The sequence below is a fragment of the Streptomyces sp. NPDC052721 genome, assembly GCF_040678315.1.
Classification (GTDB): Bacteria; Actinomycetota; Actinomycetes; order Streptomycetales; family Streptomycetaceae; genus Streptomyces.
The window spans coordinates 1-102,147 of the sequence record NZ_JBFATL010000018.1; the positions used below are offsets into that span (position 1 = coordinate 1).

Below are 102,147 nucleotides of genomic sequence, written 5' to 3' on the forward strand. Positions count from 1 at the left end.
GCCCTCGTACTGGATGTACTTGGGTCGGGGCCCGGTGCGGCGAGAGTGCGTGCATGGCGTCGCGCGGCAGACGGGAGTTTGACGACAGGACCTAGGGCGGCCGGGAGGGCCGCATGGGCGAGGGGCGGCCGGTAAGGTCCGGCCGCCCCTCGTCACCGTGCCGGTGCGGTCAGGGCTTGGGCGTGGCGTGCGGGGCGCAGGTCACGTCGTTGCCGTCCAGCGTGCCGTCGAGCAGGTAGGCGTCGACGCGCTGGTTGATGCAGGGGTTGACCAGGCTGGTCACGCCGTGGGAGCCCGCGTTGTTCTCCGTGATCAGGCGGGAGCCCTTGAAGCGCTTGTGCAGTTCGACGGCGCCCGCGTACGGAGTGGCGGCGTCACGGGTGGACTGGACGATCAGGACCTTCGGCAGTCCCTTGTGCGTCCTGACGTCGACCGGGGTGTGCTGCTTGCTCGGCCACGTGGCACAGGGCAGGTTCATCCAGGCGTTGGCCCAGGTCATGAACGGGTGGTCCGTGTTGAGCCGGGTGTTGTCCCGGTTCCACTTCTGCCAGCTGGTGGGCCACTTGGCGTCGGCGCACTCGACGGCGGTGTAGACGGCGTTGCCGTTCTCCGCGCTGATGTTGCCGGCGGTGTCCGACAGGTCGGGGGCGGCGGCGTCGACCAGCGCCTGGGTGTCACCGGCGACGTACTTGCTGAAGACCGTCGCCACCGGCACCCACGAGGAGTCGTAGTACGGCGCGCTCTGGAAGAAGGAGATCAGTTCGGCCGGGCCGACGACCCCGCCGATCGGGTTCTTCTTGGCGGTGGCGCGCAGCTGGAGCCACTTGTCCTGGACGGCGGCGCGGGTGGTGCCGAGGTGGAAGGCGGCGTCGTTGGCGGCGACCCAGTCCTGCCAGTCCTTCCAGCGGCCCTCGAAGGCGACGTCCTGGTCGAGGTTGGCCTCGTACCAGATCTTCTCGCGGGAGGGGTTGACCACGCTGTCCACGACCATGCGGCGCAGGTGGCCCGGGAAGAGCGTGCCGTAGACGGCGCCGAGGTAGGTGCCGTAGGAGACGCCGAGGTAGTTGAGCTTCTTCTCGCCCAGCGCGGCGCGGATGACATCGAGGTCGCGGGCGGTGTTCGGCGTGGTCATGTGCGGCAGCATCGCGCCGCTGCGTTCGGCGCAGCCCTCCGCGTACTCACGGGCCAGCTTGCGCTGCGCGGTCTTGTCGGCCTCGCTGTCGGGCACCGGGTCCAGCTTGGGTGCCTTGACGAACTCCTGCGGGTCGACGCAGGAGATGGGCGCGGAGTGGCCGACGCCGCGCGGGTCGAAGCCGACGAAGTCGTAGGCCTTGGCGACGTTCGCCCACACCGGGGCCTTCGTGGTGACCCGGCGCGGGAAGCGCAGACCGGAGCCGCCGGGGCCGCCCGGGTTGTAGACGAGCGCGCCCTGGCGCTCCTTGTCGGTGCCGGTGTTGCCGATGCGGTCCACGGCGAGCTTGATCTGCTTGCCGTAGGGGTGGGCGTAGTCGAGCGGCACGCTGACCCAGCCGCACTGGATGGGCTTCTCCAGCCCCCAGTCGGCCGGGCAGTCCTGCCACTTGATGCCTGCCTTGGCGGCCCGGGCGGCGGCGATCTCGGCGCCCTTGGCCTCCCGGTCCTGCGCGGGCCGGCTGACGGCACCGGCCGTGGGTGCCGCGACCGCGCCGGCGATCAGGGTGGCGGTGACGAGTGCTCCAGCGGAACCGAGTGCCATCAGGCGGCTCTTCGGTCTGTTGTCCCTCAAGTGGGCCCCTCCCCGTACCTCGCTGCGAGTTGTCAGGCGGGGATCCTCTCGGCTGTGAGCCGGCTGGGGACAGGGGTCGCCACGTATCTTTACCAATCCGATAACCGGATGATCATGTTCGGTTCCTCGGCTGCCCGGATGCCTCAGCCGAGTTCGGTCAGTGCCTCGTCCAGGAGCCCGCGCAGTCGCAGCGCGTCCGGCGCGACGACGGTGACAAGGGCGGCGGGGCCCGCCAGGGGTACCAGCGAGGCATACTCTCCCAGCATCCGCGCGGTCGCCGGTGCTTCCGTGAACTCGGGGCGCACGACGACCAGTTGTCCCACCGCACGGCACCCCGACAGCACGGCCGGCCCGTCCCAGCCGCCGGGCGCGCCGCGGCCGCAGGCCAGTTCCTGGTCCAGTACGGTCCGGCCCGCGACCCGTACGGTGAGCCGGCTGGTGAGGCGCCCGGACTGCTCCCCGGCCCGCCCCAGCACCTGCTCCTCGCGCAGCACGAGCCGGGCGCCGGCGGCGAGGTCGGCCCGGGTGGTGACGCACAGGTCGCTGCCGCCGGCGGAGATCAACTGCTCGGGCAGCCAGCGCAGTTCGGCACCGTCGGCCACGTCCAGCCGGACGTCGTACCGGGCCTCGCCCTTGGCCTGGCCCGGCAGGGCGAGGGTGGCCGCGGCCGACCCGACGTGCAGCCGGGCACCCTCCTCCACCCGCGCCGTCAGCGTGAAGCGGTCACCGCCGAGCGGCCCGCTCATCGCGCCGACGACCATGACCCTCGCCTCGGCTCCGGCCGACCGGGTGCGGCGCGGCGCCAGCGGGCCCTCGCCGTCCAGGACGGGCAGGGCCGTACCGCCGCGGCCGTCGGCGCGGGCGACGATCCGGGCGCTTCCCCGGACCCCGGTGACGGTCACGCCGTCCACGCGGCGAGCCGCTCCCGGACCCAGGCGGCCACGTCGGCGACGCCGCTCTCGCCGCGCAAGGACTGGAAGACGACGGGGAGTTCGGCCCGCTGCGCCTTGGCGTCGGCGGCCATCCGGGCGAGGTCGGAGCCGACGTGGGGAGCGAGGTCGGTCTTGTTGACGACGAGGAGGTCGGCGGTGGTGACGCCGGGTCCGCCCTTGCGCGGGATGTCGTCGCCGCCGGCCACGTCGATCACGAAGATCTGGGCGTCCACGAGTCCCTTGGAGAAGGTGGCGGTGAGGTTGTCGCCGCCGGACTCGACGAGGATCAGGTCCAGGGGGCCGACCGCGTCCTCCAGGTCCTCGACGGCCTCCAGGTTGGCGGAGATGTCGTCGCGGATGGCGGTGTGCGGGCAGGCGCCCGTCTCGACGGCGGTGATCCGCTCGGGCGGCAGCACGGCCTCACGGAGCAGGAACTCGGCGTCCTCGCGGGTGTAGATGTCGTTGGTGACGACGGCGAGGGACAGCTCGTCGCGCAGCGCCCGGCAGAGGGCGGCGACGGTGGCGGTCTTGCCCGAGCCGACCGGGCCGCCGAGCCCGATCCGCAGGGCACGGCGGGTCCCGTCGGGGCGGCGCGCGTCCGCGCTGAGGGCGGCGGGGGCGGGGTGGGTGTGGTCGAGGTGCATGTACGGCTCCTGTGGTCGGTCGGTTTTCAGCCGGGCGAGTCGGGTGTGCGGGGCGGGCGGACTCATGACGCGAACAGCCGCACGGGCCAGCCGGCGTGCCACTGCGCACCCACCTCCAGCAGGGGCGCGGAAGCCGCGGGCAGCGCGTCGACCCCCTCGTCGGCCACCCTCCGCGCCGCTTCCACGGCGGAGTCCGCCACGCGGTCCAGCTCGGGAGCCAGCCGGGCCAGAACTCCGGTCGCGTCGAACGGGTCGAGGCTCAGCAACCGCACGGTGGCCGTCGCCGGCCCGCTGACGCTCTCGTACACCGCGCAGTGGGCCGCGTCCTCGGGCGTGAGTCCGGCCGCCCGGGCGGCGAGACCGAGCACGACCGGCTGATGGGCGCCCTTGGGGAACTGGCGGGCCACGGCGTCCAGTTCGGCGGACGGCCAGGTCACCCTGGCGGCCCGCAGCAGCTGCCGGCCGAGGCGCCGCGCGGCGGCCCGCAGGGCCGGGGACGGCGTACGCGCGTCGGCCGCCGCGTCCAGCTCGCCCGGGTCGGCGCCGAGGACGGCCGCCGCGGCGAGCGCTGCCGCGACCAGCCCGGAGGTGTGCAGCCGGCCCCGGCAGAACTCCTCCAGGCTCGGGGCGTCGGTGATGCGGCCCGCCCTGACGGCGGCCTCCGCCCCACCGGAATGCGCGTGCCCTCCGGCGGGGAAGCGGCCGTCGGCCAGGACGAGCAGTGCTGCCCTGGCCACTAGAAGAGGAAGTAGCGCTGGGCCATGGGCAGTTCGGCGGCCGGGGTGGCCTCGACGAGTTCGCCGTCGATGTGCACGGCGAAGCTGTCGGGGTCGATCCGGACGTCCGGCCGGGCGTCGTTCTCGCGCATGTCGGCCTTGGTGACCGCGCGCGTGGACTCGATCGCCACGAACCGTTTGCCGAGCCCCAGCCGTTCCGGCAGCCCGTCCTCGATCGCCGGACCCGACACGAAGTTGACGGAGTTGGCGGCGGGGGCCCGGCCGATGGCGCCGTACATCGGGCGGGGCAGGATCGGCTGCGGGGTGGGGATGGAGGCGTTGGCGTCGCCCATCTGCGCGTACGCGATCTGCCCGCCCTTGATGACGAGGAGCGGCTTGACGCCGAAGAACGCGGGTTCCCACAGCACCAGGTCGGCGAGCTTGCCGGTCTCCACGGAGCCGGTCTCGGCGGCGAGGCCCTGGGCGAGCGCCGGGTTGATCGTGTACTTGGCGACATAGCGCCGCACCCGGTGGTTGTCGGCACGGCCGTCACCCGGCAGGGCGCCACGCCGGCGCTTCATGACGTGGGCCGTCTGCCAGGTGCGCAGGATCACCTCGCCCACCCGTCCCATCGCCTGGGAGTCGGAGGAGATGATCGAGATCGCGCCGAGGTCGTGGAGGATGTCCTCCGCGCCGATGGTGGAGGGGCGGATCCGGGACTCGGCGAACGCGAGGTCCTCGGGGACGGCCGGGTTGAGGTGGTGGCACACCATCAGCATGTCGAGGTGTTCCTCGGTCGTGTTGACGGTGAAGGGCCGGGTCGGATTGGTGGAACTGGGCAGGACGTTCGGCTGCGAGACCACCGTCATGATGTCCGGGGCGTGGCCGCCGCCGGCGCCCTCGGTGTGGTACGAGTGGATGCCCCGGCCCGCGATGGCGGCGAGGGTGTCGCCGACGAACCCGGCCTCGTTCAGGGTGTCGGTGTGGATGGCGACCTGGATGCCGGTGCGGTCGGCGACCGTGAGCGCCGCGTCGATGACGGCGGGCGTGGAGCCCCAGTCCTCGTGCAGCTTGAGGCCGACGGCGCCGCCGCGGATCTGGGAGAGCATCGCCTCGTGGCTGACGGTGTTGCCCTTGCCGAGGAAGCCGACGTTGACCGGGTAGGCCTCCATCGCCTCCAGCATCCGGGCCAGGTGCCAGGGACCGGGGGTGACCGTGGTGGCCTTGGAGCCCTCGGCGGGTCCGGTGCCGCCGCCGACCAGGGTGGTGACGCCGGAGGCCAGCGCCTCGTCGGCGACCTGCGGGCAGATGAAGTGGACGTGTGCGTCGATGGCGCCGGCGGTCAGGATGCGCCCGTTGCCCGCGATGATCTCGGTCTCGGGGCCGATGACCAGGTCGGGGTGGACGCCGTCCATGGTGTCCGGGTTGCCGGCCTTGCCGAGGGCGGTGATCCGGCCGTCGCGGATGCCGACGTCGGCCTTGACGACGCCCCAGTGGTCGACGACGACGGCGCCGGTGATCACGGTGTCGGGGGTGCCCTCGGCGCGGGTGGCGCGGGACTGGCCCATGGACTCGCGGATGACCTTGCCGCCACCGAAGACCGCCTCGTCGCCGGAGGCCCCGGGGCCGCCGGAGCGGTCCTCCTCGATCTCGATCAGCAGGTCGGTGTCGGCGAGCCGGATCCGGTCGCCGGTGGTGGGCCCGAACAGGTCGGCGTAGGCGGCACGGGAGATCTCAGGCATCGAGGGCGCCTCCGGTCTCCCCGCGCAGCCCCGGCACGATCCGGGCGCCGGTGAACGGCACGAGTTCGATCTCCACGGGGATGCCGGGCTCGAAGCGGACGGCGGTGCCGGCGGCGACGTTCAGCCGCTTGCCGCGGGCGGCGGCGCGGTCGAACTCCAGGCCCGGGTTGGCCTCGGCGAAGTGGTAGTGGGAGCCGACCTGGACCGGCCGGTCGGCGGCGTTGAGGACGGTCAGCCGGGTGACCTCGCGGCCCGCGTTGCAGACGACGGGGTCGTCCGCGAACAGGATCTCTCCGGGAATCATCGCGGCCCCCCTCAGATGATCGGCTCGTGGACGGTGACGAGCTTGGTGCCGTCCGGGAAGGTGGCCTCGACCTGGACGTCGTGGATCATCTCGGCGACGCCGTCCATGACGTCCTCCCTGGTCAGGATCTTGCGGCCGGAGGACATCAGCTCGGCGACGGTGCGGCCGTCGCGCGCGCCCTCCAGGATGTGCGACGTGATCAGGGCGACCGCTTCCGGGTGGTTGAGCTTGAGCCCGCGGGCCCTGCGCTTCTCGGCCACGTCGGCCGCCACGTGGATCAGCAGCCTCTCTTGCTCATGCGGGGTCAGTTGCACGTCCCACCTCACAGTCCTTGCTCCGGACCGTGCGGGGTCCGGTTGCCGCGGCCACCACGACGGGGACAGGTGTAACACACAGACAAATCCCCGGAGCTTCCTCAATCCGGGCAGAAAAACCCCTGGTGGCGTGGATCGGCAGGCTAGAACGCCGGAGTTTCAACGACGTTAACCAGACCTTGATCGACCCATGACCGGCCGATGGTCTTCCGCTGAGACGGGCGACTCAGGACGCGCCCGGCCTCCGGTGCTCCGCCGCGATCCCGAAGCGCTGCTGGTCGCGGGGCACGGAACCGGCCTCGTGGACGCGGGACACCGAGCTGACGATCTGCTCCTCGGCCGGCTCGTCCAGCGCGTCGAGCCGCTCCAGGTCGGCGGCCGAGACCAGCGCGACCAGCGGCTTGCCGTGCCGGGTCACGACGACGCGCTCACCGCCGTACACGACACGGTTGATCAGGTCGGCGAGTTCAGCCCTGGCTTGCGTCACCGGAATCTCGTAGGCCATACCCCCATCATAACGTCAGGTACGTCCTGTACATTCTTTACAGAAGTCGAGCCCATCGGGGCCTCGTCATGAGGAGGGGTATGTCCATGTCCCGACCGTCCGCCCGCCATGTCCTGCCCGAGTTCACCGAGCGCACCGGGAGCGCCGTACGCACCCTCGATCCGTACGCGAAGCTCTTCGAGGACCGGATCGTCTTCCTCGGCACGCCGGTCGACAACGCGGCCGCGAACGACGTCACGGCGCAGCTGATGTACCTGGAGCACACGGCGCCGGACCGGGACATCACGCTGTACGTCAACTCGCCGGGCGGCTCGTTCGACGCCATGGCGGCGATCTACGACACGATGCAGTACGTCAGTTGTGACGTGGTGACGTACTGCCTGGGCCAGGCCGGCGCCTCGGCCGCGGTGCTGCTCGCGGCCGGCGCTCCGGGCAAGAGGTTCACGCTGCCCGGCGCCCGCATGGTGATCGAGCAGCCCGCACTGCCCGAGCCGGTGCGCGGACAGCCCAGTGACCTGCTCATCCAGGCGGACGAGTTGACCCGGATCCGCTCGACGCTCGCGGAGATGCTCGCGCGGCACACAGGGCGCACGGCCGGGCAGGTCCACGAGGATCTGGAGCGCGACCTGATCCTCGACGCCGCCGGGGCGGTCGCCTACGGTCTGGTGGACGGCATCGTGCCGAGCCGCCGGGACACGCCCGGCGCACCGGACGCGAGGTGAGCCGCTCATGCTGCCGGACCTCCCGCCCCTGCCCGCGCTGACCCGCGCGGAGGGCGAGTTGATCGACCGTTACCTGGAGGCGGTCGACCTGCTGGGCCGCATCAACCCGGCCCGGCCCGGGGACACCTACCGCGGGCTGCGCGCGGCCCAGGCCCTGGTGCGCAAGGCGGCAGAGCTGCGCGACGCGCTCGCGCTGATGCACCAGCGGGGCGAGACGGAGCTGCACGGGGACACGCTGGCACGGGCGTTGCGGGTGCTGGACGGTGAGCGCCGGGCCGCTCGCGTCACGCTCCCGCCGGACGGCGTCGGCTGAGGCGGACGCTCCTTGCGGTCCGGGGGCCCGCGCGTCGACACGCGCCGTCCGGAAGGGACTTGAAACGGTCCGAACGACGTACCGCCGACCGGTGTACATCCAGATCGTTTCGCGGGCCTGCCGAGTTGCGCGGCACGCGACCACACGAGCCGCCTGAAGACGCTTCGCCCCAGGTCGGGGGCTACGTCCGGGATCTGACGGACGCTCGAACAGAGCAGTGTCCACCCGAACGGGTGAGTGGTGAGTAACGCCACAAATCCCCGATTCCGTTGGGATTTTCGGACAGTCGTGAGCCAAGATCCCTGTCTGACGACAAGCCCCCGCCACCGCGGCGGGGCGATCCGGGCGGACGCCGAGTCCTGCCGCCGCCCGGATGACCGGTCGACGGAGTGGATCGGCAGGAGTGGAGGACCCAAGCAAGGCGGGTCGCCGGAACTGATGTTCGTCTGTACGACACGGACGGGCGTCGGCTCCGGGCAACCCTTGGGGTGAAGCCGCGGCAACGCGGCCGGGCTACTTCGCCAGCCCGAATCCGACAGGTCATCCTTCACAGGCGGCTGACGAAGGGTTGCGCATGACTGCGCTCAATCGTGTCCCGTCGCTGATGGCCCGGGCCGGCACGGCCTCGGCTCTGACCCTTGCCGCCGTGGGCGGCTCGATCGCGGTGCCCGGCCTCGCCACCGACGCCTCCGCCGCGACCATGGCGACGAAAGCACTCAAGGTCGCGGCCTCGAAGAAGGGCGCCCCCTACGCGTGGGGAGCCACCGGGCCGCGCAGGTTCGACTGCTCGGGGCTGACGCTCTACTCCTACAAGAAGGCCGGCAAGAAGCTGCCGCGCACCGCCGCCCAGCAGTACAACAAGACGCACCACATCTCCGCCAGGAGCCGCAAGGCGGGCGACCTGGTGTTCTTCCACTCGGGTTCTTACGTCTACCACGTCGGCATCTACGCCGGTCACGGCAAGATCTGGCACGCCCCGAAGACCGGGGACGTGGTGAAGCTCGAGAAGATCTGGACGAGGAGCGTCTGGTACGGCCGGGTCAGCTGACCCGCCGTCAGGCAAGGAGCGACTCCAGCAGCAGGGCCGCTCCCAGCGCCGTCAGCGCCACCCCCGGTGCCGCCTGCAGCCCACGGGCGGCCCGGGGCCGGCGCAGCCACCTGCCGGAGCGGACGGGTGGTCCCGGCCGCGGCATTCTCCGGCGCCTGGACGGTCCCGGCGTGGCCACCGGCCGAACTGGAGCGGGCCCGGCACGAACTGGCCTGGCTGACCGGGCTCACCGGGGGCGCACAGCGGCTCGGCGCCTTCCCGGCCGCCGGGGTGCGTCTGCTGCCGCCGCCGGGGTTACGCGGTGGCGGCGCCGGGGTTACCGCGGTGGCGGCGCCTGCGAGGGTGATTTGACACTCACTCATGCCTGTCACTCGGCCACAGCCATCCTGGTGCCGACGCCGGTACCGTCTGGAGCCGGTCGCGGTGGAGGAGCTGGTCCCGGTGATCGCCTCGGGACACGCGCGTCCCAGCCCCTCGTCGCGGCTGCCGCCGCCGCGCGCTGGTCAGTGCCGGTTGGGGGTGGCCGTCGTACCGGAGATGGTGGCGCGGACCGCGACCACGCCCGTCGCGGTGCGGCCTCTGGAGGGCAGGCGGCTGCGCCGTACGATCCCGGTGGCGTACCGCGCGGAGGAGAGGGCCGCTGCGGTGGACGCCTTCCGGGCGCTGCTGCGGGAAGCGTTCGGGCGGGCGCATCTGACTGGGGGCGCCGGCGGGCCGGGCGTGGCCGAGCCGTGGGCCACGCGTGTCCGCCGTGCGCCGCTTGCCCGGTCCAGGAACGCCTCGGCCCCGTCCGGGAGGGCTACGGCTCCTGCTGGCCCGCCGGTACCGGGGCCGCCGGGATCGTCCAGGGGAGTTCGATCGAGACCGTCTTGCCGCCCTCTCGCGTGGGGCGGATGCGGAGTCTGCCGCCGCACTCCGCGGTGAGCCAGCGGATGATGACCATGCCGCGGCCGTTGTCCTGCTGGACGGCGGCGGGCAGTCTCTTCGGGAAGCGGGGGTGGCTGTCCGTGACACCGATGCGCAGATGTTCGTCATGGTGCAGCGCGATGTCGACCGTGAAGGTGGGTGACTGGCCGAAGGTGTGCTGTACGGCGTTCGTGGCGAGTTCGGAGACGATGAGGCGCACGGTGTCGGCGACGTCGGTGTCGGACGGCAGGCCCCACTCCGCCAGCGTGCCCACGACGTAGGAGCGGGCCGCGGAGACCGAGGCTGGATCGCTCGGCAGAGTGACGGATGCTTCCAGGTGGTCTGCCATGGCGACGTCGTCCCTTTCCCACGGGGCCGTGGTCCGACAAGTGGCGGAGGGTTCGAGTACGGTCCCGGACTGGTGCTTGTTCGCCAGACTGCCACCAACGGGCCGGTCACGGGGAGCGATCCACCAAGATATGCATATATCTGTCGCTCGAAGCGGTGAACTCTGCGACGCGAGACCGTATGTGGGCGGCCCGGAAGGAGTAAGGAGGAGCCCATGCAGAACGGTCCGGCGGTGCGCCGCCGCAAACTGGGCGCCGAACTGCGCATGCTGCGTACCGGTGCGGGGCTCACGAGCGGTGAGGCCGCCCGGCTGGTCGGCTGGCACCAGTCGAAGGTGAGCCGCATCGAGACCGGCGCCAGCGGTGTGAAACCGGCCGATCTGCGGTTACTGCTCGACGCCTATCAGGTGCGGGACACGCAGCTGCGCGAGTTGCTGCTGATGCTGGCGGGGTCGGAGGACGCGGGCGGCCGGCACCGCTGGTGGCACGCCTACCGCGGGGTGCTGCCGCCCACCTACCGGGACTTCATCAGCCTGGAGTCACAGGCGAGCGCGATGCGCACCCTGGAGACGACCGTGGTGCCGGGTCTGCTCCAGACGCCGGAGTACGCCCGCGCGGTCACCCGGGCGGCCGTGAAGGACCTGGACGAGGACCGCCTGGACACGCTGGTGGAGGTGCGCCTGGCCCGGCAGGACGTGCTGCGTTCCGACCCTCCGCTGGTGCTGAGCGCCGTACTGGACGAGGCGGTGCTGCGCCGCGAGGTCGGCGGTCCGGGGGTGATGGCCCGGCAGCTGGAACGGCTGATGGATGCCGCCCGGCTGCCCCAGGTACGGCTCCAGGTGCTGCCGTTCGCGGCGGGGGCGCATGTCGGACTCACCGGGCCTTTCGTTATCTTCTCATTTCCGAGCACTTCTGATCTGGACGTGGTTGTTCTCGACCAGTTGACGAGTAGCCTCTACCTGGAGCGGAAAGAAGACCTCATGGCCTACTCCGAGGCCTTCGACACCCTTCAGTTGCACGCCCTTTCCCCCAAGGAATCGTTGGACTACATCGCCGGGATAGGTGACGGCGCGTAAGGAGGCAACCATGTCAGCTCTGCCTCGGAACGTCCCTGCCAGTACCGACCTGCACCCCGTGCGCTGGCTGCGCAGCAGCTACAGCACGGGAGCCAACAACTGCGTGGAGACGGCCCGGCCGCGCTCCGGCCCCGCGGCCGGACTGCTCGCCGTGCGCGACTCGAAGAACCCCGCCGGACCCGCGCTGCTCTTCTCCGCCGGCAGCTGGGCGGAGTTCGTCACCACGCTCTGATCAGACATCAGCACGTCTGATCAGAGGTCAGCAAGCTCAGAGCAGAACCAATCACCCGTTGCTCACCCTCGTGCGACGCACGGCCGTGTACGCCGACTCATGGTCGTGTTTCGCCGATGACACGTACAGCGCGTTCGATCTCCGCCCCGGAGAGGTCAGCCCGGGCGGTCAGCCTCAGCCGGGAGATGCCGTCGGGCACGGAGGGGGGACGGAAACAGCCCACGGCCAGGCCTGCCGTACGGCAGTCGGCCGCCCAGCGCACCGCCTGCTCCGGGGACGGAGCCCGCACGGAGACCACCGCGGCGTCCGGACGCACCGCTTCCAGACCCGCGGCGGTCAGCCGTGCGTACAGCTCCGCGGCCACCTCGCGGGCCCGTGCCGCCCGTTCGGGCTCACGCTCCAGCAGCCGCAGCGCGGCCAGCGCGGCACCGGCCGCCGCCGGCGCCAGGCCGGTGTCGAAGATGAACGTCCGGGCCGCGTTGACCAGGTGGTCGATCACCCGGGCAGGGCCGAGCACCACCCCGCCCTGGCTGCCCAGCGACTTGGACAAGGTGGCCGTGACGACCACGTCCCCGGCGCCCGCGAGCCCGGCCGCGTACGGCGCGCCCCGGCCGCCCTCGCCCAGCACGCCGAGCCCGTGGGCGTCGTCCACGACCAGTCCCGCGCCGTGCTCCCGGCACGCCTCGGCCAGCGCGGTCAGCGGTGCCCGGTCCCCGTCGACGGAGAACACCGTGTCGGAGACGACGATCGCCGCTCCCCCGTGCGTCGCCAGGGCCTTGCGCACGGCCTCCGGATCGGCGTGGCCGACGACCTGCGTCTCGCCCCGGGCGAGCCGGCAGCCGTCGATGAGGGAGGCGTGGTTGCCCGCGTCGGACACGATCAGCGAGCCGTGCGGGCCGAGCGCGGTGACCGCGGCGAGGTTGGCGGCGTACCCGGAGGAGAACACCAGGGCCGCCTCGAACCCGCAGAACGCGGCCAGCGCCCGCTCCAGTTCGGTGTGCAGGGCGGTGGTACCGGTGACCAGCCGGGAGCCGGTGGCGCCGCCGCCCCAGGTCCGGGCGGCCTCGGCCGCTCCCTCGACGACCTCCGGATGGCGGGTCAGCCCCAGGTAGTCGTTGCTCGCCAGATCCAGCAGCGGCGCGTCGGCGGGGCGCGGACGCAGGGTGCGGACGAGTCCGGCGCGGCGGCGCGCCTCGGCCTGCTCGTCGATCCAGCCGAACACCATGGGTCCTCCGGTGCTTTTGTAGGTAGCGGACAGACCCTAGCGGTACGACCAGCCGCCCAGGGTGTGGCAATACCCACACGGTGAACCTGCTCCGTTGTGCGAAGTCTCCTTGGCCCGGGGCGGTCCCGTAGGACAGGATCAGGCCTCATGGACCTGCTGAACACGCTGGTGGACAAGGGGCTTCGGCGCGAGCTGCCGACCCGCGAGGAAGCGCTCGCCGTGCTGGCCACCTCCGATGACGACCTGCTCGACGTGGTGGCCGCGGCCGGCAAGGTGCGCCGGCACTGGTTCGGGCGCCGGGTGAAACTCAACTATCTGGTGAACCTCAAGTCGGGCCTGTGCCCGGAGGACTGCTCGTACTGCTCCCAGCGGCTCGGCTCCAAGGCCGACATCCTGAAGTACACCTGGCTCAAGCCGGACGAGGCCTCCCAGGCCGCCGCCGCGGGCCTCGCGGGCGGCGCCAAGCGGGTCTGTCTGGTGGCCAGCGGGCGCGGCCCGACGGACCGGGACGTGGACCGGGTCTCGGAGACCATCAAAGCGATCAAGGAGCAGAACGAGGGCGTCGAGGTGTGCGCCTGCCTCGGCCTGCTCTCCGACGGCCAGGCCGAACGGCTGCGCGCGGCCGGCGCGGACGCGTACAACCACAACCTCAACACCTCGGAGTCCACGTACGGGGACATCACCACCACCCACACGTACGCCGACCGGGTGGACACGGTGCACAAGGCGCACGCGGCCGGCCTGTCCGCGTGCTCGGGTCTGATCGCCGGCATGGGCGAGAGCGACGAGGACCTGGTCGACGTGGTGTTCTCGCTGCGTGAGCTGGACCCGGACTCGGTTCCGGTGAACTTCCTGATCCCGTTCGAGGGCACCCCGCTGGCCAAGGAGTGGAACCTCACCCCGCAGCGCTGCCTGCGGATCCTCGCGATGGTCCGGTTCGTCTGCCCGGACGTGGAGGTCCGGATCGCGGGCGGCCGTGAGGTCCATCTGCGCACGATGCAGCCGCTGGCACTGCACCTGGCCAACTCCATCTTCCTCGGCGACTACCTGACCAGCGAGGGCCAGGCAGGCAAGGCCGACCTGGAGATGATCGCGGACGCCGGGTTCGAGGTGGAGGGCGCCGACCAGGTGACGCTGCCCGAACACCGGGCGGAGGCCGGGGGCTGCGGGGACACCGGGGGCTGCCACGAGGGCGGCGTCTGCGGGTCGGCACCGGCGGTGGCGGGCGAGCCGCGGACCGACCTGGTGGCGGTGCGCCGCCGGGGCGCCGGCACGGACCTCGCGCCCAATGCCTGAGCTCGGTGTGGCGGAGCTGCTGGAGCTGGACCGGCGGCATGTGTGGCATCCGTACGGCCCGATGCCCGGGCGCGCGGAACCGCTCGTCGTGGAGGCGGCGAGCGGGGTCCGGCTGCGGCTGGCGGACGGGTCCGGCGAGCTGGTCGACGGCATGTCGTCGTGGTGGTCGGCCATCCACGGCTACAACCATCCGGTCCTCAACGAGGCCGTGCGTGACCAGCTGGGGCGGATGAGCCATGTCATGTTCGGCGGACTCACGCACGAGCCCGCCGTCCGGCTCGCGAAGCTCCTTGTCGACATGTCGCCCGACGGCCTGGAGCACGTCTTCCTGGCCGACTCGGGGTCCGTGTCGGTCGAGGTCGCCGTGAAGATGTGCCTCCAGTACTGGCGCTCGCTCGGCCGGCCGGGCAAGCAGCGGCTCCTGACCTGGCGCGGCGGCTACCACGGCGACACGTGGAACCCGATGTCCGTGTGCGACCCCGAGGGCGGGATGCACCAGTTGTGGGCCGGGGTGCTGCCCCGCCAGGTGTTCGCCGACGCGCCGCCCGCCGGGTACGAGGAGGCGTACGCGGAGCATCTGCGGGAGCTGATCGCGCGGCACGCCGACGAGCTGGCCGCGGTGATCGTGGAGCCGGTGGTGCAGGGCGCGGGCGGGATGCGGTTCCACTCCCCCGCCTATCTGCGGGTGCTGCGCGAGGCGTGCGACGCGCACGACGTGCTGCTGGTGTTCGACGAGATCGCCACCGGCTTCGGCCGCACCGGCGCGCTGTTCGCGGCGGACCACGCGTCCGTCAGCCCGGACGTGATGTGCGTGGGCAAGGCGCTCACCGGCGGCTATCTGACGATGGCGGCCACGCTGTGCACCGCACGGGTCGCCGACGGCATCTCGCGGGGCGAGGTGCCGGTGCTCGCGCACGGTCCGACGTTCATGGGCAACCCGCTGGCCGCGGCCGTGGCCTGCGCCTCCATCGAGCTGCTGCGGGGACAGGACTGGCTCGCGGAGGTCAAGCGGATCGAGGCGGCCCTGCGGGAGGGCCTGGCGCCGGCGCTCGACGTGCCCGGGGTGCGGGACGTCCGCGTCCTCGGCGCGATCGGGGTCGTCCAGCTCGACCACGCGGTGGACATGAAGGCCGCGACCGGCGCCGCCGTTCGGGCGGGCGTGTGGCTGCGCCCGTTCCGCGACCTGATCTATACGATGCCGCCGTACGTCACCTCGGACGAGGACGTGGCACGGATCGCGCGCGCGGTGTGCGCCGCGGCGCGGGAGGGATGACATGCCGGTACTGGTGATCACGGGGACGGGCACGGAGATCGGCAAGACCGTCACCACCGCCGCCGTCGCCGCCGCGGCGCTCGCGGCCGGGCGCTCGGTGGCCGTACTCAAGGCCGCCCAGACGGGCGTGGGGCCGCACGAGCGCGGGGACGCCGACGAGGTCGCGCGGCTCGCGGGCCCGGTCACGACCGACGAACTCGCCCGTTTCCCCGAGCCGTTGGCGCCGGGCACGGCGGCCCGGCGGGCCGGGATGACACCGGTGCACCCGCACGAAGTGGCCGAGCGGGCCGCCAAGCTGGCCAGCGAGCACGATCTGGTGCTGGTCGAGGGAGCGGGCGGGCTGCTGGTCCGGTTCGACGCGGCCGGCGGCACGCTGGCCGACGCGGCCAAGCTGCTGGGAGCGCCGGTGCTGGTCGTCGCGCAGGCCGGGCTCGGCACGCTCAACGTGACGGAGCTGACGGCACGCGAACTACGGCGCCGAGGCCTGGAGTTGGCCGGTGTGGTGATCGGCAGCTGGCCCGCCACGCCCGACCTCGCCACCCGCTGCAACGTGGCCGACCTGCCGGAGGTCGCCGCCGCCCCCCTGCTCGGCGCGCTGCCCGCCGGCGCCGGCGCCCTGCCCCCCACCGAGTTCCGCACAGCGGCCCCGACCTGGCTGTCCCCCCACCTGGACGGCACATGGGACGCGGAGGCGTTCCGGGTACGGGAGACACCGTAACCCTGCCGGGCCCGGCATCGGCGGAGCACCGTAGCCCCTGCCGGCCCAGACGTCGGCGGAAACACCACTGCCGTACCTGGTGACCGAAGCCGGCGGGGCACCGTAGCCGCACCGGGCCCAGGCGTCGGCGGGGGCACCGCTGCCGTACCTGGTGACCGAAGCCGGCCGGGCACCGTAGCCCTGGGCCGGCATCGGCGGGGCACCGTAGTCCCTGCCGGGCCGGCATCGGCGGGGCACCGTAGTCCCTGCCGGGCCCGGCATCGGCGGAGCACCGTAGCCCCTGCCGGGCCCGGCATCGGCGGAGCACCGTAGCCCCTGCCGGGCCGCATCGGCGGGGCACCATAGCCCTGCTGGGCCCAGACGTCGGCGGAGACACCACTGCCGTACCGGGTCGCCGGCACCTGCGGGGCCGAGCAACCCTGCGGCCGTGTCGGGCCCGGTAGCGGCGGGGACACCACAACCTCGCAGGTCACCTACGCCTGTGAGCCCGGGGAGACCGGCCACCCTGTCCGGCCGTGCGCCGACGGGCACACCACAACCCCGCAGGTCACCTACGCCTGCGAGGCCGGGTAGACCGGCCAGCCCGTCGGGCCGTGCGCCGGCGGGGACACCGCAGCCGTGCCGGGTCGTCGGCGACGACGGCGCCCGGGTAACCCGGCCTGGTCGTCGGCAGCGGCGGATCGGCGCGGCGTCGGTTGCGGCTTGCCCGGATCGACGCCGCGTGCCCTCGGCGACAGCGACCGACCGTCTTCTCCGGGCGAGCCTCCCCCCGGCGTCCTATGTGCGGGACCTGCCCGGCAGCCCTGACGCCGTCGAACCCTCCGCCACAGCGACGGACACCCGCCGGGCGAGCCGCTGCGCGCATGGCCTGCGGGAGCCGGCCCGGCGCCCCGGCCGGGTATGCCGCAGGCTGCCCGGTGGGGGGATGCACCGGCGTGTGCCGGGGGACACTCCTTGCAGGGGCGTGCTGTCCAGGGAGGTTGCCATGCGGCTGCTGTCCACCCGTTCGGGCCAGGTGGCGCGGGGTCCCGTCCACCATCCGCTGTTCGCCCGTTACTACGCCCGGATCAGCGTCGGCGCCGAGTCCCGGTTCGGGATGGCCGGGATACGGGAGCGGCTGCTCGCAGGGCTGTCCGGGCGGGTGATCGAGATCGGCGCGGGCAACGGGCTGAACTTCCGGCACTACCCCGGCACCGTCGCGGAGGTCGTCGCGATCGAACCGGAACCGTTGCTCCGGCAGTTGGCGCTGGAGTCCGCGCTGCGCGCCGAGGTGCCGGTCGACGTGGTGCCGGGCGCCGCGGAGGCCCTGCCGGTCAAGAGCGAGGCGTTCGACGCGGCCGTACTGTCGCTGGTCCTGTGCAGCGTGCGGGATGTCGCGCGGACGCTCGGCGAGGTACGACGGGTGCTCCGGCCCGGCGGCGAGGTGCGGTTCTTCGAGCACGGGCGCGGCGGGGGCCGGATGATGACGGTCACCCAGCGGGCCCTGGACCGCACCCTGTGGCCGGCGCTGAACGGCGGCTGTCATCTCTCCCGGGAGCCGGTCGCCGCGCTGCGCGCCGCCGGTTTCCGCCTCGGCCCGCACCGGCAGGTACTGCTGCCGGAGAAGGGCCCCACGCTGCCGACCTCCTACTGCGCGCTCGGCGTCGCCTGGCGGCCGGACGAGCCGGAGGGCCGCTGATCACAGGCACCGGCCGCGCAGCTCCCGCGCGATGCCGTCGACGCTCGCGGAGCCGTCCCTGACCAGCCGTGCCAGGTCCCGGACCTGCTCGGGCGTGGTGGCGACCTTCTCGCCGCCGGCGACCGGACAGGCGTAGGCCACCGCCGAGGCGCACAGTGCGTCGGCCCGTTCCAGCGCCGGGACGTGGATCAGCAACTGGAGCAGGGCGGCGGCGCGGGCACACGGGGTGTCTGTGATCGGTGGGGGCCGGGCTCGGACATGATGGAAGCGGACCAGACTCAAGTCACCGCTGACCGGGGAGAGTTCATGCAGCGTCCGTTCCGCTTCGGAGTCAACCTGCTCGCCTCCGCCCCCGCCGCCGAGTGGCGCGCCAAGTGCCGCCGTGCCGAGGAGCTGGGGTACGACGTGATCCTCGTCCCGGATCACCTGGGCATGGTCGCGCCGTTCCCGGCACTGGTGGCGGCGGCACAGGCGACCGAACGGCCCCGGCTCGGCACCTTCGTGCTCAACGCGGGGTTCTGGAACCCGGCGCTGCTGGCCCGCGAGGTGGCGACCACCGACGCGCTGACCGGAGGCCGGCTCGAACTCGGCCTGGGCACCGGGTACGTGCCGGCGGAGCACGAGGCGGCCGGGCTGCCGTACGGCTCCCCGCGCGAGCGGGTGGACCACCTGGAGCGCACGGTGGCGGAGCTGGGGCGGCTGCTCGGTTCCGCAGAACACGAGCCGCGGCCCGCCCAGTCCCGGGTGCCGGTGCTGATCGGCGCCAACGGCGACCGGATGCTGCGGCTGACCGCCGCGCACGCGGACATCGCGGCCTTCACCGGGGCGCGGCCGGGCAGGACGCCCGGCACGCTGGATCCGCTCGGTGCCGAGGAGCTGGACGAGCGGGTGGCCCGCTACCGCGCGCTGGCGGCGGACCGGGCGGAGCCCGCCGAGCTGAACCTGCTGATCCAGGTCGTGGCCGTCACCGACGATCCCGAGCCGGTGCTGAAGCCGCTGCTGGAGCGGCGGCCCGATATGACCGCCGACCAGGCGCTGGGCCTGCCCCTCGTGCTGGCCGGTCCGCTCGAGGAGGTCGTGGCGAAGGCGCTGGCCCAGCGGGAGCGGTTCGGGTTCTCGTACCTGACCGTGCTGGAGCCGTTCATGGAGGCGTTCGCGCCGGTGATGGAGCGGCTGCGCGCGAAGTCCGCATGACGGAATCCGGGGCGGCGCGCGGGCGTCCCCGATCATGATGAGCGCATGACTGATCTGCGTCTGCGCGCCGCCGTGTCCGACGATCTCGACGCCGTCCTCGCGTTCTGGAGGACGGCCGCCGAGGGCACCAGCATCAGCGACGACCGCGCCGGGGTGGAGCGGCTGACCGACCGCGACCCCGAGGCCCTGATCCTCGCCGAACAGGACGGCGAGCTGGTCGGCACGGTGATCGCCGGCTTCGACGGCTGGCGGTGCCATCTGTACCGGCTCGCGGTGCACCCGCAGCGGCGGCGGCAGGGCATCGCCTCGGCGCTGCTGGCCGCCGCCGAGGAGCGGTTCGTGCGGCTCGGCGGGCGGCGCGCGGACGCGATGGTGCTGGTGCGCAACGCGACCGCGCACCACGCCTGGGGTGCGGCCGGGTACGGGCCGGAGGAGCACTGGCGGCGCTGGGTGAAGCCGCTCACGGACTGACATCGACAGGCTTCTTTGCTCATCCTTTACCCTTGAGGGAGCACTCGGCCCTCTATGAAAGGTTGTGAGCGTCCGCCCATGGGCGAGCCTCCCAGTCCGCGATACCGCGCGTTCTCCCGAACCCTGTCCGATCCTGGGACGGGGGTGACCCGATGACCGAAGTGCTCCTCCTTCTGGTGGCGATCCTGCTGTCGCTGGCCTGCGGCGCCTTCGTGGCGGCGGAGTTCTCGCTGACCACCGTGGAACGCGGCGAGCTGGAGCGCGCCGCCGCGCGCGGCGAGCGCGGTGCCGCCGGCGCCCTGAAGGCCGCTCGGAACCTGACCTTCCAGCTGTCCGGCGCGCAGCTCGGCATCACCGTCACCAACCTGGTGGTCGGCATGCTCGCCGAGCCGTCGATCGCCAAGCTGCTCGCCGGGCCGTTCCAGGCGATGGGCCTGTCACGGACCACGGCGAGTTCGGCCGCGCTGGTCCTGGGCACGGCCCTGTCGACGGTGGTCCTGATGGTCGTCGGCGAGCTGGTGCCCAAGAACTGGGCGATCTCCTCGCCGCTGACCATGGCCAGGCGGGTCGGCAACGCGCAGCGCTTGTTCAGCGCCGCCTTCCGGCCCTTCATCACCCACCTGAACAACACCGCCAACCGCTTCGTGCGCCGGCTCGGCATCGAACCCGCCGAGGAGCTGGCCTCCGCGCGCGGACCGCAGGAGCTGGCCGCCCTCGCCCGGCACTCGGCCAAGGAGGGCGCCCTGGAGGCGGACACCGCCGAGCTGTTCGTGCGGACGCTGAACCTGGCCGACCTCACCGCCGAGAACGTGATGACCCCGCGCGTCCAGGTCATCGCCCTGGACACCCAGGCGACCTGCGAGGACGTGGCCAACGCCACCCGGGCCACCGGCCTGAGCCGGTTCCCGGTCTACCGGGGCAGCCTGGACTCGGTCGTCGGCACCGCCCACATCAAGGACGTGCTGGCCGTCCCCGCCGACCAGCGGCGCCACCGCACGGTCGCCCAGGTGATGCGCGAGCCGCTGCTGGTGCCCGAGTCCCTGACCGTCGACCGGCTGCTGGACCGGCTCGGCGGCAGGCGCACCATGGCCGTCGTCATCGACGAGTACGGCGGTACGGCCGGGGTGGCCACCCTGGAGGACATCGTGGAGGAGGTCGTCGGCGAGGTGCGGGACGAGCACGACCCGCACGAGACGCCCGACCTCGCCCCCGCCGGCGCGGACGAGCGGGGCCGCGCCCTGTACGCGGCGGACGGCGCCGCCCGCACCGACCAGCTCGCGCGCGTGGGACTGCGCGTGCCCGAGGGTCCCTACGAGACCCTGGCCGGCCTGGTCGCCACCGAGCTGGGCCGGATACCCGCCGCCGGTGACAGCGTCGAGGTGGCCGGCTGGCTGCTGGACGTCGTCGACGCCTCGGGCCGCCGGGCCGCCCGGGTGCTGATGCACGCGCCGCTGGACGACGAACGGCTCGACGGGGCCGACCGGACCGCCGGAACCGACCGGACCGGTCGCACCGGCGGGACCGAGGATCGCCGTAGGAGCGAGGGACGCCGCGGGACCGAGGGTCCCCGCGGCACGCGGGAGGGGACCCGATGACCGCCGTACAGCTGCTGATCGGTCTGGCGACCCTCGTCGTCAACGCCTTCTTCGTCGGCGCCGAGTTCGCGCTGATCTCCGTACGCCGCTCGCAGATCGAGCCGCTGGCCCAGGAGGGCGACCGGCGCGCACGGAGCGTGCTGTGGGGTCTGGAGCACGTGTCCGCTCTGCTGGCCGCCGCGCAGCTCGGCATCACGCTGTGCACGCTGGTCCTGGGTGTGGTCGCCGAACCGGCCATCGCGCATCTGCTGGAACCGGTGTTCCACGCGGTGGGCATGCCCACGAGCGCGGGTCACGCCGTGTCCTTCGTCATCGCGCTGACCCTCGCGACGTATCTGCACATGCTGCTGGGCGAGATGGTGCCCAAGAACATCGCGCTCGCCGAACCGGTGCGCAGCGCGCTGCTGCTCGGTCCGCCGCTGGTCGCGCTGTCCCGGGCGCTGCGTCCGGTGATCTTCGCGGTCAACGCCTTCGCGAACGGGCTGCTGAAACTGCTGCGGGTGGAGGCGAGGGACGAGGTCGCGGCGACCTTCACGGACGCCGAGCTGGCCGAGATCGTCAAGGACGCCAGCGAGGCGGGCCTGATCGACAATCGGGCGCAGGAACGGCTGCACGACGCGCTGGAGCTGGGCAGCCGGCCGGTACGGGACGTGGTCGTACCGCTGCAACGCGTCGTCTACGCGCGCGTGGGCGTCACCCCGGAGCAGTTGGAGCGGCTGTCGGCCGAGTCGGGCTTCTCCCGCTTCCCGGTGGTCGACACCAGCCGCCGGATCGTGGGCTATCTGCACGTCAAGGACGCGCTGGACGCCTCACCGCGGGACGTGCCGTTCCGCCTGGGCGACATGCGGCCCATCGCACGCGTCCGCGAGAGCACCCCCCTGGACGACGTCCTCACCGCGATGCGCGGCAGCCGCACCCACTTGGCAGCCGTCCTGGGCGACGACGGCCGACTGGCGGGCCTGGTGACGATGGAGGACGTACTCCGGGAACTGTTCGGCCAGCCGGTGCAGGGCTGACGCGGCGCGCTGACGCGGGACGGCCGCGGTGGCTTCCGGGTGCGGGGGTTCGCCGGTGCCGGCCTGCGGCGGCTGACGCGGCTGAGCCGGGCGGGTGGGGCGGGCCGACCGACCGGCAGGTATTGGCCTCGGGATACCATCTCTGTCGCCATGCAGACGAACGCCACCCCTCCCCCGTACACCAGCCTCGTCGCGGTCGGCGACTCCTTCACCGAGGGCATGTCGGACCTGCTGCCCGACGGCTCCTACCGCGGCTGGGCCGATGTGCTCGCCGCGCGGATGGCCGCCGCCACGCCCGGGTTCCGGTACGCCAACCTGGCCGTGCGCGGGAAGCTGATCGGGCAGATCGTCGACGAGCAGGTACCGGTGGCCGCGGCCATGAACGCCGACGTCGTCACGCTGGTCGGCGGGCTGAACGACACCCTGCGCCCCAAGTGCGACATGGGCCGGGTCCGGGGCCTGCTCACCGAGGCCGTGGAACGGCTCGCGCCGTCCTGCAAGCAGCTGGTGCTGATGCGCAGCCCCGGTCGGCAGGGCCCGGTGCTGGAACGGTTCCGGCCGCGCATGGAGGAGCTGTTCGCCTGCGTGGACGAGCTGGCCGAGAAGCACGGCGCCCTGGTGGTGGACCTGTACGGGGCGCCCGCGCTGGCCGACCCGCGGCTGTGGGACGTGGACCGGCTGCACCTGACGGCGGAGGGACACCGCCGGGTCGCCGAGGCCGTATGGCAGACGCTCGGCTACGACGCCGAGGACACCGAATGGCATGTGCCGATGGCGGCGACGGCCCCGCCGGGCTGGGTCACACGCCGGGTCGCGGACGTCCGGTTCGCCCGGCAGCACCTGCTCCCGTGGATAGGCCGCCGCCTGACCGGCCGTTCCTCGGGCGACGGCCGCCCGCCGAAGCGGCCGGAACTGCTGCCGTACGAGGGTCGGGCGTAGCCTCTCCGGCATGACCACGCGTGTCATCGGCGTCCGGGACCGGATCCGCCGAGTTCGGTCCCCGGCCGGAACACGCGCCCGGCGACGTGGTCTACGTCGGCCGCCGCTGGACGACGGGCGGCCGGGACCCGCCCAGGCACCCGCTGTGACCGGGGTCTCGTAGCTTCCGCCGAACGCACCCATGGCGCTGGCCTGCACGAATCGCCAGTAGACTCTGGACACGTGACTTCTGCGCCCGCCAAGCCCCGCATCCCGAACGTCCTCGCCGGACGCTACGCCTCCGCCGAGCTCGCCACGCTCTGGTCCCCCGAGCAGAAGGTGAAGCTGGAGCGTCAGCTCTGGCTCGCCGTGCTGCGGGCCCAGAAGGACCTCGGCATCGAGGTGCCGGACGAGGCGATCGCCGACTACGAGCGCGTACTCGACACCGTCGACCTGGCCTCGATCGCCGAGCGCGAGAAGGTCACCCGGCACGACGTGAAGGCGCGGATCGAGGAGTTCAACGACCTCGCCGGGCACGAGCACGTGCACAAGGGCATGACCTCCCGCGACCTCACGGAGAACGTCGAGCAGCTGCAGATCCGGCTCTCGCTGGAGCTGGTGCGCGACCGTACGGTGGCCGTGCTGGCGCGCCTCGGCAAGCTCGCGGGCGAGTACGCCGAGCTGGTCATGGCCGGCCGCTCGCACAACGTGGCGGCACAGGCCACCACCCTCGGCAAGCGGTTCGCGACGGCCGCCGACGAGCTGCTCGTCGCCTACGGCCGGGTGGAGGAACTGCTGGCCCGCTACCCGCTGCGCGGCATCAAGGGCCCGGTCGGCACCGCCCAGGACATGCTGGACCTGCTGGGCGGGGACGCGGCGAAGCTGGCCGAGCTGGAGAACCGGATCGCGCGGCACCTGGGCTTTTCGCAGGCGTTCACCTCCGTCGGCCAGGTCTATCCGCGCTCGCTGGACTACGAGGTCGTCACCGCACTGGTGCAGCTGGCGGCGGCGCCCTCCTCGCTGGCCAAGACGATCCGGCTGATGGCCGGGCACGAGCTGGTCACCGAGGGCTTCAAGCCGGGCCAGGTCGGCTCCTCGGCGATGCCGCACAAGATGAACACCCGCTCCTGCGAGCGCGTCAACGGCCTCATGGTCATCCTGCGCGGCTACGCCTCGATGACCGGCGAGCTGGCGGGCGACCAGTGGAACGAGGGCGACGTGTCGTGCTCGGTGGTGCGCCGCGTCGCGCTGCCGGACGCCTTCTTCGCCCTGGACGGCCTGCTGGAGACCTTCCTGACCGTCCTGGACGAGTTCGGTGCCTTCCCGGCCGTCATCGCCCGTGAGCTGGACCGCTACCTGCCGTTCCTGGCCACCACCAAGGTGCTCATGGGCGCGGTGCGGGCCGGGGTCGGCCGCGAGGTCGCGCACGAGGCGATCAAGGAGAACGCCGTGGCCACCGCGCTCGCGATGCGTGAGCAGGGCGCCGAGCGCAACGACCTGCTCGACAAGCTCGCCGCCGACGAGCGGCTGCCCCTCGACCGCGAGCAGCTGGCCGCGCTGATGGCAGACAAGCTCTCCTTCACCGGCGCCGCCGCCGACCAGGTCGGTGTGGTCCTCGGCCGGATCGAGGAGATCGTCAAGCAGCACCCGGAGGCCGCCGGCTACACCCCCGGAGCGATCCTCTGACCGGCGCACCCCGCTCACCGCGCTCACCGCGCTTCACCAAGGCGGAGCTGGAGGCCGCCCGCGGCCGTCTCGTCCCGGACGTGGTCGCGGACGGCCTCCGGGTGCTGTTCTGCGGCATCAACCCGGGGCTGATGACAGCTGCGACCGGCCACCACTTCGCCCGCCCCGGCAACCGGTTCTGGCCGGTGCTGCACCTGTCCGGCTTCACGCCTCGGCTGCTGAAGCCGTCCGAGCAACGGGAGTTGCTGTCGTACGGTCTCGGCATCACCAACGTGGTGGCGCGGGCGACCGCGCGGGCGGACGAGCTTACCGCCGAGGAGTACGCCGAGGGCGGGCGGCTGCTGACCGAGAAGGTGACGCGGCTGCGGCCGGGGTGGCTGGCCGTGGTCGGCGTGACCGCGTACCGGGCCGCCTTCGGTGACCGCACGGCCCAGGTCGGCCCGCAGGAGGGGACGATCGGGGACTCCCGGGTGTGGGTGCTGCCCAACCCCAGCGGGCTGAACGCGCACTGGACGGCGGCGACGATGGCGGAGGAGTTCGCCCGGCTGCGGGAGGCTGCGGGTGTGCCCGGTCACGGCGGGTCCGTGTCCGTCACTATCCCGAGCAGCTGAAACGGCAGTTCCTTGTCCCACCGGGACACACCCAGGGCGATCCAGCGGCCCGTCTCCGGCACCCGCCACAGGTGGACGTCGGGGACGTGACCGCTGAGCCCGGCCCAGGGCTCCGCGACGTCCTCGCCCGCCAGGGTCCGGTCGAGCGCGCTGTACAGGCTGAACCGCTGGGGCCGGCCCCACCGCTCCCCGAGCCGCTCCGCGAGGCCGTCCCGGTCGGCCTCGTACTGCGCCTCCGTCTCCTCCCGTGCGCTGCCGTCGCCCTCCCAGAACTCCTCGCTCGTCTGTAAAGCGGCTATGTGATAGCCGGGCCCGCTCTCGCCGTGCTCCGTCCTGCCGTATGCCGACGGGAACTCCCGGGCGCACAGCAGGTCGATGAGGGTCAGGCACTTCGCGATGTCCATGGGATCCAGTAAAGCGGGGGCCACTGACAATTGGCGGTGCGTCAGTCAGGCGTCCCCGCGCCGCACGCTCCATCCGCCCGCCACCAGCGCGGCCACCGTCCACAGCGCGGTCACCGCGAGCCCGCTCCACGGGCCGAGGGCGCCGTCCCAGGTGCTGTGCAGGGCGACTTGGCCGGCCCGGTCGGGGAGGAAGTCGGCGGCGCCGCCGGACAGATCGCCGACGACGAAGGACACGATCAGCAGGAACGGGATCAGCACGGAGAGGGTCGCGACGGCGCTGCGCAGCACGGCCGCGAGTCCGGCGGCGAACAGGGTCATCAGCGTCAGGTGCAGGCCGCAGCCGACGGCGCCGCGCAGGCCCTCGGCCCAGCCGGGCGCGGACGAGCCGAGCGCCGCCCGGCCCACCAGGAGCGTGACGCACCCGGTGAGCAGTCCGACGGCCAGCGCCGGCAGGGCGATCGCCGTCGTCTTCGCGGCGAACCAGCGCCCCCGGTCGGGCACCGCCGACAGCGTCAGCCGCAGCGCGCCGCCCCGGAACTCCGACGCCACGGCCGTGGTACCGAAGGCGATGGCGGCGATCTGCCCGAAGTTGATGCCGAAGAACACCGAGAACAGCGGGTCGGCGTCGTCGCCGTCGGCCGAGGCGAGCGCCGAGAACGCGGCGGTGGCGACGAGGACCGCGGCGAGGGCGCCCAGCAGCGAGCGCAGGGTACGGATCTTGATCCACTCGGCGTGGAGCGCGGGTGCGAAGGACATGGTCAGGCCTCCTGGGGCTGTGCGGTGAACTCGGCCTCGGCCGCCGTCAGATCGAGGTAGGCCTCCTCCAAGGTGGCCTCGTGGGCGGAGAGTTCCAGGACGGGGACGCCCGCCTCGGACATCAGCCGGCCCACGTCGTCCACGCGCGCGTGCCGTACCGTCCAGGTCCCGTCCTCGTCCCGGGAGGCGTCGTGGCCGTGCCGGGCGAGGAGGTCGCCGAGGGCGGCGGGGTCGGTGGTGCGGACGCGGACGTGGGGCCGTACGCGCGCGTGGATGAACTCCCGCACCGGTGTGTCGGCGAGCAGACGGCCCCGGCCGAGGATCAGCAGGTGGTCGGCGAAGGCGGCGGTCTCGCCCATGAGATGGCTGGAGACCAGGACCGTACGGCCCTCGGCGGCGAGCCGGCGCAGCAGTGTGCGGATCCAGATGATGCCTTCGGGGTCGAGTCCGTTGGCGGGTTCGTCGAGCAGGACGACCTCGGGGTCGCCGAGCAGCGCGGCGGCGATGCCGAGCCGCTGGCGCATGCCGAGGGAGTACGTCCGTACCCTGCGCCGCGCCACGGGGGCCAGGCCGGTCTCCTCCAGGACCGTGTCGACCCGGCGGGCCGGGATGCGGTTGCTCGCGGCGAGGGCCAGCAGATGGTCGCGGGCGGTACGGGAGCCGTGCGCGGCGCCCGCGTCGAGCAGGGCGCCCACCCGGCGCAGGGGTTCCCGCAGCCGCGGGTAGGGACGGCCGCCGATCGTGGCGGTGCCGGCGGTGGGCCGGTCGAGGCCGAGGACGAGGCGCAGGGTGGTGGACTTGCCGGCGCCGTTGGGGCCGAGGAAGCCGGTGACCCGGCCGGGGCGGACACGGAAGGTGAGGTGGTCGACGGCCCGCCGACGGCCGTGGTCCTTGGTGAGGTCTCGTACGTCGATGCTGGTCATGGCAACAGCCTGGCCGGACGCGGCGGTTGGCTCCTCCCCCGCCGGCGGGGACCGTCTCCCCCGTGCGGGGGAGGCCCGTTGTCAGTGCCGCCTGCGACGATGAGGCCATGGCTCGCTTTCTGCGCCCGCTGCTGCGCGGGACGACGTACACGCGCCTGCTGCATCTGTGGGTGCCGATGCTGGTGGTCAGCGTCTGGCTCTTCGTGTTCCCGTCGGCCCCCTGGGTGCCCGCGCTGTTCCTCGTCCCGCTCGGTCTCGTGCCCGCGGCGCGCAGGGGCGAGGGCGTGCAGGCGCGGCTCCTGCTCACGCCCGGCGAGCCGGAGCCGGGCATCTCCGAGGCGCCGGCGGCGACCTGGCGGGACCGGCTGCGTACGGTGCTGTGGCTGGAACTGCGGATGCTGCTCGGTGCCGTGACCGTGTTCGCCTCGGTGTGGCTGCCCATCCTCTGCTTCGAACTGGCGCGGTGCGCCTGGGGTGGGACGCCTGCCGGGGTCCCGCTGCTGGACCGGCTGCCGCCGCACCGCGCCTGGGCCCTGCTGGCGCCGCTGCCGCTGCTCGCCCTGTACGGGCTGGTCGTCGGGCTCGGGGAGCTGATGACGGCCGGTGCGCGCCGGCTGCTCGGGCCGTCTGCGGCCGAGCGGCTGGCCGCACTGGAGGAGCGCACCGAGCAGCTGCTGGAACGCACCCGGATCGCGCGGGAGTTGCACGACTCGATCGGGCACGCCCTGACGGTGGCCGTGGTGCAGGCGGGCGCGGCGCGGGCGGCGGGCGATCCGGAGTTCACCGACCGGGCGCTGGGCGCCATCGAGGAGACCGGCCGGGCCGCGCTGGAGGATCTGGAGCGGGTGCTGGGCGTGCTGCGGGAGGCCGAGCGGCCGGTGAGCGCGCGGCCCACGCTCGCCGACGCCGGGCGGCTGCTGGAGTCGGCGCGGGCCTCGGGGGCGAAGGTCGACGCCGAGGTCACGGGTCCGGTGGAGGCCGTGCCGGGCCCGGTGTCCCGCGAGGGCTACCGCATCCTCCAGGAGGCGCTGACCAATGTGCTGCGGCACGCGGGAGCCGTGCCCGTGCGGGTCCGGGTCGCGGTCGGCGGCGGGACGCTCGCCCTGGAGGTCCGCAATCCGCTGCCCGGAGCGATACCCGGCCCCGGGCGGGGCAGCGGCCTGCGGGGCATACGGGAGCGGGCCGCGCTGCTCGGCGGCGCCGCCCGGACCGGCCCGGACGAGGGCGACTGGCAGGTCCGCGCGGAGCTGCCGGTCGGCTGATCTACGCTGGCCGGATGCCGGTCACCGTACTCCTCGTCGACGACGAAGCTCTGGTCCGCGCGGGTCTGCGGGCCGTGCTGGAGGCGCAGCCCGACATCGAGGTGGTGGGCGAGGCTGCCGACGGCGCGGCGGTCATCCCGCTCGTGCGGCAACTGCGTCCGGACGTGGTCGCCATGGACGTACGGATGCCCCTGATGGACGGCATCGAGGCCACGCGCGCGGTGCTGCGCACCGTGGCGGAGCCGCCGAAGATCCTCGTGGTGACCACCTTCGAGGACGACGAGTACGTGTACGAGGCGCTGCGCGCGGGCGCCGACGGGTTCCTGCTGAAGCGGGCCCGCCCGGCCGAGATCGTGCACGCGGTGCGGCTGGTCGCGGAGGGCGAGTCGCTGCTGTTCCCGGCGTCCGTACGACGCCTCGCCGCCCGGTACGGCGACGGCGCCCGGCCGGCGCGGACCACGCTGGAGCGCGCCCGGCTGACGGAGCGGGAGGCGGAGGTGCTGCGGCTGATGGCGCGGGGGCTGTCGAACGCGGAGATCGCCGCACGGCTCGTGGTGGGCGCGGAGACGGTGAAGTCGCATGTGAGCGCCGTCCTGGCCAAGCTCGGCGCGCGCGACCGCACCCAGGCGGTGATCGCGGCCTACGAGTCCGGGTTCGTGGAACCGGGGTGATCGAAGGGCCCGGCCGCGGGCGGGACCTGACACTCGCCGGGGGTGGACCGGGCCGAGTACGATCCGGCCAACACGCCCGCGAGCTGGGAGGACGGACGGTGGGGCAGCTGACCGGTGGCGATCCCTCGCTGCTGCGGAGGATCAATTCCGCGGTGGTGCTGCACGCGCTGCGTGCCACGGACTGCGCGACACTCACCGAGATCACCCGCGTCACCGGACTGTCCCGGCCGACCGTCGAGGGCGTCGTGGAGGGTCTCATCGAGGGCGGCCTCGTCGTGGAGGCGGCGGCCGAGGACGGCGGTGCGCGGCGGCAGGGGCGGCCCGCCCGGCGGTTCCGGTTCCGGGCCGAGGCGGGGCATCTGCTGGGCCTGGAGATCGGCCCGCACCGGGTCGCCGCGCTCCTGTCCGACCTGGACGGGCGGGTGCTGGGCGCGCAGGCCAAGGAGGTCGGCGAGACGGCCCCGGCGGACGAGCGGCTGGACCGGCTGCGCGGCGCGGTCGCGGAGCTGCTGCGCCGGGCCGGGGTCGCGCGCAGCTCGCTGCGGGCGGTGGGCGTGGGCACGCCGGGCATCGTGGAGGCGGACGGCACGGTGCGGCTGAGCACGGCCCTGCCGCAGTGGACGGGCCTGAAGCTCGGCGAGCGGCTGAGCCGTTCCTTCCGGTGTCCGGTGCTGGTGGAGAACGACGCCAACGCGGCGGCGGTCGCCGAGCACTGGAAGGGCGCGGCGACCGAGACGGACGACGTGGCGTTCGTGCTGGCGGGGCTGAGCCCGGGGGCCGGTTCGCTGATCGGCGGGCGGCTGCACCGGGGCTACGGCGGGGCGGCCGGGGAGATCGGCGCGCTGCATCTGCTGGGCCGGGAGGCGACGCCGGAGGCGCTGCTGTCCACCACCGACGAGCCGCTGCACCCACTGGACGAGCAGGCGGTGGCCGAGGTGTTCGCGCTGGCGCGCAAGGGCGACCGGCGGGCCCGTGCGGCCGTGGAGCGGTTCATCCAGCGGCTGGTGCACGACGTGGCCGCGCTGGTGCTGGCGCTCGATCCGGAACTGGTCGTGATCGGGGGGTGGGCGGCCGGTCTGGACGGGGTCCTGGAGCCGCTGCGGCGCGAACTGGCCCGCTATTGCCTGAGGCCGCCCCGCGTGGCGCTGTCCATGCTGGGGGAGGCGGCCGTGGCCACGGGGGCGCTGCGGTTGGCTCTGGACCATGTGGAGGAGCAGCTGTTCGCGGTGGACCGCACGGTGACCGCTCGTCGGTGACGAGGGTGCACGGCGCGGTGACCGCTCGTCGGTGACCTGGGTGCCGGGTGCGGCGGTCGTTGCGCGGTGCGGCGCGCTCGTGCCAGCCGCAGCGGTCGTGCCCCATGCCGCGGTCGTACCGCGTGCGGCCGTCGTGCCAGGCGCCGCGCCGTCGTCGCGGCTCGTGCCCGCGCGGCGGGGCCGCATAGGCATGCGGCCCCGCGCCCCTCGGTCGGCTGTCCTCCCGCCGTCAGGAAGCTCGCTTCTCCGGGTCGTGGTGTATTTCCACCCCAGCCGATTCGCCGAACGTGAGCCGGCAGGTGTCGGCGCGGTAGGTCGCGACCGAGAGTGCCGCGGTACGGCCCTGGGCGAAGAAGCGGGTGGTGACGACGAGGACGGGCGAGCCGGGGAGCCGGTCCAGTTCCTTGGCGTCGTCCGCGCGCGCGGAGCCCAGCTCGACGGCGCGGTCCTCCCCTTCCAGCGGCAGGTGCTGCAACTCACGCAGCACCGCACGCGCGCGTGCCGCGCCGGACGGGGCGTCGATCGCGGTCAGGCCGGGCACGGAGGCCGCCGGGACGTAGAGCAGTTCGGTGGCGACCTGCTGGCCGTGGGACATGCGGGAGCGGCGGACGGTGTGGACGGGCTCGTCCGCACCGGTCTCCAGGGCCGCGGCGACGGCGGCGGGCGGTGGCGCCTGGACGCTGTCGACGGGCTGCCAGGCGTCTCCGGCGGCGCCGGGCCAGACGTGCTGTTCGGTGCCGACGGCCACGCCCACGCGCGGAGGTGCGACGGTCGTACCGACCCCGCGGCGGCGCTGCAGCCGGCCCTCCAGCTCCAGCTGTTCGAGTGCCTGGCGGAGCGTGGCGCGGGCCACGCCGAAGCGGGCCGCGAGATCACGCTCGTTGGGCAGGATCTCACCGACCGAGAACTCGGAGTCCAGTGCCTCGGTGAGCACGGTCTTCAGATGCCAGTATTTCGGTTCCGGTACCGATTCCAGCTGCGTGGTCCCCACCCTGTCCTCCGCAAGAGCCGTGGTCCGGCGGTTTTTAGCGCCCTTGTTTATTAAAGGTTGTTGCACTTCTCTGCGACGATAGGGCGGCGGTCACCCTTGGTCAAGACCAATCCTCGGTCCCTGCGCGAACGGGCAGGCGACCACGCGCGCGGCGTTCACGCGGTGTTCGTGTGCCGCGGTGTCTGTGACATCGCGGCAAAGCGCCTGTCGCACGACAGAGCCCCGCCGGACGACGGGGCTCTGTCGTGCGGCGGGCGGTGGCTCAGTGGCCGGTGAGGTGCCGCAGCTTGTCGGGGTTGCGGACGATGTAGACGGCGGTGACGCGGCCGTCGGCGACGTCCACCTGGAAGAGGCTGTCGGGCTTGTCGCCGGACAGGATGAGAAGCGCCGGGCCGCCGTTGGCCTCCAGGAGGCGGTAGGACAGGTCCGCCGGGGCCGAGCGCGCGGCGCCGACGAGGAAGCGGCCGACCTTGTCGGCGGTGTGCAGGACGCGCACCGGCGCCTTGGCCTTGCCGCCGCTGTCGCCGACCAGCCGGACGTCCGGGGCGAGCAGGGACATCAGCCCTTCCAGGTCGCCCTCGGACGCGGCGGCGAGGAAACGTTCGGTGAGGTCCCGGCGCCGCACGGGGTCGACCTCGTACCGGGGGCGCCGTTCCGCCACGTGCCGGCGGGCCCGCCCGGCGAGCTGCCGTACCGCCGGCTCGGCGCGGTCGAGCAGCGCGGCGATCTCGGCGTACGGGTACCCGAACGCCTCCCGGAGCACGAACACCGCCCGCTCCAGCGGGGACAGCGACTCCAGGACGACCAGGACGGCCAGGGAGACGGTGTCGGCGAGCACCGCGCGGTCCGCGGTGTCCGGTGCGGTGTCGGCGAACTCGGTGAGGTACGGCTCCGGCAGCCATGGCCCGACGTACGCCTCGCCGCGCGACTGCACCTGGCGCAGCCGGTCGATGGCCAGCCGGGTGGTGACGCGCACCAGGTAGGCGCGCGGTTCGCGGACCGCCGCGCGGTCGGCCTGGTACCAGCGCAGCCAGGCCTCCTGGACCACGTCCTCGGCGTCGGCGACCCGGCCGAGCATGCGGTACGCGACCCCCATGAGCAGGGGCCGGTGCGCTTCGAAGACATCGGTGGCGAGGTCGGCTGTCACGGGTCCATCCCAGCCGACACGCCTGTCGCTGTCCACCCGGAATGCCCGGCTCCAGGAGCGGTCCGGATCACAATGACCGCGGGCCGCCGGCGGTCGGCGGCCGGTGACCGTGAGGTGGGCGATGCGGTACGCGGTGCTGGGCACGGGAGAGGTGGGCCGCACGCTGGCCGGCCGGCTGCTGGAGCTGGGGCACGAGGTGACCCTCGGGTCCCGCTCCCGGGACAACCCGGTGGCGGTGGAATGGGCCACGGCCGCGGCCGGCCGGGCGCACGCGGGGACGTTCGCGGACGCGGCAGCGGCGGGCGAGGTGGTCGTCAACGCGGTGGGCGGCCGGGTGGCCCTGGACGCGCTGCGGGCGGCCGGTGCGGAGCATCTGGACGGCAAGGTGCTGGTGGACGTCTCCAATCCGCTGGCGTTCGAGGACGGCCAGCCGCGGCTGGACCCGGTGGAGTCGGACAGCGTGGCCGAGCGGATCCAGCGCTCGTTCCCGCACGCGCGCGTGGTCAAGACGCTGAACACCGTCAACTGCCAGGTGATGGTGGACCCGCGGCGGGTGCCGGGGGACCACCACGTGTTCGTGTGCGGGGCGGACCCCGGCGCCAAGCAGCAGGTGGCGGCGCTGCTCGGGGAGTTCGGCTGGCCGGCCGGCCGGGTGCTGGACCTGGGCGGCATCCGGTCGGCACGCGCGGTGGAGATGTATCTGCCGCTGTGGCTCGCGCTGTTCGGCCGCTTCGGGAACGCCGACTTCAACGTCGAGGTGCGCCGGGCGCGTTGAGGACCGTACGGGAGAGGGCCGTACGGAAGGGCCGTACGACGGGCACGACCCTGGGGGCTACCGGCCGGTAGTAATTGCTGACAAGCTGTCTACGGCGTCCGTCAGCAGCCCAGCCGAGGAGCACCCCCATGTCCGCCACCGTCTCCTTCAAGGTCCCCACCCCGCACGGCCCCCGCGATGTGACCATGTCCTACGCGCGCGTGGGCCGGGGCGAACCCCTGGTCCTGCTGCACGGCATCGGCCATCACCGGCAGGCCTGGGACCCGGTCGTGGACATCCTGGCCACCGAGCGCGAGGTGATCGCCGTCGACCTGCCGGGGTTCGGCGCGTCCCCGGGACTGCCGGACGGCCTGGCCTACGACCTGCCCACCACCAACTCCGTGCTCGGCGCCCTGTTCGAGGAGCTGGAGCTGGAGCGTCCGCACGTCGCCGGCAACTCGCTCGGCGGCCTGCTCGCCCTGGAACTGGGCCGGGAGAAGCTCGTACGGTCCGTCACCGCCCTGTCCCCCGCCGGTTTCTGGTCCGAGGCCGAGCGGCGGTACGCCTTCACGGTGCTGCTCGCGATGCGGGGCATCGCCCAGCGGCTCCCGCTCCCGCTGGTGGAGGGGCTGTCCCGCACGGCGGCCGGCCGTACCGCGCTGACCAGCACCATCTACGCCCGCCCCGCGCGGCGTTCGCCGGAGGCGGTCGTCGCCGAGACGCTCGCGCTCGTCGGCGCCACCGGCTTCGAGGCGACCCTGCGCGCGGGCGCCACCGTCCGGTTCACCGACGACCTGTCGGGCCTGCCGGTCACGGTGGCCTGGGGCACCCGGGACCGGATCCTCGTGCGCCGCCAGGGCGTCCGCGCCAAGCAGCTCATCCCGCACGCCCGGCTGGTGCGGCTGCCCGGCTGCGGCCACTGCCCGATGAACGACGACCCGGCGCTGGTCGCACGCGTCATCCTGGACGGCAGCCGCTGAGCACCGCTGAACGCCCTTCGGCCGACTGGAGTTCACTTCCGGTTCGTGTGCGCGCCGCAGCGCCCCCGTAGGTGTGGCTCTGCACACTGGCCGGATCCCGTCCCTGGAGGCGCAGCCATGTCCCACCGTCCGCTCCCCGGTCGCCGCAGCGTTCTGCGCGGCTCCCTCGCCGCTTCGGCGGCCCTGACCCTGCCCGTGGGCCTGGGCGCGGCCCCGGCGTTCGCCCGCTCCGGACGCCCCGCGGCGGGCTGGGGCGTGCAGACCGGCGACGTGACCGCCGACTCCGCTCTGGTGTGGGTGCGTTCGGACCGGCCCGCCCGGATGATCGTGGAGACCTCGGCCACCGAGTCGTTCCGCAACCCGCGCAGATGGCGCGGCCCGCTGCTGGGCACCGGCACGGACCTCACCGGTACCACCCGGCTGCACGGCCTGCCCTCCGGCGAGCAGATCCACTACCGGGTGCTGCTCACCGACCCGGACGACCCGCGGCGCACCGGCGAGCCCGTGACCGGCACCTTCCGCACGGTCTCCCGGCGCCGCCGGGACGGCGTGCGCTTCCTGTGGTCGGGCGACCTGGCCGGCCAGGGCTGGGGCATCAACCCCGACCTCGGCGGCTACCGCATCTACGACGCGATGGCGAAGCTGGACCCGGACTTCTTCCTGTGCAGCGGCGACAACATCTACGCCGACGGCCCGATCACCGCGACCCAGGCGCTGCCCGACGGCAGCACGTGGCGGAACATCACCACCGAGGAGAAGTCGAAGGTCGCCGAGACCCTCGCCGAGTACCGGGGCAACTTCCGCTACAACCTGCTCGACACCAACCTGCGCCGGTTCAACGCCCAGGTGCCGTCGATCATCCAGTGGGACGACCACGAGGTGCGCAACAACTGGTACCCGGGCGAGGTGATCGCCTCCTCCGACACCCGGTACACCGAGAAGAGCATCGACGTGCTCGCCGCGCGCGCCCGGCGGGCGTTCAGCGAGTACTTCCCCCTCTCCACGCTGCGGCCGGGCGCGAAGGAGGGCCGCGTCCACCGGGTGCTGCGCCAGGGCCCGCTGCTGGACGTGTTCGTGCTCGACATGCGGACCTACCGCAACGCCAACTCCGCCGACGGCCAGACCGTGGACCCGCAGGGCATCCTTGGCCGGGAGCAGCTGGAGTGGCTCAAGCGGGAGCTGGCCCGGTCGCGCGCGGTGTGGAAGGTGATCGCCGCCGACATGCCGCTCGGCCTCGTCGTACCGGACACGACGGAGAACAAGCCGAACTTCGAGGCGGTGGCCCAGGGCGACCCGGGCGCCCCGCTCGGGCGTGAGCTGCAGATCGCCGAGCTGCTGCGGTTCGTCAAACACCGGCGGATCACCGGCACGCTGTGGCTGACGGCGGACGTGCACCACACCTCCGCCCAGCACTACCAGCCGTCCCGGGCCGCGTTCACCGACTTCGAGCCGTTCTGGGAGTTCGTCTCCGGACCGCTGAACGCCGGCGCGTTCCCGGCCGGCGCGCTGGACGACACGTTCGGTCCGGAGCGGGTGTTCGTGAAGGCGCCGACCGCGTCGAACGTCTCGCCCGCGGGCGGGTACCAGTTCTTCGGCGAGGTCGACATCGACGGGGACAGCGGCGAGCTGACGGTACGGCTGCGGGAGCAGGACGGCACCGTGCTGTTCACGCAGACGCTGCAGCCGGGCCGGGTCGGTCAGTAGGCGGCATCCGCCGGTGCGCGGCACGCGGCGGTTCGACAGGGCCCGAACGAACACGCGTGCGCGCAGGGCGGACTCGCCCGGGTCTTCGACGCCCTGGCGGTGGCCGTGGCCGCCGGGGACCCCGGGGATCCGCCGGCCGTCGCGGCGGGTGCTCCCCGGCCGTATCCGCTCCCGTTCCCCTTCCGGTTCCCGCCAACAGTAGAAAATGCAATAAAGAGGACGGAAGCATGCTTTACCCATCGGTCACAATCAGTTCGTGATCACGCAACACCCTTCCTTCACAGTGGCTGCATGACTCCAGACATGCCTGATGTGACCCGGGCGAAGCACGGACGGCCCGTGCACCACTGGCGGCGCGACGTCGTCGAACTCGCCGCCCTCTTCACCGCCGTGGCCGTCGCGGACGCGGTGGCCAACCTGATCGGGCACGGGCCCGACGGCCCGGCCCTGCTGGTGATCTCGGCCATCGTGCTGGCCGCGACGGCGGGCTTCCACGTGTGGTGGTCACGCCGCCACGGACACGCGCCGCCGGTGAGCGATACCGGTGCCCGGCCGGCCGCCGAGACGCGGCCGTCCGGGCCCTCCGAGCAGCCCACCGCCGACGAGGTCGCGGGCGCGCTGTGGCGGATGCGGACGACGGTGAAGGACGAGCCGGGCTCGCTGGCCGCCCTGTGCACGGCGCTCGCCGAGCGGCGGGTGGACATCCTCAGCCTGCAGACGCATCCGCTGGCCGACGGCACGGTGGACGAGTTCCTGCTGCGGGCGCCGGGCGCGCTCCCGGCGGCCGAGATCACCCGGGCGGTCGCGCTGGCCGGGGGCGCGGCCACGTGGATCGAGCGGGCCGACCCCCATGACCTGGTCGACGCGCCGACCCGGGTGCTCGGGCTGGCCGCCCGCACCGCCCTGGACACCGCCGAACTGCCGCTCGCGCTGCGCCAGTTGCTGGGCCGCTGCACGATCCGGACGCTGCCCGGCACGCCGGTCGGAGGCGGCCGGGGTCCCGAGCCGGTGCCGGTGGAAGGGGTCCTGGAGGACACCGTGATGCGGCTGCCGGCGCCCGAGGGCGGTGTGCTCACCGTGGAGCGGCCGTATCTGCCGTTCACCCCCACCGAGTTCGCGCGCGCACGGGCGCTCGTGGAGCTGGACACCCGGCTCGGGCCCCGGATCCCCCGCGGTCAGGATGTGCTGACCCTGCCCGAGGGCGACCACATCACCGTGCGCCGGGTCGACACCGGGGACCTGCCGGCCGCCCGGGCGATGCACGACCGGTGCTCGCCGCACACCCTCGGCCTGCGCTACCACGGCCCCGTCGGCGACGCGGACCGCTATCTGAACCACCTGCTCAGTCCCCGCTTCGGCCGGACGCTGGCCGCGCAGACCGCCTCCGGCCGGATCGTCGGCCTCGGGCATCTGCTCTGGGACGGCGACGAGACCGAGGTCGCGCTGCTGGTCGAGGACGACTGGCAGCAGCGGGGCGTCGGCGGCGAGCTGCTCGGCCGGCTGGTGGCGATGGCGGCGGAGGCCGGCTGCGAGAGCGTGTACGCCGTGACGAAGGCGTCCAACACCGGCATGGTCGCCGCGATGCGCGGCCTCGGTCTGCCGCTGGACTACCAGGTCGAGGAGGGCACCCTGGTCATCACGGCCCGCCTGGACGCCACACCGGTCGCCACGTCACCCGGCGCCCAGCCGCCCCGCCTCGGCTGACGGCCCCGCCTCCCCCTCAGCGCACCGCCTCCCGCAGCGGCGTCGCCCGGCGTCCGCGGGAAGCGCCCAGGGCCTGGTCCAGGTCGGACCACAGGTCGTCGACGTCCTCCAGGCCCACCGACAACCTCAGGAGCCGGTCGCTCACCCCGGCCCCGCGGCGGTCGTCGGCGTCCACGATGCGGTGGCTGATGGAGGCGGGGTGCTGGATGAGCGTGTCGACGCTTCCCAGGCTCACCGCGGGGGTGACGAGCCGGACCCGGGAGATCACCTCGTGCGGGTCGCCGTGCACCTCGAAGGCGATCATCGCGCCGCCGAGCCGCGGATAGCGCACCCGGGCCACGCGCGGGTCGGCGGCGAGCCGGCGGGCCAGTTCGGCGGCGTTCGCGGAGGCGGCCCGCACCCGCACCGGGAGCGTGGACAGCCCCCGCAGCAGCAGGTAGCCGGCGAGCGGGTGCAGGACTCCCCCGGTGGCGAACCGTATCTGCCGGAGCCGGCCCGCGAACTCCTCGTCGCAGGCGACCACCCCGGCCAGCACGTCGCCATGGCCGCCCAGGTACTTGGTGGCGCTGTGCAGCACCAGCCGGGCGCCCTGCTCGGCCGGGCGCTGCAGCACGGGCGTGGCGAACGTGTTGTCGGCGAGCAGCGGCACCGAACCGCAGGCGTGCGCGATGCCCCGCAGGTCGAGTTCGGCGAGGGTCGGATTGGCCGGGGACTCGACCATCACCAGACCGGTGTCCGGACGCAGCGCGTCGGCGATGCCGGCCGGGTCGGTCCAGGTGACCTCCGTGCCGAGCAGCCCGGCGGTGAGCAGATGGTCGCTGCATCCGTACAGCGGCCGTACGGCGACGACATGGCGCAGGCCCATGGCGGACCGGGCGAGCAGGACCGCGCTGAGCGCGGCCATGCCGCTGGCGAAGGCGACGGCGGACTCGGTGCCCTCCAGGCGGGCGAGCGCGGTCTCGAAGCGGGCGACGGTCGGGTTGCCGAGGCGGCCGTAGACGGGGGGTCCGACCGGGTCGGCGCCGTCGGTGGCGAAGGCGTCGATGCGGGCGGCCTCGGCGCGGCTGTCGTAGGAGGGGTAGGTGGTGGACAGGTCGATCGGCGGGGCGTGCAGGCCCTGGCGGGCGAGATCGTCGCGGCCGGCGTGCACGGCCTCGGTGGCCAGCGCTCTCGATGCGGTGCGTACGTCGTCGTAGGCACTCGTGCTCGATGTGTCCATGGCCGGAAGGGTGAACAACGAACGGTTCCCGGGAGCCGGACGCCGTGCTACGTTCGGCCGGTGGCCGAATCTGTCGTACTGGATCCGGTCGATCTGCATCTGCTGCGGCTGTTGCAGAACGACGCCCGGACCACCTACCGCGACCTCGCCGCGCAGGTGGGCGTGGCGCCGTCGACCTGTCTGGACCGGGTGACCCGGCTGCGCCGCTCGGGCGTGATCCTCGGGCACCGGCTGCGGCTCGATCCGGCCAAGCTCGGGCGCGGCCTCCAGGCGCTGCTGTCGGTGCAGGTGCGGCCGCACCGGCGGGAGCTGGTGGGACCCTTCGTGGAGCGGATCCGGGCGCTGCCGGAGGCGCGGACGGTGTTCCATCTGACCGGACCGGACGACTACCTGGTGCATGTGGCCGTCGCGGACATGGCCGATCTCCAGCGGCTGGTGCTGGACGAGTTCACGGCACGGCGCGAGGTGGCCCGGGTGGAGACCCGGCTGATCTTCCAGCAGTGGGAGTGCGGTCCGCTGCTGCCGCCCGGCCACGCCCAGAGCTGAATCCCGGCGAACCCGGATGACGCGGCGATCGTCCTCGTACGAGGATGGGCCGCATGTCTGAGACCCAGAGCCCGCTGCCCCGTCAGGTCGCCGACGCCTACGTGGACGACCTCATCGCCCTCGACCCGGTCACCGGTACGTACCTCGGTGTGAAGGAGAGTTCGAGCAGGCTGCCCGACTACTCACCGGCCGGTCAGGAGGCCCTGGCCGAGCTGGCGCGGGCCACCCTCGGGAAGCTGGACGAGGCCGAGCGGCGGCCCGGTGCGGACAGCGACGCGGAGCGGCGCTGCGCGCGGCTGCTGCGGGAGCGGCTGACCGCCGAACTCGCCGTCCACGACGCGCAGGAGCATCTGCGCCGGATCGGGAACCTGGACACCCCCGGGCACGCGGTCCGGGAGATCTTCACGGTCACCCCGGCCGAGACGCAGGAGGACTGGGCGGCGATCGCCGAGCGGCTGCGCGCGGTGCCGGACGCGCTCGCGGGCTACCGCGCCTCGCTCGAACTCGGCCTGGAGCGCAAGCTGTTCGCGCCGCCGCGGCCGACCGCGACCTTCATCGACCAGCTCACCGAGTGGGCGGACACGGACGGCAAGGGCCGCGGCTGGTACGAGGACTTCGCCGCCGCGGGCCCCGAGGCGCTGCGCGCGGAGCTGGACGAGGCGGCGCGCACCGCCACCGGCGCTCTGGTGGAGCTGCGGGACTGGCTGCGGGAGGTGTACGCGCCGGCGATCGAAGGCACCTCGAACGTGGTCGGCCGGGAGCGGTACGCGCGCTGGGCCCGCTACTTCAACGGCACGGACCTGGACCTGGACGAGGCGTACGCGTACGGCTGGGCGGAGTTCCACCGCATCCTCGGCGAGATGAGGAAGGAGGCGGAGAAGATCCTGCCGAGCGCGCAGACGCCGTGGGTGGCGCTCGCGCACCTGGACGAGCACGGCCGGCACATCGAGGGCGTGGACGAGGTCCGCGAGTGGCTCCAGGGCCTGATGGACAAGGCGATCGAGGAGCTGGACGGCACGCACTTCGAGCTGGCCGAGCGGGTGCGGAGGGTGGAGTCGTGCATCGCCCCGCCCGGCGGCGCGGCGGCCCCCTACTACACGCCCCCGTCGGAGGACTTCTCCCGGCCCGGCCGCACCTGGCTGCCCACGATGGGCCTGACCCGCTTCCCGGTCTACGACCTCGTCTCGACCTGGTACCACGAGGGCGTCCCCGGCCACCACCTCCAGCTCGCGCAGTGGGCGCACGTGGCGGAGAACCTCTCCCGCTACCAGGCGACGATCGGCGGGGTCAGTGCCAACGCGGAGGGCTGGGCGCTGTACGCGGAGCGGCTGATGGACGAGTTGGGCTACCTCACGGATGCCGAGGAGCGGCTCGGCTACCTGGACGCGCAGATGATGCGGGCGGTCCGGGTGATCGTGGACATCGGCATGCACCTGGAGCTGGAGATTCCGGCGGACTCGCCGTTCCACCCCGGTGAGCGGTGGACGCCGGAGCTCGCCGAGGAGTTCTGCGGCGCGCACAGCAGCCGGCCGGCCGACTACGTGGAGAGCGAGCTGACCCGGTACCTGACGATCCCGGGCCAGGCGATCGGCTACAAGCTCGGGGAGCGGGCGTGGCTGCTGGGCCGGGAGAAGGCGCGCGAGCGGCACGGCGACGCGTTCGACCTGAAGGCCTGGCACATGGCGGCGCTGTCGCAGGGCTCCCTGGGCCTGGACGACCTGGTGGACGAGCTGTCCCGGCTGTGAGCGCCCGCACTGTCCTGCTCTGACCGCCCGCGTCAGCGCCGGAAGCCTCCTTCCGAGTTGACGACCTCGCCCGTGATCCAGCCCGCCTCGTCGGTGGCCAGCCAGGCGATGAGACGGGCCGGGTCGTCGGGCGCGCCCCAGCGTCCGGCGGGGAACCGCGCGGCCACGGCCGCGTGGACCTCGCCGGTGGCGTACCCGGTGTCGACCGGGCCGGGGTTGACGGCGTTCACCGTGATCCCCTGTCCGGCGAGCGTCGTGGACAGGGAGCGGGTGAGGGAGGCGAGGGCGCCCTTCTGGAGGGCGTAGGCGATCTCGCCCGGCATGCCGCCGCCGAGGTCCTGCCCGGACGTCATGAGCACGACGCGTCCGCCGGGCGTGCCCGGCGGCAGGGCGGCGCGCGAGCGGGCGTACGCCTGGACGAGCAGCAGCACCGAGCGGGTGTCCACGGCCCAGTGGGCGTCGAGCATCGCCGCGTCGATGTCGTCCAGGGTGCCGTCGCAGCCGCTGAGGGCGTGATTGGCGACGAGGATGTCGAGGCGGCCGAACTCCTTGATCGCGGTGCCGACCAGCCGGGCCGGCTCCGTCGGGTCCGCCAGGTCACCGGGGCCCGACACGACCCGCGCCCCGGGGTCGCCGAGCGCCTCGCGCACGGAGTCGGCGACGGCGTCGGGGCTGTCGGCGCCCCAGGGCATGGCGAGGTCGTGCGGCACGTGGTGGTGCAGATACACACTGGCGCCGTAGGCGGCCAGCCGCCGGGCCACGGCGTGCCCGATCCCGGCCCGCCGGCTCGCGCCGGTGACGAGTGCGGTACGGCCGCGCAGGGGCAGGGGGTCGCGGCGCAGTTCGGCGGAGGCCGGCTGCGGGGGTGTGGGCATGGACGCACACCTTAGGGAGGGCGGCTCGCCAGGCGCGAGCGGTTTTCCGTCGGCCGTACGGACGCCTCCGGTGGCGCGGGCGGGGCCCGGGCGGCTAGCTGGTGCCGGGGGCCGATACGGAAGGCGGGCCGGGCATGCAGGAGATGGGGCCGGGGCAGCGAGCGCTGCGGACACCGCGCGCCGCGGGGCTGGCCGGAGTCGTCTTCGCGCTGCTCCTGGCGGCGGCGATCGTGCTGTTCAGGCTGGGGATTCCGGAAGGCGCCGACGCGGTCACCGCGCACGGCTTCACCGATTCCGCGGGGCGCCAGGCGCTGCGCACGGCCCTCGCCCTCGTGCCGTTCGCCGGCATCTTCTTCCTGTGGTTCATCGGCGCGGTCCGCGCGCACGTCGGCGCGGGCGAGGACAAGTTCCTCGCGACGGTCTTCCTGGGCAGCGGGCTGGTCTTCACCGCCACGCTGTTCGGCGCGGCCGCGGCGGCCAGTGCCGTGCTCGTGGTGACCCGTCCGGCCGGCCTGCCACCGGTGCCGGCCGCCTGGGACTTCGGCCGCCACTTCGCGTACACGCTGATGACGGAGTACGCCATGCGGATGGCGGCCGTCTTCGTGTCCTCCCTGTCGGTCATCGGCCGCCGCCTCGGTGTGCTGCCGCGCTGGCTCACGGTGCTGGGCTTTCTCACCGCCGTGACGCTGCTCTTCGGGTCGTCCAACGTGCCCTGGGCGGAACTCGTCTTCCCGGCCTGGTCGCTGCTGCTCAGCGTGCACATCCTCGTGGCGGGCCGCGGTGACCGGCCCCGGCCTGCCGTGGCCGGATGAGGTACGGGCCGCCGGCCGCTCACCCGATCGGCGTGCCCGGCGCGCGGTCACCCCGTCCGGGCTCGCATGCTGGCGAGCGGGGGACGACCGCCGTCCGGAGCCGCCCGCGCGTGCCGCGTGGGGCGTCCGGACCTGGCCATCGGAAGGGCGGAGCGTCGATGAGGCTCGTCGTCGATCTCAACAAGTGTCAGGGGTACGCGCAGTGCGCGTTCCTCGCGCCCGACGTCTTCGCCATGCACGGCGAGGAGGCGCTGATCTACAACCCGCGCGCGGACGAGGAGCAGCGGGAGCGGGTGGCGCGTGCCGTGGCCGCGTGCCCGGTGCAGGCGATCACCGCGGACGGACTGGATCGTACGGGAGAGGCCCGGGAGGCGTCCGATGGCCGCTGACTACGTGGAGTGGCTCAGGCGTGAGGGCCGCATCGTCATCGTGGGTGCCTCGCTGGCCGGCCTGCGGGCCGCCGAGACGCTGCGGGCGGAGGGTTTCGCCGGTGAGCTGACCCTGATCGGTGACGAGCCCTACGAGCCGTACGACCGGCCGCCGCTGTCGAAGTCCGTGCTGCTGGGCAAGGCGTCCCCGCACCACACCGAGCTGCCGCACCGCCGGGAGATCGACGCCAAGTGGCGCCTCGGCGTGGCGGCGACCGGCCTGGATCTGACGGCCAAGCGGGTCCGGCTGGCCGACGGGGACGAGGTGGAGTACGACCGGCTGCTCGTCGCGACCGGCGTCCGCGCCCGGCCGTGGCCGAAGGAGGAGGAGGCCCGGCTGGACGGCGTCTGTCTGCTGCGCACGCGGGAGGACGCGGCGGACCTGTACCGGCGGCTGAAGGCGGGGCCGCGCCGGGTGTTCGTCATCGGCGCCGGGTTCGCCGGTTCGGAGGTCGCCTCGGCGTGCCGGGAGATGGACCTCCCCGTGACCGTGGCGGAGCGGGCGGGCGCGCCGCTGGTGGGCGCGCTCGGCGGGGTCGTCGGCGCGGTCGCGGCGGACCTCCAGACCGAGAACGGCGTGGATCTGCGCACCCATGTCACGGTGACCGCTCTGGAGGGTGACGCGGTCGGCAGGGTGCGGGCCGTCCATCTGTCCGACGAGAGTGTCGTCGAGGCGGACGTGGTCGTGGTCTCGCTGGGTTCGCTGCGGAACACCGAGTGGCTGACCGGGTCGGGGCTGGGTGCCGGGCCCCGGGGCATCGCCTGTGACGCGGGCTGCCGGGCCTTCGACTTCCGGGGCATCGTCACGGACGACGTCTTCGTGGCGGGCGATGTGGCGCGCTCCCCGCACGCGCTTTTCGGTTACCAGTTCCTGTCACTGGAGCACTGGGGCAATGCCGTCGCGCAGGCGGAGACCGCCGCACACAACATGATCTGCCACGGCGCCGACCGGCGGCCGCATCTGTGGATGCCCGCCTTCTGGTCGTCGATGTTCGGTGTGAACATCAAGTCGGTCGGGGTGCCGCCCATGGGCGAGCAGCTCATGATCACGCAGGGCTCGCTGGCCGAGCGCCGGTTCGCCGGGGTCTACGGCTACCAGGGCCGGATCGTGGCCGCCGTGACCTTCGACAACACGCGGTGGCTGGAGTTCTACCGCGCACAGATCGAGCGGGGAGCGCCGTTCCCGGTGGAGTACCCGACGGTGGACCGGCGTCCCGAGGGCCGGCAGCCGGTGCCGGCCGGATTCCCGGACCCGTCCCTGCCGACGCACGGCCCCATGGTCACCCTCAGCGGCTACTCGCCGGCCGACCAGCAGCTGGTCTTCCACCCCGCCCGCCACTGACGCCGTCCACGGCCCCGACGCCCCAAGGACCCGCCATGCCGCACGCCTCGATCGCACGCCGGATCACCGACTACGCCAACCGCGCCAACCCGTACCCGCTCTACGAGGAGCTCCGCCGGACGCCGGTGCTCCACGAGGAGGAGGGAGGTACGTACCTCATCAGTTCGTACTACGACATCAAGGCCCTCCTCCACGATCCGCGGATCAGCTCCGACGCCGCCAACGTGGCCGCCGCCGGGGGCGACGAGCTGGACCAGACCGAGGAGACGGGAGGGCTGCCGCCGTCGTTCCTGCGTCTGGACCCGCCCGAGCACGACCGGCTGCGGCGCATCGCCAACAGTGCCTTCGGGCCGCCGCACCGGCCGCGGCGGGTCGAGAACATGCGGGACGGGATGCGGGAGATCGTCACCGGGCTGATCGACGGTTTCGGCGACGCGCGCCAGATCGACCTGGTCGACCAGTTCGCCTATCCGTTCCCCGTGACGGTGATCTGCCGGCTGCTCGGCGTCCCCCGGGAGGACGAACCGCGGTTCCGCGCCTGGGTCGACCCGCTGGTCGCGGGCCTCGACCCGGCGGCGGGCCCGGACCACGGCGCCGAGACCCAGAAGGCGGCGCGGGAAGCCCGTATGCAGCTCGGCATGTACCTGGCCGGACTGGTCGAGGAGCGCACCAAGGAACCGCGGGACGACCTGTTGTCCGACCTGGTGGCCAGCCGGGGCCCGGACGGCTCCCTGTCGATGATGGAGGTGCTCAGCACCTCGGTGCTGCTGCTGATCGCCGGTCATGAGACGACGGTCAACCTGATCACCAACGGCATGCTCACCCTGCTGCGCCACCCGGACATCCTCCAGCGGCTGCGGGAGGACCCGGGTCTGTCGGTCAACATCGTGGAGGAGCTGCTGCGGTACGAGCCGCCCGTGCAGTTGGTGCCGCAGCGCACCTGCATCGCCGACATCGAGGTGCGCGGGGTCACGATCCCCAAGGGTTCGCGGATCTGGCTGGTCCTCGCCGCGGGCAACCGTGACCCGGAGCGGTTCAAGGACCCGGAGCGCTTCGACCCGGACCGCGGCGACATCCAGCATCTCGGCTTCGGCAGCGGCATCCACAGCTGTTTCGGCGCTCCGCTGGCCCGGCTGGAGACCCAGATCGCGCTGTCCGAGCTGGCCCGGCGGCTGGAGGGTCCCCGCCTGGTCGAGGACCCGCCGCCGTACCGGCAGAACGCCGTGCTGCGCGGCCCCCGGCATCTGAGCGTCGCCTTCGACGGGCTGCGCTGAGCATGTCGTCCGCTCACCCCGTGACTTCCGCCGGCAGCACCACGCAGACCTCGTAACCGCCGTCGCCCGTCGGGCCCGCGGTCATGGTGCCGCCGAGGAGTTCGGCGCGCTGGCGCAGACCGATCAAGCCGTGATGCGCACCGGGCAGCGGAAGCGGCGGCTGGGTCGGCGCGGTGTTGGTGACCCGGACCCGGACGGAGCCGTTGGCGTGCAGCAGGTCGATGCGCGCCCTCGCCCCGGGAGCGTGCTTGCGGGTGTTGGTCAGCGCTTCCTGGACCGTGCGGTAGACCGCGCGCTGCACGGTGGCCGGGAGACCTTCGGGCAGGTCCATCTTCAACTCGGTCTCGATGCCGCAGCTGTCGGCCAGCCGCTGGATGTCGGTGAGCGCCGGCTGCGGGGTCAGCTCCGTGGGGTGGCCGCCGGAGGCCCGGAGGACGCCGACCATGTGGCGCAGCTCGTCCAGCGTCTGCACGCTCAGCCGGCGGATCGTCGCCGCGGCATCCTTGGTGTCCGCGTCGTCCGCGCCGACCTGGAGCGCTCCGGCGCGCACGGCGATCAGGCTGACCTGGTGGGAGACGACGTCGTGCATCTCCCGCGCCAGCTGGGCGCGCTCCTTGGCCAGGACGGCCTGGGCCGTCAGCAGCTGCTGATGGTCACGCGCCTCGGAGATCTCGGTCAGTCTGAGCGACAGATCACGCCGGGTCCGCACCAGCTGCCCGAGGAACACGGCAGCGGCCGCTGTGGCGGCGCTGTAGCCGAACGCGATCAGCTTCCGGGGCTCGGTCAGATCGAAGTGCGGTGACGGCAGGGCCGTCGTGTCGCAGAACGCGAAGCCCAGGACGCACAGCAGCAGCAGCGTCCGGGGGCGGCTGAGGGACGCGAGCGTGTACAGCGCGGCCAGGCAGGCGACGACCGCGTCGGACAGCAGCACGGCCGGAAGGGTCAGCAGGAAGGTGAGCAGCGGTTGCCGCCGGCGCAGCAGCAGGACGACGGCGGCGCCCAGGCCGCAGGCCATCCGCAACGGCTCGCCGATGTCCCAGTGGGCCCACACGTCGAGGAGGGCCATGGCCATCGCCACGCCGTCCAGCACCAGCGGGGGCGGGCGGCGGGTCATCCGGTCTCCTCCGCGAGGAGGCCGGCCCGCTGGGCGAAGAGGGCGGCCTGGACCCTGCCGCTGACCTCCAGCTTGGTGAGGATCGCGCTGACATGGTCCTTGACCGTGCCGGTGCCCAGGTGCATCCGGGTCGCGATCTCGGCGTTCGACAGGCCCTCGGCGATGAGGACGAGCACCTCACGCTCCCGGCCGGTGAGCCGTTCGAGGGCCTTGGGCGGGCGCTCCGGCGCTCCGGCGCTGAGATAGCCGTCCACCACGGTGCGGGTGACCTTGGGCGACAGCACCGTGCCGCCGCGGGCCAGGCTTTCCACCGCCAGCGGCAGCGCCTCGGGGTCGGTGTCCTTGAGGAGGAATCCGGCGGCGCCCGAGCGCAGTGCCGTCTCCACGTACTCGTCCATGTCGAACGTGGTCAGCATGGCCACCACGGGTGGCTCCCGCAGTCGGCGGATCTCACCCAGGACGGTGAGCCCGTCCACGTCCGGCATGCGGATGTCCAGCAACACGACGTCGGGGCGCTTCTCGCGCACCGCTCGCAGGGCCTGACCGCCGGACACGGCCCCGACGACCTCGATGCCGTCGGCGGCGGCCAGGATGCGCTGGAAGCCCGTGCGGATCAGGGCTTCGTCGTCGACCACCAGTACCCGGATCACGTGCGCTCCAGCCTGTATGGAACCACTGTCCGATTCGTACCACGCCCGGGGCGGCTTCGCCGCTGGGCGCCGTACGGACAGGCGCCATGACCCTCGGTGCCGTGATCACGCGACGGCGCGTCCCCCCTGCCGTGTCAGGGCCGGCCGGTGAGGCACATATGCCGTCGCGTGGTCGGCAGGGTCGGCACCGCGACGGTGGGGACGCCGTCGGCCGACTGCCGGCGCTGGGGGGTGGTCAGGCGGTCGAACCGGGTGCTCCAGCAGCCGTCGCGCAGCGTCAGCGTGACGGCGGACGCGGGCGGCACCTGAAGGTGCCGGAAGGAGCGGACGGGTACGGACAGGGCGTGGACCAGCGCGGCTCTGATGACGGACGCCTCGGTGATCGCGAGGACGCGCCCCGTGTCGGCGGGCAGGGTGCCCAGCCAGGCGGCTGTGCGCCGGCAGAGGTCGCGGACGGTCTCGCCGCCGTGCGGCGCGGCGTCGGGATCCGTCAGCCAGACGGACAGACCATGGGGGTCCACGGCCGCGATGTCCTCGGGTGTACGGCCGTCCCATGTGCCGTGGTCCAGGTCGCGCAGGGCGTGCTCGGGCGTGGCCGCGATGGCGAGCGCCTCGGCGGTCTGCGCGCAGCGGGCGGAGGGCCCCCGCAGGGCGAGTGCGTACGGCGGAAGGGCCGCTGTCATGGCTGCCAGCTCACGCCGGCGGCGCTCACTCACGGCACCGTCTCCGAAGACCCGGCCGAGGCCGCCCTCCGCGGTGGTCGCGCAGAGCATCGTCAGTCGCACCGTCACTGTCCGACCTCCTTCTCCGATCGGGAGGGCCACGCGGCCGGCGGACCAGCCGGGGCAGAGCCGTTTCCCCTGCACACAACGTTCCAGGAAAGGCACTCCTTCAACCTCCGGCAGGTGGCCGGACCACCCCCGCCGGTCGGCGGGTCGCCGGTCAGCACACCTAGCGCTGGAGCGTGACCAGGTCGCACTGGTACCAGGTGCCCGGCTTGCCGCCGAGGTCGGCCGGGTCGGCCGGTCCGACCGGGACGAACCCGGCCTTGGTCAGCACCCTGTGCGACGCGACGTTCTGGTGGCTGGTGGCCGCCCGCAGGACCCGCAGTCCGTACCGGCGTGCCGCCACGCGGCACAGCTCCCGGACGGTCTCGGTGGCCACACCCCGGCCGGCGACGCGCTCGGCGACCCGGTAGCCGAGTTCCGCGGTGCGGTTCTCGATGTTGACCAGGTTGAACCGGCCGAGGACCGAGCCGTCCTCGGCGAGGAGCACGTAGAAGGCGCAGCTGCCGGCCTCCTGCTCGGCCAGCAGGGCGTTGTAGCGGTCGGTGAACTGCTCGAAGTACTCGTCGCCGCGGTCGGAGACGAAGGCGGCGAAGTAGGCGCGGTTCGACAGCTCGAAGTCCAGGACCGCGGGGGCGTGGCTGGCGTGCAGCCGCTTCAGCTCGGGCACTGCCCGACTCTACCCGGACGCGGTGCCGGGGCCACCTGCGTTGCGCCGACCGACCGACAACCGGGCCGCGCGGTGGCGCGCCTCAGCAGCCGCAGGCGCCCCCCACGGGTGCCGTCAGCGGGTCGGCGTCCCGGCGCGCCGTGCCCTGCCAGGTCTCGTAGGGGAAGCCCTCGCGGGCCCAGTACTCGAAGCCGCCGAGCAGCTCCTTGACCTGGTGGCCGAGTTCGGCGAGGGCGAGGGCGGCGCGGGTGGCGCCGTTGCAGCCGGGGCCCCAGCAGTACGTCACCACCGGCACGTCCGGGTCGAGGAGCTGTGCGGCCTGCTCCGGGATGAGGGCGGTCGGCAGGTGGACCGCGCCGGGGATGTGCCCCTGGTCCCAGGACTCGGTGGAGCGCGAGTCCACGACGACGAAGCCGGGGTCGCCGCCGGCCGCGAGCGCGGCGGCGACGTCGGAGACGTCGGCGTGGAAGGCGAGGCTCGCCCGGAAGTATGCGGCGGCCTCTGCGGGAGCGGCCGGGGCGACGCGCAGGACGGGGTTCTCGGAAGCCGTGTCGATCATGTGGGGAAATCTACGGTCCGGGGGGCGCCGCCTGAAGGGACGATCCCCGGGGTTGCCCTTGCCCGGCCGGGGATTCCCCTGCTATCCATCCGGGATGAGCGTGCATTCCCCGGACGCCACCGACTGGCGCATCCTCGACGTCCTCCAGCGCGACGGACGGGCCAGCTACGCCGAGCTGGCGCGGGCCGTTTCCATGTCGCCGAGCGCTGTCACCGAGCGGGTCCGGCGGCTGGAGGAGGCCGGGGTGATCCAGGGGTACGCGGCGGTGGTCGACCCCGAGCGGCTGGGCCTGCCGATCCTGGCGTTCGTGCGGCTGCGCTATCCGAACGGCAACTACAAGCCGTTCCACGACCTGGTCGCGGCGACGCCCGAGATCCTGGAGGCGCACCATGTCACGGGCGACGACTGCTTCGTCATCAAGGTCGCCGCGCGGTCGATGTCCCATCTGGAGGAGATCTCGGGACGGATCGGCGCGCTGGGCTCGGTGACCACCAGCGTCGTCTACTCGTCCCCGCTGACCCGGCGCCCCCTGGGCCGCTAGGTCCTGTCACCAAACTCCCGTCGTTCGCCCGGAGGGCGGGCCGCGCGGCGTCAGGTGCGTGCTCTCGGCGTGCCGGGCCCCGGCCCTCGTACTGGATGTACTTGGGTCGGGGCCCGGTGCGGCGAGAGTGCGTGCATGGCGTCGCGCGGCAGACGGGAGTTTGACGACAGGGCCTAGGCCCCGCCCCGCTGCCGCAGTGTCGAGCCCGATCTGTCCTTGACGACCTCCAGCCGGGCGTGGATCCGGCGGCGCAGGTCGGCGACGTGGCTGACGATGCCGACGCTGCGGTCGCGTTCGCGCAGGGAGTCCAGGACGTCCAGGACCTCGTCCAGGGTCTGGTCGTCCAGGCTGCCGAAGCCCTCGTCGATGAAGAGGGTGTCGAGGCGGACGCCGCCCGCCTCGTCGGTGACGACGTCGGCCAGGCCGAGCGCGAGGGCGAGGGAGGCGAAGAACGTCTCGCCGCCGGACAGGGTCGCGGTGTCCCGTTCCCGTCCCGTCCAGGCGTCGACCACGTGCAGCCCCAGCCCGGAGCGCCCGCGCCCGGTGCGGTCGTCGGAGTGGACGAGGGTGTAGCGGCCCGACGACATGCGCTGGAGGCGGACGGTCGCGGCGGCGGCGACCTGTTCCAGACGGGCCGCCAGGACGTACGCCTCCAGGCGCATCCGGCGTTCGTTGTCGGCGGAGGTGCCCGCGGTGAGGGCGGCGAGCCTGGCCACCCGGTCGTACTCCTCGCGCAGCGGGCCGAGCCGGCGTACGGCCTGGGTGGCCCGGGCGGAGAGGCGGTCCAGCTGCGCGCAGCAGCGGGCGGCGGCGTCGCGCGCGGAGGCCGCCTCGCGCAGCCTCCGTTCCGCGGCGGCCGCCGTCCGCTCGGCCGTGGCCGGGTCCGCGGGCGGCTGCTGGGCGGCGGCCGCGGTGCCGGGCTCGGCGAGGACCGCGCGGACGGCGGCCTCCTCCTGCTGCCAGGCGTCCAGGCGGTGCTGGAGTTCGCGGTGGGCGGCCGGGTCCAGGAGGGCCGCCGCGGCGGCCTGCGGGGTGTCGAAACCGGCCCGGTAGGCGGCGTCGGCGAGGCGGGCGTCGGCGTCCTTCAGCCGCTGGGCGGCGTCCTCGGCGGCGCGCACGGCGTCGGCGGCGTCGGTGAGCAGGGCCGCGCGCCGCTCCAGCTGGGCGGCGCGCGCGGCCACGCTGCCGGCGCTGCCCCGAGCCTGCTCCAACTCCGCTCCCAGCTGGGCCTGTTCGCGCTCCAGAGTGTCGCGGCGGGTGAGCCGGGAGGCGGCCCGTACGGCGGCCTGCTGGCGGTCGGCGAGCCGCTGCTCGCGTTCCCGCTCGGCGCGCCGCAGCTCCTCCTGGGCGGGGTGCAGGCCGGAGGCCGCGCGGCGCGCGCGGGCGTACTCCTGCTCCAATCGGTCAGCCTCGGTGGCGAGTTCGGCGGTGGGTGTGTCGCCGGCCTCGGCGGTGGCGGCGGCCAGGGCCTCGCGGACCACGCCGAGACGCCGCTCGTCCTCGGTGTGCTGCTCCTCGGCCCGCTGGTAGGCGGCGAGGGCCTGGTCCTCGGCCTCGCGGTCGACGTGTCCGGCGACCTTGCGGGCGGGGGCGGGGTGGTCGGTGGCTCCGCAGACCGCGCAGGGCTCGCCGTCGGTGAGACGGGCGGCCAGTTCGGCGGCGATGCCGTTCAGCCGCTGTTCCTTGACGTCGAGCCAGTGGGCGCGCGCGTCGAGGGCGCGCTGCCGTGCGGCACGCGCGTGCTGCTGGGCCTGTTCGAGGTCGGCGGCGAGCTGGTCGCGGGTGCGGGCCGCGTCGAGCCGGCGCCGCATGGGGGCGCGCTGGACGGCGAGCTGTTCGGCGCGGGTGGCGGCCTCCTGGGCGGAGTCGACGCGGGTCTGGAGGGCCGCGCGGATGCCGTCCCAGTCGGCGAGCCAGGCCTCGGCCTCGCGCAGGACGTCCTCGTCGGCGCGCTCCTGCCGGTCGAGTCCGGCCCGCTCCTCGGCGAGTTCGGCGAGCCGCCGTTCGGCGCGCCGGGCCGCGTCCAGGCCGCCCAGTTCCTCGGCGGCCCGGCGGGCGGCGGCGGCGAGTCCGCTCGCGCCCGCGTCGGCACAGGAGTCGGGCAGCAGTCCGCGCGCGTGTGCCTCGGCGGCGGCGGCCCGGCGGTGTTCCGCCTCGGCGGCGTCCCGCAGCTCCAGCGCTGGGGCGACCGCCTCCGCCTTGCGGGCCCGCTCCATCCGCTGCTGGGCCTCGCGGTGGGCGCCGGACCGCTCCTGGAGGCGCTCGGCGCGCTGCCGGGCCTCGGCGAACCGGGCCTGGAGGCGGGCGAGTTCGCGTATCTCGTCCAAGGCCCGGCGGGCCGTGGCGTGGGCGGACTCGGCGGCGGAGAGCCGGCAGTGGGCGACGGTGAGGCGTTCCCGTGCGGTGCTGCGGGCCACGGCGGCGGCGGCGAGGACGGCCTCGGCCAGACCCGGGTCGCCCGGGGCCAGGTCGGGCAGCTCCATGGCGTCGCCGGCCTCCTGCTGCATGCGGTGGGCGTCGGCGAGCAGGGCCGTGTCGCCCTCACGCACGCGTGCCTCGGTGGCGCGGCGGCGTTCGGCGAGGCGCTTCTCGACGTCGGCGAAGCGCTGGGTGTCGAAGAGGCGGCCGAGGAGCCTGCCGCGGGCCTCGGCGTCGGCGCGCAGGAAGCGGGCGAAGTCGCCCTGGGGCAGCAGGACGACCTGGCAGAACTGCTCGCGGCTCATGCCGAGCAGCTGGGTGATCTCCTCGCCGATCTCCTGGTGGGAGCGGCTGCGGTCCTTCCAGACGCCGGCCGTGCCGTCGTACTCGCGCAGCCAGGTCTGGGCCTTGTCGACGGTCGTGCCCGTGCCCCGCAGCTTGGGGCGCTCCCACGGGGGCTGCCGGGTGATCTCCAGCCGGCGTCCGGCGACGGTCAGTTCGAGGCGGACCTCGGTGCGGGTGCCCGGCCGGGCGTGGTCGCTGCGCAGGGTCATGCCCTGGCCGCTCTGCCGGGCGCCGGGGACGGAGCCGTAGAGGGCGTAGCAGACGGCGTCCAGGATGGAGGTCTTGCCGGCTCCGGTGGGGCCGTGCAGCAGGAACAGCCCGGCGGCGGACAGGGCGTCGAAGTCGACGCTCTGGGCGTCCCCGAAGGGCCCGAAGGCGGTGATGTCGAGCCGGTGCAGCCTCACCGGGCCACCTCCCGCACGGCGTCGTCGGCGCGCACGGCGTCGAACGCCTCGCGCAGTACGGCCGTCTCGTCCTCGTCGGGTCCGGCGCCGCGCACATGGGCGACGAAGTCCTGGGCGATCTGCTGGTCGCTGCGGCCGGCGAGGCGGCGCGCGTACGACACCTGGGGGTCGTCCGGGGCGCGCTCGGGGGCGAAGACCAGGCTGAGGGTGTGCGGGAAGCGCTCGGTGAGCCGGGCCATCGGGTCGGCCGGGCGGACGGGGTCGGTGAGGGTGGCCTCGATCCAGGCGTCCTCGTGGCGGGTCAGCTCCGGGTCGGCGAGGAGGTCGTCCAGGGTGCCGCGGACGCGGGCGAGCGGGCGGGGCACCGGGCAGTCGACGCGTTCCGCGGCGACGGAGCCGTCCGCGTCCAGGTCGATCAGCCACATGCTCTTGCGGTGGCCGGCCTCGGAGAAGGAGTAGGCGAGCGGCGAGCCGGAGTAGCGCACGCGCTCGGTGATGGTCTGGCAGCCGTGCAGGTGCCCGAGCGCCACGTAGTCGACGCCGTCGAAGACGCCGGCCGGTACGGCGGCCACCCCGCCGACGGTGATGTCCCGCTCGCTGTCGCTGGCCTGGCCGCCGGTGACGAAGGCGTGGGCGAGGACGACGGAACGCGTGCCCCGCGCGCGCGTGGCGAGGTCGGCGCGGACGCGGTCCATGGCGGCGCCCAGCACGGCCTCGTGGCCGGCCCTGTCGACGCCGAACTCGTCCTTCACCAGGGCCGGTTCGAGGTACGGCAGGCCGTAGAAGGCGACGTCCCCGTGGGCGTCCCGGAGCACGACGGGGGTGCCGGCGGCGGACGGCTCGGTGCGCAGGTGGATGCCCGCGCGGCCGATGAGTCCGGCGCCTACGCCGAGGCGGCGGGCCGAGTCGTGGTTGCCGGAGATCATCACCGTGGGCACGCCGAGGTCCGCGAGGCGGTGCAGGGCGGTGTCGAACAGTTCGATCGCGGCGAGGTGGGGCACCGCGCGGTCGTACACATCGCCCGACACGACCACCGCGTCCACCTCGCGCTCACGCACGGTGGTGACGAGGTGACCGATGAACTCGGCCTGGGCCCCGAGCAGGTTCACCCGGTGGAAGGCCCGGCCGAGGTGCCAGTCGGACGTGTGCAGGATTCTCATGATCCCCGAGACTAACGGCCGGGTCTGACATCACGGGCGGTTACTCCCGTATCAGCCCGTCATGACCCGCATAACACCAGCCCGTTATGTCTGATTCGCACCAATCGTCAGGCGTCTCCGTAGGCTTCGCCGCCCAGTTCGAAGCCGGCCGTGCCCGCCGTCACATCGGCGAGCCAGGCGCGGAAGGCGTCCACGTCGGCGTCCGGCAGGCCGACCTCGATGGTGACGGCCTCGCCGTAGCGGACGTCGCGCACCTCGCGTCCGGTGGCGCGCAGGTCGTTCTGCACCTTGCCGGCGCGCTGGTGGTCGACGGTCACCGTGGCCAGCCGGAAGCGGCGGCGGGTGATCGTGCCGAGCGCGTCCAGGGCCTCGCCGACCGAGCCGCCGTAGGCGCGGATGAGTCCGCCGGCGCCGAGCTTCACGCCGCCGTAGTAGCGGGTGACGACGGCCACCACGTACCGCATGTCGCGGCGCAGCAGCATCTGCAGCATGGGCACGCCGGCGGTACCGCCCGGTTCGCCGTCGTCGCTGGCCTTCTGCACGGAGGCGTCGGCGCCGATGACGTACGCCCAGCAGTTGTGGGTGGCGTCGGCGTGCTCCTTGCGCACGGCGGCGATGAAGTCCTGGGCCTCCTGCTCGGTGGCGGCCGGGGCGAGGGCGCACAGGAAGCGGGAGCGGTTGATCTCGGTCTCGTGCACGCCCGCGCGGGCGACTGTGCGGTACTCGTCCTGCATCCCGCCAGCCTATGCGAGCGCCGGGACGCCCCGGTCACCTCTTCTTCTTCCCGCGCGGGACCGTGAACGACGTGAGCAGCGCCGCGTCCGGGCCGAGGGCCGGCCAGCCATCGCCGTGCCAGGCGAGCACGGCGATGGCGCAGGTCGGGAACTTCGCCCGCAGCCGGTCCAGCGAGTCGTCGAGGCCGTCCGCGGCCAGCGTCAGGACCAGCTGCTCCAGGCCGGGGTTGTGGCCGATCAGCAGCAGCGTCCGCACCTGGGGCGGCACCTCGTGCACGACCTCCAGCAGCTCGGGCACGCCGGCCGCGTACAGCCGCCGGTCGTAGCGCACCGGCGGCGGCGTGGCCCACTCGGCGGAGACCAGCTCCCAGGTGCGGCGGGCGCGCACGGCGGTGGAGCACAGGGCGAGGTCGGGCAGCGTACCGGCGGCGAGGGCACGCCCGGCAGCCGGAGCGTCCCGCAGCCCGCGCGGGGCGAGCGGCCTGCGCTGGTCCTCGACACCCTCGGGCCACGCGGACTTCGCATGCCGCATCACCACGAGCCGCCGCAGCGGACCGGCGCCCGCCGGGGCGTTCACGCGGGGCTCCCGAGATCCTGCGAGCCGAGCGGCCCGCGGCGGTCCTCGACACCCTCCGACCACGCCGACCCGACGCACCACGACACCACCAGCCGCCACAACGGACCGGCACCCGCCCAGGCGTTCACGCCGACCTCCCGACACCACGCCGGACCAGCGCCCCGCACCGGCCCCCTCCGACCACGCTCACCCCGCCGGACCACGACACCACCAGCCGCCGCAACGGGCCGGCACCCGCCCAGGCGTTCACGCGGGGCTCCCGAGGCCGTGCGAGCCGAGCGGCCCGCCCCGGCCCCCTCCGACCACGCCCACCCCGCCGCACCGCGACACCACCAGCCGCCACAACGGACCGGCACCCGCCCAGGCGCTCACGCCGACCTCCCGACACCACGCCGGACCAGCGCCCCGCACCGGCACCCTCCGACCACGCCCACCCCGCCGCACCGCGACACCACCAGCCGCCGCAGCGGACCCGCGTTCACGCGGGGCTCCCGAGGTCCTGCGCGAGGTCGAGGGCGAGCAGGCGGTCGGCGTAGGCGTACGTCTCGAAGCGGGCGCCGTCGGACAGATCCGGGGCGCGCGCCACGTCCCGCAGCACGTCCAGCACCCCCGGCAGGTCGAGATCGTTTTCCCAGGCGGCCCGCAACCGTCCGCGCACCGGTTCCGGTACCGGTCGTGAGGGGTGCCGCGCCCATCCGGCCACGGCCCGCCGCCAGTCGGCGAGTTGCCCGGCGGCCCGGTCCAGGGCGGTGCCGTCCAGCCGCGCGGGCTGGTGCCGGGGGACCGACAGCAGGGCGAGCCGCAGCGCGGCGGGGTCGGCGAGCAGGGCCGTAAGCGACGGCTGCGGACCGACCCAGTCCACCGGCGCCACAGCCGCCAACGGCCCCTCGCCTCGCGCCCCCGGCGCCAAGCCCCCCACCGGGTCTGAGGCCGACCGAGCCTTTGGCGCCGGGTCTCCTCCCCGCCGAGCTGCCGGCGCCGGGTCCGCCGGCGGACCCTCGCCCCGCTCTCCGGGTGCCACGGCCGCCGCCGTCCCCTCAGCCAGGTGCGGTGCCGGCCGCTCAGCCGACTCCTCAGGCGCCGCAGCCGCCGGGCCCTCGGCCCGCTCGCCCCGCGGCACGGCCGGCTCCCCCGGCCCCCCACCCCACGCGCCCGGCGTAGGCCACCGTGCGACGTGGATCACCTGGGCCTCGCCCAGTCCGGACGCGAGGTCGCGGTCGTCCTCGAAGGGGCGGATGGCGAGGTGGGTGGCGGCTGTGCGGAGTTCGGGCTGGTCGCGGGGGGCCGTGAGGATCGTCCAGACCGGGGTGCCGCCCAGTTCCAGCGCCCGTACGAGCAGGTCGGCGGTGAGCAGCACCCGCAGGGCCGTCGGGTCGAGGCCGAAGGCGTGGGTCTCGATGCGGGTCAGGCCGCGGCGGGCGGGCGCGGCGGGTACGGGCTCACCGGTTCGGGCGTCGAGAATGCGCAGCACGGAGCGAGCGTAGGCGGACCGGCGGCCGTACGCAGCGGCTTGCACCGATTGCGGACGGCGTGGCGGGGTGCGGCGGGAATCCACACCCGCCGCGGCGATGTTGCCCCGACGCACAGTTCCCCGCAGCCCGAGGAGGCGGCCGATGTACGGCGACGAAGCGACGATCCGCAGGATTCTGACCGAGCTGGGCGACACCTGGGCGGTGGTCGGCCTGTCCTCGAACCAGAACCGGCCCGCCTACGGGGTGGCACGGGTGCTCCAGCGGTTCGGCAAGCGGATCGTGCCGGTGCATCCCAAGGCCGAGACGGTGCACGGGGAGCAGGGCTACGCCTCCCTCGCGGACATCCCGTTCGACGTGGACGTGGTGGACGTCTTCGTGAACAGCGACCTGGCCGGCGCGGTGGCGGACGAGGCCGTGGCGAAGGGCGCGCGGGCGGTGTGGTTCCAGCTGGGGGTCGTCGACGAGGCCGCCTATGAGCGGACCCGGGCGGCGGGTGTGGAGATGGTGATGGACCGGTGCCCGGCGATCGAAATTCCCCGCCTGAGCTAGCCTGTCTCACCTTCTTCTCACAATTCGGCGCTGAATATTGACATTCTGAGTCCGCGCTGACCAGTGCGAAGTCTCGACCAAGACACCGGAGATCCCGGGTCAAAATTTGGTTATCGGTCTTCTGTCGGAGCGGAATGCGTCCCTAATCTGTGGCCTCCTTGCTCGTCAATCCCGCGTCAACGATCTGAGAGGCCACTTGACATGCCGAAAGTCGACCATGCTGTGCCGGTAGCCACGGCGGATTCCGGCGGTCTGCGCCGGGACGTCGGGCTCATCGGTCTGATGTGGGCCTCGGTGGGCTCCATCATCGGATCCGGCTGGCTCTTCGGCGCCGAGAAGGCGGTCGTGGCGGCGGGCCCCGCGGCGATCATCTCCTGGCTGATCGGCACGGTGGCGATCGTGCTGCTCGCGCTGGTGCACGCCGAGCTCGGCGGCATGTTCCCGGTGGCGGGCGGCACGGCCCGCTATCCGCACTACGCGTTCGGCGGTCTGGCCGGCATGTCCTTCGGCTGGTTCTCCTGGCTGCAGGCGGCGACGGTGGCCCCGGTCGAGGTCGAGGCCATGATCGGCTACGCCAAGCACTGGCAGTGGGCCGACGGCCTCCAGCACCACGACGGCACGCTGACCACCAGCGGCTTCGCCGTGGCCGTGGTCCTCATGGCGGTCTTCGTCGGCGTCAACTTCTTCGGCGTGCGTGCGCTCGCGCACACCAACAGCGCCGCCACCTGGTGGAAGATCGCCGTCCCGCTCGCGGCGATCTTCATCATCGCGATCGGCAACTTCCACCCCGGCAACTTCACCTCCGAGGGCTTCGCGCCCTTCGGCGCCAAGGGCGTGCTCAGCGCCATCAGTGACAGCGGCATCATCTTCGCCCTGCTGGGCTTCGAGCAGGCGATCCAGCTGGCCGGCGAGAGCCGCGACCCGCAGCGGGACCTGCCGCGCGCGACGCTGGGCTCGGTCGCGATCGGCGCCGCCATCTACGTCCTGCTCCAGATCGTCTTCATCACCGCGCTTCCGCACACCTCCTTCGCGCACGGCTGGGCCCACCTGGACTTCCCGGGCATCAGCGGCCCGTGGGCGGGCCTCGCCACCCTGGTCGGCCTGGGCTGGCTGAGCGTGGTGCTGTACATCGACGCGGTGATCTCGCCCGGCGGCACGGGTCTGATCTACACGACGGCCACCTCCCGCGTCTCGTACGGCCTCGCGAAGAACGGCTACGCGCCGAAGCTGTTCACGAGGACCGACAAGCGCGGTGTGCCGTGGTTCGGTCTGATCGTCTCGTTCGTCACCGGCGTGATCTGCTTCCTGCCGTTCCCGAGCTGGCAGACGCTGGTCACGTTCATCACCTCGGCGAGCGTGCTGATGTACGCGGGCGCGCCGCTGGCCTACGGCGTGTTCGCCGACCGGCTGCCGCACCGCGAGCGCCCGTACCGGCTGCCCGCCGGCAAGATCATCTCCCCGCTGTCCTTCGTCGTCGCCGACCTCATCATCTACTGGGCCGGCTGGGGCACGCTGTGGCGCCTGGGCTTCGCGATCCTGCTCGGTTACGTGCTGCTCGGTTCGTACGCCTGGTACGCGATCCGCAAGGGTCTGCCGGACGCACCGCGCCTGGACTTCAAGGCCGCGCAGTGGCTGCCCGGTTACCTGGTGGGCATGGGCCTGATCTCCTGGCTGGGCGGCTTCGGCGGCGGCCGGGGCACCATCGGCCTGTGGTGGGACATGCTGATCGTGGCGGCCTTCTCCCTGGGCATCTACTACTGGGCCAAGGCCACCGCGTCGCGGCCCGAGGCGATCGAGCGCAGCATCGACGAGGTCGTGGTGACGGACGCCCCCGCGCACTGACCACGTCCGCGCCCCGACCACACCCGCCGCACACACGGTGTCCCGTCGGCCGACCGGCTGACGGGACACCGTCATAATGCCCCGCGTGACGCCTCCTTCCCCCCATCCCAAGTCCCCTTCCACCGCGCACTGTCCGGTCGTCGTCGTGGGCGCCGGGCCGGCCGGCCTGACCGTCGGCAACATCCTGCGTGCCGCCGGCGTCGACTGCCTGGTCCTGGAGACCGAGAGCAGAGCGTTCATCGAACAGCGGCCGCGCGCCGGCGTGATCGAGGAGTGGGCCGTACGCGGCCTCGAAGAACGCGGCCTGGCCGGCGACCTGTCGAAGCGTGCCGAGCGGCACACCGAGTGCGAGTTCCGCTTCGACGGCCGTGGTCACCGCTTCGCCTACACCGAGCTGACGGGCTACCACCACTGGGTCTACCCACAGCCGTTGCTCGTGACCGATCTCGTGCGCGAGTACGCCGACGTGCGCGGCGGGGAGATCCGCTTCGGCGTGCGGGACGTACGCCTGCACGACCTGGACTCGGACCGGCCCGCCGTGTCGTACACCGACCCGGACAGCGGTGAACGGCACCTGGTTACCTGCGAGTTCGTGGCCGGCTGCGACGGAGCGCGCGGGGCGAGCCGGGCCGTGCTGCCGCCGCGGGCGCGGATCTCCCGGCACGACTACGGCATCGGCTGGCTGGCGCTGCTCGCCGAGGCGCCGCCGTCCTCGGACCGCGTGCTGTTCGGCATGCACGCGGACGGGTTCGCCGGGCACATGCCGCGCAGCCCCGAACTGACCCGCTACTACCTCCAGTGCCCGCCCGGCGACGACCCGGACTCCTGGTCGCACGAGCGCGTCTGGGACGAGCTCCAGCGGCGGCTGCGCGCGACGGACCGTCCGCCGCTGACGGAGGGGCGGCTGCTGGAGAAACGGGTGCTGGACATGCACAACTACGTGGTGGAGCCCATGGGGTTCGGCCGGCTGTTCCTGGCCGGCGACGCCGCGCACCTCGTCGCGCCGATCGCCGCGAAGGGCATGAACCTGGCCCTGCACGACGCGTTCCTGCTCGGTGACGGCCTCGTCGCCCAGCTGACCGAGGGCGACGCCACGGGCCTGGACGGCTACTCGGACGCGTGCCTGCGCCGGGTGTGGGACTACCAGGAGTTCTCGCAGTGGCTGTCCGAGATCTACCACGGCACCTCCTACGGCGACCCCTACCGCGCCGGCACCACGCTGGCCCGGCTGCGCCGGCTGTTCACCTCACCGGTCGCGGCGGCGGCCTTCGCCGAGCAGTACCTCGGGACGGCCGGCGCGTTCTGAGCCGGTCAGCGCCCGGCTGCGCCGCCTCTTTCGGCGAGCCGGTGGTCGGCCGTCCTGAGAGCCTCCTCGACCAGGCGCCGCAGGTGTCCGTGGCGCAGTGAGTAGATCACCCGGCGGCCCTCCTTGCGGGTGTCCACCACTTGGGCAAGCCGCAGCCGGGCCAGGTGCTGGCTGACGGCCGGCCGGGCGGCGCCGCACGCCTCGGTGAGCGTGCCGACGTCGGCCTCGCCGGCCGCCAGCGTGTGCAGCAGGGCGAGCCGGGTGCGGTCGCCGAGCAGGGCGAGGAGTTCGGCGGCGAGCGCGAACTGCTCCTCGCCCGGGCTGCGCTCGTGCGCATGGTGCGCAGGTGACAGGTGCATGCGTGCGCTCATACGCACATAATGGCCCGGTGGGCGCCGCGCGTCCACTCCCGCCCACCGGAAGGGGATCGACGTGAGCGACCGGCACCCTCATGAGCACGGCTCGCACGAGCACGGCCCGCACGAGCACGGGCACGGCCCGCATGGGCATGCGCACGGCGCACCCGGCCTGCTCCATCGCCTGGCCCATCTGCTCACCCCGCACTCCCACGAGACCGCCGCGAAAGTGGATCCGGCGCTGGAGTCCTCGGTGCGCGGCATGCGCGCGCTGTGGGTGTCACTGGCCGTGCTGGGGGCGACCGCGCTGGCCCAGGCGGTGGTGGTGGCCGTGTCCGGGTCGGTGGCGCTGCTCGGGGACACGGTGCACAACGCGGCCGACGCGCTGACCGCCGTGCCCCTCGGCATCGCCTTCGTGCTGGGCCGCCGGGCGGCGACCCGCCGGTTCACCTACGGGTACGGCCGCGCCGAGGATCTCGCGGGGCTGGTGATCGTGCTGACCATCGCCGCGTCGGCGGCGTTCGCCGCGTGGGCGGCCGTCGGCCGGCTGCTCGACCCGCGCCCGGTCGCACACGTGCCGGCGGTCGCGCTGGCCGCGCTGCTCGGCTTCGCCGGCAACGAGTGGGTGGCCCGGTACCGGATCCGGGTGGGCCGGGAGATCGGCTCGGCCGCGCTCGTCGCCGACGGGCTGCACGCGCGTACCGACGGATTCACCTCGCTGGCCGTGCTGCTGGGCGCCGGCGGATCGGCGCTGGGGTGGCACCTGGCCGACCCGCTCGTGGGGTTGGGGATCACTGCCGCGATCGTGCTGGTGCTGCGGGACGCGGCGCGGGAGGTGTTCCGGCGGGTGCTGGACGCCGTCGACCCCGCACTGGTGGACCGCGCCGAGCACGCGGTGCATGCGGTGCCGGGGGTGCGTGAGGTGGGCGAGCTGCGCCTGCGCTGGATCGGGCACCGCCTGCGGGCCGAGCTCTCGGTGGTGGTGGACGGCGAGGCGACGCTACGACAGGCCCACGCGATCGCCGTCGAGACCGAACACGCCCTGCTCCACGCGGTACCCCGCCTGACGGCCGCCCTCGTACACGCCGACCCGGCCCCGACCCCGGGAGAGGCGGACCCGCACCTGACACTGGCCCACCACGCGACGACGTGAACGGGCCGGGGGCCGGGCGGCGCGGCGGTCTCCGGCCGGCGGGACCGAGAGGGTCTGGGCGGCGCGGCGGCGTGCGGCCGGGGCGCCCTGCGGAGGCCGGGCCGCGCGACGGCGTGGGATCGGGCGAAGGGATCGACCGGGGCCGGGCGGCACCACCGCATACGGCCGACGGGACCCGTCGAGGCCAGGCGCACGGCGGTGTAGGCCGGCGGGAGCGACCGAATGCCGGGCAGCGCGGCGGCGTACGGCCCACCGGACCTGACGCAGCACGGCAGCATGCGGCCGACCGGAGCGCCCGGGCCGGACAGCCCGGCGGCGTACGACCGACCGGACCGAGTCGGCGGCCAGGCGCAGCGCGGCCAGCATGCGGCCGACCAGAGCGCCGAGGCCAGGCAGCGCGGCGGCGTACGGCCGATGGAGCGACCGAAGCCGGGCAGCACGGCGGCATACGACCGACCGGACCGAGTCGGCGACCGGGCAGCACGGCAGCACGCGGCCGACCCGAGCACCGAGGACGGGCAGCACGGCAGCGGACGGCCGAACGGACCAAGTCGGCGGCCGGGCAGCGCAGCCCGCATGCGGCCGTCCCGAGCGCCGAGGACGGGCAGCACGGCAGCGGACGGCCGAACGGACCGTGTCGGCGGCCGGGCAGCGCGGCGGTGTGCGGCTCGGCGGAACCCCGTTGCGGTCCCGCGGCACCGGGCAAGAGGGGTCAGGCGATGCCCAGGTGGTCCAGTACCACCGCGCCGGGCAGGTCGGCCAGGGCCTTGCCGGGGACCAGGAGCTTGCCGCGGCGGCGACCGCTGCCCACCAGGACGTAGGGCAGGTCGACGACGGCCGAGTCCAGCAGGACCGGCCAGCCGGTGGGCAGGCCGAGGGGGGTGATGCCGCCGTACTCCATGCCGGTTTCGCCGGTCGCCGTCTCCATCGAGGCGAACGAGGCCTTGCGGGCACCGAGTTGGCGCCGGACGACCCCGTTGACGTCGACCCGGGTGGTGGAGAGCACCACACAGGCGGCGAGCGTGGTCTCGCCGGCCCGCTTGCCCGCGACCACCACACAGTTCGCCGACTGCTCCAGCAGCTGACGGCCGTAGTGCTCCACGAAGACGGCCGTGTCGGCCCACTGCGGCTCGGTGTCGACGGACAGGATCCGGTCGGCCGGGACCGCGCCCTGCCAGTCGCGTACGGCGTCGGCGACGGGAGCGGTCAGTTCGTCCAGGCGGTCCGGGGCCGGAACGGCGGTGTCGAAGTCTCCGATGGGTGCGCGCACGGCCGCACGCTACCAGCCCCTTTCGGCGCGCTTCAGCGCACCGGCGGCACCGAGACGGCCATCACCATCTCCATGGGTTCCGCGCCCTCGTTGCCGTACGTGTGCGGCGTACCGGCCTCGAACGTGGCGCTCGCCCCGGCCGGCACCAGGTGCTTCACCCCGTCGACGGTGAGGGTCAGTTCACCGGAGGTCACGTGGACGAGTTCCACCGTGCCCGCCGGATGCGGGTCGGAGGGGCTCTGCTCGCCGGGCATCAGCCGCCAGTCCCACATCTCCAGCGGGCCGGGCGCCTCCGTTCCCGCGAGCAGGCGGTTGTAGCTGCCGGCCTCGGTGTGCCACAGCCGTACGGCCTGCTCGGCGGGGACGATGCGGACCTTGGGGCCCTGTTCGTAGTCGAGCAGCGTGGTGACGCTGACGCCGAGCGCGTCACCGATCTTGACGACGGTTCCGATGCTGGGGTTCGTCCGGGCCTGCTCGATCTGGATGAGCATGCCACGGCTGACCCCCGCGCGGGCGGCGAGCGCGTCCAGGGTGAAGCCGCGTTCGGTGCGCCACCGCTTGACGTTGCGCGCCAGGGACTGGGTCAGCAGGTCGAGGTCCGACACGTTGGGTCCAATATCCGGGAGTTCAATATAATTGATGTATCAGTTCAGTGAACTGCATTACGATGGGGTGCACCTGATCGTTCACCGAACTGTACTGCGAGGCCGGCCGTGACAGCATTCTTCGCCCTGACCACCAGCCTGCTGTGGGGGCTGGCCGACTTCGGCGGCGGACTGCTGACCCGGCGTACCCCGGCGCTGGCGGTCGTGGTGGTCTCGCAGGCCATCGCGGCGGCCGTCCTGGGCGCGATCGTGCTCGCCACGGGCGGCTGGAGCGAGGCCGGACCCCGGCTGTGGTTCGCGTTCGCCGCGGGCCTGGTGGGACCGGTGGCCCTGCTCTCCTTCTACCAGGCCCTGGCCCTCGGCCCCATGGGCGTCGTCTCGCCCCTCGCCACCCTCAGCGTCGCCGTGCCCGTCGGCGTCGGCCTCGCCCTCGGCGAGCGGCCGGGGCTGCTCCAGGTCGCGGGCATCGCGGTCGCCGTCACCGGGGTCGTCCTCGCCGGCGGCCCGCAACTGCGGGGCGCGGCCGTGCAGCGGCGCGCGGTCCTGCTCACCCTGGTCGCGGCGCTCGGCTTCGGCACGGTGTTCGCCCTGATCACCGAGGCCTCCACCAATGTCACGGGCCTGTTCCTCGCGCTGTTCGTGCAGCGGCTGACGAACGTCGCGGTGGGCGGGGCCGCGCTCGCCGTCTCGGTCCGGCGCGGTGGCACCGCCCTGCCGGAGGGCGGTTTCCCGTGGGCCTCGCTGCCCGCGCTGGCCTTCGTGGGACTCGCCGACGTGGCGGCCAACGGCACGTACGCCGTCGCCGCCCAAAGTGGCCCGGTCACCGTCGCGGCCGTGCTCGCCTCGCTGTATCCGGTGGTGACCGCGCTGGCCGCGCGCGGCTTCCTCAGCGAGCGGCTGCGCGCGATCCAGGCGGCGGGGGCGGGCCTGGCCCTGCTGGGCACGCTGCTGCTGGCGACCGGCTGAGCCGGCCCGCGTCAGCCCTCGGGCTCCAGGGCGGCGAGCCGCGCCACCGCGTCCTCGTCCAGATCCGCGAGCGCCCGCAGCTGCCCCGGTGTCATGCCGTCCGGGATCGGCACCGGGGCGGGCGTCCGCAGCGGCGGCTGCCAGCCCTCGTCGGGCGTCCAGCGCCGTACGACCCTGGCGGGCGCGCCCGCCACCACCGCGTGGTCGGGCACCGTCCCCCGCACCACCGCGCCGGCCGCCACGACCACGTTCCGGCCGATCCGGGCGCCCGGCAGGATCACCGCGCCGGTGCCGATCCAGCAGCCCGGGCCGATCTCGACCGGCTCCATCCGCGGCCACTGCCTGCCGATGGGCTGGTGCGGGTCGTCGTAGGAGTGGTTGGTGGAGGTGACGTAGACGTACGGACCGAAGTAGCAGTCGCTGCCGATGGTGACCGTGGTGTCCGCGATGACATGGCTGCCGCGGCCGAGGACCACGCCGTCACCGATGCGCAGGATCGGTTCCGGGCCGAGGTCGAGGCCGGGCATCAAGCCGGCGGTGAGGGTGACCTGCTCGCCGACGATGCAGTGGGAGCCGAGCCGGATCCAGGGTTCGCCGAAGACCGTGCCGAGCGGGAAGGCCAGACGGGTGGCCTCGCCGATGGAGCCGAAGCGGAAGCCCGCGGGGTGCTCGGCCGTGACGGACCCGTTGCGCTGCATCCAGGACCAGGCCGCGTGTACGGCTCGCTGGGCGAGGCCCTGTCGCCAGGATGAGAACGTGTTCTTGCGCTTCGGCACGGGGTCACGTTACTCACCGGTCGCTTCCGGCGGAGAGAGCGGGCTGCTGTGATCTTTGCCCCACCTGGTGCCGTACGGTGCCGTGTACCGCTGACACGAGGAGACGGTGATGACGCACAAGGCGCTGATCGTGGGTATCGGGGGCAAGGAGCCGCGGGTCGATCCGGAGGCGTTCGTCGCGCCCACGGCGTCCGTGATCGGGGACGTCACCCTGCACGCGGGGGCCAGCGTCTGGTACGGCGCCGTGGTGCGCGGCGACGTCGAGAAGATCACCGTGGGGGCGCAGGCCAATGTGCAGGACAACGTCACCCTGCACGCCGATCCGGGGTTTCCCGTCACCGTCGGGGAGCGGGTGTCCATCGGTCACAACGCCGTGGTGCACGGGGCGACCGTCGAGGACGACTGCCTCATCGGGATGGGGGCGACCGTGCTCAACGGGGCGGTGATCGGTGCGGGGTCGCTGGTCGCGGCCCAGGCGCTGGTGCCGCAGGGGATGGTGGTGCCGGCCGGATCGTTGGTGGCGGGGGTGCCGGCGAAGGTGAAGCGGCCCCTCTCCGAGGAGGAGCGGGAAGGGGTGACCCTCAACGGCACCCTGTACGCGGAGCTGGGTAAGGCGCACCGCGGGGTGCACGAATAGGGCTCGTCGGCGGGATGCCGGTTCACTCCCCGGCGCTCACCGGTTCCGCTTCCCGCTGGTCCGGCTGGGCCTTCTTCGCCTTGCGCTTGAGGATCAGCATGGAGGCCAGGCCGATCAGCACCGCCGCTGCCAGGCCCACGTACGAGAAGCGCTTCAGCCAGTCCTCGGCGACGATGCCCACGTAGTAGATGACGGCCGTCGTGCCGCCGGCCCAGCAGATGCCGCCGAGGACGTTGGCGATCAGGAACTTCCAGTACGGCATGTGCAGGACGCCCGCGAGGGGGCCGGCGAAGATGCGCAGCAGGGCGACGAAGCGGCCGAAGAAGACCGCCCACATGCCCCACTTCTCGAAGGACCGCTCGGCGGTGGCCACGTGTCCCGCGCCGAAGTGACGGGGGAACTTCCCGCCGAGCCAGGCCAGCAGCGGGCGTCCGCCCTTGCGGCCGATGGCGTAGCCGATGGAGTCGCCGATCACCGCGCCCGCGGTCGCGCAGACGCCGAGGACGACGGGGTTGACGCCCGAGTGCTGGGAGGACATCAGCGCCGCGGAGACCAGGATGATCTCCCCCGGCAGCGGGATGCCCAGGCTTTCCAGACCGATCACCAGAGCCACCACGGCGTAGACGGCAGCCGCCGGCACCGAGTCGAGCCATTCCTGGACGTGCACCGCCGGTTCCTCCCCTGTCGCTGTCCTTGCCCACCGGGTCGTCGCATGTAAAGCGCGCCCCAAGGGAAGGCTACCTGGTCGGCGGTGAACGGCCGCTTGCCCGCGCCCGGCCGGCGGCACCGTTCCGCCCACGCCCCTTACGTTTCCGGCCATCCCGGTGTCACGCGGGAGGGGAAGGCTCTCCGCGGTTCCGCCCGGCCCGCCTCCCCCAGGTCCCCGCCGTGGGGCCCGCCGCGGAAGGACGACGTCCCCGTGTCCTCACTGTCCCCGTCCCGCTCGCTGCCCCCGGCACCAGGCTCCTGTCCCGGGTCCGCCACGTCGGCCGCGTCGGTCGCAGGTGCCTGTCCCGGGACCACGGCCACGGCCCGGCCGGCGTCCCGTGCGTCCGCCCGGCCGGTACGGCTGGCCCTGTGCCTGGCTCCCCTGCTGCTCGCCGTGGGCTGGGCCGTGGCCAACCGGCCCGTGGTGTACGAGGGGGTACGGCGGCTGGTCGGGGCCGACCCAGGGTGGCTGCTGGCCGGAGCCGGTTTCACCTGTCTGACCTGGGTGACCGCCTCCTGTGTCCGGCAGGGCGCCCTGCCGGACCGGTTGCCGCCGGGACTGCTGCTCGCCTCGCAGTTCGCCGCCGGCGCCGCCAATCACGCGCTCCCCGCCGGGCTCGGTGCCCACGCGGTCACCCTGCGGTTTCTGCGCGGCCGGGGCGTGCCACTGGAGCGGGCGACCGCGTCGATCGGGCTGTACTCGCTGGCCAGGTCCACGGCGAAAACGCTGGTCCTGCTGGTGTTCCTGGCGGTGTCCCCGGCCTGGCGGCGCCTCGGGGACGTGATCCCGGACGGGCGGCTGCTGGTGCCGCTCGCCGCCGTCGCGGGCGGGGCGGTCGCGGTGACGGGGGTGCTGCTGACGGTCGTACGGCCGTTACGGCGGCCGGTGACCGGGCTGCTGCGCTGCGCCCTGGCCGACGTGCGCGCGGTGCACTCCCGGCCCTGCCGGGTGCTCGCCCTGTGGGGCGGGGCGGTCGCGATGCCGCTGGTACAGGCGGGCACGCTGGCCTGTGTCGGGGCCTCACTCGGGCTGGGGCTGCCGTGGGAGCAGGTGGTGCTCGCCTCTCTGGCGGCGGGCACGGCCGTCGGTGCGGTCCCGGCGCCGGGCGGGCTGGCGGTCGACGCGGCGCTGGTGTGGACGCTGGTCACCTTCGGCGCGGTGCCCGCGGTGGCGACGGCGACCGTCATCGGGTACCGGGTGCTGTCCGACTGGGTGCCGTTGCTGCCGGGGGCGTTGGTGCTGTCGGCGCTGATCCGGGCGAAGGTGTTGTGAGCCGGTTCGCCCGCCCACCCGCCCGACTCGCGTCGAGGTGGCCCGCAGGACGTCAGTCCCTGCGGGCCACCAAGCGGTAGGCGTTGCACAGGCCCAGGCGGTGGGACAGGGGGCGTAGCGCGAAGCGGTCCAGGAGGGTGGCGGTGAGGAGGGCGGGGACGCCGGCCAGGAGGAGCGCGGTGCGGGCGGCGCGGCGGAGGGCGTTCGGTCGCTCGGGGAGCCAGGGCGCGTCCTCGCGCGGTGCCGTGTGATCCAGCGCGAGCCAGACGGCGGCGAGCAGGTCGACCGGGTCGTGGGCCTCGGCGTGCTGTTCCGCCACCACCGTGAACCCGAGGTCGGTGAGCCGGCGGCGCAGAGGGGCGACCGGCATGAAATGCAGGTGCTGCGGCTGGAGCCAGGGCAGCCACCAGCGGCCCAGGAGGCGGGCGTAGCGGCTCTCCGGGTCGGGTACCTCGATGAGGAGGTGGCCGCCGGGGCGTACGGCTTGACGGGCGGCACGGAGTTCGCGGTCGGGGTCGGTGCTGTGTTCCAGGTAGTGGAACATGCTCACCACGTCGTAGCGGGCGGTGAGTTCGGGGGCCAGGTCGGGGAACGCGCCCCGGTAGGCGTGGTCCACGCGGCCCTCGCGGGCGGCGAGTTCGACGCCGTCGGTGAAGTCGAGCCCGTCGAAGACGGTGTCCGGCAGGACGGCACGGGCCGCCGCGCAGAAGTGGCCGTGACCGGTGCCGACGTCGAGCCAGGTCTTCGGCGCGGGGTCGTACGGCAGCATGGCCTCGGCGCGGCCCCGGTACATCGGGCCGCGCCCGCCGAAGGTGCCGCTCATCCGCTGCTCGCCGAGGCCGTCGTAGAAGTCCCGGTAGTAGAACTCCAGGCCCTCGGCGGTCAGTTGGGGGTTCTGGAAGACGTGGCCGCAGTCGGCGCAGCGGTCCAGGGTGAAGCGGCCGGGCTTGTGCTGGAGCAGGTCGGTGGTGCGCAGGCGGGGGGTGAGCCGGCCGGAGGAGCACCAGGGGCAGGTGGTGCGGCGGGGGGCGAGGAAGCGGTCGGTGCCTGCGTCCAGATCGGCCTGGTAGGCGGGGCGCAGGGCGGCGATGCGGGCTGTCCTGTCACGGGGGTCGTGGTCGGGGCGGTCCTTCTCGGGCGCGTCCTTCCTGGGCGTGCCCTGCTCAGCCACACCCTCCTCAAGGGCATCCTCACCAGGGACGTCCGCTTCACGAGGACCGGTCTTCCGGGCCTTTGCCGCACGCGCCCCGGTCTCCCGGGCATCGGTCTCGCGAACGTCCGCCTCACGAGCGCCCGCCTCCCAGGCATCCGTCTGACGGCCGTCCAGCTCACGGGCCTCCCTGCCCCGGACCTCTCTCCCCCGGGCGTCCGCCCCACGGGCATCGTTGTCCAGGGCATCGCTCTCCTGCGCGTAGCTCATCGGCTCTCCGCTGCCAGTCGTTCGAGGTGGGCCGCCGCGGTCGGGGCACCGCCCGCCGCACGGAAGGCGGCGCTGATCCGGGCGGCGGCGGCCCGGTGGGCGGAGTCGTGCAGGACGGTGTCGAGCGCCGCGCCCAGCCGGGCCGCGGTGACCCGGCCGAACCGGATCCGGACGCCCGCGCCTGAGTCCACGACCTGTCCCGCCACCACCGGCTGGTCGTCCCTGATCGGCGCGACGACGAGCGGGACGCCGTACCACAGGGCCTCGCACACGGTGTTGTGACCCGCGTGGCAGACGACGGCGTCCATCCGCTCCAGGAGCGGGAGCTGGGGTACCGACGGCAGTACCAGGACGTCCTTGTCGTCCGGTGCCGCGGGCAGGGTGCCGCCCGGGTCGGCGATCACCGCCTGGACGCGGGTCGCGCGGTCCCGCAGCGCGGTCAGGGTCTCGGCGAGGAACCGGCCGCCGGCGTCGGCGTTGGCCGTGCCGAGGGTCACCAGGACCTTGGCCCGGCCGTGGTCGAGCCGTTCCCAGGGGAACCCGGGTCCGGCCGGGCGCCCGGCGAGCGACGGGCCGACGTAGTGGATGTGCCGGGCCAACGGCGCCCGGGGTCCGATGAGTTCCGGTGTGCTGAACGCGAGCAGCAGGTGGGGCGAGAAGCGCGGGTCGGCGGTGCCGGACGGGTCGCCGACCCGGGCGCGCAGCTCGGCCAGGTGCTGCCGCAGCCGGTCGGCGACCTTCGGCAGGCCGTCGTAGGCGCCGCTGAACTCGGCGGACGTCGTGGCGGAGGTGGCCCACGGCAGCCCGAGGCGCTCGGCCACCAGGGCGCCGGCGAAGGCCTGCTGGTCGGCGACGACGACGTCGGGCCGGAACGCGGTGACGGCCGCGCGGACCCCCGGCGCCATCGCGTCGGCGAGCGGCACCAGATACCACTCCCACAGGAACTTCAGCGCCTCCGCACCCCGCAGGTCGGGCGGTCGTACGGCGCCCTCGGCGCCCGGCACCGGGCCCGCGCACCCGAACACCACCGCGTCCGCGCCCGCGAGCCGTCGTACCCGCGCCGGGTCGGCGCAGGCCCAGGCCACCCGGTGGCCGTGCCCGGTGAGCCGGGCGGCGACGCCGACGGCCGGGTTGATGTGCCCGGTCAGCGGCGGGACGACGAAGAGGAAACGGCTCACCGGACGCCCGCCCCCGCCGAGACCAGGTCCAGGATGTGCGCGCCGACGGTGCCGGGCGCCTCGACCAGGACCGAGTGCTCGTGCCCCGGCAGGACGACCGCCCGGAAGTCCGGCAGCAGCAGCCGCTGCGCCGGCACCAGGTCCACGAGGTCCGAGTCGCCGCCGTACACACCGAGGACCGGGCAGCGTACGGCCCTGATCTGGGCCTCGGTGAGCACCCGGCTGGCGGGGATGTCCCGGCCGAGGGTGGTCTCGCGGGCGAGCCGGGCCGCGCCCTTGGCGAGGCGGGCGGTGTTGTGGCCGCGGTGGGCGGTGATCCAGGCCAGCGCGTCCGGCTCGTTGTGCGCGAGTTCGGTCACCACCCGGCGCAGGATCCGGCCGAGCTTCGCGGCCCAGGCGGCCGTGGCCGGCTCGGACTCGATCAGGGTCAGGGTGGCCACCCGGCCGGGGTCGCGGGCCGCGTAGCCGAAGGCGATGGTGCCGCCGTAGGAGTTGCCGACGAGGTGCACCGGCCCGGTCACGCCCAGCCGGTCGAGGAGCGCCGACAGGTCGTCGATGTTGTGGTCCAGGGTGTAGCCGTGCGGCGGGCGCTCGCTGCGGCCGTGGCCGCGCAGGTCGTACATGACGACGTCGAGTCCGGCCGCCGCGAACACGGGCGCGACGGTGAAGTAGTAGCTCGCCAGGCTGTCGGTGAGGAGTCCGTGCACGAGGACGACGGTGGAGTGCGGGGTGCGGCCGCCCGTGGGGCCGGTGCGCTGGACGTGCAGCCGGATGCCGCCGGCGTCGACCATCGCCATCGCTCAGCCCGCCTGGGTGGTCTTCAGGCTCCACACCACGTGCTCCACGAGCCGGCCGACGGTCAGGTCGACGATCTCCTCGAACTCCATTCCGGCCAGGAACTCGGCGAGGTTGACCCGCTGTCCGTACCGCTCCTCCAGCAGACCCGCCAGGGTGACGAGGTCGATGCTCTCCAGTTCCAGATCGCGGTTGAAGGTGGTGGACATGCCGATCGCCATGTCGTCGTCGCCGTACTCCGCGAGGACCGTGCGGAGCATGCCGGTGATGTCGGCGAGCACGGTGTCGGCGGTGGGCTGCGCCGGGGCCGGCGGGGTGGGGTTCATCGGGGGTACTCCTCGGCTGCGGGGTCGGGGGGTGCGGCGGCGGCTGCTGGGCCGGGGGGTGCGGCGTCGGTTCCCGGCCCGGTCGTCCAGGCCACCACGTAGGCGCGCTCCGGCAGGCGGGGCGGGCTGGTCACCGGAGCGCAGTGCACGGTGTAGGCGTGTTCCAGACGGCCGGAGACGATGAGCCGGCTGCCGTCCGGGGCGGCCTCCAGGACGGCGAAGTCCCTCGGCCGGCCCCCGAATCCGGCGCCCTCGGCCTTGGCGACCGCCTCCTTCGCGGCCCAGAACCGCGTGAACCACACGGCCTCCGGATCACCGCCGTCCTCGTACCGGGCGCGCAGGAGCCGCAGTTCGGCCGGGCCGAGCGCGGTGGTGAGGGTCGCCGGGTCCCGGTCGGTGACTTCTTCGATGTCGATGCCGGGACCGGGCCCCGGGCGGTGGGGCCGTACGATCGCGACGCCCGCCTCGGCGCGGTGGGCGAGCGACACGTCCAGCGCGGGCAGTTCGCGGCCGTGCACTCCGGTGACGTACGGGCGGCCGAGTTCGTCGTTGCCGACCCGGATCTCGGCGGGGAAGACGGGCCCCTCGCCGTGCTGCCAGAGCCAGTGCCGTACGGCGTCCTTGACCGCGATCCGGCCGAGCAGCCACTGCCGGCGTCCCCGCGGTGGACGCTCCGCGTAGGCGGCGCGCTCGGCGCCGCCCAGTGAGTTGCGCATGATCAGTTCGCGGGAGGCGAGGTCCGGCCACCGCTCGTGCACCAGCGCCCAGCCGCCGGACAGGGCCGCGGAGAGGGTGTGGCGCTCGGGGAAGCGTTCGACGGGCCGGGTCGTGGGGTCGTTGTCGAAGCGGCGGTCCTGCCAACCGGTCAGCCGGGCCCACACCCGGCCGCCTACGGTCAGCTCCGCGTCCGCCTCCAGCACGGTGTCCGTGAGGGCGGTGATCCGCAGCAGGCAGCGGACCTCGGTGCCCGGCTCCGGATGCGGTCCGTGGAACCGCGCCTCCCCCAGCTGCACCGGGAAGACGACGGTCCGCTCGGCGCGGGTCGCCATGATCCAGTAGCCGAGCAGCTGGCCCACGTTGTCCAGCAGGGCACCGGGGGCCGCCGGCGTGGTGATCACCCCGCGGATGTGCCGCTCACCGATCGCCGTCAGCTCCGACAGGCCCTGGAACCCCGGTCCGTGGAACATCCAGCGGTCGCGGTAGAGCTGCCCGGCGGTGTGCTCGGGGAGGCGTTCGGGGGCGTCCGGGACAGGGCGGGGTGGGGGCGGTGCGGGGTGGCGCGGGGCCAGTTCGACCACCGCGCGGGCGGTGGGGCCGAAGGTGACGGAGACGCGGTCCGGGCGACCGGGAACCGGGGTGACGGTGACCGGGACCTCGACCGGGGGTGCGGCCGTGAGCCAGCGGTCGAAGCGGGCGCCGTGCACGGCGACGGCGCGCAGGCCGGGGGCCGCCGCCTCCGCCACGTCCATCATGTGCCGGACGATCGTGGTGGCCGGGACGACCGGCCAGCGGTCCTCCAGGTCCGGCCAGCCGGAGCGCTGGGGGAAGAAACAGTGGTCGAGGAGGTGGGGCATGGTGTGCACGGAAATGTGCAGGGTTGTGGTGGTGGGGGCGGTGGCCTCAGTGGCTGTGCGGGCGCTGGTGGAGTGCGGCGCTCCCGTCACCGGCATGGGGGGCGTTCGGTCGCCGGGCCGGTGGCCGGCCGCGATCAGCTCCGCCGCCGTGGTCGCGGTGTCCCGCAGCAGGGCGGTCAGTTCGGCGGCGGCCGGGTGGCGCACGGCGAGGTCGTCCAGCGCGGAGGTCCCGGAGGAGAGCCGTACGCCCGGCTCCCTGGGCCGCAGCTGTGCGCGCAGCGCCTCGCGGGTCGGGCCGTCCAAGGACACCAGGGCGCTGCCGAGATCGAGGCGGACGGGCGGGCGTACGCCGGCCGGCCGGACCGCCACGGCGCTCGGGCGTGCCGCGGGAGCCACGGTCGCGCCTGCCGTCCACAACGCGGCGGCAACGCGGCGGAGTTGGGCCAGGCCGCTGTGGTGGGGCGCGTTGGCAGCGACGGCCAGGTGATCGCGGTCGCCGAGGGTGTCGCCGATCAGGGAGGGCAGTCGGCCGGAGCCGGTCTGGACGAAGACGCGGTGGCCTGCGGCGTACATGGCCTCGGTCAGTTCACGGAAGCGGACGGGCTCCAGGAGGTGCCGTACGAACAGGTCGCGGACCGCCCGTTCGTCCCGTGGGAAGGGCGCGGCGGTCGTGCCCGACCACACCGGCACCGTCGGCGGGTGGAGCCGGAAGCGGTCGGCGGCCTCCTTGATGGGGGCGAGGAACGGTTCGAGCATCGGCGTGTGGAAGCCGGACCGGAACGGCAGTACCTGGCAGAGCACGCCCACCGCGCGGAGTGACCGGACGAACTGCTCCACCGCCGGGCCGGGGCCGCAGACCATCGACTGGCGGGGCGCGTTGTCGTGGGAGAGCACGATCCCGGAGTCCGCCCAGGCACCGGCGAGCACGGCGCGGACGTGGACGGCGGAGGTGCCGACAGCGGCGAAGACCAGGCCGGGGACGGTGACCGAGTCCGGGTCGAACTCGGCCATGAACGCGTCCACATGGGCGGCCGAGTAGAGGCCGGCCGCGGCCATGGCCGTCCACTCGCCGACGCTGTGCCCGGCGACCGCGTCCGGGACGACGCCCATGCGGCGCAGGGCCTGGTCAAGGAGACGGCCCACGCCGACGACGCCGAAGCCGTGCCGGCCGATGTCACCGACCTCGACGTCCGGGCCCGGGCCGGAGAGCGAGGGGAGGCCGAAGTGGGCGGCGATGTCGTCGGTGCGGGGCGTGAAATCGGCCTCCAGACCGGGGAAGACGAACGCCAGTCTGCCGCCAGCACGGCCGAGCAGGGGCCCCGGCCGGAACCACACGTCACCGCGGCCGTGCCAGGCGCGGCCCTTGGCGACCGCACGCCGGGCCAGGGCCAGCCGCTTGGCGGTCGGATCCACGACAGCGAGCCGGACCGGCCCGGCGTCGCTGCGCGGCCGGGCGGGGTCGAGCCCGGCGGCGAGGACGGCCGAGTCGTCGGCATCGAGGAGCGTGGCGAGGCCGTCCACGTCGTCGGCGGAGAGCAGGAGGATGCGCTCGGATTCGGTGACTCCCGCGACAGCGGACGCGGGCACCCCGCCCCGGTCCGTCTGTGCGGCGCTCCCCCTGCCCCGGGTGAGGGCGGGCGTGGAAATTCCGTCCGCCGTCGGCTGCGTACTGCTCTCCGCCGGCGCGGACAGGGAACGCCCACCCGTCCCCGCCTGCACACCGCTCCCGGCACGCTCGGAGTCGGGCCACCCGCCCGGGTCCGCCTGCGCGCTGACGCCGCCGCTCCCCGCACGGGCCCGCGCGGAGTCTCCCCGTGGTGCCTCTTCCAGCACCACATGGGCGTTGATTCCGCCGAAGCCGAACGCGTTCACCGCTGCTCTTCTCGGTGCGTGCCCTGTGCGGGTCTCCCAGGGCCGGGCCCGCTGGAGGGTGTGGAAGCGGGTGGCGGCGAGGCCGGGGTGGGGGTCGTCGCAGTGGAGGGTGGGCAGAAGGGTGCGGTGGTGGAGGGCGAGCGCGGCCTTGACCAGGCCCGCCACTCCCGCCGCCGGCATGGTGTGCCCGATCATCGACTTCACCGAGCCGAGCACGGGCCGGCCGGCCTCCCGGCCGTGACCCGTTCCGGGCCCGAACACCTCGGCCAGCGTGGTGAGTTCGGCCGTGTCACCGGCGGGCGTGGCCGTGCCGTGCGCCTCCAGCAGGCCGATGGAGTCCGGCGCGGCGGGGTCGAGTCCGGCGGCTCGCCAGGCCTGGCGCACGGCGCGGGTCTGCCCGCCCGGGTCGGGGCTGACGAGTCCCGCCGTACGGCCGTCCCCGGCCACGCCCGTGCCGCGGATCACCGCGTACACGCGGTCGCCGTCGCGTTCGGCGTCCGCGAGGCGTTTCAGTACGACGACCCCGGTGCCCTCGCCGATGAGGATGCCGTCGGCCTCGCGGTGGAAGGGGCGGATGCGCTCGGTCGGGGACAGGGCGCGCAGCTGGGAGAAGACGCTCCACAGGGTGATGTCGTGGCAGTGGTGCACTCCCCCGGCCAGCATCAGGTCGCAGCGGCCGGTGGTGAGTGCGGTGACCGCCTGGTCGACGGCGACCAGGGAGGAGGCGCAGGCGGCGTCCACGGTGTAGGCGGGGCCGCGCAGGTCCAGGCGGTTGGCGATGCGGGAAGCGGCGAGGTTGGGGACCAGGCCGATCGCGGCGTCGGGGCTGTCGGGCCCGAGGCGTTCGGTGAACGCGGTCCGGATGCGGTCGAGTTGGGCGGCTTCCAGGTCGGGCAGCAACTCGCCGAGCGTGCGGGTGAGTTGGTGGGCGGTACGCACCCGTTGGTCCAGCCGGGCCAGGCCCGGGGTGAGATAGCCGCCGCGGCCCAGGACGACCCCGGTCCGGTGCCGCTCGGGCAGCCGCTCCGGGCCGCCCGCGTCGGCGAGCGCGGCGGCGGCCACGTCGAGGGCGATCAGCTGGTCGGGTTCGGTGCCGGGCACCGCGGCGGGCATGATGCCGTAGCGGGTGACCTCCACCTCGGCCAGGTCGTCCACGAATCCGCCGCGCCGGCAGTACACCTGGCCGGCGACGGCGGGTCCGGTGGCCGAGCCGGGGTGGTAGTGGTCGGCGTCCCAGCGGCCGGCCGGGACCGCGGTGATCGCGTCGGTGCCGTCGCGCAGATTGCGCCAGTAGGCGTCGAGATCGCGGGCGCCGGGCAGCAGCACCGCCATCCCGACGATGGCGACGGGTGGCTGACAGGCGGTCATGTCACCAGCCCGAAGCGGTGTAGACGACGGCTCGGGCCGCCGGGTCACCCCAGGCGAGTTCGCGGAGCAGGGCCGCGGTGCCCTCGTCCGGGTCGATCAGGGCGACCCCGCGCCGGGCGTACTCGCGGCCGAGTTCCGCGCCGACCATGCCGGTGTGGCTGCCGGCCGGCGCCCAGGGTCCCCAGTGGACGGTGAGCGCGCGGCGGCCGGTACGGGCGGCCCAGTCGGCGCCGAGCGCTTCCAGGGCGTCGTTCGCGGCGGCGTAGTCGGCCTGGCCCCGGTTGCCGAGGACGGCGGCGATGCTGCCGAACAGCACGGTGAACGCCGGTGGGCCGGGCAGGTCGTCCAGGGCGGCGAACAGCGCGGCGGCCCCGGCCGTCTTCGTGCCGTAGACCCGTTGGAAGGACTCCGGGGTCTTGTCGGCGATCAGCCGGTCCTCGATCACTCCGGCGGCGAAGACGACACCGTCGAGCCGGCCGTGGTCCGCGTGGATCTCCTTGACGGCCCGGAGGACCGTCTCCCGTTCCCGGAAGTCCACCGAGCGGTAGCGGGCCGGGCTGCCGAGAGCGGTGAGTTCGGCGAGCGTGGCGCTGATCTCCCGCTGGGCGAGGACGCGTTCGGCGGCCCGGTTGATCTCGGCGGGCTTGGGGGCGCCGGGGCCCGTGGCGAGCGCGGCCCGCAGTTCGACGGGGGTGCGGGCGGCGGCGATGTGCGGGGCCTCGGGTGCGGTGGGCGCGGGTGTGCGGCCCAGCAGCTCGATCCGGCACCGGCAGGAGGCCGCCAGCGTGGCCGCGAACCTCGCCGTGATGCCCCGGGCGCCGCCGACCAGCAGGACCACGCAGTCGCGGTCGAGCCCGAGCGCGGCGGCCTCGGCTGCGCCGTCCCCGGCGGGTCCGGCGCCTGTGGTGCCGAGCGGGCCGAGGGGTGCGGGCACCAAAGCCAGGCTCTGGCGGTGTCCGGCGGCCGTGCGCAGGACGACGGGGGCCGGTTCCGGAGCGGGCTCGGGAGCGCACAGCTCGGCGACCACCGCGTCGGCGACGGCCGCCGGGCCGGTGTCCGCGACGGCCAGCACCCGCGCCAGGAGGTCCGGGTACTCGCGGGCGACGCTGCGGACCAGACCGTCCAGCCCCGCCGCCCGCAGCGCGCCGGCGCCGTCGGCGGGGCGCACCGCCAGCAGCAGGCGGGGGCCGCACGCCAGCGCGGCCCGGAGCACCGGGAAGGCGTCCGGCAGCACCGGCAGGCCGGGTCCTGGCAGCGCGCCCAGGTAGAGGACGCCGTCGACCGGGCCGTCGGCGGTGCCGAGGAGGTGGCCGCGGTCGAGGAGCACGGCGTCGGCGCCGTACCGGGTGAGCCGCGCGGCGACCTGGGCCGCCGTGTCACCGTCGGCATCGGCGAGCAGGACGAACCGCCGGCCGGACAGGTCGGGGGAAGGGTCAGGGACCGAGTCCGGGAGTGGCACGGGGCGCAGTTCGCAGCGGTGGGGAGCGACGCCGACGGGGGTGTCGGTGGCGGCGGCCGTTGCCGAGCCCGACGGCCCGCCGTCTTCAGGTACTCGGCCACCGCCCGCCGTCCCCGTCCGTGCCGTCAGCCACGCCGTGACGGCCGCCGCGGTGCGCGCCTTGGCCAACTCCTCCAGCTCCGCGTCGTCGAGGAGTTCCGCGCCGCCCGCGATGCCCAGGCGCTGCGCGAGTTCGCCCGCGATCTCGGCCCGTTTGATCGAGTCGATGCTCAGGTCGGCTTCCAGATCGAGGCCGGGCTCGATCATGTCGACGGGGTAGCCGGTGCGCTCGCTGATGATCTCCCGCACGACCCGCTCCACGTCGTCCGGCGGACCCGGCTCGGCAGGGCCGCTCGGTGCCGGCCGGGCGGGCGGTCGCCGGACGGTCTCGACAGGCGCCACGACCTGCGCGGGCCCCACGGGAGCCACGGGTGCCACGGGGACGGCGGGCGCCGGTGTCGTGGCACCGAAGTAGGTGAGCAGCACGTCCCGCTGGGCGGCGATCATCTCCCGGCTGGTGCGCAGGAATTCGGAGATCAGCGCGTCCCGGTCGGCCGGGGCGCCGTTCGGCTGGTCGGTCGTCACGGTCGTCTCCAGGACGCGTCGGGCCGGCACGAGGGCACCGGGCAGGAGTGCTCCGTCGGCCGTACGGACGAGGTGTCCGTCGACCGTCCAGCCGGGTCGCCTCGGCGCCGGGGCGCGCAGCGCGTCGACGGCGTCGCGGCCCCGCAGGAGCCACGCGGTACGCACCGGCTGCCCGGCGACGGCGAGGCGGGCGAGGGCGTCGAGCCAGCCGGCCAGGCCGCTGTCGGCCCGTGGCTCGCAGGCGACCGTGCGGTGCGGGCGGTCGCCGAGGATCTGGCCGACGAGCCGGGTGAGGACCGTGCCCGGGCCCGCCTCCACGAAGATCCGCGCGCCCGCCTCGTACATCGCCTCGATCTGCGCGGCGAAGGCCACCGGGGCGCCGATCTGGGCGGCCAGTTCGGCGCGTACGGCGTCGGGGTCCGGCGGGTACGGGGCGGCGGTGCGGTTGGCCCAGACAGGGAACTCGGGCGGCCGGACCGGTTTGTTCGCGAGCACCTTGGCGAAGCGCTCCCCCGCGGGAGCCACCAACGGACTGTGGAAGGCGCAGGCCACCGGGATGCGGCGGGCGCCGAGCCCTGCCGTGCGCAGGGCCCGTACGGCGGTGTCCACATCCGCGCCGGGGCCCGAAATCACCGTCTGCTCGGGCGAGTTCAGGTTGGCGACGACGACGGACCCGGGCGCCTTGGCGGTACGCAGGGTGCGTACGACGGTTTCGGCGGGGGCACCCACGGCGGCCATGGTGCCGGGCTCGTCGCCGGCCGCCGCCAGGATCGCGCCGGCCCGCTCGGCGCTCAGCTCCAGCAGGGTCTCCGGATCGAGGGCGCCGGCCGCGGCCAGCGCGACCAGTTCGCCGTAGCTGTGCCCGGCGGCCATGTCCGCGTGGACGCCGGCCGAGGTGAGGAAGGCGTGCGCGGCGAGACCCGTCACACCGAGGGCGGGCTGGGCCGTGCGGGTGTCGGTGAGGGCAGCCCGCTGCCGCTCACGCGTGGCGTCGTCGAAGGCGGCCGGCGGAAAGAGCCGGTCGGCGTGCGCGCGGCCGAGGTGCAGGTAGTCCCTCAGCTCGGGCAGCACGACGAGAAGCTCGGCGAGCATGCCGGTGCGCTGACTGCCCTGACCGGGGAAGAGGAAGGCCACCTGGCCCTCGCCGACTGCGACTGCGCCGTCGCCGGCCGGGTCAGGTACGGCGTGGAGGAGCGGGGAGCCGGGCCCGTCGGGGCCGCCGCCTGCGTCTACGTGCGGACGGTCCGTCCCGGCGCCCGCATCTGCGTGCGGGGGATCCGTCCGGGCGCCCGCGTCTACGCAGGTCACCCCGGCAGCCGCGTCCGCGCGGTCCACCCCACCAACCGCGTCGGCGCGCCCCGCCCCGGCAACCGTGTCCGTCCGGGTTGCGTGAGTCATGTCCGCGGGGACGAGCCCGGCGCCCGTATTCGCGTGGCGGACTCCGGGGCCCGACCGCGCGTCCTGAGTCCTTCCGCCCGCCTCCGCGAGATACACCCCCGCACCCGGGTCCCGCTCCCCCGCCAGGACCCGTCGCAGTTGCCCGATCAGTTCCCCGGTGTCGTGGGCGACGACTGCCGCCTGGGTCGGTTCGTGGGAGGTGTCGGCGCGGTGGGCCGCTGCGAGGGCGAGGTCGCGTAGGCGCCAGGGGCTGTCGGGGGACTCGGCGGCGTGGAGGATCTCCTCGGCGGTCCGGCGGGCCGCCGCCATGTCGCGGCCCCGGAAGAGGAACAGTTCGGCGGGCCAGGCGTCCAGGGCCTGCCGGGGCGGCGGCGCGTCACCGTACGCCGCGAGTACCGCGTGGAAGTTGGTGCCGCCGAAACCGAACGCGCTGACCCCGGCGAAGCGTTCGGCGGCCGGAGCCGCCCAGGGCTGGGCGCGGGTGTGGAAGACGAACGGGCTGCCGGCCTCGTCCCAGGCGGGGTTGGGCCGCTCCAGGTGCAGGGTGGGCGGCTTGACGCCGGTGTACAGCGCCAGCGTGGTCTTGATCAGACCGGCGAGTCCGGCGGCGCACTTGGTGTGCCCGATCTGCGACTTGACGGAGCCGAGCGCACAACCGCCCTTCGCCGCGCCCGCCTCGGCGAACACCTCGCCGAGGACGGTGAGTTCGGTGCGGTCGCCGACGACGGTCCCCGTGCCGTGCGCCTCCAGCAGCCCGACCGCGGCGGGCGGGACACCGGCGTTGCGGTACGCCCGTCGCAGCGCGGCCCGCTGGCCCTCGGGGCGGGGCGCGGTCAGGCCGAGGGAGCGGCCGTCGCTGGCGGAGCCGAGGCCCTTGACCACGCCGTAGATCCGGTCGCCGTCGCGTTCGGCGTCCGCGAGCCGTTTGAGGACCACGCAGGCCACGCCCTCGCCGAGGGCGATGCCGTCGGCGGAGGCGTCGAAGGAGCGGGACCGGCCGGTCGGGGAGAGCGCGTGGACGGAGGAGAACAGGACGTAGTCGTTGATGCCGTTGTGCAGGTCGGCGCCGCCGCACAGCACGAGGTCGCTGGTGCCGCACACGAGTTCCTTGCAGGCCACGTCCAGCGCGGCCAGGGAGGAGGCGCAGGCGGCGTCGACGGTGTAGTTGGCGCCGCCGAGGTCCAGGCGGTTGGCGATCCGGCCGGAGATGACGTTGGCCAGCATGCCGGGGAAGGAGTCCTCGGTGAGCCGGGGCAGTTGATCGTCCAGCCCCTCGAGGACCTTGCCGTAGTACGACGGCAGGACGGCGCGCAGGGTGACCGCGTTGGACAGGTCGCTGCCGGCCTCCGCGCCGAAGACCACGGCGGTGCGGGAGCGGCCGAACTCTCGTCCCTGTTCGCCGTATCCGGCGTCGTCCAGTGCTCTGCGGGCCGCTTCCAGGGACAGCAGCTGGACGGGTTCGATGCCGCCGAGGGAGGCGGGCGGGATGCCGTAGCGCAGCGCGTCGAAGGGGACGGGCGGCAGGAAGCCGCCCCATTTCGACGCGGTGCTGCCGGCGGTGTGGTGCACGGCGGGATCCCAGCGGTCGGGCGGGACCTCGGTGACGGCGTCGTGTCCGGAGACGATGTTCGACCAGAAGGTGGCGAGGTCGGGGGCCTGCGGGAACATGCAGGCCATGCCGACGATCGCGATGTCGAGCGGCGGGGGCGGGGGCGGTTCGGGGGTGGCCCGGGGACTGGGCCGTACGGCTCGGTCGGCTCGTCCGGCCGGCGTGGCGGGGCCGGGCTGCGCGACCCGCCGGGTGAGGAAGTCGGCCGCTCCGTCGGTCACCGCGTGGTGCAGGGCCGCCAGGGTCGTACGCGCCGAGCGCAGTACGGCGACCTGCCCTGCCATGAACAGCCCGTCGGCGAGCTGTCGTTGCTCCGCCACGGTCCGCACCTCACCGTCGTCGGCGCGTGTCAGGCCCTTGCTGGCGATGCGCAGCCGGCCGACGTTGAGCCGTTCCAGCCGCTCCCAGACCTCCCGGTCGGCCAACCCCTGCGCGCGTAACGCGGCTTCGTGCTCGCGGTAAGCGTGGGTGAAGGGACTGGGCACGCAGCGGGTGGCATGCCCCGGTGCCGTCTCCAGCAGCGCGGTCCCGGTGGCGGCCAGGACCTGCCGCTGGAACAGCGGCTGGACGGCACCGCGGGCGACGGCCTCCTCGGTGAACAGGTAGGCGGTGCCCATGAGGACGCCGACGGCGGCGCCCCGGGCGGTGAGCGGCGCGGCCAGCGCGGCGACCATCGCCGCGGACCGCTCGTCGTGGATGCCGCCCGCGAAGAACACCTCCAGCGCCTGTGCCGCATCGTCGTCGGCGTCCGCCAGGAAGCTTTCCAGGACGGCCAGTTGGGCCTCCCACAGCGGAAAGGAGGCCCGGGGTCCGACATGTCCGCCGCACTCGGACCCCTCGAACACGAATCTGCGCACGCCCGCGTCCAGGAACTGCCGCAGCAGCCCAGGCGAGGGCACGTGCAGGAAGGTGCGGACGCCGGCCCGCTCCAGCGCCTCGGCCTGGGCGGGCCGGCCGCCCGCGACGATCGCGTGCGTGGGCCGCAGCTCCCGTACGGCGTCCAGCTGGGCGTTCCGGATGTCCTCCGGCGCGAAGCCGAGCACGCCCACGCCCCAGGGCCGGCCGTCCAGCGCCGCCCGCGCCTCGGTGAGCATCGCCCGGGTCCGCTCACCGTCGGCCAGGGCCAGCGCGAGGAAGGGCAACGCGCCGCCCTCGGCCACGGCGGCGGCGAATCCGGCCTGGTCACTGACCCGCGTCATGGGCCCCTGCGCGACCGGTAACCGGGTACCCAGCGCCCGGCTCATCGCCGACCCGGGTCGCAGAGCCGTACCCGCCGGAGGAGTCGACACCGCCGGTCCGACCGCGTCCTGCACCGGCCCGGAGACGACCACCTCGCCGGGGGCCGTCACCGCCCCGGCCACCCCGCGCGCGCCCCCGGGCGGGACCACCTCACCCGACACAACGGGCCCGACCACCCCGCGCACAGCCCCTGACGGAACAACCTCACCCGGCGCCACCGCCGACCCACCCACGTCGCACCCGACCCCGGGCGAAGCCCCCTCACCCGACGCCAATGACCCGGTCACCCCGCGCACAGCCGCTGGCGGGACCACCTCGCCGGCCACCGCCGACGCGGCCACCTCCCCCACCGCCGCCGACACTCCGCGCACGACCCCCCGCACATTCCCCCACCGTTCGGCGAACCGGGCGGCGAGGAAGCCGTCCTGGCCCACCGGGAGCAGTCGGCCGCGCAGCTCGTGGGCGCTCAGCAGGGGTGCGACCGCTGCGGGGTCGTCGGAGGTCGGCTGTGGCGCGTCCGGGCCGCGGCGCCGCAGCACCCGGTGCCCGCCCAGCACCACGGTCTCGGAGCCGTCCAGCGACCGCAGCACCGTCCGGACCGCCTCGGGCAGCGCCGACTCGGCCAGCAGGGCCAGCTGGCTGTCGAGGACGACACCGGTCGCCCCGCCCGCCACCGCAGCCGCCGCCGTACGCGGACCGACGCCCCCGCACGCCCATACGGGCGAGCCGCTCAACTCCTCGTCCGCCAGCAGCTGTTGCAGCAGGACGAAGGTGCTCAGTTCGCCGACCCTGCCGCCGCTCTCACCACCCCGCGCGATCAGTCCGCGCGCACCCGCCCGGGTCGCGGCACGGGCCTGATCGAGGTCACGGACTTCCGCCAACACCCGGCAGTCATCCGGGAGTTGGTCCACCGTCCAGGGCGCGTCCGGGGTGAGCACCACGGTGTCCACGGCACCGCCGAGGTCCACGGGGGCGAGGAGACATCGACCGGTCACCCGTACGCCGAAGCGGCCCGGTGCCGTACGTCTCAGCCGGGACAGCTGCTCGCGGCATCTTCGGTCGCCGGTGCCCAGGTCCAGGATGCCGAGCGCACCGGCGGCACAGGCGGCAGCGGCCAGGCCGGCGTCGGGTTCTCCGAACGGGGTGAGGCACAGGATCAGGTCAAGGGCACGCACAGGGGAGGTCATGATGCTCCGGCACGATCGACGAGACAGCTCGGTGGGGGGATGCGCGGGGAGACACTCTGGTGCGAGGGCCTCGGAAACTAGCGAGGTCATTACTCGCGGGTCAATAACGGCGCAGCCTTTCCCTGTGCGGTGGCACCGATTCGGCCAGCTCGCCGAATTCCCCGCAACCGGCGGTAAATCCAGCTTTTCCCCGCACAGGCGAGAACGGAGGCCCTTCCGGCCGCGTAGATCACATCGGCACAAGCCCGTCAAAACCATCTGCCCGCTTCACCGACCTGGTGGCTCGAACCGGGCCGACGGGATACGGACAGGACGGCCCGAGCGCGCTCCTGGGCGTACGACAGGGGGTCACCCGGTGAGGAGTGACCCCCGCGATCACGTCGGCAGAGCGCCGGCCGTCTGTCAGCCGAGCACCGTCGGTGCGGTCGCTGACGCGGCCCCGCCGGTACCGGTGCCGGGGCGCGCGTCCGGCGAGGTCAGCGCGTCGGTGACCGGGCCGAGAAGGTGGCCCGCCTCGGCCACGCCTCCCGCTTTCCCGGCCGGCCGTTCCGGCTGCGACCGCGCCGCACGGACCTGCGCGATGCGCGGCTCGCCCCGCTCCCCGCCGCCCTGACCGGAGCGCCCCGGCCTACCCCGCGAAGTGCCGCCGTCCCCCTCGCGCCCGGGAGCCTGCCCTGCGCCGCCCTCCGACGCCTCGGGCCGTCCGGCACCGGTTCCTCCGGACCCGCGAGACCCACCGGACTCACCGCGCTCACCCGGCGCACCCGGCGCACCCGGGGCCGCCGGTCCGGCGCCGAAGCCCTGCGGCCCGGCACCCGACCCGTCCGCCCGGGCGCCGAAGCCCTCCGGTCCGGCACCGGAACGCGCACTCCCGCCCGCGCCCGCCTCCAGCGCCCACCTCTGCTGCGCCGACCCGTCACGTTCCCCCACCTCGATCCCCGCGCCGGGACGGCCGGAACCCGGTGTCAGGGCCAGCCCGTGGTGCCGGCGCAGCAGGATCTCGCCGCGCACCGTGACGTCGTACGACACCTCCCCGGCGGGCGCGACGCAGGCGGCCGGCGTGACGCTCTTCGTCCTGGGGTCGGCGGCGAGGCAGAGGGTGGGGTCGGCGGCGCTGCGCAGCAGGCCGTCGTCCTGGTACGACCACTGCTGCGAGGCCGCCGCCGAGCACGGTGCGAGCCGGGCGCCCGCGCCCGGCGCGAGCCGGTGGCCGCGCACGTCCAGGCAGAGCCCGGAGGCCAGAGCGCGCAGGGCGCCGTGGGCGACCTCGACGGGTGCGCCGGCGGAGGCGGCGGAGGGCGAGGTGGCGGGCCGGGCGCCGGTGCCGTTCGGCCGCGTGGTGCCGCCGGCGGTAGCGCCCCAGGTGGCGCCGGGGCCGGGGACACCGTTGTCGTCGGACCGGCTCCGGACCACGAGGACGGTGGCGAGCAGCGCGAGCGAGGTGAGTCCGGCGCCGATGGCGACGGCCTTGCGGTGGCGGTGCCCGGGGCCGGTGCGGTGCCGGCCGCCGGTGACCGGGCGTGCGGCCGACGGGACCGGCGGGGGCGGCCCCTCCTCGGGGGCCGGGGGCGGCCACTCCTCGCGGACGCCGCGGGCGGGCCGTGAGTCGAGGTAGCGGCGGGCTCCCCAGCCGAGCACGGTCTCGGCGAGCAGCAGGGGCAGGCCGCCGTCGAAGAGGCCCAGTTGTTCGGCGGCGTACCGGCAGTGGGCGCAGACCGTCAGATGCCGGCGTACGTCCGGCAGCAGGGCGCCGCCGCGCCGGATGGGGACGTCGAGGAGCCGGTTGAGGAAGCGGCATTCCTTGGTGGGCGCGAGTTCACGGTGGGCGCGTACGCAACCGGCGCGGAATTGCTCGCGCGCCTGCTCCAGGGCGGTTGCCGCGGTGGCCGTGTCGACCCCCGACAGACCAGCGGGTATGTTTATGGGTTCGGCTTCGACCTCGGTGTGCCAGAGAAGGCATTGTGAGGCGCCGGGAAGGGCCCGGAATGCGCGGGCGGCGAGCCGTCTGCTTTCCGGCGGCCCGGGATTTGTGGCGCGCAGCCCGCGCCCGCCGGTGGTTTTGCGCAATTCCGGCAGGGCGATGCGGGCGGCCTCGTCCGCGGCCCAGGCGCGGACGGTGTCGCGGACGGCGACCAGCAGTTGCGGGCGCAGGGCGCCGCCGAGCACGCCGTCCGCCGTACGGCCGAGCACCTGGTGGAAGGCGGCGGTGGCCACCAGCTGGGCGCTGGGCCCGGCGGCGGCCAGGCAGACCACGGCGTAGTCGCGGGTGGCCCGCCAGTGCCGGGCGAGCAGCAGCGCGACGGCGTGGTGGTGGCCGTCGTCCGGGCCGCTGAGCCGGGCGACGAGCGCGCGGTCGGACTCCCCGGCCGGGCCGGGCAGGGGTGGATGGGGCGGGCGTGGGGGGTGAGAGGACTGCACGGAACCATTTCCTTCCGTGGGGAGGCTCACCTTGGCACAGGCGGCTCAGAGGAAACAAGACGCGGGAATGCCTCCGGCCGCGAAGTCGGTTTACCGCACAAGGGTTACCGCGGGTATCCCCGAACCGGCCCCCGATCAGCCGTCCGGATCCCTACCGGGATACGGGCAACAGGGCCCCTGCTGTGCGCCGATGTCATCGCTCAAGCAGTTCCAAGTCACCTTCGACTGCGCGGAACCCGAGCGAGTCGCTCGTTTTGGGTGCGAGGTGTCGGGATACGTCGTATCGCCGCCACCGGCGGGGTTTGCGACGTGGGATGATTTCGATCGCTCGCGGCCGACTGAGGACCGGGGTTCATGGTTCGCACGCAGCGATCCCTCGGGCGTGGGCCCGCGACTGTTCCTCCAGCGCGTCCCCGAAGGAAAGGTCGTCAAGAATCGGGTGCGGGACATCGAGGGCGACGGGTTCTGTCTCGGCCGAGCGGCCTCTCTCGTGCGGTGGCCCCGACGGCGCGTACGGCGCTCTCGGTCCAGTTGGGGCCGCTCACCACAACTGACGTGGAAACCCGGGCTGTCGACGGCGCGGGGCGTCGGCCGCCACCGCGCGGCGCCCCGCTCCGGCACGTCGGGAGCGGGGCGCGGTGCTCACTTCGGCCGGTCGGCGGGCCGGAGGGTCCACACGACGGTCATCTCGCCGGTGACGGCGCCGTCCGCGCGCCGTATCTCGATCGACACCGGGAACTCGGGGCGCTGTCCGGCGTCCAGTTCGGCGACGACCTCGGCGGCCGGGCGGCCCAGCGTCGCGGTCGCGGTGACGACGCCCATGGCCAGCTTCTTGTAGGCGATCTCGGCCCGCACGGCGAGCGGCACGGCGCGCGAGAGCTGGTCCCCGAAGGCGGCCAGCACGATGGCACCGCTGGCCGACTCCCCGAGGGTGAACATCGCACCGGCGTGCGGGCCGCCCACGTGGTTGTGGTACGCGCTCTGGTCCGGCAGGGAGACCACGGCCTTGTCGGGCGCGGTCTCCAGGAACTCCAGGTTGAGGGTCCGGGCCATGGGCACGGTGGCGGCGAGCATGTCGCCGATCGACATCTGGTCTGCGCTCATGGCCGTCATGTTACTCACGAGTAGCCGAGCCTGACCAGGGAAGCCACTAGGGTTACTGGCCATGTGGCCAGATCAGCAGCCGCCGGGGGGCGCGCCCAACCCGCAGCACAACCAGCAGAACAACCCGTATCAGCAGCCTGGTTACCAGCAGCCGAACCCGTACCAGCAGCCCGGCTACCAGCAGTACCCGCAGGCCGGCCCGTACGGACAGCAGCCGCAGTGGGGCCGGCCGGGGCAGCCCCCCGGCGCGCCCGCGCCCCAGCCCCCGCAGGGCGGTGGCGGCCGCACCAAGCTCGTCGCGATCGTCGCGGCCACGGCCGTCGTCGTCACCGCCGCCGTGACCGGCTATCTGGTGCTCGGCGGTTCGCAGCACGACGAGGCGGACAACGGCAAGGGCGGACAGCACACGAGCCCGTCGCCGACGGCCACCGAGCCCGCCCCGCCCACGTCGTCCGCGACCGGCGACCCGCGCGGCACCGAGACCGAGAAGCCGACCGTGGCGGGCTGGAAGGTCGTGGTCAATCCCAAGTACGGCACGGCCTTCGACGTACCCGCCGACTGGGAGGTGGAGCGGCCCGGCGTCTTCTCCTTCTTCGAGGACGAGGCCAAGGGCGACGGCTCCGCGTACATCGGCTTCTCCGGCTCCACGTTCCTGAAGCCGGACTACTGCACCTCCGACCACAGCGGCACCAAGGAGTCGCACGCGCTCGCGGGCAGCGGCACGAAGGGCGAGAACGGCGCCAAGGACACCGCGAGCATCGCCCGCGGCGACTCCGCCACCTTCGCCTTCGGCGGATACACCGACCAGTCGGAGGCCGCCAAGAAGTACCTGCGGATCGGCAAGGCGAAGCCCTTCACGACGGCGTCGGGCGTGCAGGGCAGCGTCGCGACGTCGTACGTCATCGGCGTGCCGAAGGAGAACAAGTGCGACACCGACGGCAAGGCCACCACGTTCGCCTTCAAGAACTCCACGGGCAGCTTCGTCTCGTGGACGTTCTACGGCGCGAAGGGCGTCAAGGACGAAGTGCCCGACGCGACCATGAACAAGATCCTCAGCACGGTGCGACTGCACGGCGACCCGATCGCGGACTGACTCCCACGGGATCCGCCCCCGCCCACGACGTCCGCGGACTCACTTGGCACAGGGGGAGCCGGGCGGGGATATTCGGCCGGTGACCCAGACCGCCGGCTCCCCCGCCCGCCCCCGTGGCCCCGCCCGGGCGGGGCGCACCTACTCCCTGCTGACCGCTGCCGCCATCGTGACGAGCCTCGGTGCGAACGGCTCGCTGATCGCCGCCGCGTTCGCCGTGCTGGAGTCGGGCGGCGACGGCGGGGACGTCGGCCTCGTCGCCGCCTCCCGCACCCTGCCGCTGGTGGTCTTCCTGCTCGTCGGCGGCGCGGTCGCGGACCGGCTCCCCCGGCACCGGGTGATGGTCGCCGCCAACACGCTCAACTGCCTCTCCCAGGCGGCGTTCGCGGCCCTCGTCCTCGCCGGTGAGCCCCGGCTGTGGCAGATGATGCTGCTCACCGCGCTCGGCGGGACCGGGCAGGCGTTCTTCGGGCCCGCCGCGGAGGGCATGCTGATGTCCTCCGTGGAGGGCGAACACGCGGGCCGGGCGTTCGCCGTCTTCCGCATGGCCACGCAGGGCGCGGCCCTCGGTGGCGCGGCACTGGGCGGCGCCCTGGTCGCGGCCGTAGGCCCCGGCTGGGTGCTCGCCCTCGACGCGGCGGCCTTCGCCGTCGCCGCCGCACTGCGCTCCTTCCTCGATGTGCGTCACATCCCGCCGCGCGCGCCGGGCGGGGGCATGCTGGCCGATCTCCGCGAGGGCTGGCGGGAGTTCAGCGGCCGGCCCTGGCTGTGGGGCATCGTCGTGCAGTTCTCGATCGCCAACGCGGTGGTCGGCGCGGCCGACGCGGTCTACGGCCCCCTCGTGGCCCGCGACAGCCTGGGCGGCGCGGGCCCCTGGGGCCTGGCTCTGGCCGCGTTCGGCGCGGGCACGGTGGCCGGCGCCCTGTTGATGACCCGCTGGAAGCCCCGCCGTCTGCTGCTGGCCGGCACGCTGTGCGTCTTCCCGCTGGCCCTGCCGGGGGCCGCGCTGGCCGTGCCGGTGCCGGCGGGCGTGCTGTACGGGGTGATGTTCGTCGCGGGTACGACGGTGGAGGTGTTCGGCGTCTCCTGGATGACCGCGCTGCACCAGGAGATCCCCGAGGACAAGCTCTCCCGGGTTTCGGCCTACGACTGGTTCGGCTCGGTCTCGCTCATGCCGCTCGCCACGGCCCTGGCCGGCCCGGCGGAGGCCGCCGTCGGCCGCACGGCCGCCCTGTGGGGCTGCGCCGGCCTGGTGGTCCTGGTCACCGCCCTGGTGCTGCTGGTCCCGGACGTCCGCGGCCTCACCCGCCGCACCCACCCGGTCGCCGGCGCCCCGGCGTCGTCAGCCGATGCCGAACGCCCCGTCGGGGGGCTCGGGTGACGGTACCGCGTCGGCGTCCTCGACCGGCCGCGCCGCACCGGTGAACTCCCGCACCGCCGCGCCGTGTTCGACCCGCGCCGGGAAGGCGTCCGCCGCGGCGCGCCGGGCCGGCGTGGCGGTGTCCAGCGGCCGGTGCGAGGCCACGACCACCGCGTTCCCGAACCGCCGCCCGCGCAGCACGGCCGGCTCAGCGATCAGCGCCAGCTCCTCGAACACCGCTGCCAGCGTGGCCAGTTGGGACCGGAGGAACGCGAACGGCGCCGCGTCCGCGAGGTTGGCCAGATACACCCCGTCGGGCCGCAGCACCCGCTCGGCCTCACGGACGTAGCCGAGCGTGGTCAGGTGCGCCGGCACCCGGGACCCGCCGAACACGTCGGCGATCAGCACATCGGCGTGGTCGTCCGGCGCGCCCTCCAGCCAGACCCGGGCATCGGCCGCGTGCAGCGCGATGCCCGAGTCCTCCGGCAGCGGCAGCCGCTCGGTGACCAGCTCCAGAAGTGCCCGGTCGGCCTCGACGACGTCCTGCCGGGAGCCGGGGCGGGTGGCGGCGAGGTACCGGGGCAGCGTGAGCGCTCCCCCGCCCAGGTGCACCGCGTCCACCGCCCGCCCGGCCTCGGCGACGGTGTCCAGGACGTACCCCAGCCGCCGCGCGTACTCGAACTCCAGATACTCCGGATCGTCGAGGTCGACGTACGACTGCGGCGCTCCGTCGACCGTGAGCAGCCAGGCCCGCTCACGGTCGACGTCGGGCATCAGCTTGGCGGTGCCGTGGTCCGTGGTGCGGGTGACGGGTATCGATGCGTTCACCTCTCCATTGTCGGCGTCCGCATCCCCGTCCCTTCACCCCACGGCGACGACGGTCCCCGCTCCCACGGTCCGCCCGCCCTCACGGACGGCGAAGCCGAGCCCCGGCTCCAACGGCACCTCCCGTCCCAGCTCGACGGTCATCTCCATCGTGTCCCCGGGCCGGGCCACGGCCGCCTCGCCGAGGTCGACGGAGCCGACGACGTCCGCCGTCCTGATGTAGAACTGCGGCCGGTAGCCGCTGACGACCGGCGTCGTACGACCCCCCTCACGCGCGGACAGCACGTACACCCGCGCCGTGAACCGCCGGCTCGGCACCACACTGCCCGGCGCCGCGACCACGTGCCCGCGCCGGACGGCGTCCCGGGGCACCCCCCGCAGCAGCAGCGCCACGTTGTCGCCGGCCTGCGCCTCCTCCATCGGCTTGCCGAAGGTCTCGATCCCGGTGACCACGGTCTCGGTGTCCGCGCCCAGCACCGTCACCCGGTCGCCCAGCCGGAGGGTCCCGCGCTCCACGGCTCCGGTCACGACCGTGCCCCGCCCGGTGATGGTCAGCACGTTCTCCACCGGCAGCAGGAACGGCGCGTCCAGATACCGCTCCGGCATCGGCACGTAGGTGTCCACGGCGTCGAGCAGCGCCTCGATGGACGCCGTCCAGCGCGGGTCGCCCTCCAGGGCCTTCAGCCCGGAGACGCGGACGACGGGTACGGCGTCGCCCGGGTACCCGTGGGTGGTGAGCAGGTCGCGTACCTCCAGTTCGACCAGGTCGGTCAGCTCCTCGTCCCCCGCGTCCGCCTTGTTCAGCGCGACCACGATGTGGTCGACGCCGACCTGCCGGGCGAGCAGGACGTGTTCGGCGGTCTGCGGCATGATCCCGTCGAGCGCGGAGACGACCAGGACGGCCCCGTCGAGCTGGGCGGCGCCGGTGACCATGTTCTTGACGTAGTCGGCGTGGCCCGGCATGTCGACGTGGGCGTAGTGCCGGGTGTCGGTCTCGTACTCGACGTGGGCGATGTTGATGGTGATGCCGCGGGCGGCCTCCTCCGGGGCGCGGTCGATGCGGTCGAACGGCACGAAGGTGCCGGTGCCGCGCTCGGCGAGGACCTTGGTGATGGCGGCGGTCAGGGTGGTCTTGCCGTGGTCGACGTGACCCATGGTGCCGATGTTCAGGTGCGGCTTGGTGCGCACGTAGGCCGTTTTGGACATGGCTGTACCTCGAAGTCTCTCAGCCGTGACAGAAGACGCGGGACCCCCGGGACTGGCCGACCCTCCCCCTGCGGGGTCCGCCGGACGATCCGGAGAGGGTCAGCTTCGGGCGCCGTCGACGGCGGCCACGAGGTGCGGGACGGCAGCCTTCGGAGCATCCGCGACGGCGGATGCTGCGACGAGGAAGGCGTACCGGAACATGCCGTCGATCATCGCCGACGGCGTGTCCGGCGTCGAACGGTTTTCGTGGTCATGCGTTGCCCGCAACTTAGATGCGCAATACATCGATCATTCTCGACGTGGCTTGCAACCCCTTCCGTACGGGCGTTCCCTGGAAGACAGGGGGGTGACGCTCGACGCGGAGGTGACAGACGTGAAAGCCGTCGTCTACGAAGAGCCTTTCAGCGTGGTGGTGAAGGAGGTCCAGGACCCTCGGATCCAGCACCCCAACGACGTTCTCGTACGGGTCACGTCGACAGCCATATGCGGCTCGGACCTGCACATGTACGAGGGCCGCACGGCGGCCGAGGCGGGCATCGTCTTCGGACACGAGAACCTGGGCATCATCGAGGAGGTCGGCAGCGGGGTGACCTCCCTGTCCGAGGGTGACCGCGTCGTGATGCCCTTCAACGTCGCCTGCGGATTCTGCAAGAACTGTCTCGTCGGAAGGACCGGCTTCTGCCTGACGGTCAACCCCGGATTCGCCGGCGGGGCCTACGGCTATGTGGCGATGGGGCCGTTCATCGGCGGCCAGGCCGAGCGGCTGCGGGTGCCGTACGCCGACTTCAACTGCCTGAAGCTGCCTCCGGGCGAGGAGTTCGAGACGGACTTCGTGCTGCTCGCGGACATCTTCCCGACCGGCTATCACGGTTGCGAACTCGCCCAGGTCTCCCCCGGTGAGTCCGTGGCCGTCTTCGGCGCCGGACCGGTGGGCCTGATGGCCGCCTACTCGGCACTGCTGCGCGGTGCGGCGAAGGTCTTCTCCGTCGACCGGGTGCCCGAGCGGCTGGCCAAGGCGGAGCAGATCGGAGCCATCCCCATCGACTTCACCAAGGGCGACCCGGCGGAGCAGATCAAGGAACAGACCGGAGGTGAGGGAACCGACAAGGGCGTCGACGCCGTCGGCTACCAGGCCCAGGCCCACGACGCCAGCCACGAGGAACCCGCCATCGTCCTCAACGAGTTGGTCGAGACGGTACGGCCGACGGGCATGCTCGGCGTACCGGGTCTGTACGTGCCCTCGGACCCTGGCGGCCCGGACGAGCACGCCAAGCACGGCCAGCTGCTGGTCTCCATCGGCAGGATGTTCGAGAAGGGCCAGCAGATGGGCACGGGTCAGTGCAACGTCAAGCGGTACAACCGCCAGCTGCGCGACATGATCATCGCCGGGCGGGCCAAGCCCAGCTTCGTGGTCTCCCACGAGCTGCCGCTGGACCAGGCGCCGCAGGCGTACGAGAAGTTCGACAAGCGGATCGAGGGCTACACCAAGGTGGTCCTGCACCCCGGTCACGCTCTGGCCGCATGAGGCACGCGGGCCGGCTCGCCGCGTGAGGCACGGGTCCAGGCGTCATGAACGCCTGGACCCTTCTCGTTCGCCTTCTCGTTCACCGGGGTCCGGGGGACGCCGGTGCCATGCTGTGACGCTCACGGGACACAGCTGACGGCGATCACACACGTTCGTCGGTTAATGTCATCGGATGCTCGATGCCAACCGCTCTGGCACCGCCACGGCCTCTCCCCGGGCCGCCGCCCAGGAGCTCGTCGTCCCCGTTCTCCCCCTGCGCCCCGCGGGGTTGGCCGCCCGCTGCACGCGCGTGCTGCTGTCCCCGTACGCCCGGCTGTCGCTGTTGCTCGCCCTGCTCGTGGGTGCCGCCGCCTGCGTGCTGCTCTTCGAGCCGCAGCGGCTGCTGACGCACGGCTGGCCGTCGCAGCTCGGCGGGGCCGCCGCGGCCGTCGTGTTCGCCGCGGCGTACGGGCTGTGCACCGTGGCGTTCGTGCCGCGGCCCTTGCTGAACCTGGCCGCGGGCGCGCTGTTCGGCTCGCAGCTGGGACTGGCGACGGCGCTGGCGGGCACGGTGCTCGGCGCCGGGGTGGCCTTCGGACTGGGCCGGCTCCTCGGGCAGGACGCGCTGCGCCCGCTGCTGCGGGGCCGCTGGCTGCGGGCGGCCGACGGGCAGCTCAGCCGGCACGGGTTCCGGTCCATGCTGGCCGTGCGGCTCTTCCCCGGGGTGCCGTTCTGGGCGGCGAACTACTGCGCGGCCGTCTCCCGCATGGGCTGGCTGCCCTTCCTGCTGGCCACCGGTCTCGGCTCGATCCCGAACACGGCCGCCTACGCCGTCGCCGGCGCCCGCGCCTCGGCGCCGACCTCCCCCGCCTTCCTGATCGCGATGGCCTGCATCGCCGTACCGGCGCTGGCGGGCACGGTGGTGGCCTGGCGCAAGCGCCACCGGTTGCGCGGCCGGTGAGCACCGGCGCTCGTCCGCCGAGGAGCGCCTTCGACGTGGTCCGGCGTCATCGCCGTGGCCGGCCCGCTGCCCCGCGACGCGTGCACCGCGCCACTCACGTCCCCGCGCGAGCGCGCCACCGCCGGCACGAAGCAGCAGGCGACGGCGCTGCGCGTGACGCCCGGCGAACAGGGGGGCGGACCCTCGGTGACCATCGGCGAACCCGCCACGCCACTCGCCTCCCCACGCCAGCGCGCCACCGCCGGCACGGAGCCGCAGGCGACGGCGCTGCGCGTGACGCCGGGCGAACAGGGGGCGGCCCTGGGTGACCATCGGCGGGCCCTGTGACACCGCGAGGATCTTCGCCTGACCGGCGCGGGCCGGGAAGCCGTCGAGGCGGCGCGGGCGCCGGGCGAGCCAGGAAGCCTTCAACGCGCACGGCGGCGCACGAGCCAGGAAGCCGGCAAGGCGCACGGCGGCGCGCGAGCCAGGAAGCCGGCAAGAGGCGCGGGCGGCGTCCCCTGTGACCCGCTCCGCCGTGACCGCCCCCTCGGTCGCGGTCTCCGTCCTCGAACCGTCCCCTTCGCCGAACCGGCCGGCCAGGCGGCCCTCGCCGCGTCCGGCTCGTGCCGGCCGCACGCCGGGAGGCGGCCGTCGCGGCGGCCGACGGGCTGGTGACCGCCGCCGGGCGGGGTCATGGCCTGTGACCGGCGACCCCCGGGCGCCCCGGCGGTGGCCGGCACGCCGCTCGGGGTTGTCCTGCCCCCGTCCGGTCCCGTGACCGGAGTCCGGGCTCAGACGCCTTCCAGGATCATCGCGTTGGCGAGTCCGCCCGCCTCGCACATGGTCTGCAGGGCGTAGCGGGCGCCGCGTTCGCGCATCGCGTGGACCAGGGTCGTGGTCAGGCGGGTGCCGCTGGCGCCGAGGGGGTGACCGAGGGCGATGGCGCCGCCGTGGACGTTGACCTTGGCGAGGTCGGCGCCGGTCTCCTGCTGCCAGGCGAGCACCACGCTGGAGAAGGCCTCGTTGACCTCGAACAGGTCGATGTCGTCCAGCTTGAGTCCGGCCCGGCGCAGCACCTTCTCGGTGGCCGGGATGACCCCGGTGAGCATCAGCAGCGGGTCGGAGCCGGTCACGGCGAAGCTGTGGAGGCGGGCCAGCGGGCGCAGGCCGAGCCGGGCCGCGGTGTCGCTGGAGGTGATCAGGACGGCGGAGGCGCCGTCGTTGATGGGGCTCGCGTTGCCCGCGGTGACGTTCCACTCGATCTGCGGGAAGCGTTCGGCGAAGCCGGGGTCGTAGTAGGCGGGCTTGAGGCCGGCGAGGGTCTCCGGGGTGCTGTCCGGGCGGACGCACTCGTCGCGGGCGACGCCGTCCAGCGGTGCGACCTCGGCGTCGAAGAGCCCGGTCCGCCACGCGGCGGCGGCCTTGTGGTGCGAGGAGACGGCGAACTCGTCCATCCGCGCGCGGGTGAGGGACCACTTGGCGGCGATGAGTTCGGCGCTGATCCCCTGCGGAACGAGGCCGTCCGGGTAGCGCTCGGCGACGCCGGGCCCGAACGGGTCCTTGCCCGCGGGCACGTTGGACCACATCGGCACCCGGCTCATCGACTCCACACCGCAGGCGACGACGAGGTCGTACGCGCCCGAGATCACGCCCTGTGCGGCGAAGTGGACGGCCTGCTGGGAGGAGCCGCACTGGCGGTCCACGGTGGTCGCCGGGACGGACTCGGGCAGGCCGGCGGCGAGCACGGCGTACCGGGTGGTGTTCATGGCCTGCTCGCCGACCTGGTCGACGGTGCCGCCGATCACGTCGTCGATCAACACCGGGTCGACGCCGGAGCGCTCGACCAGGGTGCGCAGGGTGTGGGCGAGGAGTTGCACGGGGTGGACGTGGGCGAGGGAGCCGTTCGGCTTGCCCTTGCCGACGGGGGTGCGTACGGCTTCGACGATGACCGCGTCTCGCATGGCGCCGGCCTCCAGCTTGATCGGACGAGCTACCGGTGAGTAGGAAATGCGAACTCACCATAACTCCTTGGGTTGGAAAATCAAACCCTCCCTTAGACTGGGCCGCATGGCCGCCACGAAGGACACGAAGGATTCGCGCCCCTGCTCCATCGCCGACGCGCTCGCGGTCGTCGGCGAGAAGTACTCCCTGCTCGTCCTGCGGGAGGTGTGCCTGGGCAACGGCCGCTTCGACCAGCTCGTGCGCAACATCGGCGCCCCGCGCGACATCCTGTCCGCCCGGCTGCGCCGCCTCGTGGAGGCCGGCATCCTCACCAAGCGCCTCTACAGCGAGCGCCCCCAGCGCTTCGAGTACCGGCCCACGCAGGCCGGGCTGGAGCTGGAGCCGGTCCTGATGACCCTCAAGGAGTGGGGCGACCGGCATCTGCGCAAGGGCGTCGACCTGCCCATGGCCGTCGAACACAGCTGCGGCAGCGAACTGGTGCCGGTGGTCACGTGCCAGGCCTGCGGCGACCCCGTGCGCCACGAGGACCTGACGGCCCGTCCGCAGGCCCCGGGCTGGAGCGTCACCGGGCCGTCGGCCGCGTAGCAGGGACCTCGCCGCCGCGCCGCCGGCGGGGCCCGCTACGCTTCCTCCGTCACATGATCACCTCTTCATCCCTCAGCGCTTGGACGCCACACCTTCATGTCTTGGTTTGAATCCCTCGTCCTCGGACTCGTCCAGGGGCTGACCGAGTTCCTGCCCGTCTCCTCCAGCGCGCACCTGCGGCTGACCGCGGCGTTCTCGGGCTGGAAGGACCCGGGGGCGGCCTTCACGGCCATCACGCAGATCGGCACGGAGACCGCGGTCCTCATCTACTTCCGCAAGGACATCGGCCGGATCATCTCGTCCTGGTTCCGCTCGCTGTTCGACAAGACGATGCGGCACGACCACGACGCACAGATGGGCTGGCTGGTGATCGTCGGCTCGATCCCGATCGGGGTGCTGGGCGTGACGCTGAAGGACCAGATCGAGGGACCGTTCCGCGATCTGCGGATCACCGCCACGATGCTCATCGTCATCGGCGTGATCATCGGCATCGCCGACCGGATGGCGGCCCGCGACGAGACCGGCGGCCGGCACCGGGCGCCCAAGCAGCGCAAGAACCTGGAGAACCTCGGCGTCAAGGACGGCCTGATCTTCGGCCTCTGCCAGGCCTGTGCCCTCATCCCCGGCGTCTCCCGCTCCGGCGCGACCATCAGCGGCGGCCTGTTCATGGGCTACAAGCGTGAGGCCGCGGCCCGCTACTCCTTCCTGCTCGCCATCCCGGCCGTCCTCGCCTCCGGCGCCTTCGAGGTGAAGGACTCGCTGGGCGAGGGCCATGTGGACTGGCCGCCGACCCTCTTCGCGACGGTGATCGCTTTCGCGTCGGGATACGCGGTCATCGCGTGGTTCATGAAGTGGATCTCCAACAAGAGCTTCATGCCGTTCGTCTGGTACCGCGTCGCCCTCGGCGTGGTGATCATCGCGCTGGTCGGCGCCGGCGCACTGAGCCCGCACGCGGCGGAGTCGGCGGGCTGACGGCCCGCGCCACCACCTCTGTTTCGGACATCTTCGCGCCCGCGGCGGCCCGCCCATGACCTGGGCAACGCCCCGCGGGCGCCGGGCACTCTGCGGCCACGAACGGGCAACCGGGCAGCGCCGGTGACCAACCCCATACCTTCTGCGTAGCGGTCCGGTAGCGCACGGTCAGCCCTTGCCCCTAGGCTGGTCGGCATGTCCCCCGAATCCCTGCCCCCTGGTTCCGTGCGCTCTGCTGCCGAGGTGAACGAGCAGATCCGGGCGCTGTGGCTGCGTGCGGGCGGCACCCTGTCGGCGCAGGAGCGCGCGGAGTACGAGCTGTTGGTGATCGAGTGGGCGGAGGCGATCCGCGGTCAGGTCATCGAGGCGGCCTGAGACGACCTTTGCGCACCTCGCCCGGCACCCGCGCCCCCGCGAGCACCCCGCGTCGCCCTACGCCCGCAGATGCGCCAGCACCTCGTCGGCCACCGGATACGGCGACTCCTCGGGCAGCAGCCGCTTCGCCCGCTCCGGTTCCCCCGCCCGCACCAGCCCGTGGATCTCCGTGGCCAGGGGTGTGACGTCCTCGATGCCGACGATCCACTCGTCGGCGTACCGGGCCGCCGCCTCCCCGGCGAGGCCGAGCTGCAACGACCGGTACGGCAGCGGGTCGAGGTGCAGATCCCGCTCCGGGTCCCACTGGACACGGGCCGGGCAGCGAGCCAACTCCGCCTTCCAGGCGGCCTGGTCCGCGTGGAGCGCGGGCACGTAGTGGGACAGGCAGGCATGACGCAGCGCCCATTCGAAGCCGTCCCTGCTGATCTCGACGGCCAGGACGGTCTCCTGGTCCTCCTTGGTGCCCCAGCCGCAGCGGTACATCATCCACAGGAACGACGGCTTGATCCAGCTCATCCGGTCCCGCTTCCAGGCGGACAGAAAGCGTCCGGTGCGGGCGGCCGCTCGGCCGATCTTCGGGCGGTAGGCCTGGTAGACGGTGACCGTGGTGTCCGTGTGCCGGGCGCGGATACGGAACGTGGGCTCGGTGCCGACGAGTTGTTCGTCCTGTTCGTTCACCGGGACAGGTTCGGCCGCCGGACCCGCCCCGCACCACCGAATATTCACACCGCACACCTCTTGGCTCCGCGCCCGCCGTGCCCAACACTGTGCCGATGACCCAGCGTGCGGAGTTCGCGACCGTGAGGGACCGCCTGGCCGTGGACGACCTGGTCACCGCGTACGCGGTGGCGGTGGACGACGGCGACTGGACGGCGTACCGAGGGCTGTTCACGGCGGACGGACGCGCCGACTACCGCTCGGCGGGCGGTATCGAGGGCGACGCGGGCCGGGTCGCCGCCTGGCTCGCCGAGAGCCTGACCCTGTTCGCCATGCGCCAGCACCTGATCGTCAACCGCCAGGTCCGCTTCGGCATCCTGGACCAGGACACCGGCGACACCGCCCGCGTCCGCGCCGACTACCTCAACCCCATGCGCTTCACCGGCCCCCACGGCTCCGCGGCCCCGGACCTGGTGTGCGGCGGCCGTTACGACTTCGGGCTCCTGCGCACCACCGAGGGCTGGCGCCTGAGCGAGGTCGTCGTGCACGAGAAATGGCGCCGCGGGCCAGGCGCACCGTAGGGCCGCGAGCTCACAAGGGGCGCGGGGCTGTACCGACATGCGGTTCCGCCGCGGTGGCGCGACCACCCACCTCATGCCCGCGGAACGCCGTACGACCGCCCCGCCCGGGCCGGAAGGCGCACGCCCGCACACTCACCGCGCACACTGGACCTATCGCTGGGTAGGGAGGCTCCCTATGAAGACGATCAACCGTTGGCTGACCTCCCCCTGGCGCCGCTCGGCCACCGCCGCCCTCACCGGTGCCCTGCCGGTGCTCGCGTTCCCGGCCCCGTCGCTGTGGTGGTTCGCGTACATCGCGCTCGTGCCGTGGATCCTGCTCGCCCGCTCCGCGCCGACCGGGCGGCGAGCCGCGTACGACGGCTGGTGGGGCGGCATCGGCTTCCTGACAGCCGTCCACCACTGGCTGCTGCCGAGCCTGCACGTGTTCATCTTCCTGATCGCCGCGCTGCTGGGCCTGCTCTGGGCGCCCTGGGGCCTGCTGGTGCGCCGGTTCCTGGGCGGGGTGCCGTCGGCCGGCCGGTGTGCCGCCGCACTGGTGGTGCTGCCGTCGGCCTGGCTGGCGGTGGAGCTGGTCCGGTCCTGGCAGGGGCTCGGCGGGCCGTGGGGCATGCTCGGCGCGAGCCAGTGGCAGGTGGGCCCGGCGCTGCGGCTGGCGTCGGTCGGGGGGGTCTGGCTGCTCAGCTTCCTGGTGGTGGCCGTCAATGTGGCGGTGGCCGTGCTGCTCGCCGTCCGCGCGTCGCGGGTGCCGGCCGTGGCCTCGCTGGTCGCCACGGCCGCCGCGACCTCGGCCGCGTGGGCCTGGGCGCCGCGTCCGGACGTCGACGGGCGGGTGCGGATCGCCGTCGTACAGCCGGGGGTCGTGGCCGGGCAGGACAGCGGCGACAAGCGGTTCGACCGGGAGGAGCGGCTGACCCGGCGGCTCGCCGGGCAGGGCGCCGACCTGGTCGTGTGGGGCGAGTCCAGCGTCGGCTTCGACCTGGACGACCGCCCCGACCTCACCCGTAGGCTCGCCGCGCTGTCCCGCGAGACCGGCGCCGATGTGCTGGTGAACGTGGACGCCCGTCGCTCCGACCGGCCCGGCATCTACAAGAGTTCGGTGCTGGTCGGCCCGGACGGCCCGACCGGCGACCGGTACGACAAGATGCGGCTGGTCCCGTTCGGCGAGTACATACCGGCCCGTTCGCTGCTCGGCTGGGCCACCTCGGTGGGCCGGGCCGCGGGCGAGAACCGGCACCGCGGCACCGAACAGACCGTGATGAACGTCGGACACGGGCTGCGGATCGGCCCGCTGATCTGCTTCGAGACGGCGTTCCCCGACATGAGCCGGCACCTCGCCGAGGACGGCGCGGACGTCCTCCTCGGCCAGTCGTCCACCTCCTCCTTCCAGCGCAGCTGGGCGCCGGAGCAGCACGCCTCGCTGGCCGCGCTGCGCGCCGCGGAGACGGGCCGCCCGATGGTGCACGCCACCCTCACGGGCGTCTCGGCGGTGTACGGCCCGGGCGGGCAGCGCCTCGGTCCGTGGCTCGGCACCGACGCGAGCGCCGCGCGCGTGTACGACGTACCGCTCGCGCACGGCGTCACGCCGTACGTCCGCTACGGCGACTGG

At 73.8% G+C, this 102,147-nt stretch carries 91 protein-coding genes, 3 pseudogenes and 1 riboswitch; of the genes and pseudogenes, 48 read left to right on the forward strand and 46 right to left on the reverse strand.

Translation table 11 applies throughout. The features are described from left to right. Positions 1-169: 169 nt before the first annotated feature. The 8 genes from AB0L21_RS18705 to AB0L21_RS18740 form a co-directional block, all read right to left on the reverse strand. Complete coding sequence (locus tag AB0L21_RS18705; RefSeq protein ID WP_365785162.1) at positions 170-1,735, reverse strand: alpha/beta hydrolase; 1,566 nt, start codon at positions 1,733-1,735, stop codon at positions 170-172. Positions 1,736-1,908: 173 nt separating this feature from the next. Continuing rightward, positions 1,909-2,667, reverse strand: coding sequence for an urease accessory protein UreD (locus AB0L21_RS18710; RefSeq protein WP_365785283.1), 759 nt, complete (start codon positions 2,665-2,667; stop codon positions 1,909-1,911). Beyond that, positions 2,664-3,341, reverse strand: coding sequence for an urease accessory protein UreG (gene ureG, locus AB0L21_RS18715; RefSeq protein ID WP_365700962.1), 678 nt, complete (start codon positions 3,339-3,341; stop codon positions 2,664-2,666). The genes AB0L21_RS18710 and ureG overlap by 4 nt, the downstream gene beginning before the upstream one ends. Before the next feature lie 62 nt (positions 3,342-3,403). Continuing rightward, positions 3,404-4,078 (reverse strand): urease accessory UreF family protein, encoded by a 675-nt coding sequence (locus AB0L21_RS18720; protein WP_365785164.1) that lies wholly within the window; start codon positions 4,076-4,078, stop codon positions 3,404-3,406. Beyond that, positions 4,078-5,799: an urease subunit alpha gene (locus AB0L21_RS18725; RefSeq protein ID WP_365700966.1), complete on the reverse strand. Its 1,722-nt coding sequence runs from the start codon at positions 5,797-5,799 to the stop codon at positions 4,078-4,080. The genes AB0L21_RS18720 and AB0L21_RS18725 overlap by 1 nt, the downstream gene beginning before the upstream one ends. Then, the gene (locus AB0L21_RS18730; protein ID WP_365785166.1) at positions 5,792-6,103 is read right to left on the reverse strand and encodes an urease subunit beta; all 312 of its coding nucleotides are present in this window, start codon (positions 6,101-6,103) and stop codon (positions 5,792-5,794) included. Before AB0L21_RS18730 ends, AB0L21_RS18725 begins: the two co-directional genes overlap by 8 nt. 11 nt (positions 6,104-6,114) lie before the next feature. Continuing rightward, positions 6,115-6,417 carry an urease subunit gamma gene (locus tag AB0L21_RS18735; protein WP_365785168.1) on the reverse strand — a complete coding sequence of 101 codons (303 nt, stop codon included), beginning with the start codon at positions 6,415-6,417 and terminating at the stop codon, positions 6,115-6,117. 226 nt (positions 6,418-6,643) lie between these two features. Continuing rightward, on the reverse strand, positions 6,644-6,922 hold the full coding sequence (locus tag AB0L21_RS18740; RefSeq protein WP_365700971.1) for a type II toxin-antitoxin system Phd/YefM family antitoxin: 279 nt from the start codon (positions 6,920-6,922) through the stop codon (positions 6,644-6,646). An 86-nt stretch (positions 6,923-7,008) separates the two neighbouring features. On the opposite strand from AB0L21_RS18740, the gene AB0L21_RS18745 reads away from it, so the two are divergent. From AB0L21_RS18745 to AB0L21_RS18755, 3 genes are all read left to right on the forward strand, one after another. Further along, positions 7,009-7,644, forward strand: a complete 636-nt coding sequence (locus tag AB0L21_RS18745; RefSeq protein WP_365700973.1) for an ATP-dependent Clp protease proteolytic subunit — start codon at positions 7,009-7,011, stop codon at positions 7,642-7,644. Positions 7,645-7,651: 7 nt separating this feature from the next. Continuing rightward, on the forward strand, positions 7,652-7,957 hold the full coding sequence (locus tag AB0L21_RS18750) for a hypothetical protein (protein ID WP_365700975.1): 306 nt from the start codon (positions 7,652-7,654) through the stop codon (positions 7,955-7,957). 340 nt (positions 7,958-8,297) lie between these two features. Next, positions 8,298-8,528: riboswitch (cyclic di-AMP (ydaO/yuaA leader) on the forward strand. Between the two features lie 3 nt (positions 8,529-8,531). Further along, complete coding sequence (locus tag AB0L21_RS18755; protein WP_030655132.1) at positions 8,532-9,005, forward strand: C40 family peptidase; 474 nt, start codon at positions 8,532-8,534, stop codon at positions 9,003-9,005. 7 nt (positions 9,006-9,012) lie between these two features. Here AB0L21_RS18755 and AB0L21_RS18760 read toward each other — a convergent pair. Together AB0L21_RS18760 and AB0L21_RS18765 are read right to left on the reverse strand one after the other, a co-directional pair. Continuing rightward, a pseudogene (locus tag AB0L21_RS18760) lies at positions 9,013-9,126 on the reverse strand (LysE family translocator); the annotation flags it as partial. Between the two features lie 678 nt (positions 9,127-9,804). Next, positions 9,805-10,260 (reverse strand): ATP-binding protein, encoded by a 456-nt coding sequence (locus AB0L21_RS18765; protein WP_365700977.1) that lies wholly within the window; start codon positions 10,258-10,260, stop codon positions 9,805-9,807. A 213-nt stretch (positions 10,261-10,473) separates the two neighbouring features. On the opposite strand from AB0L21_RS18765, the gene AB0L21_RS18770 reads away from it, so the two are divergent. Beyond that, positions 10,474-11,334 carry a helix-turn-helix transcriptional regulator gene (locus AB0L21_RS18770; protein WP_365785170.1) on the forward strand — a complete coding sequence of 287 codons (861 nt, stop codon included), beginning with the start codon at positions 10,474-10,476 and terminating at the stop codon, positions 11,332-11,334. Positions 11,335-11,344: 10 nt separating this feature from the next. Further along, on the forward strand, positions 11,345-11,566 hold the full coding sequence (locus AB0L21_RS18775) for a DUF397 domain-containing protein (RefSeq protein ID WP_365700981.1): 222 nt from the start codon (positions 11,345-11,347) through the stop codon (positions 11,564-11,566). A 97-nt stretch (positions 11,567-11,663) separates the two neighbouring features. Here AB0L21_RS18775 and AB0L21_RS18780 read toward each other — a convergent pair whose 3' ends face one another. Next, positions 11,664-12,791 (reverse strand): 8-amino-7-oxononanoate synthase, encoded by a 1,128-nt coding sequence (locus tag AB0L21_RS18780; RefSeq protein ID WP_365785172.1) that lies wholly within the window; start codon positions 12,789-12,791, stop codon positions 11,664-11,666. Between the two features lie 147 nt (positions 12,792-12,938). Here AB0L21_RS18780 and bioB point away from each other — a divergent pair, with 147 nt between their 5' ends. The 4 genes from bioB (at position 12,939) to AB0L21_RS18800 (ending at position 17,756) form a co-directional block, all read left to right on the forward strand. Then, the gene (bioB, locus tag AB0L21_RS18785; RefSeq protein ID WP_365700985.1) at positions 12,939-14,087 is read left to right on the forward strand and encodes a biotin synthase BioB; all 1,149 of its coding nucleotides are present in this window, start codon (positions 12,939-12,941) and stop codon (positions 14,085-14,087) included. Beyond that, positions 14,080-15,360 (forward strand): adenosylmethionine--8-amino-7-oxononanoate transaminase, encoded by a 1,281-nt coding sequence (locus AB0L21_RS18790; RefSeq protein WP_365785174.1) that lies wholly within the window; start codon positions 14,080-14,082, stop codon positions 15,358-15,360. The genes bioB and AB0L21_RS18790 overlap by 8 nt, the downstream gene beginning before the upstream one ends. A 1-nt stretch (position 15,361) precedes the next feature. Continuing rightward, positions 15,362-16,078: a dethiobiotin synthase gene (gene bioD / locus AB0L21_RS18795; RefSeq protein ID WP_365700989.1), complete on the forward strand. Its 717-nt coding sequence runs from the start codon at positions 15,362-15,364 to the stop codon at positions 16,076-16,078. Between the two features lie 985 nt (positions 16,079-17,063). After that, positions 17,064-17,756, forward strand: coding sequence for a class I SAM-dependent methyltransferase (locus tag AB0L21_RS18800; RefSeq protein ID WP_365785176.1), 693 nt, complete (start codon positions 17,064-17,066; stop codon positions 17,754-17,756). Here the strand turns inward: AB0L21_RS18800 and AB0L21_RS18805 are convergent. Continuing rightward, positions 17,757-17,996, reverse strand: a pseudogene (locus AB0L21_RS18805) (fic family toxin-antitoxin system, toxin component); the annotation flags it as partial. It abuts the gene before it with no gap. Positions 17,997-18,062: 66 nt separating this feature from the next. On the opposite strand from AB0L21_RS18805, the gene AB0L21_RS18810 reads away from it, so the two are divergent. The 7 genes from AB0L21_RS18810 to mug all read left to right on the forward strand — a co-directional run bounded on the left by AB0L21_RS18810 (position 18,063) and on the right by mug (position 25,247). Next, complete coding sequence (locus AB0L21_RS18810; RefSeq protein WP_365785178.1) at positions 18,063-18,950, forward strand: LLM class F420-dependent oxidoreductase; 888 nt, start codon at positions 18,063-18,065, stop codon at positions 18,948-18,950. Positions 18,951-18,995: 45 nt separating this feature from the next. Continuing rightward, the gene (locus tag AB0L21_RS18815) at positions 18,996-19,421 is read left to right on the forward strand and encodes a GNAT family N-acetyltransferase (protein WP_365785180.1); all 426 of its coding nucleotides are present in this window, start codon (positions 18,996-18,998) and stop codon (positions 19,419-19,421) included. A gap of 152 nt (positions 19,422-19,573) precedes the next feature. Continuing rightward, positions 19,574-21,016 (forward strand): hemolysin family protein, encoded by a 1,443-nt coding sequence (locus AB0L21_RS18820; RefSeq protein ID WP_365700997.1) that lies wholly within the window; start codon positions 19,574-19,576, stop codon positions 21,014-21,016. Continuing rightward, positions 21,013-22,032: a hemolysin family protein gene (locus AB0L21_RS18825; RefSeq protein WP_365785182.1), complete on the forward strand. Its 1,020-nt coding sequence runs from the start codon at positions 21,013-21,015 to the stop codon at positions 22,030-22,032. The genes AB0L21_RS18820 and AB0L21_RS18825 overlap by 4 nt, the downstream gene beginning before the upstream one ends. Before the next feature lie 150 nt (positions 22,033-22,182). Beyond that, positions 22,183-22,971: an SGNH/GDSL hydrolase family protein gene (locus AB0L21_RS18830; RefSeq protein ID WP_365701001.1), complete on the forward strand. Its 789-nt coding sequence runs from the start codon at positions 22,183-22,185 to the stop codon at positions 22,969-22,971. A gap of 222 nt (positions 22,972-23,193) precedes the next feature. After that, positions 23,194-24,636: an adenylosuccinate lyase gene (gene purB, locus AB0L21_RS18835; RefSeq protein ID WP_365701003.1), complete on the forward strand. Its 1,443-nt coding sequence runs from the start codon at positions 23,194-23,196 to the stop codon at positions 24,634-24,636. 80 nt (positions 24,637-24,716) lie between these two features. Next, positions 24,717-25,247 (forward strand): G/U mismatch-specific DNA glycosylase, encoded by a 531-nt coding sequence (gene mug / locus AB0L21_RS18840; RefSeq protein WP_365701005.1) that lies wholly within the window; start codon positions 24,717-24,719, stop codon positions 25,245-25,247. On the opposite strand, the gene AB0L21_RS18845 is transcribed toward mug, so the two are convergent. Genes AB0L21_RS18845 through AB0L21_RS18855 form a run of 3 tightly spaced genes read right to left on the reverse strand, consistent with a single transcriptional unit; the run spans position 25,208 to position 27,330 of the window. Further along, positions 25,208-25,651: a hypothetical protein gene (locus AB0L21_RS18845; RefSeq protein WP_365785184.1), complete on the reverse strand. Its 444-nt coding sequence runs from the start codon at positions 25,649-25,651 to the stop codon at positions 25,208-25,210. The genes mug and AB0L21_RS18845 overlap by 40 nt on opposite strands. Positions 25,652-25,696: 45 nt before the next feature. Beyond that, positions 25,697-26,407 (reverse strand): ABC transporter permease, encoded by a 711-nt coding sequence (locus AB0L21_RS18850; RefSeq protein WP_365785186.1) that lies wholly within the window; start codon positions 26,405-26,407, stop codon positions 25,697-25,699. A gap of 2 nt (positions 26,408-26,409) precedes the next feature. Beyond that, complete coding sequence (locus AB0L21_RS18855) at positions 26,410-27,330, reverse strand: ATP-binding cassette domain-containing protein (RefSeq protein ID WP_365701011.1); 921 nt, start codon at positions 27,328-27,330, stop codon at positions 26,410-26,412. Positions 27,331-27,437: 107 nt separating this feature from the next. Here AB0L21_RS18855 and AB0L21_RS18860 point away from each other — a divergent pair, with 107 nt between their 5' ends. The 3 genes from AB0L21_RS18860 to AB0L21_RS18870 all read left to right on the forward strand — a co-directional run bounded on the left by AB0L21_RS18860 (position 27,438) and on the right by AB0L21_RS18870 (position 30,519). Further along, entirely contained in the window at positions 27,438-28,592 is a 1,155-nt protein-coding gene (locus AB0L21_RS18860) for a histidine kinase (protein ID WP_365701013.1), read from the forward strand. A 14-nt stretch (positions 28,593-28,606) separates the two neighbouring features. Further along, a complete protein-coding gene (locus AB0L21_RS18865; protein ID WP_365701014.1) occupies positions 28,607-29,263 on the forward strand; it encodes a response regulator transcription factor in 657 nt (218 codons plus the stop codon). 98 nt (positions 29,264-29,361) lie between these two features. Continuing rightward, positions 29,362-30,519, forward strand: coding sequence for an ROK family transcriptional regulator (locus AB0L21_RS18870; RefSeq protein WP_365701015.1), 1,158 nt, complete (start codon positions 29,362-29,364; stop codon positions 30,517-30,519). Between the two features lie 229 nt (positions 30,520-30,748). On the opposite strand, the gene AB0L21_RS18875 is transcribed toward AB0L21_RS18870, so the two are convergent. Both AB0L21_RS18875 and AB0L21_RS18880 read right to left on the reverse strand, forming a co-directional pair. Then, entirely contained in the window at positions 30,749-31,510 is a 762-nt protein-coding gene (locus AB0L21_RS18875) for a GntR family transcriptional regulator (RefSeq protein ID WP_365785188.1), read from the reverse strand. 262 nt (positions 31,511-31,772) lie between these two features. Next, positions 31,773-32,657 (reverse strand): RNA polymerase sigma-70 factor, encoded by an 885-nt coding sequence (locus AB0L21_RS18880; protein ID WP_365785190.1) that lies wholly within the window; start codon positions 32,655-32,657, stop codon positions 31,773-31,775. Between the two features lie 121 nt (positions 32,658-32,778). On the opposite strand from AB0L21_RS18880, the gene AB0L21_RS18885 reads away from it, so the two are divergent. The 4 genes from AB0L21_RS18885 to AB0L21_RS18900 all read left to right on the forward strand — a co-directional run bounded on the left by AB0L21_RS18885 (position 32,779) and on the right by AB0L21_RS18900 (position 37,799). Further along, a complete protein-coding gene (locus tag AB0L21_RS18885) occupies positions 32,779-33,432 on the forward strand; it encodes an NAD(P)-binding domain-containing protein (RefSeq protein WP_365701018.1) in 654 nt (217 codons plus the stop codon). A 128-nt stretch (positions 33,433-33,560) separates the two neighbouring features. After that, complete coding sequence (locus AB0L21_RS18890; protein ID WP_365701019.1) at positions 33,561-34,391, forward strand: alpha/beta fold hydrolase; 831 nt, start codon at positions 33,561-33,563, stop codon at positions 34,389-34,391. A gap of 117 nt (positions 34,392-34,508) precedes the next feature. After that, on the forward strand, positions 34,509-36,095 hold the full coding sequence (locus AB0L21_RS18895; protein ID WP_365785192.1) for an alkaline phosphatase D family protein: 1,587 nt from the start codon (positions 34,509-34,511) through the stop codon (positions 36,093-36,095). A gap of 303 nt (positions 36,096-36,398) precedes the next feature. Then, positions 36,399-37,799 (forward strand): GNAT family N-acetyltransferase, encoded by a 1,401-nt coding sequence (locus AB0L21_RS18900; RefSeq protein WP_365785194.1) that lies wholly within the window; start codon positions 36,399-36,401, stop codon positions 37,797-37,799. A gap of 16 nt (positions 37,800-37,815) precedes the next feature. Here the strand turns inward: AB0L21_RS18900 and AB0L21_RS18905 are convergent, their stop codons facing one another. Further along, positions 37,816-39,018: a PLP-dependent transferase gene (locus AB0L21_RS18905; RefSeq protein WP_365701025.1), complete on the reverse strand. Its 1,203-nt coding sequence runs from the start codon at positions 39,016-39,018 to the stop codon at positions 37,816-37,818. Positions 39,019-39,078: 60 nt separating this feature from the next. Here AB0L21_RS18905 and AB0L21_RS18910 point away from each other — a divergent pair, with 60 nt between their 5' ends. Beyond that, positions 39,079-39,564, forward strand: coding sequence for an Lrp/AsnC family transcriptional regulator (locus AB0L21_RS18910; RefSeq protein ID WP_356128536.1), 486 nt, complete (start codon positions 39,079-39,081; stop codon positions 39,562-39,564). Positions 39,565-39,617: 53 nt separating this feature from the next. Next, a complete protein-coding gene (locus AB0L21_RS18915) occupies positions 39,618-41,309 on the forward strand; it encodes a DUF885 domain-containing protein (RefSeq protein WP_365785196.1) in 1,692 nt (563 codons plus the stop codon). Between the two features lie 32 nt (positions 41,310-41,341). On the opposite strand, the gene AB0L21_RS18920 is transcribed toward AB0L21_RS18915, so the two are convergent. Continuing rightward, positions 41,342-42,184 carry an SDR family oxidoreductase gene (locus AB0L21_RS18920; RefSeq protein WP_365785198.1) on the reverse strand — a complete coding sequence of 281 codons (843 nt, stop codon included), beginning with the start codon at positions 42,182-42,184 and terminating at the stop codon, positions 41,342-41,344. Between the two features lie 134 nt (positions 42,185-42,318). Between AB0L21_RS18920 and AB0L21_RS18925 the strand changes: the two genes are divergently transcribed. The 4 genes from AB0L21_RS18925 (at position 42,319) to AB0L21_RS18940 (ending at position 46,040) form a co-directional block, all read left to right on the forward strand. Then, positions 42,319-42,996 (forward strand): hypothetical protein, encoded by a 678-nt coding sequence (locus AB0L21_RS18925; RefSeq protein ID WP_365785200.1) that lies wholly within the window; start codon positions 42,319-42,321, stop codon positions 42,994-42,996. 158 nt (positions 42,997-43,154) lie between these two features. After that, the gene (locus AB0L21_RS18930; RefSeq protein ID WP_365701033.1) at positions 43,155-43,385 is read left to right on the forward strand and encodes a ferredoxin; all 231 of its coding nucleotides are present in this window, start codon (positions 43,155-43,157) and stop codon (positions 43,383-43,385) included. Next, entirely contained in the window at positions 43,375-44,766 is a 1,392-nt protein-coding gene (locus tag AB0L21_RS18935; RefSeq protein WP_365785202.1) for an FAD/NAD(P)-binding oxidoreductase, read from the forward strand. The genes AB0L21_RS18930 and AB0L21_RS18935 overlap by 11 nt, the downstream gene beginning before the upstream one ends. A gap of 35 nt (positions 44,767-44,801) precedes the next feature. Next, entirely contained in the window at positions 44,802-46,040 is a 1,239-nt protein-coding gene (locus AB0L21_RS18940) for a cytochrome P450 (protein ID WP_365701037.1), read from the forward strand. Positions 46,041-46,053: 13 nt separating this feature from the next. Here AB0L21_RS18940 and AB0L21_RS18945 read toward each other — a convergent pair whose 3' ends face one another. From AB0L21_RS18945 to AB0L21_RS18965, 5 genes are all read right to left on the reverse strand, one after another. Continuing rightward, a complete protein-coding gene (locus tag AB0L21_RS18945) occupies positions 46,054-47,154 on the reverse strand; it encodes a histidine kinase (RefSeq protein ID WP_365701039.1) in 1,101 nt (366 codons plus the stop codon). Further along, positions 47,151-47,804 (reverse strand): response regulator transcription factor, encoded by a 654-nt coding sequence (locus AB0L21_RS18950; protein ID WP_365701041.1) that lies wholly within the window; start codon positions 47,802-47,804, stop codon positions 47,151-47,153. Before AB0L21_RS18950 ends, AB0L21_RS18945 begins: the two co-directional genes overlap by 4 nt. A gap of 134 nt (positions 47,805-47,938) precedes the next feature. Continuing rightward, the gene (locus AB0L21_RS18955) at positions 47,939-48,595 is read right to left on the reverse strand and encodes a histidine phosphatase family protein (protein WP_365701043.1); all 657 of its coding nucleotides are present in this window, start codon (positions 48,593-48,595) and stop codon (positions 47,939-47,941) included. 160 nt (positions 48,596-48,755) lie between these two features. Beyond that, positions 48,756-49,259, reverse strand: coding sequence for a GNAT family protein (locus AB0L21_RS18960; RefSeq protein ID WP_365701045.1), 504 nt, complete (start codon positions 49,257-49,259; stop codon positions 48,756-48,758). Between the two features lie 82 nt (positions 49,260-49,341). Then, complete coding sequence (locus AB0L21_RS18965; protein ID WP_365785204.1) at positions 49,342-49,818, reverse strand: rhodanese-like domain-containing protein; 477 nt, start codon at positions 49,816-49,818, stop codon at positions 49,342-49,344. A 94-nt stretch (positions 49,819-49,912) separates the two neighbouring features. On the opposite strand from AB0L21_RS18965, the gene AB0L21_RS18970 reads away from it, so the two are divergent. Further along, positions 49,913-50,359: an Lrp/AsnC family transcriptional regulator gene (locus AB0L21_RS18970; protein ID WP_365785206.1), complete on the forward strand. Its 447-nt coding sequence runs from the start codon at positions 49,913-49,915 to the stop codon at positions 50,357-50,359. A 173-nt stretch (positions 50,360-50,532) separates the two neighbouring features. On the opposite strand, the gene AB0L21_RS18975 is transcribed toward AB0L21_RS18970, so the two are convergent. The 5 genes from AB0L21_RS18975 to AB0L21_RS18995 form a co-directional block, all read right to left on the reverse strand. Continuing rightward, positions 50,533-53,526, reverse strand: a complete 2,994-nt coding sequence (locus AB0L21_RS18975; RefSeq protein WP_365785208.1) for an SMC family ATPase — start codon at positions 53,524-53,526, stop codon at positions 50,533-50,535. Beyond that, on the reverse strand, positions 53,523-54,686 hold the full coding sequence (locus AB0L21_RS18980) for an exonuclease SbcCD subunit D (RefSeq protein ID WP_365785210.1): 1,164 nt from the start codon (positions 54,684-54,686) through the stop codon (positions 53,523-53,525). The genes AB0L21_RS18975 and AB0L21_RS18980 overlap by 4 nt, the downstream gene beginning before the upstream one ends. 107 nt (positions 54,687-54,793) lie before the next feature. Beyond that, entirely contained in the window at positions 54,794-55,420 is a 627-nt protein-coding gene (locus tag AB0L21_RS18985; RefSeq protein WP_030655005.1) for a YigZ family protein, read from the reverse strand. A 34-nt stretch (positions 55,421-55,454) separates the two neighbouring features. Further along, the gene (locus AB0L21_RS18990) at positions 55,455-55,997 is read right to left on the reverse strand and encodes a histidine phosphatase family protein (RefSeq protein WP_365705979.1); all 543 of its coding nucleotides are present in this window, start codon (positions 55,995-55,997) and stop codon (positions 55,455-55,457) included. A gap of 478 nt (positions 55,998-56,475) precedes the next feature. Beyond that, positions 56,476-57,468, reverse strand: coding sequence for a hypothetical protein (locus tag AB0L21_RS18995; protein ID WP_365785212.1), 993 nt, complete (start codon positions 57,466-57,468; stop codon positions 56,476-56,478). A gap of 142 nt (positions 57,469-57,610) precedes the next feature. Here AB0L21_RS18995 and AB0L21_RS19000 point away from each other — a divergent pair, with 142 nt between their 5' ends. The 3 genes from AB0L21_RS19000 to AB0L21_RS19010 all read left to right on the forward strand — a co-directional run bounded on the left by AB0L21_RS19000 (position 57,611) and on the right by AB0L21_RS19010 (position 61,166). Continuing rightward, positions 57,611-58,018: a CoA-binding protein gene (locus AB0L21_RS19000; RefSeq protein WP_365705983.1), complete on the forward strand. Its 408-nt coding sequence runs from the start codon at positions 57,611-57,613 to the stop codon at positions 58,016-58,018. A 201-nt stretch (positions 58,019-58,219) separates the two neighbouring features. Further along, a complete protein-coding gene (locus AB0L21_RS19005) occupies positions 58,220-59,860 on the forward strand; it encodes an APC family permease (RefSeq protein ID WP_365705985.1) in 1,641 nt (546 codons plus the stop codon). 76 nt (positions 59,861-59,936) lie between these two features. Then, positions 59,937-61,166: a 4-hydroxybenzoate 3-monooxygenase gene (locus tag AB0L21_RS19010; RefSeq protein ID WP_365785214.1), complete on the forward strand. Its 1,230-nt coding sequence runs from the start codon at positions 59,937-59,939 to the stop codon at positions 61,164-61,166. A gap of 5 nt (positions 61,167-61,171) precedes the next feature. Here the strand turns inward: AB0L21_RS19010 and AB0L21_RS19015 are convergent, their stop codons facing one another. After that, complete coding sequence (locus AB0L21_RS19015; protein ID WP_365705989.1) at positions 61,172-61,537, reverse strand: metalloregulator ArsR/SmtB family transcription factor; 366 nt, start codon at positions 61,535-61,537, stop codon at positions 61,172-61,174. Between the two features lie 61 nt (positions 61,538-61,598). Here AB0L21_RS19015 and AB0L21_RS19020 point away from each other — a divergent pair, with 61 nt between their 5' ends. Continuing rightward, positions 61,599-62,675 (forward strand): cation diffusion facilitator family transporter, encoded by a 1,077-nt coding sequence (locus AB0L21_RS19020; RefSeq protein ID WP_365705991.1) that lies wholly within the window; start codon positions 61,599-61,601, stop codon positions 62,673-62,675. Between the two features lie 712 nt (positions 62,676-63,387). On the opposite strand, the gene AB0L21_RS19025 is transcribed toward AB0L21_RS19020, so the two are convergent. Both AB0L21_RS19025 and AB0L21_RS19030 read right to left on the reverse strand, forming a co-directional pair. Beyond that, positions 63,388-63,945 (reverse strand): YbaK/EbsC family protein, encoded by a 558-nt coding sequence (locus tag AB0L21_RS19025; RefSeq protein WP_365785216.1) that lies wholly within the window; start codon positions 63,943-63,945, stop codon positions 63,388-63,390. 32 nt (positions 63,946-63,977) lie between these two features. Next, the gene (locus AB0L21_RS19030) at positions 63,978-64,550 is read right to left on the reverse strand and encodes an XRE family transcriptional regulator (RefSeq protein ID WP_365705996.1); all 573 of its coding nucleotides are present in this window, start codon (positions 64,548-64,550) and stop codon (positions 63,978-63,980) included. Positions 64,551-64,658: 108 nt separating this feature from the next. Between AB0L21_RS19030 and AB0L21_RS19035 the strand changes: the two genes are divergently transcribed. Next, positions 64,659-65,516 (forward strand): EamA family transporter, encoded by an 858-nt coding sequence (locus tag AB0L21_RS19035; protein ID WP_365705998.1) that lies wholly within the window; start codon positions 64,659-64,661, stop codon positions 65,514-65,516. 11 nt (positions 65,517-65,527) lie between these two features. Here AB0L21_RS19035 and AB0L21_RS19040 read toward each other — a convergent pair whose 3' ends face one another. Further along, the gene (locus AB0L21_RS19040; RefSeq protein ID WP_365785218.1) at positions 65,528-66,292 is read right to left on the reverse strand and encodes an acyltransferase; all 765 of its coding nucleotides are present in this window, start codon (positions 66,290-66,292) and stop codon (positions 65,528-65,530) included. A gap of 109 nt (positions 66,293-66,401) precedes the next feature. On the opposite strand from AB0L21_RS19040, the gene AB0L21_RS19045 reads away from it, so the two are divergent. Next, on the forward strand, positions 66,402-66,929 hold the full coding sequence (locus AB0L21_RS19045) for a gamma carbonic anhydrase family protein (RefSeq protein WP_365706002.1): 528 nt from the start codon (positions 66,402-66,404) through the stop codon (positions 66,927-66,929). 22 nt (positions 66,930-66,951) lie between these two features. Here AB0L21_RS19045 and AB0L21_RS19050 read toward each other — a convergent pair whose 3' ends face one another. After that, positions 66,952-67,596, reverse strand: a complete 645-nt coding sequence (locus tag AB0L21_RS19050; RefSeq protein ID WP_365785220.1) for a DedA family protein — start codon at positions 67,594-67,596, stop codon at positions 66,952-66,954. A 252-nt stretch (positions 67,597-67,848) separates the two neighbouring features. Here AB0L21_RS19050 and AB0L21_RS19055 point away from each other — a divergent pair, with 252 nt between their 5' ends. After that, on the forward strand, positions 67,849-68,910 hold the full coding sequence (locus AB0L21_RS19055; protein WP_365785222.1) for a lysylphosphatidylglycerol synthase transmembrane domain-containing protein: 1,062 nt from the start codon (positions 67,849-67,851) through the stop codon (positions 68,908-68,910). 52 nt (positions 68,911-68,962) lie between these two features. Here the strand turns inward: AB0L21_RS19055 and AB0L21_RS19060 are convergent, their stop codons facing one another. From AB0L21_RS19060 to AB0L21_RS19090, 7 genes are all read right to left on the reverse strand, one after another. Further along, positions 68,963-69,967 carry a class I SAM-dependent methyltransferase gene (locus AB0L21_RS19060; protein ID WP_365785284.1) on the reverse strand — a complete coding sequence of 335 codons (1,005 nt, stop codon included), beginning with the start codon at positions 69,965-69,967 and terminating at the stop codon, positions 68,963-68,965. A gap of 359 nt (positions 69,968-70,326) precedes the next feature. After that, the gene (locus tag AB0L21_RS19065) at positions 70,327-71,508 is read right to left on the reverse strand and encodes a glycosyltransferase (protein WP_365785224.1); all 1,182 of its coding nucleotides are present in this window, start codon (positions 71,506-71,508) and stop codon (positions 70,327-70,329) included. Further along, positions 71,505-72,305 carry an alpha/beta hydrolase gene (locus AB0L21_RS19070; RefSeq protein ID WP_365785226.1) on the reverse strand — a complete coding sequence of 267 codons (801 nt, stop codon included), beginning with the start codon at positions 72,303-72,305 and terminating at the stop codon, positions 71,505-71,507. Before AB0L21_RS19070 ends, AB0L21_RS19065 begins: the two co-directional genes overlap by 4 nt. A 3-nt stretch (positions 72,306-72,308) precedes the next feature. After that, entirely contained in the window at positions 72,309-72,629 is a 321-nt protein-coding gene (locus AB0L21_RS19075) for an acyl carrier protein (protein ID WP_365706012.1), read from the reverse strand. Continuing rightward, a complete protein-coding gene (locus tag AB0L21_RS19080) occupies positions 72,626-77,443 on the reverse strand; it encodes a beta-ketoacyl synthase N-terminal-like domain-containing protein (protein ID WP_365785228.1) in 4,818 nt (1,605 codons plus the stop codon). Before AB0L21_RS19080 ends, AB0L21_RS19075 begins: the two co-directional genes overlap by 4 nt. Before the next feature lies 1 nt (position 77,444). After that, positions 77,445-84,959 (reverse strand): SDR family oxidoreductase, encoded by a 7,515-nt coding sequence (locus AB0L21_RS19085; protein WP_365785230.1) that lies wholly within the window; start codon positions 84,957-84,959, stop codon positions 77,445-77,447. A 402-nt stretch (positions 84,960-85,361) separates the two neighbouring features. Continuing rightward, positions 85,362-87,377, reverse strand: coding sequence for an RICIN domain-containing protein (locus tag AB0L21_RS19090; protein WP_365785232.1), 2,016 nt, complete (start codon positions 87,375-87,377; stop codon positions 85,362-85,364). A 190-nt stretch (positions 87,378-87,567) separates the two neighbouring features. On the opposite strand from AB0L21_RS19090, the pseudogene AB0L21_RS19095 reads away from it, so the two are divergent. After that, positions 87,568-87,819: pseudogene (locus AB0L21_RS19095) on the forward strand (VOC family protein); the annotation flags it as partial. Positions 87,820-88,019: 200 nt separating this feature from the next. Here the strand turns inward: AB0L21_RS19095 and AB0L21_RS19100 are convergent. After that, positions 88,020-88,481, reverse strand: coding sequence for a DUF4442 domain-containing protein (locus tag AB0L21_RS19100; RefSeq protein ID WP_365706019.1), 462 nt, complete (start codon positions 88,479-88,481; stop codon positions 88,020-88,022). 61 nt (positions 88,482-88,542) lie between these two features. Here AB0L21_RS19100 and AB0L21_RS19105 point away from each other — a divergent pair, with 61 nt between their 5' ends. Together AB0L21_RS19105 and AB0L21_RS19110 are read left to right on the forward strand one after the other, a co-directional pair. Next, complete coding sequence (locus AB0L21_RS19105; protein ID WP_365785234.1) at positions 88,543-89,574, forward strand: hypothetical protein; 1,032 nt, start codon at positions 88,543-88,545, stop codon at positions 89,572-89,574. A gap of 79 nt (positions 89,575-89,653) precedes the next feature. Beyond that, on the forward strand, positions 89,654-90,952 hold the full coding sequence (locus AB0L21_RS19110) for an MFS transporter (RefSeq protein WP_365785236.1): 1,299 nt from the start codon (positions 89,654-89,656) through the stop codon (positions 90,950-90,952). On the opposite strand, the gene AB0L21_RS19115 is transcribed toward AB0L21_RS19110, so the two are convergent. Both AB0L21_RS19115 and tuf read right to left on the reverse strand, forming a co-directional pair. Continuing rightward, positions 90,914-91,759 carry a fused MFS/spermidine synthase gene (locus AB0L21_RS19115; RefSeq protein WP_365785238.1) on the reverse strand — a complete coding sequence of 282 codons (846 nt, stop codon included), beginning with the start codon at positions 91,757-91,759 and terminating at the stop codon, positions 90,914-90,916. The two genes, AB0L21_RS19110 and AB0L21_RS19115, sit on opposite strands and share 39 nt — an antisense overlap. A 33-nt stretch (positions 91,760-91,792) precedes the next feature. After that, the gene (gene tuf, locus AB0L21_RS19120) at positions 91,793-92,962 is read right to left on the reverse strand and encodes an elongation factor Tu (RefSeq protein WP_365785239.1); all 1,170 of its coding nucleotides are present in this window, start codon (positions 92,960-92,962) and stop codon (positions 91,793-91,795) included. 373 nt (positions 92,963-93,335) lie between these two features. On the opposite strand from tuf, the gene AB0L21_RS19125 reads away from it, so the two are divergent. From AB0L21_RS19125 to AB0L21_RS19135, 3 genes are all read left to right on the forward strand, one after another. Then, on the forward strand, positions 93,336-94,487 hold the full coding sequence (locus tag AB0L21_RS19125) for a glutathione-independent formaldehyde dehydrogenase (protein WP_365706156.1): 1,152 nt from the start codon (positions 93,336-93,338) through the stop codon (positions 94,485-94,487). 172 nt (positions 94,488-94,659) lie between these two features. Then, entirely contained in the window at positions 94,660-95,427 is a 768-nt protein-coding gene (locus tag AB0L21_RS19130; RefSeq protein ID WP_365785241.1) for a VTT domain-containing protein, read from the forward strand. A gap of 54 nt (positions 95,428-95,481) precedes the next feature. Next, the gene (locus AB0L21_RS19135) at positions 95,482-95,754 is read left to right on the forward strand and encodes a hypothetical protein (protein ID WP_365785243.1); all 273 of its coding nucleotides are present in this window, start codon (positions 95,482-95,484) and stop codon (positions 95,752-95,754) included. A gap of 446 nt (positions 95,755-96,200) precedes the next feature. Here AB0L21_RS19135 and AB0L21_RS19140 read toward each other — a convergent pair whose 3' ends face one another. After that, complete coding sequence (locus tag AB0L21_RS19140; RefSeq protein WP_365785245.1) at positions 96,201-97,370, reverse strand: thiolase family protein; 1,170 nt, start codon at positions 97,368-97,370, stop codon at positions 96,201-96,203. A gap of 106 nt (positions 97,371-97,476) precedes the next feature. Between AB0L21_RS19140 and AB0L21_RS19145 the strand changes: the two genes are divergently transcribed. From AB0L21_RS19145 to AB0L21_RS19155, 3 genes are all read left to right on the forward strand, one after another. Beyond that, positions 97,477-97,956, forward strand: coding sequence for a helix-turn-helix domain-containing protein (locus tag AB0L21_RS19145; protein ID WP_365706061.1), 480 nt, complete (start codon positions 97,477-97,479; stop codon positions 97,954-97,956). A 96-nt stretch (positions 97,957-98,052) separates the two neighbouring features. Continuing rightward, positions 98,053-98,928, forward strand: coding sequence for an undecaprenyl-diphosphate phosphatase (locus AB0L21_RS19150; RefSeq protein WP_365706063.1), 876 nt, complete (start codon positions 98,053-98,055; stop codon positions 98,926-98,928). A gap of 195 nt (positions 98,929-99,123) precedes the next feature. Beyond that, positions 99,124-99,303: a hypothetical protein gene (locus AB0L21_RS19155; RefSeq protein WP_079087956.1), complete on the forward strand. Its 180-nt coding sequence runs from the start codon at positions 99,124-99,126 to the stop codon at positions 99,301-99,303. A 57-nt stretch (positions 99,304-99,360) separates the two neighbouring features. On the opposite strand, the gene AB0L21_RS19160 is transcribed toward AB0L21_RS19155, so the two are convergent. Then, positions 99,361-99,981 carry a DUF4291 domain-containing protein gene (locus tag AB0L21_RS19160; protein ID WP_365785247.1) on the reverse strand — a complete coding sequence of 207 codons (621 nt, stop codon included), beginning with the start codon at positions 99,979-99,981 and terminating at the stop codon, positions 99,361-99,363. A gap of 95 nt (positions 99,982-100,076) precedes the next feature. Between AB0L21_RS19160 and AB0L21_RS19165 the strand changes: the two genes are divergently transcribed. Next, the gene (locus AB0L21_RS19165; protein ID WP_365785249.1) at positions 100,077-100,541 is read left to right on the forward strand and encodes a nuclear transport factor 2 family protein; all 465 of its coding nucleotides are present in this window, start codon (positions 100,077-100,079) and stop codon (positions 100,539-100,541) included. 175 nt (positions 100,542-100,716) lie between these two features. After that, positions 100,717-102,147, forward strand: a 1,431-nt coding sequence (gene lnt / locus AB0L21_RS19170; protein ID WP_365785251.1) for an apolipoprotein N-acyltransferase, incomplete at its 3' end; no start/stop codon positions are given.

Coding starts and splice junctions, on each gene's coding strand:
- AB0L21_RS18865 (WP_365701014.1), top strand. CDS start 28,607: ATGCCGGTCACCGTACTCCTCGTCGACGACGAAGCTCTGGTCCGCGCG.
- AB0L21_RS18885 (WP_365701018.1), top strand. CDS start 32,779: ATGCGGTACGCGGTGCTGGGCACGGGAGAGGTGGGCCGCACGCTGGCC.
- AB0L21_RS19000 (WP_365705983.1), top strand. CDS start 57,611: ATGTACGGCGACGAAGCGACGATCCGCAGGATTCTGACCGAGCTGGGC.
- AB0L21_RS18825 (WP_365785182.1), top strand. CDS start 21,013: ATGACCGCCGTACAGCTGCTGATCGGTCTGGCGACCCTCGTCGTCAAC.
- AB0L21_RS18745 (WP_365700973.1), top strand. CDS start 7,009: ATGTCCCGACCGTCCGCCCGCCATGTCCTGCCCGAGTTCACCGAGCGC.
- AB0L21_RS18750 (WP_365700975.1), top strand. CDS start 7,652: ATGCTGCCGGACCTCCCGCCCCTGCCCGCGCTGACCCGCGCGGAGGGC.
- ureG (WP_365700962.1), bottom strand. CDS start 3,341: ATGCACCTCGACCACACCCACCCCGCCCCCGCCGCCCTCAGCGCGGAC.
- AB0L21_RS18965 (WP_365785204.1), bottom strand. CDS start 49,818: ATGATCGACACGGCTTCCGAGAACCCCGTCCTGCGCGTCGCCCCGGCC.
- AB0L21_RS18890 (WP_365701019.1), top strand. CDS start 33,561: ATGTCCGCCACCGTCTCCTTCAAGGTCCCCACCCCGCACGGCCCCCGC.
- AB0L21_RS18930 (WP_365701033.1), top strand. CDS start 43,155: ATGAGGCTCGTCGTCGATCTCAACAAGTGTCAGGGGTACGCGCAGTGC.
- AB0L21_RS18905 (WP_365701025.1), bottom strand. CDS start 39,018: ATGGACACATCGAGCACGAGTGCCTACGACGACGTACGCACCGCATCG.
- AB0L21_RS18860 (WP_365701013.1), top strand. CDS start 27,438: ATGGCTCGCTTTCTGCGCCCGCTGCTGCGCGGGACGACGTACACGCGC.
- AB0L21_RS18770 (WP_365785170.1), top strand. CDS start 10,474: ATGCAGAACGGTCCGGCGGTGCGCCGCCGCAAACTGGGCGCCGAACTG.
- AB0L21_RS19005 (WP_365705985.1), top strand. CDS start 58,220: ATGCCGAAAGTCGACCATGCTGTGCCGGTAGCCACGGCGGATTCCGGC.
- AB0L21_RS18945 (WP_365701039.1), bottom strand. CDS start 47,154: ATGACCCGCCGCCCGCCCCCGCTGGTGCTGGACGGCGTGGCGATGGCC.
- bioB (WP_365700985.1), top strand. CDS start 12,939: ATGGACCTGCTGAACACGCTGGTGGACAAGGGGCTTCGGCGCGAGCTG.
- AB0L21_RS18730 (WP_365785166.1), bottom strand. CDS start 6,103: ATGATTCCCGGAGAGATCCTGTTCGCGGACGACCCCGTCGTCTGCAAC.
- AB0L21_RS19070 (WP_365785226.1), bottom strand. CDS start 72,305: ATGGCGATGGTCGACGCCGGCGGCATCCGGCTGCACGTCCAGCGCACC.
- AB0L21_RS18920 (WP_365785198.1), bottom strand. CDS start 42,184: ATGCCCACACCCCCGCAGCCGGCCTCCGCCGAACTGCGCCGCGACCCC.
- AB0L21_RS18970 (WP_365785206.1), top strand. CDS start 49,913: ATGAGCGTGCATTCCCCGGACGCCACCGACTGGCGCATCCTCGACGTC.
- AB0L21_RS19010 (WP_365785214.1), top strand. CDS start 59,937: ATGCCCCGCGTGACGCCTCCTTCCCCCCATCCCAAGTCCCCTTCCACC.
- AB0L21_RS19130 (WP_365785241.1), top strand. CDS start 94,660: ATGCTCGATGCCAACCGCTCTGGCACCGCCACGGCCTCTCCCCGGGCC.
- AB0L21_RS18925 (WP_365785200.1), top strand. CDS start 42,319: ATGCAGGAGATGGGGCCGGGGCAGCGAGCGCTGCGGACACCGCGCGCC.
- AB0L21_RS18845 (WP_365785184.1), bottom strand. CDS start 25,651: ATGGACATCGCGAAGTGCCTGACCCTCATCGACCTGCTGTGCGCCCGG.
- AB0L21_RS18980 (WP_365785210.1), bottom strand. CDS start 54,686: ATGAGAATCCTGCACACGTCCGACTGGCACCTCGGCCGGGCCTTCCAC.
- tuf (WP_365785239.1), bottom strand. CDS start 92,962: ATGTCCAAAACGGCCTACGTGCGCACCAAGCCGCACCTGAACATCGGC.
- AB0L21_RS18935 (WP_365785202.1), top strand. CDS start 43,375: ATGGCCGCTGACTACGTGGAGTGGCTCAGGCGTGAGGGCCGCATCGTC.
- AB0L21_RS19100 (WP_365706019.1), bottom strand. CDS start 88,481: ATGAGCGCAGACCAGATGTCGATCGGCGACATGCTCGCCGCCACCGTG.
- AB0L21_RS18725 (WP_365700966.1), bottom strand. CDS start 5,799: ATGCCTGAGATCTCCCGTGCCGCCTACGCCGACCTGTTCGGGCCCACC.
- AB0L21_RS19150 (WP_365706063.1), top strand. CDS start 98,053: ATGTCTTGGTTTGAATCCCTCGTCCTCGGACTCGTCCAGGGGCTGACC.
- AB0L21_RS19140 (WP_365785245.1), bottom strand. CDS start 97,370: ATGCGAGACGCGGTCATCGTCGAAGCCGTACGCACCCCCGTCGGCAAG.
- AB0L21_RS18765 (WP_365700977.1), bottom strand. CDS start 10,260: ATGGCAGACCACCTGGAAGCATCCGTCACTCTGCCGAGCGATCCAGCC.
- AB0L21_RS18800 (WP_365785176.1), top strand. CDS start 17,064: ATGCGGCTGCTGTCCACCCGTTCGGGCCAGGTGGCGCGGGGTCCCGTC.
- AB0L21_RS19080 (WP_365785228.1), bottom strand. CDS start 77,443: ATGACCGCCTGTCAGCCACCCGTCGCCATCGTCGGGATGGCGGTGCTG.
- AB0L21_RS18900 (WP_365785194.1), top strand. CDS start 36,399: ATGCCTGATGTGACCCGGGCGAAGCACGGACGGCCCGTGCACCACTGG.
- AB0L21_RS18775 (WP_365700981.1), top strand. CDS start 11,345: ATGTCAGCTCTGCCTCGGAACGTCCCTGCCAGTACCGACCTGCACCCC.
- AB0L21_RS18830 (WP_365701001.1), top strand. CDS start 22,183: ATGCAGACGAACGCCACCCCTCCCCCGTACACCAGCCTCGTCGCGGTC.
- bioD (WP_365700989.1), top strand. CDS start 15,362: ATGCCGGTACTGGTGATCACGGGGACGGGCACGGAGATCGGCAAGACC.
- AB0L21_RS18790 (WP_365785174.1), top strand. CDS start 14,080: ATGCCTGAGCTCGGTGTGGCGGAGCTGCTGGAGCTGGACCGGCGGCAT.
- AB0L21_RS18985 (WP_030655005.1), bottom strand. CDS start 55,420: ATGCAGGACGAGTACCGCACAGTCGCCCGCGCGGGCGTGCACGAGACC.
- AB0L21_RS18705 (WP_365785162.1), bottom strand. CDS start 1,735: ATGGCACTCGGTTCCGCTGGAGCACTCGTCACCGCCACCCTGATCGCC.
- AB0L21_RS18895 (WP_365785192.1), top strand. CDS start 34,509: ATGTCCCACCGTCCGCTCCCCGGTCGCCGCAGCGTTCTGCGCGGCTCC.
- AB0L21_RS19075 (WP_365706012.1), bottom strand. CDS start 72,629: ATGAACCCCACCCCGCCGGCCCCGGCGCAGCCCACCGCCGACACCGTG.
- AB0L21_RS18815 (WP_365785180.1), top strand. CDS start 18,996: ATGACTGATCTGCGTCTGCGCGCCGCCGTGTCCGACGATCTCGACGCC.
- AB0L21_RS19145 (WP_365706061.1), top strand. CDS start 97,477: ATGGCCGCCACGAAGGACACGAAGGATTCGCGCCCCTGCTCCATCGCC.
- AB0L21_RS18810 (WP_365785178.1), top strand. CDS start 18,063: ATGCAGCGTCCGTTCCGCTTCGGAGTCAACCTGCTCGCCTCCGCCCCC.
- AB0L21_RS18850 (WP_365785186.1), bottom strand. CDS start 26,407: ATGTCCTTCGCACCCGCGCTCCACGCCGAGTGGATCAAGATCCGTACC.
- AB0L21_RS18855 (WP_365701011.1), bottom strand. CDS start 27,330: ATGACCAGCATCGACGTACGAGACCTCACCAAGGACCACGGCCGTCGG.
- AB0L21_RS19015 (WP_365705989.1), bottom strand. CDS start 61,537: ATGAGCGCACGCATGCACCTGTCACCTGCGCACCATGCGCACGAGCGC.
- AB0L21_RS18940 (WP_365701037.1), top strand. CDS start 44,802: ATGCCGCACGCCTCGATCGCACGCCGGATCACCGACTACGCCAACCGC.
- AB0L21_RS18740 (WP_365700971.1), bottom strand. CDS start 6,922: ATGGCCTACGAGATTCCGGTGACGCAAGCCAGGGCTGAACTCGCCGAC.
- AB0L21_RS18755 (WP_030655132.1), top strand. CDS start 8,532: ATGACTGCGCTCAATCGTGTCCCGTCGCTGATGGCCCGGGCCGGCACG.
- AB0L21_RS19155 (WP_079087956.1), top strand. CDS start 99,124: ATGTCCCCCGAATCCCTGCCCCCTGGTTCCGTGCGCTCTGCTGCCGAG.
- AB0L21_RS18780 (WP_365785172.1), bottom strand. CDS start 12,791: ATGGTGTTCGGCTGGATCGACGAGCAGGCCGAGGCGCGCCGCCGCGCC.
- AB0L21_RS19085 (WP_365785230.1), bottom strand. CDS start 84,959: ATGACCTCCCCTGTGCGTGCCCTTGACCTGATCCTGTGCCTCACCCCG.
- AB0L21_RS18915 (WP_365785196.1), top strand. CDS start 39,618: ATGTCTGAGACCCAGAGCCCGCTGCCCCGTCAGGTCGCCGACGCCTAC.
- AB0L21_RS19165 (WP_365785249.1), top strand. CDS start 100,077: ATGACCCAGCGTGCGGAGTTCGCGACCGTGAGGGACCGCCTGGCCGTG.
- AB0L21_RS19045 (WP_365706002.1), top strand. CDS start 66,402: ATGACGCACAAGGCGCTGATCGTGGGTATCGGGGGCAAGGAGCCGCGG.
- AB0L21_RS18820 (WP_365700997.1), top strand. CDS start 19,574: ATGACCGAAGTGCTCCTCCTTCTGGTGGCGATCCTGCTGTCGCTGGCC.
- AB0L21_RS19105 (WP_365785234.1), top strand. CDS start 88,543: ATGTGGCCAGATCAGCAGCCGCCGGGGGGCGCGCCCAACCCGCAGCAC.